General features: G+C 73.4%; 91 protein-coding genes (1 of these 91 running past the window's edge). 34 read left to right on the forward strand and 57 right to left on the reverse strand.

Annotation, left to right across the window (positions count from 1 at the left end; translation table 11 throughout):
• Positions 1 to 799: 799 nt before the first annotated feature.
• The 7 genes from cysC to EKG83_RS28425 all read right to left on the reverse strand — a co-directional run bounded on the left by cysC (position 800) and on the right by EKG83_RS28425 (position 14,301).
• A complete protein-coding gene (cysC, locus tag EKG83_RS28395; protein WP_033428855.1) occupies positions 800 to 1,351 on the reverse strand; it encodes an adenylyl-sulfate kinase in 552 nt (183 codons plus the stop codon).
• Positions 1,348 to 2,628, reverse strand: coding sequence for a sulfotransferase (locus EKG83_RS28400; protein WP_051764770.1), 1,281 nt, complete (start codon positions 2,626 to 2,628; stop codon positions 1,348 to 1,350). The genes cysC and EKG83_RS28400 overlap by 4 nt, the downstream gene beginning before the upstream one ends.
• Complete coding sequence (locus tag EKG83_RS28405) at positions 2,625 to 8,273, reverse strand: type I polyketide synthase (protein WP_033428854.1); 5,649 nt, start codon at positions 8,271 to 8,273, stop codon at positions 2,625 to 2,627. The genes EKG83_RS28400 and EKG83_RS28405 overlap by 4 nt, the downstream gene beginning before the upstream one ends.
• Positions 8,274 to 8,298: 25 nt before the next feature.
• Entirely contained in the window at positions 8,299 to 9,867 is a 1,569-nt protein-coding gene (locus EKG83_RS28410) for a PfaD family polyunsaturated fatty acid/polyketide biosynthesis protein (protein ID WP_033428853.1), read from the reverse strand.
• Positions 9,861 to 11,084: an SDR family oxidoreductase gene (locus EKG83_RS28415; RefSeq protein WP_322746608.1), complete on the reverse strand. Its 1,224-nt coding sequence runs from the start codon at positions 11,082 to 11,084 to the stop codon at positions 9,861 to 9,863. Before EKG83_RS28415 ends, EKG83_RS28410 begins: the two co-directional genes overlap by 7 nt.
• 803 nt (positions 11,085 to 11,887) lie before the next feature.
• Positions 11,888 to 13,549 (reverse strand): hybrid sensor histidine kinase/response regulator, encoded by a 1,662-nt coding sequence (locus EKG83_RS28420; protein ID WP_211269002.1) that lies wholly within the window; start codon positions 13,547 to 13,549, stop codon positions 11,888 to 11,890.
• On the reverse strand, positions 13,546 to 14,301 hold the full coding sequence (locus tag EKG83_RS28425) for a response regulator transcription factor (protein ID WP_084716090.1): 756 nt from the start codon (positions 14,299 to 14,301) through the stop codon (positions 13,546 to 13,548). Before EKG83_RS28425 ends, EKG83_RS28420 begins: the two co-directional genes overlap by 4 nt.
• Before the next feature lie 1,068 nt (positions 14,302 to 15,369).
• Here EKG83_RS28425 and EKG83_RS28430 point away from each other — a divergent pair.
• Complete coding sequence (locus EKG83_RS28430) at positions 15,370 to 16,248, forward strand: chemotaxis protein CheB (RefSeq protein ID WP_051764768.1); 879 nt, start codon at positions 15,370 to 15,372, stop codon at positions 16,246 to 16,248.
• A 1,041-nt stretch (positions 16,249 to 17,289) separates the two neighbouring features.
• Here the strand turns inward: EKG83_RS28430 and EKG83_RS47105 are convergent.
• Entirely contained in the window at positions 17,290 to 17,505 is a 216-nt protein-coding gene (locus tag EKG83_RS47105; protein ID WP_170191774.1) for a hypothetical protein, read from the reverse strand.
• 45 nt (positions 17,506 to 17,550) lie between these two features.
• On the opposite strand from EKG83_RS47105, the gene EKG83_RS47110 reads away from it, so the two are divergent.
• A complete protein-coding gene (locus tag EKG83_RS47110) occupies positions 17,551 to 18,084 on the forward strand; it encodes an EF-hand domain-containing protein (RefSeq protein ID WP_051764766.1) in 534 nt (177 codons plus the stop codon).
• Between the two features lie 346 nt (positions 18,085 to 18,430).
• The gene (locus tag EKG83_RS28445; RefSeq protein WP_033428850.1) at positions 18,431 to 18,874 is read left to right on the forward strand and encodes a cytochrome P450 family protein; all 444 of its coding nucleotides are present in this window, start codon (positions 18,431 to 18,433) and stop codon (positions 18,872 to 18,874) included.
• Here the strand turns inward: EKG83_RS28445 and EKG83_RS28450 are convergent.
• From EKG83_RS28450 to EKG83_RS28465, 4 genes are all read right to left on the reverse strand, one after another.
• Positions 18,871 to 19,593 (reverse strand): hypothetical protein, encoded by a 723-nt coding sequence (locus EKG83_RS28450; RefSeq protein ID WP_033428849.1) that lies wholly within the window; start codon positions 19,591 to 19,593, stop codon positions 18,871 to 18,873. The two genes, EKG83_RS28445 and EKG83_RS28450, sit on opposite strands and share 4 nt — an antisense overlap.
• Positions 19,594 to 20,054: 461 nt before the next feature.
• The gene (locus EKG83_RS28455; protein ID WP_033428848.1) at positions 20,055 to 21,242 is read right to left on the reverse strand and encodes a cytochrome P450; all 1,188 of its coding nucleotides are present in this window, start codon (positions 21,240 to 21,242) and stop codon (positions 20,055 to 20,057) included.
• Between the two features lie 61 nt (positions 21,243 to 21,303).
• Positions 21,304 to 22,686: a hypothetical protein gene (locus tag EKG83_RS28460; protein ID WP_051764764.1), complete on the reverse strand. Its 1,383-nt coding sequence runs from the start codon at positions 22,684 to 22,686 to the stop codon at positions 21,304 to 21,306.
• Positions 22,687 to 22,694: 8 nt separating this feature from the next.
• On the reverse strand, positions 22,695 to 24,035 hold the full coding sequence (locus EKG83_RS28465; protein ID WP_033428847.1) for an MFS transporter: 1,341 nt from the start codon (positions 24,033 to 24,035) through the stop codon (positions 22,695 to 22,697).
• Positions 24,036 to 24,196: 161 nt separating this feature from the next.
• On the opposite strand from EKG83_RS28465, the gene EKG83_RS28470 reads away from it, so the two are divergent.
• Positions 24,197 to 25,156, forward strand: coding sequence for a PaaX family transcriptional regulator (locus EKG83_RS28470; RefSeq protein ID WP_051764761.1), 960 nt, complete (start codon positions 24,197 to 24,199; stop codon positions 25,154 to 25,156).
• 112 nt (positions 25,157 to 25,268) lie between these two features.
• Here EKG83_RS28470 and EKG83_RS28475 read toward each other — a convergent pair whose 3' ends face one another.
• On the reverse strand, positions 25,269 to 25,697 hold the full coding sequence (locus EKG83_RS28475; protein ID WP_228122247.1) for a winged helix-turn-helix transcriptional regulator: 429 nt from the start codon (positions 25,695 to 25,697) through the stop codon (positions 25,269 to 25,271).
• A gap of 135 nt (positions 25,698 to 25,832) precedes the next feature.
• Between EKG83_RS28475 and EKG83_RS28480 the strand changes: the two genes are divergently transcribed.
• From EKG83_RS28480 to EKG83_RS28510, 8 genes are all read left to right on the forward strand, one after another.
• The gene (locus tag EKG83_RS28480) at positions 25,833 to 26,738 is read left to right on the forward strand and encodes an MBL fold metallo-hydrolase (RefSeq protein WP_033428846.1); all 906 of its coding nucleotides are present in this window, start codon (positions 25,833 to 25,835) and stop codon (positions 26,736 to 26,738) included.
• A 348-nt stretch (positions 26,739 to 27,086) separates the two neighbouring features.
• Positions 27,087 to 27,836, forward strand: coding sequence for an aminotransferase class V-fold PLP-dependent enzyme (locus EKG83_RS28485; protein ID WP_033428845.1), 750 nt, complete (start codon positions 27,087 to 27,089; stop codon positions 27,834 to 27,836).
• Positions 27,837 to 28,064: 228 nt separating this feature from the next.
• Positions 28,065 to 29,063: an SRPBCC family protein gene (locus EKG83_RS28490; RefSeq protein ID WP_033428844.1), complete on the forward strand. Its 999-nt coding sequence runs from the start codon at positions 28,065 to 28,067 to the stop codon at positions 29,061 to 29,063.
• Positions 29,060 to 30,235 (forward strand): zinc-dependent alcohol dehydrogenase, encoded by a 1,176-nt coding sequence (locus tag EKG83_RS28495; protein WP_033428843.1) that lies wholly within the window; start codon positions 29,060 to 29,062, stop codon positions 30,233 to 30,235. Before EKG83_RS28490 ends, EKG83_RS28495 begins: the two co-directional genes overlap by 4 nt.
• A gap of 194 nt (positions 30,236 to 30,429) precedes the next feature.
• Positions 30,430 to 31,227, forward strand: a complete 798-nt coding sequence (locus tag EKG83_RS28500; protein WP_228122248.1) for a hypothetical protein — start codon at positions 30,430 to 30,432, stop codon at positions 31,225 to 31,227.
• Positions 31,224 to 31,430, forward strand: a complete 207-nt coding sequence (locus EKG83_RS48400; RefSeq protein WP_228122249.1) for a hypothetical protein — start codon at positions 31,224 to 31,226, stop codon at positions 31,428 to 31,430. The genes EKG83_RS28500 and EKG83_RS48400 overlap by 4 nt, the downstream gene beginning before the upstream one ends.
• A gap of 214 nt (positions 31,431 to 31,644) precedes the next feature.
• Complete coding sequence (locus EKG83_RS28505) at positions 31,645 to 32,799, forward strand: glutathione-independent formaldehyde dehydrogenase (protein ID WP_033428842.1); 1,155 nt, start codon at positions 31,645 to 31,647, stop codon at positions 32,797 to 32,799.
• Position 32,800: 1 nt separating this feature from the next.
• Positions 32,801 to 33,346, forward strand: coding sequence for a type 1 glutamine amidotransferase domain-containing protein (locus EKG83_RS28510; protein WP_033428841.1), 546 nt, complete (start codon positions 32,801 to 32,803; stop codon positions 33,344 to 33,346).
• Positions 33,347 to 33,492: 146 nt separating this feature from the next.
• On the opposite strand, the gene urtE is transcribed toward EKG83_RS28510, so the two are convergent.
• The 14 genes from urtE to EKG83_RS28580 all read right to left on the reverse strand — a co-directional run bounded on the left by urtE (position 33,493) and on the right by EKG83_RS28580 (position 49,132).
• A complete protein-coding gene (gene urtE, locus EKG83_RS28515; RefSeq protein ID WP_033428954.1) occupies positions 33,493 to 34,188 on the reverse strand; it encodes an urea ABC transporter ATP-binding subunit UrtE in 696 nt (231 codons plus the stop codon).
• Positions 34,188 to 34,937, reverse strand: coding sequence for an urea ABC transporter ATP-binding protein UrtD (urtD, locus tag EKG83_RS28520; protein WP_033428840.1), 750 nt, complete (start codon positions 34,935 to 34,937; stop codon positions 34,188 to 34,190). The genes urtE and urtD overlap by 1 nt, the downstream gene beginning before the upstream one ends.
• On the reverse strand, positions 34,934 to 36,007 hold the full coding sequence (gene urtC, locus EKG83_RS28525) for an urea ABC transporter permease subunit UrtC (protein ID WP_033428839.1): 1,074 nt from the start codon (positions 36,005 to 36,007) through the stop codon (positions 34,934 to 34,936). The genes urtD and urtC overlap by 4 nt, the downstream gene beginning before the upstream one ends.
• On the reverse strand, positions 36,004 to 36,879 hold the full coding sequence (gene urtB / locus EKG83_RS28530) for an urea ABC transporter permease subunit UrtB (protein ID WP_033428838.1): 876 nt from the start codon (positions 36,877 to 36,879) through the stop codon (positions 36,004 to 36,006). The genes urtC and urtB overlap by 4 nt, the downstream gene beginning before the upstream one ends.
• Positions 36,880 to 36,888: 9 nt before the next feature.
• Complete coding sequence (gene urtA / locus EKG83_RS28535; RefSeq protein ID WP_033428837.1) at positions 36,889 to 38,109, reverse strand: urea ABC transporter substrate-binding protein; 1,221 nt, start codon at positions 38,107 to 38,109, stop codon at positions 36,889 to 36,891.
• A gap of 192 nt (positions 38,110 to 38,301) precedes the next feature.
• Positions 38,302 to 39,309 (reverse strand): methyltransferase, encoded by a 1,008-nt coding sequence (locus tag EKG83_RS28540; RefSeq protein WP_033428836.1) that lies wholly within the window; start codon positions 39,307 to 39,309, stop codon positions 38,302 to 38,304.
• Between the two features lie 124 nt (positions 39,310 to 39,433).
• Complete coding sequence (locus EKG83_RS28545) at positions 39,434 to 40,024, reverse strand: DJ-1/PfpI family protein (protein WP_051764760.1); 591 nt, start codon at positions 40,022 to 40,024, stop codon at positions 39,434 to 39,436.
• Positions 40,025 to 40,323: 299 nt separating this feature from the next.
• Positions 40,324 to 41,433, reverse strand: a complete 1,110-nt coding sequence (locus EKG83_RS28550; RefSeq protein WP_033428835.1) for a Gfo/Idh/MocA family protein — start codon at positions 41,431 to 41,433, stop codon at positions 40,324 to 40,326.
• Entirely contained in the window at positions 41,403 to 42,113 is a 711-nt protein-coding gene (locus EKG83_RS28555; RefSeq protein ID WP_033428952.1) for a ThuA domain-containing protein, read from the reverse strand. Before EKG83_RS28555 ends, EKG83_RS28550 begins: the two co-directional genes overlap by 31 nt.
• Before the next feature lie 238 nt (positions 42,114 to 42,351).
• The gene (locus EKG83_RS28560) at positions 42,352 to 44,859 is read right to left on the reverse strand and encodes an ABC transporter substrate-binding protein (RefSeq protein WP_033428834.1); all 2,508 of its coding nucleotides are present in this window, start codon (positions 44,857 to 44,859) and stop codon (positions 42,352 to 42,354) included.
• A gap of 647 nt (positions 44,860 to 45,506) precedes the next feature.
• Complete coding sequence (locus tag EKG83_RS28565; RefSeq protein ID WP_033428833.1) at positions 45,507 to 46,640, reverse strand: hypothetical protein; 1,134 nt, start codon at positions 46,638 to 46,640, stop codon at positions 45,507 to 45,509.
• 226 nt (positions 46,641 to 46,866) lie between these two features.
• Complete coding sequence (locus EKG83_RS28570; protein ID WP_033428832.1) at positions 46,867 to 47,844, reverse strand: ABC transporter permease subunit; 978 nt, start codon at positions 47,842 to 47,844, stop codon at positions 46,867 to 46,869.
• Positions 47,841 to 48,740 carry an ABC transporter ATP-binding protein gene (locus tag EKG83_RS28575; RefSeq protein WP_033428831.1) on the reverse strand — a complete coding sequence of 300 codons (900 nt, stop codon included), beginning with the start codon at positions 48,738 to 48,740 and terminating at the stop codon, positions 47,841 to 47,843. The genes EKG83_RS28570 and EKG83_RS28575 overlap by 4 nt, the downstream gene beginning before the upstream one ends.
• Positions 48,737 to 49,132 (reverse strand): GntR family transcriptional regulator, encoded by a 396-nt coding sequence (locus EKG83_RS28580; RefSeq protein ID WP_033428830.1) that lies wholly within the window; start codon positions 49,130 to 49,132, stop codon positions 48,737 to 48,739. The genes EKG83_RS28575 and EKG83_RS28580 overlap by 4 nt, the downstream gene beginning before the upstream one ends.
• Positions 49,133 to 49,428: 296 nt before the next feature.
• Between EKG83_RS28580 and EKG83_RS28585 the strand changes: the two genes are divergently transcribed.
• The 3 genes from EKG83_RS28585 to EKG83_RS28595 all read left to right on the forward strand — a co-directional run bounded on the left by EKG83_RS28585 (position 49,429) and on the right by EKG83_RS28595 (position 52,006).
• Positions 49,429 to 49,665, forward strand: a complete 237-nt coding sequence (locus tag EKG83_RS28585) for a hypothetical protein (RefSeq protein WP_033428829.1) — start codon at positions 49,429 to 49,431, stop codon at positions 49,663 to 49,665.
• 119 nt (positions 49,666 to 49,784) lie between these two features.
• On the forward strand, positions 49,785 to 50,198 hold the full coding sequence (locus EKG83_RS28590) for a hypothetical protein (RefSeq protein ID WP_033428828.1): 414 nt from the start codon (positions 49,785 to 49,787) through the stop codon (positions 50,196 to 50,198).
• Positions 50,199 to 50,269: 71 nt separating this feature from the next.
• Positions 50,270 to 52,006: a carbohydrate binding domain-containing protein gene (locus EKG83_RS28595; RefSeq protein WP_033428827.1), complete on the forward strand. Its 1,737-nt coding sequence runs from the start codon at positions 50,270 to 50,272 to the stop codon at positions 52,004 to 52,006.
• 123 nt (positions 52,007 to 52,129) lie between these two features.
• Here EKG83_RS28595 and EKG83_RS28600 read toward each other — a convergent pair whose 3' ends face one another.
• On the reverse strand, positions 52,130 to 52,981 hold the full coding sequence (locus tag EKG83_RS28600) for a helix-turn-helix transcriptional regulator (protein WP_033428826.1): 852 nt from the start codon (positions 52,979 to 52,981) through the stop codon (positions 52,130 to 52,132).
• A gap of 85 nt (positions 52,982 to 53,066) precedes the next feature.
• Here EKG83_RS28600 and EKG83_RS28605 point away from each other — a divergent pair, with 85 nt between their 5' ends.
• Together EKG83_RS28605 and EKG83_RS49175 are read left to right on the forward strand one after the other, a co-directional pair.
• Entirely contained in the window at positions 53,067 to 53,849 is a 783-nt protein-coding gene (locus EKG83_RS28605) for an SDR family NAD(P)-dependent oxidoreductase (protein WP_033428825.1), read from the forward strand.
• 324 nt (positions 53,850 to 54,173) lie between these two features.
• Positions 54,174 to 55,424 (forward strand): vanadium-dependent haloperoxidase, encoded by a 1,251-nt coding sequence (locus EKG83_RS49175; RefSeq protein ID WP_033428824.1) that lies wholly within the window; start codon positions 54,174 to 54,176, stop codon positions 55,422 to 55,424.
• A gap of 159 nt (positions 55,425 to 55,583) precedes the next feature.
• Here EKG83_RS49175 and EKG83_RS28615 read toward each other — a convergent pair whose 3' ends face one another.
• A complete protein-coding gene (locus EKG83_RS28615; RefSeq protein ID WP_033428823.1) occupies positions 55,584 to 56,429 on the reverse strand; it encodes an enoyl-CoA hydratase/isomerase family protein in 846 nt (281 codons plus the stop codon).
• Between the two features lie 115 nt (positions 56,430 to 56,544).
• Here EKG83_RS28615 and EKG83_RS28620 point away from each other — a divergent pair, with 115 nt between their 5' ends.
• Positions 56,545 to 56,937 (forward strand): winged helix-turn-helix transcriptional regulator, encoded by a 393-nt coding sequence (locus EKG83_RS28620; RefSeq protein ID WP_051764759.1) that lies wholly within the window; start codon positions 56,545 to 56,547, stop codon positions 56,935 to 56,937.
• A gap of 160 nt (positions 56,938 to 57,097) precedes the next feature.
• Positions 57,098 to 57,394: a hypothetical protein gene (locus EKG83_RS28625; protein ID WP_153278512.1), complete on the forward strand. Its 297-nt coding sequence runs from the start codon at positions 57,098 to 57,100 to the stop codon at positions 57,392 to 57,394.
• A gap of 90 nt (positions 57,395 to 57,484) precedes the next feature.
• Here the strand turns inward: EKG83_RS28625 and EKG83_RS28630 are convergent, their stop codons facing one another.
• Both EKG83_RS28630 and EKG83_RS28635 read right to left on the reverse strand, forming a co-directional pair.
• A complete protein-coding gene (locus EKG83_RS28630; RefSeq protein ID WP_084716087.1) occupies positions 57,485 to 58,348 on the reverse strand; it encodes a DUF4082 domain-containing protein in 864 nt (287 codons plus the stop codon).
• 265 nt (positions 58,349 to 58,613) lie between these two features.
• Positions 58,614 to 61,007, reverse strand: coding sequence for a DUF4082 domain-containing protein (locus EKG83_RS28635; RefSeq protein ID WP_228122250.1), 2,394 nt, complete (start codon positions 61,005 to 61,007; stop codon positions 58,614 to 58,616).
• A gap of 624 nt (positions 61,008 to 61,631) precedes the next feature.
• On the opposite strand from EKG83_RS28635, the gene EKG83_RS28640 reads away from it, so the two are divergent.
• A complete protein-coding gene (locus EKG83_RS28640; protein WP_033433857.1) occupies positions 61,632 to 61,967 on the forward strand; it encodes an ArsR/SmtB family transcription factor in 336 nt (111 codons plus the stop codon).
• Positions 61,964 to 63,571, forward strand: a complete 1,608-nt coding sequence (locus EKG83_RS28645; RefSeq protein WP_033433856.1) for a SulP family inorganic anion transporter — start codon at positions 61,964 to 61,966, stop codon at positions 63,569 to 63,571. Before EKG83_RS28640 ends, EKG83_RS28645 begins: the two co-directional genes overlap by 4 nt.
• A gap of 66 nt (positions 63,572 to 63,637) precedes the next feature.
• Here the strand turns inward: EKG83_RS28645 and EKG83_RS28650 are convergent, their stop codons facing one another.
• The 7 genes from EKG83_RS28650 to EKG83_RS28675 form a co-directional block, all read right to left on the reverse strand.
• The gene (locus EKG83_RS28650) at positions 63,638 to 64,303 is read right to left on the reverse strand and encodes a lytic polysaccharide monooxygenase (protein WP_033433855.1); all 666 of its coding nucleotides are present in this window, start codon (positions 64,301 to 64,303) and stop codon (positions 63,638 to 63,640) included.
• A 280-nt stretch (positions 64,304 to 64,583) separates the two neighbouring features.
• Positions 64,584 to 64,715, reverse strand: coding sequence for a hypothetical protein (locus EKG83_RS49180; RefSeq protein WP_265590291.1), 132 nt, complete (start codon positions 64,713 to 64,715; stop codon positions 64,584 to 64,586).
• A gap of 228 nt (positions 64,716 to 64,943) precedes the next feature.
• The gene (locus EKG83_RS28655) at positions 64,944 to 67,238 is read right to left on the reverse strand and encodes a family 49 glycosyl hydrolase (RefSeq protein ID WP_153278513.1); all 2,295 of its coding nucleotides are present in this window, start codon (positions 67,236 to 67,238) and stop codon (positions 64,944 to 64,946) included.
• Between the two features lie 53 nt (positions 67,239 to 67,291).
• A complete protein-coding gene (locus EKG83_RS28660) occupies positions 67,292 to 69,019 on the reverse strand; it encodes a glycoside hydrolase family 13 protein (RefSeq protein WP_033433854.1) in 1,728 nt (575 codons plus the stop codon).
• Positions 69,020 to 69,038: 19 nt separating this feature from the next.
• Positions 69,039 to 69,941 (reverse strand): carbohydrate ABC transporter permease, encoded by a 903-nt coding sequence (locus EKG83_RS28665; protein WP_084716906.1) that lies wholly within the window; start codon positions 69,939 to 69,941, stop codon positions 69,039 to 69,041.
• Positions 69,928 to 70,920: a carbohydrate ABC transporter permease gene (locus EKG83_RS28670; RefSeq protein WP_033433853.1), complete on the reverse strand. Its 993-nt coding sequence runs from the start codon at positions 70,918 to 70,920 to the stop codon at positions 69,928 to 69,930. Before EKG83_RS28670 ends, EKG83_RS28665 begins: the two co-directional genes overlap by 14 nt.
• Before the next feature lie 23 nt (positions 70,921 to 70,943).
• Complete coding sequence (locus EKG83_RS28675) at positions 70,944 to 72,224, reverse strand: ABC transporter substrate-binding protein (RefSeq protein ID WP_033433852.1); 1,281 nt, start codon at positions 72,222 to 72,224, stop codon at positions 70,944 to 70,946.
• Positions 72,225 to 72,414: 190 nt separating this feature from the next.
• Between EKG83_RS28675 and EKG83_RS28680 the strand changes: the two genes are divergently transcribed.
• From EKG83_RS28680 to EKG83_RS28705, 6 genes are all read left to right on the forward strand, one after another.
• Positions 72,415 to 73,575 carry an ROK family transcriptional regulator gene (locus EKG83_RS28680; protein ID WP_033433851.1) on the forward strand — a complete coding sequence of 387 codons (1,161 nt, stop codon included), beginning with the start codon at positions 72,415 to 72,417 and terminating at the stop codon, positions 73,573 to 73,575.
• A 118-nt stretch (positions 73,576 to 73,693) separates the two neighbouring features.
• Positions 73,694 to 74,053, forward strand: a complete 360-nt coding sequence (locus EKG83_RS28685; RefSeq protein ID WP_153278514.1) for a hypothetical protein — start codon at positions 73,694 to 73,696, stop codon at positions 74,051 to 74,053.
• 269 nt (positions 74,054 to 74,322) lie between these two features.
• Positions 74,323 to 75,783, forward strand: a complete 1,461-nt coding sequence (locus EKG83_RS28690; RefSeq protein ID WP_228122251.1) for a sensor histidine kinase — start codon at positions 74,323 to 74,325, stop codon at positions 75,781 to 75,783.
• Positions 75,784 to 76,150: 367 nt separating this feature from the next.
• On the forward strand, positions 76,151 to 76,792 hold the full coding sequence (locus EKG83_RS28695) for a TetR/AcrR family transcriptional regulator (RefSeq protein WP_084716904.1): 642 nt from the start codon (positions 76,151 to 76,153) through the stop codon (positions 76,790 to 76,792).
• A 6-nt stretch (positions 76,793 to 76,798) separates the two neighbouring features.
• On the forward strand, positions 76,799 to 78,964 hold the full coding sequence (locus EKG83_RS28700) for an MMPL family transporter (protein ID WP_033433850.1): 2,166 nt from the start codon (positions 76,799 to 76,801) through the stop codon (positions 78,962 to 78,964).
• Between the two features lie 203 nt (positions 78,965 to 79,167).
• Positions 79,168 to 79,734: a VOC family protein gene (locus EKG83_RS28705; RefSeq protein WP_228122252.1), complete on the forward strand. Its 567-nt coding sequence runs from the start codon at positions 79,168 to 79,170 to the stop codon at positions 79,732 to 79,734.
• A gap of 167 nt (positions 79,735 to 79,901) precedes the next feature.
• Here EKG83_RS28705 and EKG83_RS48415 read toward each other — a convergent pair whose 3' ends face one another.
• From EKG83_RS48415 to EKG83_RS28725, 4 genes are all read right to left on the reverse strand, one after another.
• On the reverse strand, positions 79,902 to 80,285 hold the full coding sequence (locus EKG83_RS48415; RefSeq protein WP_033433848.1) for a TetR-like C-terminal domain-containing protein: 384 nt from the start codon (positions 80,283 to 80,285) through the stop codon (positions 79,902 to 79,904).
• A gap of 85 nt (positions 80,286 to 80,370) precedes the next feature.
• Positions 80,371 to 81,615: a 2-hydroxyacyl-CoA dehydratase family protein gene (locus tag EKG83_RS28715; RefSeq protein ID WP_033433847.1), complete on the reverse strand. Its 1,245-nt coding sequence runs from the start codon at positions 81,613 to 81,615 to the stop codon at positions 80,371 to 80,373.
• The gene (locus EKG83_RS28720; protein ID WP_228122253.1) at positions 81,608 to 82,672 is read right to left on the reverse strand and encodes a 2-hydroxyacyl-CoA dehydratase family protein; all 1,065 of its coding nucleotides are present in this window, start codon (positions 82,670 to 82,672) and stop codon (positions 81,608 to 81,610) included. Before EKG83_RS28720 ends, EKG83_RS28715 begins: the two co-directional genes overlap by 8 nt.
• Positions 82,673 to 82,674: 2 nt before the next feature.
• The gene (locus EKG83_RS28725) at positions 82,675 to 83,907 is read right to left on the reverse strand and encodes a CaiB/BaiF CoA transferase family protein (RefSeq protein ID WP_033433846.1); all 1,233 of its coding nucleotides are present in this window, start codon (positions 83,905 to 83,907) and stop codon (positions 82,675 to 82,677) included.
• Positions 83,908 to 83,977: 70 nt separating this feature from the next.
• Between EKG83_RS28725 and EKG83_RS28730 the strand changes: the two genes are divergently transcribed.
• On the forward strand, positions 83,978 to 84,898 hold the full coding sequence (locus EKG83_RS28730) for a PaaX family transcriptional regulator (RefSeq protein ID WP_211269204.1): 921 nt from the start codon (positions 83,978 to 83,980) through the stop codon (positions 84,896 to 84,898).
• A gap of 108 nt (positions 84,899 to 85,006) precedes the next feature.
• Positions 85,007 to 85,915 carry a PaaX family transcriptional regulator gene (locus tag EKG83_RS28735; RefSeq protein ID WP_033433845.1) on the forward strand — a complete coding sequence of 303 codons (909 nt, stop codon included), beginning with the start codon at positions 85,007 to 85,009 and terminating at the stop codon, positions 85,913 to 85,915.
• Here EKG83_RS28735 and EKG83_RS28740 read toward each other — a convergent pair.
• The 6 genes from EKG83_RS28740 to EKG83_RS28765 all read right to left on the reverse strand — a co-directional run bounded on the left by EKG83_RS28740 (position 85,903) and on the right by EKG83_RS28765 (position 91,586).
• Positions 85,903 to 87,060 (reverse strand): CapA family protein, encoded by a 1,158-nt coding sequence (locus EKG83_RS28740; protein WP_228122254.1) that lies wholly within the window; start codon positions 87,058 to 87,060, stop codon positions 85,903 to 85,905. The genes EKG83_RS28735 and EKG83_RS28740 overlap by 13 nt on opposite strands.
• Positions 87,053 to 87,868 carry an amino acid ABC transporter ATP-binding protein gene (locus tag EKG83_RS28745; RefSeq protein ID WP_033433900.1) on the reverse strand — a complete coding sequence of 272 codons (816 nt, stop codon included), beginning with the start codon at positions 87,866 to 87,868 and terminating at the stop codon, positions 87,053 to 87,055. The genes EKG83_RS28740 and EKG83_RS28745 overlap by 8 nt, the downstream gene beginning before the upstream one ends.
• Positions 87,865 to 88,740, reverse strand: coding sequence for an amino acid ABC transporter permease (locus tag EKG83_RS28750; RefSeq protein WP_033433843.1), 876 nt, complete (start codon positions 88,738 to 88,740; stop codon positions 87,865 to 87,867). Before EKG83_RS28750 ends, EKG83_RS28745 begins: the two co-directional genes overlap by 4 nt.
• The gene (locus EKG83_RS28755; protein WP_228122255.1) at positions 88,737 to 89,651 is read right to left on the reverse strand and encodes a transporter substrate-binding domain-containing protein; all 915 of its coding nucleotides are present in this window, start codon (positions 89,649 to 89,651) and stop codon (positions 88,737 to 88,739) included. Before EKG83_RS28755 ends, EKG83_RS28750 begins: the two co-directional genes overlap by 4 nt.
• Before the next feature lie 105 nt (positions 89,652 to 89,756).
• Positions 89,757 to 91,115 carry an alpha/beta hydrolase family protein gene (locus EKG83_RS28760; protein WP_051766586.1) on the reverse strand — a complete coding sequence of 453 codons (1,359 nt, stop codon included), beginning with the start codon at positions 91,113 to 91,115 and terminating at the stop codon, positions 89,757 to 89,759.
• Between the two features lie 138 nt (positions 91,116 to 91,253).
• Positions 91,254 to 91,586, reverse strand: a complete 333-nt coding sequence (locus EKG83_RS28765; protein WP_033433841.1) for a hypothetical protein — start codon at positions 91,584 to 91,586, stop codon at positions 91,254 to 91,256.
• 484 nt (positions 91,587 to 92,070) lie between these two features.
• Between EKG83_RS28765 and EKG83_RS28770 the strand changes: the two genes are divergently transcribed.
• Entirely contained in the window at positions 92,071 to 93,108 is a 1,038-nt protein-coding gene (locus EKG83_RS28770; protein ID WP_033433840.1) for a hypothetical protein, read from the forward strand.
• A gap of 113 nt (positions 93,109 to 93,221) precedes the next feature.
• Here the strand turns inward: EKG83_RS28770 and EKG83_RS28775 are convergent, their stop codons facing one another.
• Positions 93,222 to 94,424, reverse strand: a complete 1,203-nt coding sequence (locus tag EKG83_RS28775) for an ROK family protein (protein ID WP_051766585.1) — start codon at positions 94,422 to 94,424, stop codon at positions 93,222 to 93,224.
• A gap of 193 nt (positions 94,425 to 94,617) precedes the next feature.
• Here EKG83_RS28775 and EKG83_RS28780 point away from each other — a divergent pair, with 193 nt between their 5' ends.
• The 3 genes from EKG83_RS28780 to EKG83_RS28790 all read left to right on the forward strand — a co-directional run bounded on the left by EKG83_RS28780 (position 94,618) and on the right by EKG83_RS28790 (position 100,684).
• Positions 94,618 to 98,262 (forward strand): glycoside hydrolase family 3 C-terminal domain-containing protein, encoded by a 3,645-nt coding sequence (locus tag EKG83_RS28780; RefSeq protein ID WP_033433839.1) that lies wholly within the window; start codon positions 94,618 to 94,620, stop codon positions 98,260 to 98,262.
• Positions 98,263 to 98,540: 278 nt separating this feature from the next.
• Entirely contained in the window at positions 98,541 to 99,533 is a 993-nt protein-coding gene (locus EKG83_RS28785; RefSeq protein WP_051766584.1) for a hypothetical protein, read from the forward strand.
• A gap of 395 nt (positions 99,534 to 99,928) precedes the next feature.
• Positions 99,929 to 100,684 carry a class I SAM-dependent methyltransferase gene (locus EKG83_RS28790; protein ID WP_033433838.1) on the forward strand — a complete coding sequence of 252 codons (756 nt, stop codon included), beginning with the start codon at positions 99,929 to 99,931 and terminating at the stop codon, positions 100,682 to 100,684.
• Between the two features lie 56 nt (positions 100,685 to 100,740).
• Here EKG83_RS28790 and EKG83_RS28795 read toward each other — a convergent pair whose 3' ends face one another.
• Both EKG83_RS28795 and EKG83_RS28800 read right to left on the reverse strand, forming a co-directional pair.
• Positions 100,741 to 104,631 (reverse strand): nSTAND1 domain-containing NTPase, encoded by a 3,891-nt coding sequence (locus EKG83_RS28795; protein ID WP_033433837.1) that lies wholly within the window; start codon positions 104,629 to 104,631, stop codon positions 100,741 to 100,743.
• Positions 104,632 to 104,766: 135 nt separating this feature from the next.
• On the reverse strand, positions 104,767 to 105,702 hold the full coding sequence (locus EKG83_RS28800) for a LysR family transcriptional regulator (protein WP_211269203.1): 936 nt from the start codon (positions 105,700 to 105,702) through the stop codon (positions 104,767 to 104,769).
• 182 nt (positions 105,703 to 105,884) lie between these two features.
• Here EKG83_RS28800 and EKG83_RS28805 point away from each other — a divergent pair, with 182 nt between their 5' ends.
• Positions 105,885 to 106,742, forward strand: a complete 858-nt coding sequence (locus tag EKG83_RS28805; protein ID WP_033433835.1) for an SDR family NAD(P)-dependent oxidoreductase — start codon at positions 105,885 to 105,887, stop codon at positions 106,740 to 106,742.
• Between the two features lie 114 nt (positions 106,743 to 106,856).
• Here the strand turns inward: EKG83_RS28805 and EKG83_RS49445 are convergent, their stop codons facing one another.
• The 6 genes from EKG83_RS49445 to EKG83_RS28835 all read right to left on the reverse strand — a co-directional run.
• A complete protein-coding gene (locus EKG83_RS49445; RefSeq protein ID WP_051766583.1) occupies positions 106,857 to 107,405 on the reverse strand; it encodes a helix-turn-helix transcriptional regulator in 549 nt (182 codons plus the stop codon).
• Between the two features lie 157 nt (positions 107,406 to 107,562).
• Positions 107,563 to 108,726 carry a pyridoxal-phosphate dependent enzyme gene (locus EKG83_RS28815; protein ID WP_033433834.1) on the reverse strand — a complete coding sequence of 388 codons (1,164 nt, stop codon included), beginning with the start codon at positions 108,724 to 108,726 and terminating at the stop codon, positions 107,563 to 107,565.
• Entirely contained in the window at positions 108,723 to 110,327 is a 1,605-nt protein-coding gene (cmdF, locus tag EKG83_RS28820) for a tyrosine 2,3-aminomutase (protein ID WP_051766582.1), read from the reverse strand. The genes EKG83_RS28815 and cmdF overlap by 4 nt, the downstream gene beginning before the upstream one ends.
• A complete protein-coding gene (locus EKG83_RS28825) occupies positions 110,324 to 112,018 on the reverse strand; it encodes a non-ribosomal peptide synthetase (protein ID WP_051766581.1) in 1,695 nt (564 codons plus the stop codon). The genes cmdF and EKG83_RS28825 overlap by 4 nt, the downstream gene beginning before the upstream one ends.
• A complete protein-coding gene (locus EKG83_RS28830; protein ID WP_033433833.1) occupies positions 112,015 to 113,004 on the reverse strand; it encodes a ketoacyl-ACP synthase III family protein in 990 nt (329 codons plus the stop codon). Before EKG83_RS28830 ends, EKG83_RS28825 begins: the two co-directional genes overlap by 4 nt.
• Before the next feature lie 10 nt (positions 113,005 to 113,014).
• A protein-coding gene (locus EKG83_RS28835) for a non-ribosomal peptide synthetase (protein WP_228122256.1) crosses the window boundary here: on the reverse strand, positions 113,015 to 115,343 show its final stretch. Its footprint extends 11,147 nt past the window's final position; 2,329 of the gene's 13,476 nt are visible here — the last part of the coding sequence; its start codon lies beyond the right edge, outside the window; its stop codon occupies positions 113,015 to 113,017.

Genomic DNA, 115,343 nt, shown 5'->3' on the forward strand with positions numbered 1-115,343 from the left:
GAGCGGAATCTCACACCCTGCGGTCCGCGCCAGGCCATCACACTCCCCCGGAAGTGGTCACCCGTCAGAGGCCGGCTGACCACGAGTTGCCCAAGATGTGGTCACCCATGACCCTTCCGACGAGGCATTATCCATTATTGGACATCTCGCCCGACACGGCCGGGTATCACTTGCAACACTTTAGAGACCGTTCTGACTACTCTCGGTGTGAGCAATAGTCCGATACGTCTTCAACGCCACCAAGTGCACGTCCGAGCACTTCGCCCAGCGGTTCCTCCACCGCAGCGAGACCCTCACGCTGCCCGCCGGGTACTCGATCCACCTCCCCTGATCAGGCCGAGACCAATTGTCGTGATCACCGGCACGGAGTCCGACCAACCAGGTCGACGTCCGTGGTCTTCGCATCCACCGGTCGTCCCCCACCCGCATCCGTCACTCTCACGCGGACGCAACAGAAGGGGAGGCGAGGGTCGGTGCGGTGGTACAGGGGTTGAAAGAGCGATACCGATCTCTTCGTTTCGGGGTGATGGCGGGTCTTGCCCGCGGGTGTGTGCGGCCGAACGCGACGAGCACCGAGTGGCCGCCTGGACGCGCACGACCTGGCCCCGGGCAACTGCTGCACCCACCCCGTCCTGCTCCGCCGCACACCCGGCCACCGCACCCGCCTCAAACGCCCGCACGACGGGAGTGCGGGGCGCGGCGACGGGGCCAGGTCGGCGACCACCCCGGCGTGCTCCCGACACGGTGACACCCGGCGGCGGCGACTCGTCGAGCGGCACAAGTGCGGCCACGTGCGCGATCAACCGCCGGACCGGTCCTCGACCAGCCTGCGCAGTGCCGCGACGGACTCCGCGACGCTCTGCCGATCGGTGTCGATCCGCAGGTCCGGTGCCTCCGGGGTCTCGTAGGGGTCGTCCACCCCGGTGAGCGCGGTGACCAGGCCCGCGCGCTGCCCGGCGTACAGGCCCTTCACGTCTCGTTCGGCGCACACCTCGACCGGTGCCGCGACGTGCACCTCCAGGTACGCGACGCCGTTGCGCTCGTGCCGCTCGCGCACCGCCCGCCGAGTGTCGCGGTAGGGCGCGATCACCGGGACCAGGACGATCACGTCGTTGCGCGCCAGCAGTTCCGCGACCAGGCCGACCCTGAGCACGTTGGTGTCCCGGTCCGCGCGGGAGAAACCGAGGCCCGCCGACAGGGTGGTCCGGATCTCGTCACCGTCGAGCACCTCCACCCGCCTGCCCTCGGTCAGCAGCACCGCGGCGAGTGCGCGGGCGAGGGTCGACTTGCCCGCGCCGGACAGCCCGGTGAGCCACACGGTGACGCCCTGGGACCACGTGCGGCCCTTCACCGCGCCGCCTCCGCCAGTGCCGCCTCCGCCAGTGCCGCCTCACCGGGGGCGCACCGCTCGCGCACCTCGTCCAACTCCCGCGCGGACAGCCGCGAGGCGGCGGTCCCGACCCGGCTCGGGTCCAGGGTGGCCGCGCCCTCGCGCAACCACCGCTCGAACGGGGTGACGCCGATGAACCCGGCGAGTTCCGCCAGCCGGGTGGCCGGGTCGCGGACGAGGTCTTCGAACGACAGCGCCCGGCAGCGGTCGGCGCCGAGGCCGGACAGCGCCGGCACGCCCGTGCGCACCAGGTCCGACCACAGCTCGGCGAACCGCGCGACCGGCAGGTCCATGCCCATCAGGTGATCGTGGTCGTAGCGGTCGCCCAGCAACGGGACCAGGTCGAACGGCATCGCCGCCGGGTCGAGGGCCGACGCGCGCCCCGGACGACCCCACGCGCCCGGGTCGAGCCGCTCCAGGTTCCGCAGGACGGCCAGGAAGAGCCGCGACCCGACGTGCCTGCTCATCGAGACGGCGCTGTCCGGCCCGCCGCGGTGCAGGTGGACGAAGCGCGCGTCCGGGAAGGACCGGCGCAGCCACGGGACCCAGCTGAGGGACAGGCCGGAGCGCTCGACGGCGACGGTGCCGCCAAACCTGCGACCGAACCACGCGAACAGGCGCAGGCAGTGCCGGGGGGTGGCCTGGTCCGGCCAGGCCGGCACCTCCGCCGCCAGTTCGTCGAACACGCGGTCGGGGTCGGCGGACAGGTGCGGCAGGACCATCATGCACAGCGCCGGGATGCCGCCCCGCCGTGCGCTGAACCGCGTGCCCGTCAACTTCGGGTAGAGGAACTCGGGCACCGCGGCGCCGCCGCGCAGCAGCGCGTCGAACATCGGGTGCGGTGCGGCCAGGGCCTTCCAGAACGCCGTCCCCGAGAGCACACCCGCGTCCGGCAGCAGTGTGCGGACGGAGAAGAAGAACTCGTTGAGGCTCACCACGTCCGGGTGGGCGTTGAGGATGTTCGACACCGCGGTCGACCCGCTGCGCCCCGCCGTGACCACGAAGGCCAGCCCTCGCAGCGGGGGCGGCTCGGCGGGGGCCGGGGCGCGCCGGCTGTCCAGGAAGGCGCGCTGCGCCTCGGCCATGAGCACCATGAACTCCTGGTGGCGCGCGGTCACGTCGTCCGGGGTGGACCGCTGCCCACCGGGAACGCCGCGGGTCCGGACGTCCCGGGACGGGAGGCCCCGGGGCGCGGGCGGCGGAGCGGGCAGCGTCGCCGGTGGGTCGAAGCCGGTCACCGCCCGCCTCCCGGTCGCAGCACGAAGCGCGCGCCGAGCAGTTCGACCAGCACGGCGCCGTCCGCGTCCAGCAGGGCGATGTCGCACTCCGCCTCGACGTCGCGCACGACGCCGGGCCGCACGACGCCGCGTGCCGGGGCGCCCAGGGGCCCGGCCCGGTGGACCCGGCACTCCCCGATCCCCATCGCCAGCACCGCGCCCAGCGCCCTGCCCGCCCACACCCCGCCGAGCTGGAGCATTCCGTCCAGCGCCGCCACGTCGACGTGCCAGTCGTGCCGGGGCCAGCCCAGCTCGGCCAGTCCCACGACCACGCCGGTCACGTCCCCGGCGTCGGGTTCGGTGAACGACCGCAGCGCGTGGAACATCGGCCCGTGGAACATCGCTCCGCCGTCGTACAGCAGGTCACCGGGTTTCGACTCCCGGGCGGGCGGGAGCGGCCACCTGCCCGGCGGCGTCGCGTCGGCCGACCGCGCGTGGAAGTGGTGGGTGTCGCCGTCGGAAAGCCGGACGTCGGGGCCCTGCGACGACGCCACCAGCGACCGGGTGCCCGACGCGGTGACCTTCCGCAGCACCTTGACGTCCCGCAGCACGGGCCGCCCCGCGACGGCGATCATCCAGTTGACCGCGGCGGCCAGCGGCAGCACCGGCTCGTCGGCCGGGCAGTGGTCGCGCAGCCACGGGTGGACGCGGTCGTCCAGGGTGATCTCGCCCCGCCGGCCGCGGCCCGGCGGGAGGCTGCCGTTCGTCAGCACGACCCGCACCGGCCCGGTGGGGTCGCCGACCTCCTCGACGAAGGACCGGGTGCCGTCGGCGCGGCTGATCAGCCCCAGGCCCAGGCCGGTCAGGTACCGGCCGACCACGTCGTCGACCATGCCGCCGTCCCACGGCCCCCAGGCCAGCGCGCGGGTCGCGCAGCCGGGCCGTTCCCGCCGGAGCACGGCGGCGACGTGGTCGAGGGTGGCGTTGGCCATCGAGTAGTCGCTCAGCCCGGTGTTGCCGGTGTAGCCGCTCAGCGAGGTGAACAGGCAGATCGAGCGCAGCGGGTCGTCCCGGAGCGCGTCGAGCAGCGCGCGCAGCCCGTTGACCTTCGTGCCGAACACCAGGTCGTACTGCTCGTCGGTCCTGCTCCCGATGCGCTTGCCGACGTAGGCACCGGCCCCGTGCACGAGGTCGGTGATGTGCCCGTGGCGGGCTCGGACGCCGTCCAGCTCCCGTCGCACCGCCCGCCCGTCACGCACGTCGACCGCCAGGTACTCGACCTGTGCGCCGTGCCGCGCGCACGCTTCGACGGTGGCCCGGACCTCCCGCACGGCCAACACCGCCCGCGCCCGCGGTCCCAGCTCGGCGGGTTCGACGCCACCGGCGGCGAGCGTCCTGATCAGCGACTGCTCGTCCGGCGCCGGGTCGAGCCCCGGCGGCTCGGGGACCAGGGCCGTCCGGCCCAGCAGGATCAGGTGACCGGCACCCGCCTCGGCCAGCGCGACGGTGGCGGCGGAGGTGATGCCCCGCCCCCCGCCGGTCACGACGACGACGGAGTCCCGCTCCCAGCGGCTCGCGCCCACCGCGGGCGGTTCGACCTCCTCCAGCGTCGCGACGCCGCGGGAACCGTCCGCGGCCAGCCCCACCGCCTCGTCGCCCCCGCCGCGGGTCAACTCGTCGGCGATGCGCGCCGCCAACCCCGCCACGTCCAGGTCGGCCCGCGCGCAGTCGATCGCCTTCATCGACAGCCCGGGCAGTTCCATGCCCAGCGCCACGGACAGCGCGCCCAGGCCACCGGACCAGGCCCGAACGCCGTGTGCGCCGCTGAGCCCGAAGTCGCCACCGGTGTCCTGCACCGTCACGAAGACGCGGTGGTGTGCCGCGTCGCGAGCGAGCCGGAACGCCTCCCGCTGCACGGCGAGCGCGTCGTCGATCGACGCGAACTCGCTCAGCCCGCCGAGGAACACCACGCCGTCGTGCGGTTCGTCCGGTGAGCCGGTCGCCCGGATGCCGCGTCCGCGCAGCTGCTCGACCAGCGGCCGCGCGACTCCGCTGCCCCCGTCCACGACCAGCAGCCGCGCCTGGCCGAGGCCGGCCACCGCGAGTCCGCTCGGCGCCGCGGCCTCCAGGCAGGGCACGAATCGCTTCAGCCCGGTGGTGACCGGGTCGTCCGCGATCCGGGCGTCTGCCGGCAGGGCGCCCGGGTCGGGAGCGGGGTCCTGGTCCGCGGGGAGGGCGCCGGCGAGGATGCCCCGGAACACCTCGGTGACGTCGCGCAGCGTCCGCGGGTTCCCCAGCCGGGCCGGGTCGATCGTGCCGAGGTCGATCTCGATCCCGGCCCGTTCGCGCAGCCCGGAGAAGATCTCGACCCGCTTGATCGAGTCGATGCCCAGGTCGGCGTCGAGGTCCATGTCCGGGCGCAGCACCGAGACCGGGTACCCGGTGCGTTCCTCGACCACGGTCAGGAGAGCCTGCTCCAGGTCCGGCAAGGCGCCGGAGGACCGCGCGACCGCCGCGGGCTCCGGTTCCGGCGCGGTGACCGGTTCGACCGGCGGGTGCTCGACGACGTGCGTCGACGCCGGCCCCACGACCGGCGGGGCCACGACCGGCGGGGCGGTCACCGGTGCGGTCGCGACGCCGGTGCGGACAGCGGTGCTGTACCGCAGGTACTCCAGGTGGGCCTCGGTCATCAGCCGCTGGAAGGTCGCGTGCGCCTCGGCGCTCTGCGCGGCCAGCTCGTCCACCGGGCCCACCGCACCGACCGGGGCGGCGGGTGACGGGATCGCCGGTTGCCGTGGGGCGGGGGTGGCGGCGGGAGGCTCGTCGGGGTTCGGCGGTGGCAGCGCGGCCGCGCCCCCGGGTGGCGGGTAGGGCTTGCCGCGGTTCGTGCCGAGGATCTCGACGGCCACCGCGGACGGCTCGGTGCGCACCTCGGGCGGGTGGTGCCGCCAGTGCCGCGCGAAGTCGACCGGCACGCCGTTGACCGCCAGCCGCCCCAGGGCCGACTGGAGCGCGGCGAGGCCGTGCACGCCCTGGCGGTCGAGCGGGACCGCGAGGTGGGGCCGGTCGCCCAGGGTCCCGGTCACCAGCCCGGTGAGCGCGTTCCCGGGGCCGACCTCGACGAAGACGCGCGTGCCCGCGGCGTACATCGCCTCGACCTGTGCCGCGAAGCGCACCGGGGCGGTCAGCTGCCGGGCGACGCGGGTGCGGATCTCCTCGGGCGCGTCCGGGTGGACCGCGGCGTCCAGCCCGGAGTGCACCGGCAGCTCGGGAACACCGATGGCGACGTCGGCCAGCGCCGCGCGCAACCCGCCTTCCGCCCCGGCCACCAACGGGCTGTGGAACGCCGCCGAGGTGTCCAGCCGTCGCGTCGCCACGTCCTCGTCCGCGAAGGCGCGCTCCAGCGCCGCGACGGCGCCCGCGGTCCCGGACACGACGGTCTGGTCGGGGGCGTTGAGGTTCGCGGGCCACACGTCGGTCACACCGGCCGCGGCGATGACCCGGCGCACCTCGGCCTCGCCCGAGTTGACGGCGAGCATCACCCCGGCGTCGGCACCGGACGCGTCGCGCATCAGCTCGCCGCGCCGCCGGGCGAGCCGCACCAGGTCACCGGGGGCCAGGACGCCGGCCGCGCACAGCGCGGTCAGCTCCCCGAAGCTGTGTCCCGCGACCCGCGCGGGCCGCACGCCGTGGTCGGTGAGCACCGCGAGCAGGGCCAGCGAGTGCACCGCCAGGGCGGGCTGCGCCCACTCCGTCGACGTGAGCGCGACCGGCGGTCCCGCGCGTCGCCCGTCGGCGAACACCGGGCGCGGGAAGGCCACGTCGGCCAGCGCGGTGCCGTCGAAGCGGACCCGCCCCAGTTCGTCCCACACCGCGTGCGCCTCGGGCAGGTGCACCGCGAGGTCGGCGCCCATCCCGGCGTACTGCGAGCCCTGGCCGGGGAACAGGAAGCCGACGCCGCCGCTTACCGGCTCGTCCGCCGAGTAGTGCAGTCCCCTCGGGGTGGAGAACGCGGTCGCGGGTCGCTGGGCGATCAGGGTCGCGGCCTCGGCGGACTTGTCGGCCAGGTCGTCGCGGTCGGTGACCAGCAGCGCCAGCCGCACCGCGTGCGCCGGGTCGAACGACCGCTGGCTCTCCCGGGCCACCGCGCTCACCGCGCCGCCGGGGGCTCCGGCCCGGAGCCGGCCGAGCAGCTGCTCGGTGGACGCGGCGCTGAACAGCACCAGTTCCGTCGCCGCCGCGCGGTGGCGGGTTCGGCGCTCGCCCGGGTACTCCTCCAGCGTCACGTGGAAGTTGGTGCCGCCGAAGCCGAAGCTGGACACGGCGGCGCGGCGCGGGTTGTCCGGTGGGCGCAGCCACGGCCGCGCGGAGGTGTTCGCGTAGAACGGGCTGCCGCCGCCCGCCAGCAGGTCGTTCGGCCTGGTGACCTTGATCGTCGGCGGGAGCACCTTGTGGTGCAGGGCGAGCACCGCCTTGAGCAGTCCGGCCGCCCCGGCGGCCGCCTTGGTGTGGCCGATCTGCGACTTCACCGAACCCAGGGCGCACCAGGGCCCGTCCGCGCGTCCCGATGCGGCGAACACCTCGGTCAGCGCGGTGAGCTCGACGCGGTCGCCCGCCTGCGTCCCGGTGCCGTGCGCCTCGACCAGCTCGACGGTCTCCGGGCCGTACCCGGCCTGTGCGTAGGCCCTGCGCAGCGACCGCACCTGGCCGTCGGCCACCGGCGCGTAGATCGCCGTGCCGCGGCCGTCGGAGGAGGCGCCCACACCGCGGATGACCGCGTAGATCCGGTCCTCGTCGCGTTCGGCGTCGTCGAGCCGCTTCAGCGCGAACATGACCACGCCCTCCCCGAGCATGGTGCCGTCGGCGTCCGCGTCGAACGGGCGGCAGTCGCCGGTGGGCGAGAGTGCCGGGGTCTTGCTGAAGCCGACGAACGTGCCGATGTCGTTGAGCGTGTCCACGCCGCCCGCGATCATCAGGTCCGCCCGGTCGAGGACGAGTTCGTTGACCGCGGTGGACAGCGCGGCGAGCGAGCTGGCGCAGGCGGCGTCCACGGTGTGGTTCAGCCCGTGCAGGTCGAAGTGGTTCGCCACCCGGCCCGCGACGACGTTGACGAGCATGCCGGGGAAGGTGGTCTCGCGCCACGGGATGGTGTTGGCCGCGATGCCGTCGCAGATCCGCCGCGCCAGCGCCTCGCCGACGCCGTTCTCCCGCAGCACCTTCAACCAGACCGGCCGGCTCAGCCTGCCCATCATGTGCCCCGTCATCTCCAGGGAGGAGCTGCCGAGCACCACGCCGGTGCGCTCGCCGTCCACGGCGGACGGCCCACCGGGCAGCGCGTCGGCCAGCGCCTGCCGGGCCACGACGAGTGCCAGCAACTGGGCCACGTCGGTGTGCGGGACGTCCGTGGGCGGCAGGCCGAACTCCAGCGGGTCGAAGGTGACCGGCGGCAGGAAAGCGCCCCGCCGCGCGTAGGTCTTGTCCGGCGCGGCGGGGTCCGGGTCGTAGTGGTCCTCGACGAGCCAGTGGCTCGCCGGGACCTCGGTGATGTGGTCGAGGCCGGCGACGACCGTGCGCCAGAACCCGTCGACGCCGGGCGACCCGGGCAGCACGGCGCCGAGCCCCACGACGGCGATCGGTCGGTGCGGTCCGGCACCGTTGCTCGACATGGCCTCTCCGTCCTCTTCGAGTCCCCTACAGGGCCAGCCGGCGCGGCGGCACCGGCGCCTCGGGCAGGTTCAGCCCGCACGCGCGCACCTGGTTGGTCCGCGTGACCATCGCGGCGCCCTCCAGCAGGTTCAGCGCGATCTGGACGACCGACCGGTCCTGCGGCGCGGACATGAACCCACCGGCCACCCAGCGGTTGAAGGCGCCCATCGCGGGCCCGCACCACATCTGGTAGTCGCCGCGGCGGCCGGTGTCCCCCGCCACGGCCCAGCGGCTGGAACTGCCCAGGTACCAGCGGAAGACCAGGGCCATGCGGTGCCGGGGGTCGTGCTCGGCCCGATCCAGCTGCGCGGGGTCGCGCCGCAGCCAGAAGGCGCGGACGTGCTCCCAGACCTCGTCCAGGGACATCCGGAACACCTCGGACTCCAGCTTCTCGCGCCGGGACGCGGGCAGGTCCTCCAGCGACGCGCACGTCCGGTACAGCGCCCCCAACTGGGTGGCGCGGGTCGCGAACAGCGTTCCGCGCCGCAGCACCTGGACCCTCGCGCCCTGCTCGAACATGTCGGCCGAGGGAGCCATCGCGACGTCGCCGATGTCGGCCCGCGCCAGCATCTCCTTGGCGTCCGCGGACAACCCCGATTCGACGGCGGCCTGGTTCACCGATCCGGTGAGGACGTACGCGGCACCGAGCGCGAACGCCGCGGCCACGGCCTCCGGGGTGCCGAGCCCGCCGGCGGCGCCGATCCGGACCGGTTCCCGGTAGCCGAACCGGCGACGTGCCCCGTCGCGAGCGGCGAGGACCGCGGGCAACGTCGCCACGAGCGACTGGTTGTCGGTGTGGCCGCCGCTGTCGGCCTCGACGGTGACGTCGTCCGCGACCGGTATCCGGCCGGCGAGTTCCACCTCTTCGGCCGTGAGCACTCCCCCGTCGCGCAGCGACCGCAGGATCTCCGGCGGGGCCGGCGACAGGAACCGCTCCGCCACCTCGACCCTGGACACCTTGGCGATCACCCGACGGGCCCGCACGACCCGGCCGCCGGCGCCCTCCCGCAGGCCCGACACCGCACAGCGGACCACGGCCGGGGTGAGCGCCACGAACGCGGACACCGACACGCACGGCACGCGCTCGGCGATCAGCACGTCGGCCAGCGCGGCCTCCGCGGCCGGTGGTCCGTGCAGCAGGTTCACCCCCCAGTTGCCGCGGGCGCCGACCCGGCGGGCGATGTCGCGGACCGCGTCGCGCACCCGCGGGTGCTCCTGCCCGCCCGCGCCGTAGAAGCCGAGCAGGCCGTGCCCCGCCAGCGCGACCACCATCTCGACGCTGGAGATGCCGTTGGCCATCTCCCCGGCCACGTACGGGAAGCGGCTGCCGTGCGCGGCCGCGAAACCGCGGTCGCCCAGCCACTCCGGGTACAGCTCGGGCAGGACGCCGACCACCGGCAGACCACCCGATGTCGACAGGTGGCCGCCGACGCCGATCCCCAGCGCGCCGCCCACGCGCACGACGCACGCCGGCTCGCGGACCAGCCTGGCGGCGGCGAGCACGTCCTCGGCCGTGTCCGCCACACCGTGGCGCGCGGGTGTCCAGGTCAGCACCGGACGGTCACCTGGAGACCGGACAACATGTACGCGAGGTCGACGGTGACGCCGTGCGGCAGGTCGCCCAGCGCGGTGCGCGTCCGCGTGTCGTCGAACCTGCGCTTGTGGTGCAGGTACGGCGCGAACCCGGGGAAGAGGCGGACGACGCGCTGCTCGGACGCCGCCGGCTCCCCCGACGAGGCGGGCACCAGGGTCAGTCGCACCGCGACGAGGTGCTGCAACACCTCCAGCAGCACGGGTATCGGGACGTCGTGGTGGTGCACGACGTGGTAGGTGTCCACCCCGGAGGCCGGCGGCCTGCGCGACAGCCGGACCATCACCTCCGCCGACGCCTCCACCGGCATGAAGTTCAGGTGCCCCTCGGCACGACCGGGTATCCGGACTTCGGGCAGTTCGCCGCCCGCGCGCGGACCGCCGCGCCCGAGCAGGCCGCGGCGGGCCCTCAGCCAGCGGTTCAGGAACTCCAGGGGGTGCGCCGGCAGGGCGGGGTGCGGCGGCCGATCGGTGATCAGGATGCTCGGCCGGAACACCACCGCGGGTCTGGCACTGCGCGCCGACCACTCCCGGACCAGCACCTCCGCTTCGTACTTCGACCGCTCGTAGGCGTTCTCGAAACCCCCGGCGGGGTCGAGCTCGTCCTCGAAGGCGGTGCGGTCGCGACGGGCCCCGGCCACGAACGCCGTGCTGACGTGGAAGAGCACCGGCTCGCGCCGCCCCGCGGACACGAGTTCGAGCACGTGCCGCGTGCCGTCCACGTTGACCCTGCGCAGCGCGGCCGGTTCCCCGTCGAGGGTGATGTCGCCGGCGCAGTGCCACACCGCGTCCACCTGATCGGCCAGCCGCCGGAAATCCGCGTCGGACAGCCCCAATCGGGAGACCGACACGTCGACTTCCACGACGGTGACCCTCGCGGGTACCTCGTCGCGGACACCGGCCGGAGTTCCGCACAACTCGAGAAAGGAGATCAGCCTGCCCAGCGCGTCGGGTGATCCGGCGTTCGAGAGCAGGATCAGTGGCGTGTTCCTGTCGCGCAGCAGTTCTCGCACCACGTGAAGACCGAGAAAGCCGGTACCCCCCGTGATGGCGACGCTCACGACATCAACCCGCTTTCGCACTCGTCGGGCAGGTGGGTGGACCCGCACGGCGGTCGCCGAGTCGAATGCGAAATGATCCACTGTTATCCGACTGGTCATCCCCGGGTCGGGATGGTTCATTGGTGCACTCAAGATGCCTGCCGTAGTCGTACACCACCAGGAGCCGTTCGGGTGAAGCCTTCCGGGCGACACCGGAAGTGACGAAGGTTCGGCTTCCGTCGATCAACCGGTGATTGACATGCGATCACGTGACCGCAAATCGGCCGACGAATTTCATCGAGCCCTTTCCAACGTCATCCGGCGGCGAGGTGCAGCCCAGGTCGGGGTGCTGCCGCGCCCCTGGGCGGCACCGACCAGGCACACCGGGATCAACGCTGCGGCGACGGCGGCCCGCGGCTTTCTTCGCCAACTCGTAACTCCTCCTCGCCTCGCCGACCCCGGCGGGGATCTCCCGCCACTTCCGACGCGCGACCCTGTACCGGGTAGACGCCCCAACGCCGTCCACCACGCAAAATCAGATCGCTCCCAGGCCCGTCTTCACTCGTTCAGATCAGATCGGAACCGCAATTCCCGGGATGGATCGATTCCGCGACGGCTCGTTCCCCACATGCGAACCTGCCGGGCAGATCGGGCAGCTTCCACCACCGGGTACCGCGCGTCGCCCGGTAGGCCGTACCGGCCGTCCGGACGGGGTGGTGTTGGACGCGAGGGAGGACACCCAGCCGGTGCGGCAGGTCGAGGTCGAGGTGGGTGTCGACGAACGCGATCGTCGTCCGGTCCGGTCCCTCCTCCGGCAGCCGGTGGAACGTGTCGCCGCCCGACCGAGCTCGGCCGTGCGTGCCCTTCCACGGGTCGAACCCGACGGTGAGGTTGCCCCGGCCGGCGGGGAGTCCGTCGCGGGAGGTGTCGACGCCGCGGTCGGGTCACCGCCTCGGATCGGGCCCCGCCGGAGTGCTCCTGGCGCCGTCGACGACCCGGGCGAGCAGGGTGTCGAGGTCGGCGAGGTCGAGCGGTTTGGCGACGTGGGCGTCGAACCCGGCGGCACGGCTGCGTTGCCGGTCGGTGTCCTGGCTGAAGCCGGAGACCGCCACCAGCGGGGTGTGCCGGTGCAGCGTGTTCCGGCGCAGCCGTCTGGCGATCTCGTAGCCGTCGACGTCCTCGCCGAGCGCGAGGTCGCACAGGATGACGTCGAACGGGGTGGACCCGGCGATGGCGAGCGCGTCGCGTGCGGTGGTGGCCACGGTGACGGTGTCGCCCCGGCGCCGAAGCGTGGTCGCGTACATCCGGGCCAGGTCGGTGTTGTCGTCCACGAGCAGCATCCGCAGCGCCCGGCGCGCGGGGTGCTCCCCGACCGGCGGGACGGCCTCGGTGGTCAGCGGGATGCGGACGGTGAAGGTGGCGCCGGTGCCGGGGCCGGCGCTGTGCGCGCTGACCGCGCCCTGGTGGAGTTCCGCGATGCCGCGGACGATGGCGAGGCCGAGGCCGAGCCCGCTCGGCGCGTGGGTGCCGGTGTCGACGCGCGTGAACGGGTCGAACAGGGTGTCGGCCAGCACGGGGTCGAACCCGGGGCCGGTGTCGCGGACGCGCAGTTCGGCCTGGCCGTCGCGGACGTCGAGGTGCACGGTGACCGCGGCGCCGTCCCGGGTGTGCTTGCGCGCGTTGTCCAGCAGGTTGGTGAGCATCTGGCCGAGGCGGACGGGGTCGCCGTCGATCACCACCGGCTCGTCGGGGAGGGTGACCGCAGGCCGGGTGAGGTCCGCGGGCAGGTCGTCCAGCGCCGCGTGCACGAGCGTGCGCAGGTCCAGCGGGTGGCGGGTGGCGTGGAGGTTGCCGGTGGCGACGCGGGCGGCGTCGAGCAGGTCGTCGGTGAGGCGGCTGAGCGCGGTGAGCTGGCGCCTCAGCACCGCGTGGGCCTGGTGGCCGGCGATGTCCAGGCCCAGCACGTCCAGCGCGGCGCTCGCGGAGGCGAGCGGGTTGCGCAGTTCGTGGGACAGCGTGGCGATGAACCGGTCCTTGGCCTGCTGCTGGGCGCGCAGCTCCTCGGTGGCGGCGGCGAGCGCGGCGTTGGCCTCGCGCAGTTGCCGGTTGACCTGCTGCACCTCGCGGGCGCGGGTGTAGAGGTCGGCCTCCATCTCCTGCAGCCGCGCCGCCGCGCGTTCCCGGTCCTGCTCGCGCAGGTCGATCAGCTCGGTGACGTCCTGCACCCGGTGCACGATGAGCACCACCCGGCCGGCGTCGTCGAGGACCGGGCTGTTGACCGGGCTCCAGTACCGCACGACGAACCGGCCGTCGGGTTCGCGGATGTCGTAGCGCTGCAGGGCCATCGTGTCCGGCCGGCCGGTGTCCACCACGGTCCGCAGCGACCGCCGCAGGTTGCCGACGCCGTCGGCGCCCGGGTCCTCGGGGTTGTCCGGGAACACCTCGAACATCGGCCGGCCCGCCACCGCGGCCGGGTCGACCATGGTGGCCCGCGCGTAGGCGCGGTTGACGGTGACGATCGTGAAGTCGGCCGTCATCAGCAGGTACGGGGAGGGCAGGTGCTCGAACAGGTGGCGGTAGTCGAGGCCCTCGAACCCGGCGGTCACGGGTCCAGCCGGTAGCCGGCCCCGCGCACGGTGACGATGCGCGGCCGGTCCACCCCGGCACCGGTGAGCTTGCGGCGCACCCGGTAGACGTGCTCGACCACCGCCGACGGGTCCTGGCGCTCGCCGGTCCAGCCCCACGCCGCGGTCAGCAGCTGCGCGGTGGTGAACACCCGGCGCGGCGCGCCGGCGAGGAAGACCAGCAGCCCGTACTCCAGCGGGGTGAGCTTGACCGGGTGGCCGTGGGCGGTGACCTCGTGCGAGTCGGTGTCGATCGCCAGCGCGCCGTGCCGGATCACCGGGTCGGCCCTCGGTTGCCGGCTGCGGCGCAGCACCGCCCTGATCCGCGCCGCCAGCTCCGGCAGGGAGAACGGTTTGACCACGTAGTCGTCGGCGCCCAGCTCCAGGCCGACGACCCGGTCCCGCTCGCTGCCCCACCCGGTCAGGATGATCACCGGCAGGTGCCGGCCGGCGCGCACCTCCCGCAGCAGGTCCAGCCCGTTGCCGTCGGGCAACCCGAGGTCGAGGACCACCAGGTCGGCGGAGTGCTCGCGCAGCACCGCCACGGCCGACCGCGCGTCCAGCGCCGTCACGACCTGGAAACCGTCCCTGCGCAGGTAGGTCGCGGCCATCGCCACGAGGTCCACCTCGTCTTCGACGAACACGACCACCGGCCTCGCGAGGTCGGTGTTGAACGGCTCGTAGACCTGAGCACCGTCGATGGTCCGGCCATGTGGCGACGAGGCCGCGTCCATCTGCCGATAGTACCACTGGGCGGGGGACCACTCATGCCGGCGAAAGGAGCCGTCTTGGTCGGACCACTCCACGACGACAGGATTCTGTCCCCCACTGCGCGGTACGACATCGAAACGTGCGCGCGGATCCGTCAGCGCTGCGAAGAGTCCAAGGAACTCATCGGCCGCTCCGGCAGGCTGATGGACCAGTCGGTACAACGCCTCGCGGAGTCGACGGCGCGGCTGTCACGGACCGGGAACGACGCACCACCGCGGTCAGGTCCGCTCGCGCCCGACGACGGTGCCCGTCCACGCCGCCCCGGGAGCTCGCGGGCTGCGCCGGCCGAGGATCACCCACTCGGTGATCCGCCACTCGCTCGGGTACTCCGCGTTCCCCCGGTCGCCTCGCCCACGACCGACCCGGCACCGTCGCCGGCCGCGCGATCGGGAACGGCTGTCGCGGCGACGGGTTGGCGACCCCCTCACACCGGCGTCCGCGCCCGTCCGCTGCCGTTCGCTCCGGGTGTGCTCGGGTTCGCGGCGTCCGGCTGGGCAGTCGGCCGCGGGTTCGCCGGTGACGACTGGTGAACCGGCTCGGGCGGGCGCATACCCGGCGACGGCGACGAACGTGGCCGGCAGGCCGCAACCCGGTGAAGCACATGTGCCTGCCGTCGGGACCGGTGGTTTCCCCGGCCACCGGCAGCAGCGCGGCCGCGGTGGTGCCCGGGCAGCCGGTGTCGCCGCTGTCGTGCGGGTGGGTGACCCCGGGAACGAAACCCGAGGTCGGCCGAGCCGACGCGGCCCACCGGTGCGTCCGCGGGGCGAAGGCCCGGTCCGGCAGCCGGCGCCAGGACCGGCGGACGACCGGCTGAGCAGCGCCGACCACCCGTGCGCGGCCCAGCGACGGGACCGCGCCGACGAGCAGGCTGTTCGTTTTCGAGACAGTGCGCGAGCGCCGGCCTTCGCATCGGCACTATCGCCGCGGCGATGGCCTCGCCGCCCTCGCTGAAGCACCCGAGGATCCTCCCGGTGTGGCCACCCGCCGATCGGCCGTGCCCCCGGGACTGCCGAGCGGAAGGGACACCGGACGTGCCGGTTCGCGACGTCGTCCTCATCGGCGCCTCCGCCGGCGGCTTCGGCGCGTTGCGCCGGCTGCTGGGCGGTCTGCCCGCCGGGTTGCCCGCGAGCGTGCTGATCGCCGTGCACACCGCGCAGAACTCGAAGATCCGGCTGCCCGACGCCCTCGCCCGCTTCGGGCCGCTGCCCGCCGCCTACGCCGTACCCGGCCAGCGGCTGACCCCCGGCCTGCTCACCGTCGCCCCGGCGGGACAGCACCTGATCGTCACCGCCGGCGACACGCTCCGCCTGCACCGGGGCCCGCGGGTCCACCACGCCCGACCCGCAGTCGACGTGCTGCTGCGCAGCGCCGCCCACGCCTGCGGCGACCGGACGGTCGCGGTCGTCCTGTCCGGGTGTCTCCGCGACGGCGCCGAGGGGGCCGCCGCGGTGGCCGCGGCGGGAGGCGTCGTCCTCGTCCAGGACCCCGCCGACGCCCGCGAGCCCGGCATGCCCACCGCCACCCTCGACCGCGTCCCGGACGCCACCGCTTGGCCGGCGGTCAAACTCGGACCGGCCATCGCCGACCTGCTCGACCTCGCGATCCCCCCGGGACCGGCCGGCGCGCACCGCCCCGTCGACGGGATCGACGAGGCGTTGTGGACCGCGGTGTCACGGCTGCACGCCCACGCCGCCGCCCAGCAACGACTCCGGCAATGCTTCGACGCCACCAGCCCGCTGGCCGCCCGGTTCCAGGCACGGGCAGCGCACACGACGCACGCCGCGCAGCTGATCACCGACCACGTCCTGCCGATCTTCCAGCCAGAGGCCCACCGGCGGAAACCTTCGCCCGCCCCGTCGGCGGGGCCACCGCCGGACGACGACCGTGGGCGGTCGGACCGCGACCCGTGACCACCGGGAGCCGGGAGGCGCCGGATGCCCCCGACGGCGGGTCGCGGTGGAACCGGTGACCGGCCCGTGATCGACCTCCCTTCACGTGCGCAGCGTGTGACCGGGGACTGGCCGTAGGTGGTGCGGTAGGCGGCGAAGCGGCTGGGGGCGGGGAATCCCCAGCGGGCGGCGGTGGTGGTCACGGTGATGTGGCGCGGGTCGCCGGCGAGGAGGTCCTGGTGCGCGTGGTCGAGCCGGACGCGGCGCAGGTGGGCGATGGCCCTGCGGAGCTGCCGGGTCGCCGCGGTCGAGACCGGCCGGTCCCCGGTCAGCCGGACGGGGTCGGCACCGGTGCGACTGGCGGCCACCTGGTCTGGCAGTCGCACGTCGAACATGATCAGGTTGTAGGTGCCGGCCTGGATGACCCCGGCGCACGGACGATCGTGCGGCGCGTACATGAACACGTCCCGGCACCGAAGGTGCCCTCGGTCCCCTCCGGGAAGTACCGCCGGACGATGCCGCCGCTGTGCACGCCGCGCAGGCAGAGCTTCCCGATCGGCGCCTGCGCGTCGTGGGCCATGGCGAGGCACCGGCAGGCACGACCAGGGCGACGTCCCGGCCGCGCACGCGGGCCGACCACAGCCGGGACACGGGCGACGACGACCGCACGGCGCGGCCGGTGCGGGCACACCGCGCACCACGCGCTTCGGCCATCGTTCCGAACGCGTCGACCACGTTCCCGACCTCGCCGGGGCGTCATCGTCGTGCACCGGGGCTTCCGGTGACCGCCCCGGCACCTCGTGGCACCGCGACCAGGTGCGCCCGGAGCGCTGACAGGTGGCCCTCGTGGGGCTAGCCCCGTGCCCGCCGCGAACGAAGGTTCTCCTCAGCAGCTCAGAGGCAGTCCGCTGGTTGATGAGTGCGCGGACGCGGCTCGTGGCGCAGCTGTCCGTTCCCGGATGCGCCTCTGTTCGTCGAGCGAACGTCCTGCTCGTGCCGCCGCGCGGTGGCTCGGCGGTGGCGTGCGCCGATGTCGTGGGCGGACTTCGGGTCCGAAGGAAGTCACCGCACGTCAGGGCAGAGCGGGTCGATTACCGCGGCGGTGACGGCGTCGACGTCCTGATCGGTGCCCCGCGCTTCGGCACCCGCCGCGTCCTCGACGCCCTCGACCGACGGCGCCGCAAGCCCGGAGGACACCGGCTGTCGGCGACGGGGGTGGGCCTGTGTTCCGTGCCCGGGCGGGATTTCACGATCGGGCGACGGAGTCTTGTCGGCCACGTGACATGCCTCTATACCTGGTTGCACGTCACGGGTGGAGGGTCAATGGCTGCCGGTCTGTCGGTCCGCAAGCGGGAGAGGATGTTCGCGCGGCTCGACCGCGATGGTGACGGGGTGGTCGACGAGCGCGACGTCCACGACCACATCGACCTCCTCCTGACGGCGTTCGGGATCGCGGTGGACGCGCCGGAGGCGGTGCGGTTCCACAGCTGGGGTGATCGGCTGTGGGAGGCGTTGAGCCGTGCCGAGGCGGGCGGCCGGAGGCTGATCACCAGGGCCGGCTACGTGGACCTGATCGACGGGCAGCTGGTCGAGCAGGTGTACGTGCCGATGAACCGCACCCTGTTCGCCATCGCCGACGCGGACGGGGACGGGGACGGGTTCGTCACCCGGGCGGAGTTGGCCGCGGCGCTGGGCATCGACGGCATGTCCGACCCGGACCTGCACGCCGCGCTCCACCGGCTCGACCGGGACGGCGACGGCCGGATCTCGCGCACCGACCTGGACCAGGCGACCCGGGAGCTCTTCCTCAGCGAAGACCCCGAGGCCGTGGGCAACCTCCTGCTCGGTTCGTCCTGACCGGGTGCCGGTCCGCCGGCGCCGAGCGCCACGTGGCGGAGGACCGGTCGGACCGGGACCGTCCACCCACGACAGGGAGGGAGCACGGCATGACCACGGGTGCCCGGACACCGTCGTTGACGGACCTGCTGAGGGAAAAACGGGAGTCGGAGCCGGTCGGGCTGGACCCGGCCACCGGGCTGTGGCACGTGTACCGGTACGCCGACGTCCTCCGGGCGCTCACCGTTGTTCTCCAGCGACGTCAGTTCGTTCGTGCCGTCCCGGCAGGAACTCGCCACCGTCCTGGTCGGCGACTTCGTGCGGATGGACCGCGTCGGCGTCTCGGGTCGAGGCGTGCACGACCCGCTTGCTGGACGCCGTGGCCGACCAGGAGACGTTCGACTTCGTCTCGACGGTGGCGAACCCGCTGCCGCTGCTCCTCCTCGGTGACATGCTCGGCCTGCCGACCGACGGGGCGGACCTGCTGAACCGGTACTCGCACGCCGTCGTGTTCGACGACGGGATCGCCGGTTTCCTGGACGAGGACGTGGTGTCCGGCGCGGCACCTGTGCTCGTGGGGATGCGGGACCACCTGCTGGAGCAGATCAAGCGCCACCGGTCCGCTCCCGGTGCCGGTCTGCTGGGCGAGTTGGTCACCGCCGAGGTCGACGGCGAGCCGGTGACCGACGGCGAGCTGATCGGGCTGACCACGCTGGTCCTGACCGCCGGCCACGTCACCACCACCCTCCCGCCGGACAACACCCCACCCGACGAGCTCGGGGTGCGGACAAGATCCGCCGGCTCGACCTAGACCAGGTGCACCACCTGGCTGGTGGCCGGCTTGGCCGACGTCGGGTGGCCGTCGTACACACCGCGCCAGTAGCCGGAAGCGGGCTGCACCACGTACACCGTGTAGAGGTAGTAGCCCCAGCGGAGCTGCCTCACCCCCGTCGTGGCGAGCGTCGTCCACGCGACGCCGTCGGCGGAGAACTCGATGCGGGCCACCAGACCGCTCGGCGGCACGACCTCGGCCGGGAAACCGATCATGCCGGAGACCTGGACCCGCCCGTCGGCCTCCCGGACGACGGCGCTCAGGCCGTGGATGCTCTCCTGGAACACGGAGATCTGCGGCGTCGTCGTGGACGAGGGCAGCAGGTCCGCCTCCGCCGCGGACGGCACGAACTGCACGAGCAGGAAGCCCGTGCGCGGCGGGGCGAACCGCTTGGTGAAGTAGCCGCCCATGCTCGCGTAGACCTCGGTGTTCATCCACGGCGACAGCGTGGAGCACGCCAGGCCGCCGCAGAGGCTGATGACGACCCGGCCGCCCGGCACGCCGACCGGCCCGCTCTCCCCCTGCCGGGTGATCCGGCCCGTGACGGTGATCTCCTGGCCCACGTCGACCGCCATCGTGTCCACCGACGCGGTCAACTGGGTCGGCACCGGGGAGTCGGCCACCGCCGGTGCGGTGGCGAGGGTGGTGACGACCAGGGCGCCGAGCGCCGCGGTCGCGAACTTCCGGAAGCGGGTCATGTCCTCTCCTCTCGTTGCGGTCCTCCTGCAACCGCCTTGTTCGCGCTCTGGCACCTCCGCGTTACCGGCTGCGATGATCTGGCTAAAGCGTTGCTGCACAAGCGTTTTCCCGGTTGCTGCGAGCTGTTCGCGAAGCCGCGGATCACGTGGTGGCCAGCGGGCGCTGCGGAGTCGGGACCGACCGCACTTCGTGGCATCCACAAGCGTTTCACTCGTTGGTGTGGCACGTCCGTGAAGCCGCACTTTGCGTAGCGGGAGTGAGCCGCCGCCGCTCTCGAAGCGTTGCTTTTAGGCAACACTGAAGTGATGGAGCGCAGTGCAATCGCTTGGCCCGCCACCACGGCGAAGGCCGGCCAGGCCGTGCCCCCACGGCGAGCCCGACGCGCCGACCTGCGGTGGCACGGGCAGGACCGCGCGTCTCCCGGTGGAGCACCGGCGCCCGGACCAGGCACGGGCGTGCTTCAGCCCGCCGGTGGCGCCGCCACCAGTTCCGCGGGGACGGAGACCGGGCCCATCTCCGGCATCCGCGCCCCACCCGGCACCCTCCGGGTGCGGATGCTCGTGGTCGCGGCCAGCATTTCCTCCAGGCCGAGGCGGATGACCATGCGGGCCAGCGGCATGCCCGCGCACTGGTGCCTGCCCCGGCCGAAGCCCAGGTGCCGGTGGATGTTGGGCCGGCGGAGCCGGAACCGGTCGGGTTCGGGGAACACGGAGGCGTCCCGGTTGGCCGACGCGTAGACCAGGGTGATCGGTTCGCCCGGGCGGATCGTCCGGCCGTGGAGCCGCACCTCTTCGGTGACGGTCCTGGCGAAGCCCCGGTACGGCGTGTAGAGGCGGATGAACTCCTCGACGGCGTCGGGCACGTCCTCGGGGCACCGCCGCAGGTGGTCCTGCAGCGCCGGGTCGTCCGACAGGTGGTGGAACGTGGCGCCGAGCAGGATCGGCGGTGCCACCATGCCGACGACGAGGCTCTGCCGCAGCGCACCCAGGACCTGCTCCGGCTCCAGCGGTCGGCCCTGCGACCGCTCCGCGAGCAGCGAACTCGCCGGGTCCTCCCCCACCGGCAACGGCTCGCGCGTCCGCTCCGCCACCAGGTCGCGCGCGATGGCGTACATCCGCTCGCTCATCGCGTTCACGGTGCCCTTGTCGAGCTTCCGCCACGCGTCGACCCAGGCGGCGGCTGTTTCGGCGAGGACCGGGGCGGTCTCCGGTTCGAGGTTGAGCCACTCGGTCGTGGCCCACGCGGGCAGCCGGGTGGCGAACTCGGCGGCGAGGTCGCCGCCGCCCTTCCCGACCATCCGGGCGGCCTCGCGGCGGGCGTGCGCGCGGATCGCCGGCTCCAGCCGGTCGAGCCGGCGGCGGTGCAGCGTCCGGTCCAGCGCGCGGCGGTAGGGCGTGTGCCGGGGGGCGTCGAAGTTGAGCGGCGGGCGGCGCAGGCCCCGCGGGTCGCTGGGGACGACCGCGCGCACCGACGAGATGAACGTCCGCGAGTCCTGGGCCGCGGCGATGACGTCCGCGTACCGCGTCAACGCCCAGAAGCCGCCGTGCGCGCTCGTGTGCGCGACCGGGCAGCTCGCGCGCAACTCCTCGTGCACCTTCCGGATCTCGTCGGGGTCGTCGGTTTGCGTGGGGTCGAAGTCGTCGGTCATCCCGCTTCTCGGTCACGGCGGCGCGCGGGTGGACCGGCAGGCAGGGCGCGGAGCCGTCGCGTCACGTCCGCGGCGCCCCCGTCGGCCACGTGAACGGCCTCAGGAAACGACCCGGGCGGAGTTCGATGAAGCCGGAACCGCCGAGCCCGGGGTCGTCCTCCGCCAGATCGGCGGCCAGCCGGTTGAGCGCGGGGGCGGTCGCGCCCGTCCAGGCGCCGGTTTTCACGCGGTGTTCCAGGGTCAGCACGGCGGCCAGCAGCTCGGCGCCGCTGTAGGTGCAGTGACCGGGGCCGTCGACGAAGGTCTCGCGCAGCAGCGCCGCTCGTCCGGCCCGCGCGACCGCGTCGGAGTAGGCGCGTGCCTGGGTGACGGTGGGGAAGTTGTCCCCCTTGGTGTGCACCGTCAGCACCGGAACCGCGAGGCGGCCGCTCGGCGTGAAGTGGCGGGCCATATAGGCAACCGCCCCGGGGTCGGCCTGTGTGCGCGGTGCCGCGGCGAGCTGGTCGAGGTCGGCGTCGAGGTCGATGCCCGCTTGGGCGTACAGGGCGCGCACCTGCTCCAGCCGGCCCGACTCGCGCAGCTCACGGCGGTAGTCGACGCCGGTGTTCCAGGAGAACTTCCCGCCCGCGCGCTGTTCGAGCGGGTAGCGCGGCGAGAACGCGGTGCTCGTGAACGCCGCGTACTGCTGGGCTTCCTGGGCCGCCCAGTCCCGCGCACCCGGTTCGGGCGTGCCGGGGACCGACCACGGGGAGATCTGCGCGAACGACGCCGCCAGCGCGATCCGCGCCCTGCCCGCCGCGGTCGGCTGGGCCTGGTCGAGCGCGGACCGCACCTCGGCGACCACGGCCGCCTCCTCCTCGGCCGAGGCGAAGCCGGACAGCTTCACGGGTGTCGACAGCAGGGTGGTGACGGCGAACGCGGCGTCGAATGCCTGGTTCTGCATCGCGACCGGACCGGCGACGGACCCGCAGTACGGCAGCGCGCCGTCGACGAGGTCCGGCCGGAGTTCCGCGAGGCCGGCCACGACTTCGCCGCCCATCGACGCGCCCCACGCCAGGGTCGCCGACGGGCGGCCGGCGACCCGGTCCACGACCGCCAGGGTGTGCGCGGCGTCCCGGAGCGCCTCTTCGACCACCCAGCCGTCGCCGAACGGGCGGGTGCCGGCCAGCGCGTAGCCGTGGGCGAGCAGCCACTGCCGGGCCTGGTCGTTGCCTGCCAGGGCGGCGGGGGCTCCCTCCGGACCCGCTCCCCTGCCGTAGCCGGGGCTGTAGGTGAGCAGCGTGCCGTTCCAGCGCCGCGGCACCTCGATGGCGTAGGTGGCGCCGTCGGCGTGCGTTCCCCGCAGGCTCACCGGTCCACTGTGGCCGGTCGCGGCAGCGGGCAGCGCCCCCAGCGTGATCGCGACCAGCGTGCCGGCCACCAGGGCCGGGATCCGCGTCTTCATCCTGGGCCTCACGTTCGGGGTGCGGGGTCGAGCCGGGCGGGCTGCCGAGGCCGGGCCGCGGTGCCCGGGGCGCCGAGCTGGTCCATGGCCAGGCCGCGGGTTTCCCGTGCGGTGGCGATGACGAGGATGCCGAAGACCGCGCACCCGCCGACGAAGACCGCGAGGCCGGTGGGACCGCCGCCGCCGGCGACGAGCCCGGCCGCGATGGTGGGCGCGAAGCCGGGGAAGACCTGCCCGAGCGCGTTGGCGAAGGCCGTCCCGCTGTAGCGGACCCCGGTGCCGAACATCTCCGACCACAGCGACGGGGCGACCGCGCTGCACATCGCGTTGCCCAGCGGCATCATCACCAGGGAGCCGACCAGCGCCAGGGACGCGTCCCCGTTGGCCAGGCCGGTGAAGAAGGGGAACGCCGACGCCGCGATCACCACTCCCCCGGCCGTGAACACCGGCTTGCGCCCGAACCGGTCCGCGGCGATCGCGAAGAACGGCTGGGTGATCAGCATGGAACCCATGCCGACCAGGCCGATCACGAGCATCGTCGAGCGGGGGATGCCGTGGGAGATGCCGTAGGACAGGGCGAACACCTGGTTGATCGGCACGGTCACCGTCAGCACCGCGCTGCCGATCACCCGCAGCACCGCGGCGGGCTGCCGCGCCAGCACGGTGCGCAACGGGAACCTCTCCACCGCCGCGCCCCGTTCGACCTCGGCGAACTCGGGTGATTCCGGCAGCTTGGCGCGGATGACCACGCCTGCGACGACCAGGGCGGCGCTGAGCCAGAACGGGACGCGCCAGCCCCAGGACAGGAAGGATTCCGCGTCGAGCCGGGAGAACCCGAGGAACGCCACGCCGGCCAGCAGCGCGCCGGTCGTCGCCCCCTGGTTGACCCAGCAGGTGAAGAAGGCCCTCCGGTCCTGCGGCGCGTGTTCCAGCGACAGCGAGGTCGCACCGCCCAGTTCGCCGGCCACGGCCATGCCCTGGGCCAGCCTGAGCACCAGCAGCAGGATCGGGGCCGCGACGCCGAGCGTGGCGTAGGTCGGCAGGCAGCCGATGGCGAAGGTGCAGACCCCCATCGCGATCATGGTGCCCACCAGCACCTTCTTGCGGCCCAGCCGGTCGCCGAAGTGGCCGGCCAGCGCCGCGCCGAGCGGTCGGGCGAGGTAGCCGGCCGCGAACGTGCCCAGCGCGGCCAGCGTGCCGACCGCGGGGGCCGCGTGCGGGAAGAACAGCTTGCCGAACACCAGGGCCGACGCCGAGCCGTAGATGAAGAAGTCGTAGTACTCCAGCGCGCTGCCGATGTAGCTCGCCGCCGCGGCGAGCCGCGGCCTCCGGGTCGGGATGTCAGCCATGACGACTCCTCGTTGAGCGAAGACTGCCGGCCGAGCGGGTCGAGCTGATAAGACTCAGTTTTTTGGAGAGTAGGTAGACAAGTGAGGTGTGTCAATGCCGTGTCGGCCCGCGCGGTGGCCGTATCGTGCGAGGACGCGACCGACGAGGTGGAGGAGGACCGGTGTCGAAGCCGCCCGCCGGGGGCTCGCCGCAGGCGGCCCGGTTGCCGCGGATGCAGGCCGGGCCGAACCCTCAGCACCTCCTGGTGACCCTCATGGGCGACTACTGGGGCGACGGCGAGGCGCGGGCGCCGTCGCAGGCGCTCGTGGCCATCCTGGCGGAGTTCGGCATCACCGAGCGCAGCGCCCGGACCGCGCTCGCCCGGCTGGTGCGGCGCGACGTGCTGTCGGTGGAGAAGGAGGGCAGGCGCACCTTCTACACCCTCACCAAGCAGGCCATCACGAACGGGTGGCACTCCCGCGACCAACTGCTCCGGCTCGGCCACCGGCCCTCCGCACCGGCGTGGGACCGGAAGTGGCTCGTCGTCGCCTACTCGGTCCCGACCGAAGTCTCCGTCGCCCGGACCAACTTCCGCACCCGCCTCCGCGCGGCGGGCTTCGCGCCCCTGCAGGACGCCGTGTGGATCTCCCCGACCACGAAGACCGCCGTGCTCGCCGCCCTGCTCGGCGAGTTCCCCGAGGTCAACGCCACGGTCTTCACCGCCGACGCCCTGTCCCCCATCACCGCGGACAGCCAGCTCGAAAGCCTCTGGGACCTGACGCCGGCGGCACGGCGGTACGCCGAGTTCGTCGAGCGCTTCGAACCCGTGCTGGCCCGCGTGCGGGACGGCCGCGTCGACGGCCGGGAAGCGCTGCTCGTGCGGACCGAGACCATGGACATGTGGCGCGAATCCCGCCGCGTCGACCCCGACCTGCCCGACCAGCTGGCCCCCGCGGACTGGGCTCGGCCACGGGCCCGCGAGCTGCTGGTGCGGCTGTACGACGGGCTCGGCCCCCTGGCGGAACAGGCGTGCCGTTCGATCGTCGCACCCTACGACGGCGAGGACCGCGAGTCCACCCAGGTCCGGCACTACTCGATCGCCGACTACCTCGACGCGGGCGCGCCACCGGGAACCCGTTGACCGACCGCCACCCGCCGGGCGACTCGCGTCCCGGGGTGAACGCGCGCACCGTGCCGCGCCGCGGGGCGAAGGGCTGGTCGAGCTGCGACGAGGACGTGGCGCCGTGGTCGGCTCAGCGGGGCGGCAGCCCGTCCGTCGCCGCGCGGGCCCGTTCGATGTCGTCGATGTACCGCTCCGCCCACGCGCGGATGGCGGCCATCGGTTCCCGCACCGTCCGCCCCAGGCTGGTCAGCTCGTAGGTCACCGAGCGGTCCTCGCCCTCCCGCCGGACCACCAGGCCGTCGCGCTCCAGGCTGCGCAGCGTCTGGGCCAGCATCTTCTCGCTGATGCCGTCGATCGCGGCGAACAGCTGCCCGAACCGCCGCGGGCCGCCTTCGAGGCTGCCGACCAGCAGGACGCTCCACTTGTCCGCGAGCCGGTCCAGGGCTTGCCGGGAGGGGCACGCGGCGCTGTAGACGTTGGCGAGGTGGCCGTCCGACAGGCGGGCCCGCGCGGGCCTGCGGCTGCCGGGGCGCGGGCGGGGCACCGGGGTGGAGGGCACGGTCGACGCTAACCGCCGGTAAGCCCGTCCGGCAACCTCCCGCGGGGTTCCCCACTTGCAAGTGCGTACTTGTCCTCCCCGATCGACTAACCGAGGGTTAGCACGACACCCCGACGCACTCGCAGGGAGAGCGCCATGCCCCACGCGGCAGGACGCGCCGAGGTCACCCTCGGCGCCACCACGGTGACCTACGTGCCCGACGGCCGGGTCCACCTCGAACCGACCGCGGTGTTCCCCGCCTCCGCCCCGGACGGCTGGGCGCCCTACGCCACCTACCTCGACCCGGACGGCCGGTTGCCGGTCGGCGTCGGGTCGTTCCTCATCCGCACCGGCACCCACAACGTCCTGGTGGACCTCGGCCTGGGCCGGGTCGACTTCGAGGTCCCCGGCATCGGCGCGTTCACCGGCGGCGCGCTGCTGGACAACCTGGCCGCCGAAGGGCTCGAACCCGCCGACATCGACACCGTCGTGTTCACCCACCTCCACCACGACCACGTCGGCTGGACCACCGACGCCGCGCCCGCGCCGAACGCGACCCGCACCCGGCCGGTCGGCGGCTTGACGTTCGCCCGCGCCCGGCACTTCGCCGACGCGGCCGAGTGGGAGCACTGGCGCGGCACCGCCGAGGTGACCGGCCCGCACCCCGAGGCGGTGCGGGAACCGCTCGGCCGGGTGGTCGAGTTCGTGGAGCACGGCCGCCCCCTCGTGCCCGGCGTGCGCGTGGTCCCCACCCCGGGCCACACACCGGGGCACATCAGCCTGCTGGTCACCGACCCGGCCGACGACCGGCGGCTGCTCGTCCTCGGCGACGCCGTGCACACCCAGGCGCAGGTCGGCGAACCCCACTGGAACTTCCTGTTCGACGTCGACCCCGACCAGAGCACCCGGACCCGGCTCGCGCTGCTCGACCGCTACGACGACGAGCGCACGCTGATCGCCGGGGGGCACTTCGCCGGCGAGGTGTTCGGGCGGTTCCTCGCGCCCCGCCGGCAGCACCGCTGGGCGGCCGGTGTCCGGCCGGCCGCGGGGCGAGCGGCTTGAGCACCGGCGAACCGACCGCACCCGAGGGGGGACCCCCGACGACCGGGGTCCTGCCCCACCCCGGGACCGGCCGGGCCTGGGCCGCGGCCCGACCCGCCGCCGCGGTCCCGCACGTGGACACGGCGGCTTGCGGTCGCACCGGCCACGCGGTCCGGGACCGGGTCGCCGCGCACCTCGCGGCGGAAGCCGAGCACGGCGGCTACGTGGTCGAGGGCTCCGTCGCCGGGGAGCTGCGCGGGGGAGGCCGGCGGACCTGCTCGGTGTCGGCGCGGACGACGTCGCGTTCACCGAGAGCGCGTCCACGGCCCTCACCCAGCTGCTCGCGGCGTGGCCCGTGCGCGAGGGGACGTGGTCCGGGTCCCTCGCTCGGACCGGGGACCGAGCCTGGTCGCGCTCGTCGATCGCGGGCCGCGGGTCGAACTGCTCGACGTGGACCGGCGGGGCGTGCTCGACCCCGACGCGCTCGCCGCGCGGCTGCGCCGCGACCGGCCGGCCCCGCTCCACCTGACCGCCGCGCTGTCCCACCGGGCGGTGCTCCAGCCGGTGGCCGAGTGCTCGGCGCTGTGCGCGGGCCGGGAGGTGCCGGTCGTGCTGGACGTGGCGCGGGCGCTCGGCCGGTTCCCGCTGCCGCCGGGAGCGGCGGCCTGCTGCGGGCCCCGTGGCGTCGGGTTCCTCGCCGTGGCCGAACCGTGGCAGGGCGGGTCGTCCGCTTGGGCGCCGGCGCTGCCGGGGCACGCGTGGCCCGGCGAACCCGGCCCGGTCCGGCGCCTGGGGAGCAGGGAGGCGTTCGTCGCGGGCCGGGTCGGCCGGGCCGCCCGCGAGGTGCTCGGCGGGGTGCCGGGCTGGTCGCGGTGCGACTCGGTCGACGCGCCGGGGGCCGTGCTGTCCCTGCGACCGGCCTCGGACGCCGTCGACGTGGCGGCGGTGCGGGCGGGGCTGCTCCGCCGCGGGGTGGTGTGCCCGGTGGCCGGGCCCGAACGCGCGCCGCACCGCGTGACCCGTCCGCTGCTCCGGTTCAGCCCCCACGTCGACACCACGGCGGAGGTGCTCGACCGACTCGCCCGCGTCCTGGCGGAGGCGACGAGCACCTCGCGGTGACCGGGGGCCGGCGGGGCGAGGTCGTCGGTGACGGCGCCGCGGGGTGTCGTGACGACGAAGTCCACCCGGGCGCGTTCACCCGGCAGCCGCGACGGGGGCACCTCCACGCGGTGGCCGGTCGGTGGGTTAGCGGGATTGCCGAGGGGTAGCCCAGTCCACATCGGTCGCGTCCCGGGCCGTGGTGCACCGGGGCGTTCGACAGGGCGTGATCGGATGCGGAGGCTGCCCATGTCCCGAACGGCGAGCCTGGCCGAAGGGCGAGCAAGGCAGGACGAGGTGCGGAGGCGGGGCCGGCGGCTGGGTTGGGCGAGCTTCGCGCTGGGCGTGGTGCAGCTGGCGGCACCGGGCGCGGTGCGCCGGCTCAGCGGCGTGGACGACTCCGCGCGGTCGCGGGCGGTGGTGCCGGTCGTCGGGGCGCGGGAGCTGGTCCACGCGGCCGGGCTCCTGACCAGCCGGCGGAAGGGCGCCTGGGCCTGGACCAGGGTCGTGGGCGACGCGATGGACCTGACCGCGCTGGGGGTGGCCCTCGCCCACCGCGGCGGGGATCGCCGACGGCGGCTGGTCGGGGTCACCGGCGCCGTCGCCGGGATCACGGCACTGGACCTGCTGACCGCCGTGCAGGCCACCCGAGAGGCACGCACCAGTTCCGTGCCGGCGGCGCGGGGCGCACGTACAGGAGGATCGGTGGAGCTGACAGCAACGACAACCATTCGCAAACCCGCGTCGGAGGTCTACGCGTTCTGGCGCGACCTGGAGAACCTCCCGACGTTCATGGCGCACCTCGAACAGGTCCGCACCACCGGTGACCGGACGAGCCACTGGTTCGCCAGCGCCCCGTTCGGCAAGGACGTGGAGTGGGACGCGGAGATCACCGACGAGACGCCCGGCGAGAAGATCGTGTGGCGGTCGACCGGGGAGGCCACCGTGCCGAACGCCGGCACGGTCCGCTTCACGCCCGCCCCGGACGGTGTCAGCACCGAGGTGTTCGTCGTCCTGGTCTACGAGATCCCCGGCGGCGCGGTCGGCAAGGCGGTCGCCAAGTACTTCGGCGAGGAACCGCACCAGCAGCTCGACGACGACCTGCGCCGGTTCAAGCAGGTCATGGAGACCGGTGAGGTGGTCCGCTCCGACGGCGCCCCGTGGGGCAAGAGGGCGCGCAAGGAGTTCCCGCAACGGCCGGCGCAACCGCTGTCGGACTCCGAGCTGGCGAAGGGGGCGGACGCGTGAGGGCGAACACCTGGGCGGGTCGCAACAAGGTCGAGGTCCGCGACGTGCCGGACCCGAAGATCCTCAACAGCCGCGACGCGATCGTCCGGATCACCTCCACCGCGATCTGCGGCTCGGACCTGCACCTGGTCGACGGCTACGTGCCGACCATGCAGGACGGCGACGTCATCGGCCACGAGTTCATGGGCGAGGTGGTCGAGGTCGGCCCCGGCGTCGGCCCCGACAAGCTGCGCGTGGGCGACCGGGTCGTGGTGCCGTTCCCGATCGCCTGCGGCGCGTGCGCCGCCTGCGCGGCCGAGCTGTACTCCTGCTGCGAGAACTCCAACCCCAACGCCGGGATCGCGGAGAAGATGTTCGGCCACCCGGTCGCCGGCATCTTCGGCTACTCCCACCTGACCGGCGGTTTCGCGGGCGGTCAGGCGCAGTACGCGCGCGTGCCGTTCGCCGACGTGAACCCGCTGAGGATCGAGTCCGACCTGACCGACGAGCAGGTGCTGTTCCTGTCCGACATCCTGCCCACCGGCTACATGGGTGCCGAGATGTGCGACATCAAGCCCAGCGACGTGGTGGCCGTCTGGGGCGCAGGCCCGGTCGGCCAGTTCGCCATGGACAGCGCCCGGCTCCTGGGCGCCGCGCAGGTCATCGCCATCGACAAGGAGCCCTACCGGCTGGAGCTGGCGGAACGGGCGGGCCACACGCCGGTGAACTTCGAGGAGGTCGACGTCCGCTCCCGGCTGCTGGAGCTGACCGGCGGGCGCGGCCCGGACAAGTGCATCGACGCGGTCGGCCTGGAGGCCACCCACGGCAGCGCGCACGTCGCCGCCTACGACCGGATCAAGCAGGCCGTGCGGTCGGAGACCGAACGCCCGCACGCGCTGCGCCAGGCGATCATGTCGTGCCGCAGCGGCGGTGTGGTCTCGGTGATCGGCGTGTACGGCGGCCTGCTGGACAAGTTCCCGGCCGGCGCGTGGATGAACCGGTCGCTGACCCTGCGCACCGGGCAGTGCCACGTGCAGCGCTACATGAAGCCGCTGCTGGAGCACATCGAACGCGGGGACATCGACCCCACCCGGATCATCACCCACACCATGTCGCTCGAAGAGGCGGAACGCGGCTTCGACATCTTCAAGAACAAGCAGGACAACTGCGAGAAGGTCGTCCTCAAGCCCTGACGGTCACCCGCGTCCGGCCACCGCGGCGAGCGCGTGGCCGGGCGCGGCGACCGTTCGGCGGCACGGTCCGCCGCGTCGGCGCTCGTGGTGGTCGACGAGGCGGCTCGGCCGCGGCGAGGCAGCGAGGTGAACCGCATGAGCGCACCACGCCAGGTGGCCGTCGGGGTGGTGGCGACGAAGGGCTGCCCGAGCGGGTGATCGCGGCGATCGCCGACGAGCTGCCCGACGCCTTCGCCGCCCGGGTGGGCGGGCAGGCGCGGTGGCGGGTGGAGCACGAGGTGGACCGGCTGCCACTGGACGAGGACGGTGACATCCCGATGCGCGCGCTGTCGCGGCAGCGCCGGCGGGACCGGGGCTGGGACCTGCTGGTCCTGGTCACCGACCTGCCCCGCCGCGCGGGCGGGGAACCCGTCGTCGCCGGGGTCGACGTCGAGCACGGGGTCGCGGTGATCTCACTGCCCGCGCTCGGTGCCGTCCTGGTGAGGCGTCGGGCACGGGCGCTGCTGGTCCACGTGGTACGGGAACCGGCGTCGCGGCGGCTCGGGATCGACGGGGACCACGACGGCCGGGGCGCGGCGGCGCGGTTGCGCGAAGCGCTGGCCCCCACGCGGCGAACGCCCGGTGGACCCGGGTCGTCCACGACGCACCTCGCCCTGACCGGTCTGCGCGGCCGGCTGCGCCTGCCGGCCGGGATGGTGCGGGACAACCGTTCGTGGCGGCTCGTCCCGCACCTCGCGGGCGCCACCGCGGCCGCGGCCGGGACCGCCGCCCACGGCATCATCACCAGTTCGTTCTGGAAGCTCGCGGACGCGCTGCCCCCGCTGCGGCCGGCGGCGATCACGGTGCTCACCATCCTGGTCATGACGGTGTGGTTGACGGTCCACAACCACCTCTGGGACCGTCCTCCCGAGACAGTCGAGCGACGCAAAGCCGTGCTGTACGCTACTTCGCCCAGGCTCTGGGCCACCCGGTCGGCGCCGGCTCGTACTTGAAGCTGGTGTGGCTGTGCGGTTCGGTCGGCATCGTCGCCGGTGCGCTCGGGTCGAGCCTGGAGGACGAGGAGACCGTCCGCAACGCGACCTACGGCCGCCGCGAGCGGGAACGCCAGGAACGGAACCGGCGTCGGCGGGAACACCGCGAGTCCGCGGACGGGGACCGCGCCACGCGGAGCCCGTCCGGGGACGGGCACCGGTAGTTCGCCGGCAGCGGAGCGGCGGGTCACCGCCTGGAGCGCCCCGAACAATCAGTAAGGGCCGATGAATCACCCCTTCGAGTCTTCTGCTGTAACGGTGAGTGCCAGTTCGGCCACCATCCCCTGTGGACTGCTGGTTTAAGCGGTTTTCCAAGGGTATCCGGCCCCGAAGGGGCCCGCCCGGATGGAGGTAGGCGCCTGCGACGAGGAGGTAGCGGTGAAGGCAGTGGTGTACGAAGGGCCGCGGCAGGTCAGCGTGAAGGACGTGCCGGACGCGCGGATCGAGCGGCCGACCGACGTGCTGGTGCGGATCACGTCGGCGAACATCTGCGGCTCGGACCTGCACATGTACGAGGGGCGGACCGACTTCGAGACCGGCCGCTGGTTCGGGCACGAGAACCTGGGTCAGGTGGTCGAGGTCGGCGCCGGGGTCGACAAGGTCCAGGTGGGCGACTGGGTCGTCCTGCCGTTCAACATCTCGTGCGGGCACTGCAAGAACTGCGAGCGCCAGCTGACGAACTACTGCCTGACCGCCCAGCCCGAGCCGAAGATGGCGGGCGCCGCCTACGGCTTCGCCGACATGGGCCCGTGGGCCGGCGGGCAGGCCGAGCTGTTGCGCGTGCCCTGGGGCGACTTCAACTGCCTGCGGCTGGGCGAGGACGCCGAAGAGCGCCAGACCGACTACGTGATGCTCGCCGACATCTTCCCCACCGGCTACCACGCCACCGAGATGGCCGGCGTGCAGCCCGGCGACCAGACGGTCATCTACGGCGCGGGCCCGGTCGGGCTGATGGCCGCCCTCTCGGCGACCATCCGGGGGGCGAGCAAGGTGATGGTCGTCGACCGGCACGCCGACCGGCTGCGCCTGGCCGAGTCGATCGGCGCGATCGCCATCGACGACTCGAAGGTCGACCCGGTGCAGGCCGTGCTGGAGGAGACGATGGGGCTGGGCGCGGACAACGGCTGCGAGTGCGTCGGCTACCAGGCGCACGAGCCCGACGGCCGGGAGCAGGCCAACCTGACGATGAACCGGCTGGTCGCCTCGGTGCGCTTCACCGGGAAGATCGGCAACGTCGGCGTCTTCGTGCCCCAGGACCCCGGGGGTAACGACGAGCTGGCCAAGCAGGGCAAGCTCGCCTTCGACTACGGCATGTTCTGGTTCAAGGGCCAGCACATCGGCAGCGGCCAGGCCCCGGTCAAGAAGTACAACCGGCAGCTGCGCGACCTGATCGCCGGGGGCAAGGCCGAACCGTCCTTCATCGTCAGCCACGAGCTGCCCCTCGACCGCGCGCCGGAGGCGTACGAGCACTTCGACAAGCGGGACGACGGCTGGACGAAGGTCGTGCTGCACCCGGCCGGGGTGGGTGCCTGACGTGGCCGGGGAGCTGAACGGGCGCCGGGTCGCCATCCTCGCCGCCGACGGGGTGGAGCGGGTCGAGCTGGAGCAGCCGCGGCAGGCGCTGGACGACGCCGGTGCCCGCACCGTCGTGGTCTCCATCGCCGGCGGCGAGATCCAGGCGCGCGACCACGACCTCGAAGACGCCGGCACCTTCGCGGTGGACCGCCTGGTCGGCGAGGTGTCGGTCGACGACTACGAGGCGCTGCTCCTGCCGGGCGGGACGGTGAACCCGGACAAGCTGCGGATGGAACCCGCCGCGGTGCGGTTCGTCCGGGACTTCGTCCAGTCGGGCAAACCGGTCGCCTCGATCTGCCACGGCCCGTGGAACTTCGTCGAGGCCGACGTCGCGCGGGGACGCCGGCTGACCTCGTGGCCGAGCGTGCGCACCGACCTGCGCAACGCCGGGGCCGAGGTGGTCGACGAGCCGGTCGTCACCGACGGCAACATCACCACCAGCCGGTCGCCCGACGACCTGCCGGCCTTCTGCGAGCGCATCGTGCAGGAGTTCGCCAAAGCCTAGCCGCCACCGCCGCCGGTGTGACCTCGCCGAGCACGGACCACCTGCTGGTGCGGCGTCGCCGGCGAGTTGGTGGTGCGGTGGGGTTCCGGGGTGCCGGTCTTGGCGGCGATGGCGCCAAGACCGGCACCCCGGGGCCGCGGAGGGCACTAGACCGCCAGCATCCGTCGAACCTCCTCGTCACGCAGGTCGTCCGCCGTGCCGGCGTGGACGACCTCCCCCGCCTCCAGCACCACGAAGCCGTCCGCCAGCCGCACCGCGAAGTCCAGGTACTGCTCGACCAGCAGCACGGTCAACCCGACCTCCCGGTGCAACCGCGCCACCGCGGCCTCGATCTCGTCGATCACGCTGGGCTGCACGCCCTCGGTCGGTTCGTCGAGCAGCAGCAGCCGGGGCCGGGTGAGCAGCGCCCGCGCGATGGCCAACTGCTGCCGCTGCCCGCCGGAGAGGAACCCGGCCGGCCGCCGGAGCAGGCCGCGCAACGCCGGGAACACGTCCAGCGCCTCGCCCACCGCCGCCGCGTCCCGCCGCCGGGCGGCCTCCAGCGTCACCTGGAGGTTCTCCCGCACGGTCAGCCGCGGGAAGGACACGTGCCCCTGCGGCACGTACGCCATGCCCGCCCGCACCCTCCGGTGCGTCGGCACGCGGGTGACGTCCCGCCCGTCGAACGAGATCCGCCCCGCGGTGGGCCGCAACGCGCCCATGATCGTCCTGAGCAGCGTGGTCTTGCCGACCCCGTTGCGCCCCATCACGCACACCAGCGACCCGGCGGGCACCTCCAGGTCCACCCCGGACAGCGCCCGCGCCCGCCCGTAGGCGACGTCCACACCGGACACCGACAGCATCACCCCACCGCCCTCCCCCCGGCCCGCCCCAGGTACACCTCGCGCACCTCGGGGTCCGCCTGCACCTCGGCCACCGACCCCTCGCGCAGCACGCGCCCCTGGTGCAGCACGGTCACCTTGCGCGCGTACCGGCGCAGGAACTCCATGTCGTGCTCGACCACGACCACGGTGCGCGCGGCCGCGACCCGGTGCAGCAGCTCGCCCGTCCGCTCGCGCTCGGCGCGGCTCATGCCCGCGACCGGCTCGTCGAGCAGCAGCAGCCGGGGCCGCTGCACCAGCAGCATCCCGATCTCCAGCCACCGCCGCTGCCCGTGCGGGAGGACCCCGGCGGGCCGGTCGGCCAGCGCGGTCAGCCCGGTCTCCGCCAGCGCCGCCGCCACCTCGTCGGACACCCCGCGCCGCCGCCGCAGCAGCGACCGCAGCGGCATCCGGAAGCAGGCCGCGAGGTCCAGGTTCTCCACCACGGTCAGCTCCTCGAACACCGTGGCCGTCTGGAACGTCCGGCCGACGCCCAGCCGCACGACCTCGTGCTCCCGCTTGCCGACCAGCTCCCGCCCGGCGAACCGGACGCTGCCCGCGACCGGTCTGGTCAGCCCGGTGACCACGTCGACGAGCGTGGTCTTGCCCGCGCCGTTGGGGCCGATGAGGAACCGCAGCTCGCCCTCCTCGACGGTGAGGTCCAGCCCGTCGACCGCGGCGAACCCGTCGAACACCACGCGCAGCCCGCGCACCTCCAGCAACACCGTCACACCGGCACCTCCTCGCGGGACCGCGAGCCGCCGGAGCGCGACCCGGGCCGCGGCAGCCGGTTCCGCACCGCCTCCGCGATCCCGGCCAGCCCCCGGGGCGCGAACACCAGCACCAGCACGAACAGCCCGCCCTGCAGGTACAGCCAGCCCTCGGCGAAGTCCTCGCTGAACACCGTCTTGGCGTAGTTGACCGCGATGGCCCCGGCGACCGCGCCCGCCACCGAGAACCGCCCGCCGACCGCCACCCCGACCAGCAGCTCCAGCGACGGCACGATGCCCAGCAGGGCCGGGGAGATGATCCCCACCACCGGCACGAACAACGCGCCCGCGATCCCGGCCAGCACCGCCGAGGCGGTGAAGGTGAGCGTCTTGACCAACGCCGGGTCGTAGCCCAGGAACCGCACCCGGTCCTCGCCGTCGCGCACGGCCACCAGCAGCCGCCCGAACCGGCTGCGCACCAGCAGCCCGGCTCCGACGAACACCGCGACCAGCACGGCGGCGGTGATCGCGTAGACCGCGCGCTGCCCGTTCGGGTCGGTCAGGTCCAGCGCGAAGAACCCGCCGAAGTTCGTCATGCCGTTGGTGCCGCCGGTCAGGCCCTGCTGCCCGACCAGGAGGATCACGAACGCCGCGGCCAGCGCCTGGGACAGGATCGCGAAGTACGCGCCGCGCACCCGCTGCCGGAACACCAGCAGCCCCAGCAGGAACGCCACCAGCCCCGGCAGCAGCACCACGGCCGCCAGCGCGAACACCGGGTTGGCGAAGGGCCGCCACAGGGCGGGCAGCTCCTCCACCCCGCTCCACACCATGAAGTCGGGCAGCCCGCCGGCGCCCGCCTCCCGCAGCTTCAGGTGCATGGCCATGGCGTAGCCGCCGAGGCCGAAGAACACGCCCTGGCCCAGGACCAGCATCCCGCCCCGGCCCCACGCCAGCGCGATGCCCACCGCGACGATGGCGAAGCACAGGTACTTCGCCAGCAGGCCGAGCCGGAACGGCGACAGCGCGAACGGCGCCAGCACCAGCAGCGCCAGGCACACCCACAGCGACACCCGCCCGAGAGACGTCCTCACACCAAGGTCCTTCCCCGAAGCGCGAACATGCCCTGCGGCCGAACCTGGAGGAACGCGACGACCGCCACGAGCACCAGCACCTTGGCCAGGCTCGCGTCGGTCCAGAACTCCAGGTAGCCGTTGAGGAACCCGAGCGCGAGGGCGGCGAGCACCGCGCCGCGCAGCTGCCCCAGCCCACCGGCGACCACGACCAGGAACGCGTCGACGATGTAGGTGGTGCCCAGGTTCGGGCCGACCGGGCCGACGAGCGTCAGCGCGACACCCGCCACCCCGGCCAGCCCCGAGCCGAGCAGGAAGGTGAACCGGTCGACCCGGCCGGTGGCGATGCCGCTGCACTCGGCCAGCTCCCGGTCCTGCACCACCGCCCGCATCCGCCTGCCCTGCGGCAGCCGGGTCAGGTAGAACCACACGCCGACCACGCACAGCGCGGCCAGGCCGATGGTGAACAGGCGGTTGTGCGGCAGCCGGACGCCGAGCACGTCCAGTCCGCCGGTCAGCCAGGCGGGCGCGGTCACCTGGACGTTCGGCGCGCCGAAGACGTCCCGTGCGAGCTGCTGGAGCACCAGGCTCACGCCCCAGGTCAGCAGCAGCGTGTCCAGCGGCCGCCCGTAGAACCGCCGGATCAGCGACCACTCCAGCAGCAGCCCCATCAGCCCGGCCACGGCGAACGCCGCGGGCAGCGCGAGCAGGAACGACTGGCCGGTCACGCCCTGGAGCAGGTACGCCGTGTATGCGCCCGCCATGATGAACTCGCCGTGCGCCATGTTGATCACGCCCATCTGGCCGAACGTGAACGTCAGGCCGAGCGCGATGAGCAGGAGCACCGCGGCGATGCCCAGCCCGATGGGCAGCTGGTTGGCCAGTGCCGCCACGTCGCCCCCTCAGCCGCTCAGGCCGGTCGCCCAGTCGTAGCCCTTGAGGTAGGGGTCCGGCTTGATGGGCCCGTCCGAGGCCCAGACCTGCTCGATCTGGCCGTCCGGCCGCACCCGGCCGATGCGCGCGGTCTTGGCCACGTGCTGGTTCTCGCCGTCGATGGCGGTGGGGCCCTCGGGCGCCTCGATGGTGATGCCGCCCGCGGCCCTGCGCACCGCCTCCACCTCGGTGGTGCCGGCCTTGGCGACCGCCTCGGCCCACAGGTGGACGGCGTTGTAGCCGGCCTCCATCGGGTCGGAGGTCACCTTGTCGGCGCCGTACTTGGCCTTGAACGCCTTGACGAACGCCTCGTTCGCCGGGGTCGCGGTGGTCTGGTAGTAGTTCCACGCCACCAGGTGCCCGGCGACGTTCTCCGGGCCGATGCCCCGGACCTCCTCCTCGGCCACGCTGACCGACACCACGGGCGTGCTCCCGGGGGTGATGCCGGAGGCGCGCAACTGCTTGAAGAACGCCACGTTGCTGTCGCCGTTGAGGGTGTTGAACACCGCGTCGGGCCGCGCGTCGGCGATCTTGTTGACCAGCGTGCTGTACTCCGTGTGGCCGAGCGGCGTGTACTCCTCGCCCAGCACCTCGATGCCCTTGGCGGCCGCGTACGCCTTGATGACCTTGTTGGCGGTGCGGGGGAACACGTAGTCGCTGCCCACCAGGAACAGGCGCCGCTCGCCCTGGGAGGCCAGGTAGTCCAGGGCGGGCACGATCTGCTGGTTGGTCGTCGCGCCGGTGTAGAAGATGTAGGGCGAGCTCTCCAGGCCCTCGTACTGGACGGGGTACCACAGCAGCGCCTTGTTGCGCTCGAACACCGGCAGCATCGCCTTGCGGCTGGCGGAGGTCCAGCCGCCGAACACCGCGGCCACGCGGTCCTGCGAGATCAGCTTCTGCGCCTTCTCCGCGAACGTCGGCCAGTCGGACGCGCCGTCCTCGGTGACCGGCACCAGCTTCTTGCCGAGCACGCCGCCCCGGGCGTTGATCTCCTCGACGGCGAGCAGCTCCGCGTCGCGCACGGTGACCTCGCTGATCGCCATGGTGCCGCTGAGCGAGTGCAGGACGCCGATCCTGATCTCGTCGCCGGACGCCCCGGCGCCGGCGCCCGGCTCGTCGACGCACGCCGTCGCCAGCAGGACCGGGAAGAGGAGGGCTAACAGGCCACGACGGGAGTTCCAGGTGCGCACCGGTGGCTCCTTCCGACTGGTGGAACCAGCGAAGCTATGAACCGCATGTTGCGTGCCGCGCGCCCTGGGTTACGTTCGCGTGGCCAAGTCCTCACCGCCGCCAGCCGTGACCGACTCGTTGTGACACAGGGGCTGTTGGCCTCTTTCCCGGTGACGCGGACTGTGGCAGAGCCCTCCGGGCGTGCCGACCCGTTACCCGGGGACGGCCTCGATCAGGGAGAACACGCCCGCGGTGCGGACGACCCGGGTCAGGCGGAGGCCGGCGCGGTCGAACAGGTCGCGGAACTGCGGTTCGGTGCGTTCCCGCCCCGGCAGCAGCGTCAGCATGGACATGTCGAGCAGCTTGCTGAAGTCCGGCTCGTTGCCCGGCGGGATGACCGCGTCGACGACCAGCACCCGGCCACCGGGCCGCAGGGCGCGGCGGCAGTTGCCCAGGATGCGCGCGCACTGCTCGTCGTCCCAGTCGTGCAGGACGTTCTTGAGCACGAGGAGGTCACCCGGGGGCACCGAGTCGAAGAAGTCCCCGGCGACCACCTCCCAGCGGTCGTCCCCGCCCAGCTGCCCGAGCAGGTGGCCGGCCACCACCGCGTCCTGGTCGAGCAGCACGCCGCGCAGGCCCGGGTGGGCGCGGAGCACCGACAGCAGCAGCGCGCCGTGGCCGCCGCCGACGTCCACCACCACGCCCGAGCCGGGGAAGTCGTAGACCGCCAGGATGGCGTCGCCCTCGGCGGTGGAGATGTCGACCATGGCCTGGTTGAACTCGTCGCCGGCCTCCGGGTTCTCGGCGAGGTACTCGAAGAGCGGCCGCCCGAACCGGTGCTCGAAGGCGGTGCCACCGTCGCGGAGGGCCGCGGCGAGGCCGGTCGCGGGCAGCAGGCACAGGTCCGAGGTCATCCCGAGCACCGCCGTCCTGACCGTCCGGGGCGCGTCGGCGCGCAGCACGTCGCCGGCCGGGGTCAGGTGGAACCTGCCGTCCTCGTCCTCCCGGAAGACCCCGCGACCGGCCAGGAACCTCAGCAGCCGGTGCAGGGACGGGCCGTGCGCGCCGATCTCCCCGGCCAGGTCGGCGGCATCGCGCGGCCCGTCCGCCAGGTGCTCGGCGACGTCGAGCAGCACCGCCGCGCGCAGGGCGGCCGAGTACAGGTGGGCCATGGCGTCGGACAGGACCTGCCGCACCGGGTCCTCGGACGAACTCGTCATGCCCCTCCCGTCGTCGGGGCCCGTCGGATACCGGTGGGCGGAGGAGAACGGTGCGCGCCACCGGAGGGACCCCCGCCCGGTCGAGCGCGGCGCCGGCGGTCGTTTTCCCTCGCCACTGCTCCCCTCACCGGGCCGACCTGATCCGGTCGAGCCCCCGCGCCCCGGACGACTCCTCCAGCACCCGCAGGAACGCGCGGGACCACAGCGGCAGGTCCGGCCAGCCCCGGCAGGACACCATCGCGCCGTCCACGACGTCGGGCCCGTCCACGAAGGTGGCCCCCGCCTGCTCCACGTCGGACTTCAGCGGCGGGTACGCGGCCGTGGTGCGACCGCGCAGCAGCCCCAGGGCGGCGGGCACCTGAGGGCCGTGGCAGATCGTGCCGACCGGGAGCCCGCGCTCGAAGAAGTGGCCGACGACGCGGGCCACGTCCGGGTCCGTGCGGATGTACTCCGGCGCCCGGCCGCCCGGGATGACCAGGGCGTCGCACTCCTCGGGGTCCACCTCGGCGAACGCCAGGTCCACGGGCAGCAGGTGGCCGGGTTTCTCGGTGTAGGCGTCCCAGCCGGGTTCGAAGTCGTGCACCACGAGCTTCACCGCGCGGGTCGTCGGGGCGGCCACGACCGCCTCGTGACCGGCTTCGCGCAGGCGGAACACCGGGTACATCGAATCGAGTTCCTCGGCGGCGTCGGCGGTGAGGACCAGTACTCGCGCCACGGGCGCTCCCTTCTGCCGCGCGGCGCTCCACCGGGCGCCGCGGCGGGTCGGGCGGGGTCGGCTGCTCCCGGGCCGGGCGTCGACCGTCCACAGGCGACGGACACCGACGCGTTCCGCGCGATCCCCGTGCCGCCGACGGGTACCGGCCCGGCGTTGATCCCGTCCCAGCGTGGCACGCGCGCGTCCGCGTTCACAAGGAGCGGTGACCGATCGGCCGCACCGCCCGCGCCGGGCGTGCACGGGGAGCACCGACCCCTCGGGTCGACCGGTCCCCCGGCACCCCCGCCGTGCCGGTGCCTTCACCGGCGGCTGGGGGACCACTCGTCCACGGGTGTGAGGGGCACCGGCACCGGCCGCTCCACCGTGGTCGTCAGCTCGATCCGCCGCCCCTCGTCCGCGGCGCGGAGCACGGCGGTCATCGTCTCCAGCACGTGCAGCGCGAGCTCACCGCCGGTGCGCGGGGCCCGCTGCCCGTCGGCCGCGACGAGGTCGAGGAGGCCGATCCCCCGCCCCGCGCCCGTGTAGCCCGCGCTGGGGGGAAGGGTCCGCCACCCGGTGCCGCCGAGCGGGAAGAGACGGGTCTCGCCGTCGAAGAGGTTCGGGTCCGGGACCGCGAGCGTGCCGTCCTCGCCGTGCACCTCGATCGGTGCGGCGGTGGTGACCACCCCGTCGAAGCTGGTCGTGATGGTGGAGAGCGCGCCGTTGGCGTGTTCGAGCACGCCGGAGACGTGGCTGTCGACCTCGACCGGGATCCGGTGGCCCGTCCGCGCGCCGGAACCGATGACGCGCTCGGTGCGCAGGCGACTGGCCGCGCCGAGCACCGTGCGCACCGGGCCGAGCAGGTGGACCAGCGCGGTGATGTAGTACGGCCCCATGTCCAGCAGGGGGCCGCCACCGGCGGTGTAGTAGAAGTCGGGGTTGGGGTGCCAGCGTTCGTGCCCCGGCGTGATCATCACGGCCGACGCGGAGAGCGGGCGCCCTATGAGCCCGCTGTCGATCGCCGCCCGCGCGGTCTGCGTGCCCGTGCCGAGAACGGTGTCCGGTGCGCAACCGACCCGGACACCGGCCGCGGCGGCCCGGTCGATGATCGCCCGACCGTCCGGGAACGTGACGGCGAGCGGCTTCTCGCCGAAGACGTTCTTGCCGGCCTCGATCGCGCGGAACGCGATCGGGGCGTGGGCCGCGGGGACGGTGAGGTTCAGCACCGTGTCGACGTCCGCCCCACCGAGCAGCCGGTCGACGCTGACCGCCTCGGCACCCGGGAGGTCGGCGGCGACCGCGGCCGACCGGGCGTCGTCGAGGTCGGCGACCGCGGTGACGCGCACCGCGGGGTGGTTGCCGAGCGTGTTCAGGTATGCGCGGGAGATGACCCCGAGACCTACGATGCCGACGCGGTGCGGGTCGCCCACAACATCCCCTTCTCGATGACGGTGCGGACGCTGGGGTGCTCCAGCACGTCCAGGCTGTGCCCCGGCGTCGTCACCACGATCCTCCCGGCGCCCCACCGGCGGGTCCAGATCGCCGGGCAGGTGACCGGCCGGTGCCACGGGTGCCACGGTCGGGGCGGGTGGGTCGTGGTGGCCAGCACGTCGACCAGGTCGTCGTGCAGCACCCAGTACTGCTCGGTGACCAGTTCGAAGTCCTCGATGCCCGCGGTGATCGGGTGCTCCCGGCCGAGCGCGGTGATGTTCACCGCGTGCGGCAGGTAGTTGTCCTCCTGCCCGCCCCGGCGCTCGCACGGCTCTCTGCCCGGGTGCGTGGCGAACTGGCCGCCCACCAGGTGCAGGTAGTCCGACGACGCGCGGAACGAGTCCGCGATGCCGCCGTGCCAGCCGGTGAAACCGGTGCCGGCCTCGACCGCCGCGCGCAGCCCGGCCAGTTGCGCGGTGGTGATCTGCGACATCGTCACGCACTGCACGACCAGGTCGGTGCCCGCCATCCCGGCGGCGTCGGCGTACACCTCGGTCGACTCCTCGACCCGCACGGCGTAGCCGTTGCGCTCCAGGAAGGGGATGAACAACCCGGTCGCCTCCACCGGCCGGTGGCCTTCCCACCCACCGCGGACCACCAGTGCCCTCGGTCGTGCCACGCTCCCCCTCTCCCGGAACCGCTCACCACGCACCCGGCCTCGGTGCAGCTTGATCAGCGCACCGAACTGCACATTGCCGCGCACGTCACCATCGGTCAAGTACGGGGCACGCAGCGGCACGGGCGCGGATGGCCGGAACACCGGCCCCACTCGGAGGGGCCGGCCCGACCGACGCCGCCCGCGCCGCACCGGCTGCGGGTCGCCGACATCACCGAACACGGGTCCTTGCCCGGCCGGATCAGGCGAACACCACCAGGTAGGTCGCGAGCACCGCGACCAGGTAGGCCGGGTAACCGATCCGCGCCGCCCGCGACAGCCGCCGCTCCTGGGCGTCGCGGCGGAGCCCGGCCAGCCGCTTGCGCAGCATCGCCACCAGCACGCACCCGGCCGCGAGCAGGATGAACGCGTAGTAACCCCACTCCAGCGCCACCGTGTAGCTCACCGACGGCAGCTGCGACGTCACGTTGTTCAGCAGCACGGCCGTGCTGAGGATCGCGGTGACACCCATGGACACCGGCGCGGCGCCGTCGGAGGCGTTGAAGAACAGCGAGAGGTACGTGACGCAGATCAGCAGCACCAGCGGCAGCAGGTTCTTGATCAGGAACGGCAGGGTGTCGCGGACGATCTCCACCTCGCCGGTGTACTGGCTGTAGTAGATACCGTCCGCGGTGCCCGCCGCCGACCCGTCGCCCAGCGCGTCGCTGCTGCCGACCGTCCGCTGGAAGAACCGGGCGGAGGTGGCCAGCCAGTTCGGGATGTCGTTGATCGTCGCCTCGGCGTCCGCGCCGCTGCGCAGGTGGTGCTCGGCCGGCTGGTCCAGCACCTCCTTGTCGGTCACGTACACCACCTGGTCGGCGGTCTGCGTCCGGTTCTGCAGCACCACCCTGAGGTGCTGGTGGTCGAACGGGAAGCTGCGGAACTCGAACCCGCTCTTGAACCGGTCGGCCACCCGGTACAGCCGGTAGGTGCCGTCGTCGCCGGTCACGTCGCGCAGCGGCTGACCGAGCTTGAGGTCCGGCTTGACCGCGTTGACGAACTGCACGTCCGCCGCCGCGTGCGGGCCGGTGTACTTCAGCCACAGGAAGAAGTCCACGAAGTACGTGCCGTCGCGGGTGTCCAGGTCGCGCACCTCGTTGAGGTTGATGCCGGTGGCCACCACCTGGCGGCGGGTCAGGTACCGGTCGCCGACCGCGATCACCGAGCCGTCCGCCAGCGCCGCCGCCAGCGCCTGCGGCGAACCCGGCTCGTGGGTGGTCAGCTGGACCGGCGTGGACACCAACCGCACGCCGTCGCTGGTCACGAACGACACCGGCATCTGCGCCGAGCCGTTCGCGGTGAAGTACAGCGGCCCGAGCAGCGCGGGGAACGCGTTCTTCTTGTCCTTCAACGACGCCAGGCCGTCGCGCAGGCGTCGCCGGTCGGCGGCGATGGCGGCCGGGTCCAGGCCGATGCGGTCCTTGGTCACCACGTGCAGGCCGACGTTGAGCGCCTGCCGCGCGGTCGCCGCGTGCCAGCGCGGGCGCTCCCCGAACCGGCGCTGGAACTCCTCGGACCAGGCCAGCGCCGGACCGGACAGCGAGTCCTGCGCCATCGGGGTGGCCAGGTGCAGGTCCCGCGTCGCACCGCCCAGCGCGTCGTGGAACGACTTCGTGCCCAGGGCCGCCGTGCCCAGGATCGGCGCCTCGAACCCCGCGCCGCGCAGGCCCTTCACCAGCGCGACACCGTTGCGCTCCTCGGTGGCGAGCAGCACCGGCGCGCCGAGGTCCTTCACCCGGTCCACCGCCGCCCGCGGGTCGCCGGTCACGGGCAGCGCGGCGACGACCTCGCCGAAGCCGCGGTAGGAGTCCGCGAAGGCGGCCTGCGCCGAACGCCCCGACGCGGTGTCGTCGTACACCACCGCGACCTTCTTCGCCTTCAGCACGTCGGAGGCGTAGACGGCGAGGAAGTCGGCCTGCGTGCGGTCGCCGAACATGCTGCGGAAGTACCAGTCGCTGCTGTCGGTGACGGCCGACCCGCTGGCCGACGGCGTGACCGCCGGGATGCCGGCGGCCCGGTAGATCGGGGCGGCGGCGAGGGACGTGGCGGTGACACCGTGCCCGATGACGTAGAGCGCCTTGCCGTCGCGCACGATCTCCTCGGCGATCGCCGTCGCCCGCTCCGGCTGGTCGGCGTCGTCGTAGACCCGCAGCTCCACCGGGTGCCCGTCCACCCCGCCCGCGGCGTTCAGGTCGTCCACCCGCATCCGGACACCGCGCTCGACGTCGGCGGCGGCGGCCGGGTCACGCCCCGTCAAGCCCGCGACCACGGCGACGCGCACCGGCTCCCCACCGGCCCGGCTGGTGGCCGTCCACACCCCGACGGCGGCCAGCGCGAGGAGCACCACCGCGCCGAGCGCGACCAGCTTCCCGGACCTCTTCCGCCGCCCCGCGACCGGCACCACGGGCTCCGGCCGCGGCGGCTCCACGACGTCCCGCACCTCTCGCGGCACCCGCGGTGCCACGCGGCGCAGCGCGCGCCGGGCCCGGTCGGTCTCCGGGTCGGCCTTGATGGCGAACGCCCGGTCCAGGCAGAACCGCCGCTCGGCGTCGTCGGTGACCAGCTCGGCGAGCCAGCGCCAGGCCGGCTCGTACCCGGTGTCGTCGGCCAGCGCGACGCCCAGCAGCTCCCGGGCGGCCTCCGGGTCGGTGGTGCGCAGGCCGATCGCCCGGTGGGTGAGCGTGACGGCGGTGTCCGGCTTCTCAGGCACGGGCCGGAGGTTAGGGAAACCACCCCGTGCCCGATGGAGAATCCCCCGACCGGGCCACCGTCACCCGTCCTGCCCACCACCCCCACCGCTCGGTGACCGGTGCGGAACGAGTTTCCGCGGGCGGGTGATCGGGCGGGGCGGGCTGGGCACGGTCTGGTCCGGCGTGCCCCGATCCCACTGCCCCGAGGTGCGCATGACCACGTTCGGCGCTGTTCACGGCCCGTTCCCGGTGGCGATCGTGGGGGTGGGGTGCGTGGTGGTGGGTGTGTCGACGCACGACTGCGCCGACCTCCAGGCGCGGCGGCCGGGCACCGTCACGGCCGTCGTCGTGGCTCGACAACCCCCGGGCGACGGGCAGGTCGTCCGGCTCCTCACCACGCCAGTGGTACGGGAACGAGCGCACCAACTCGAAATCTCACCGGCCGGAAGCTTGCGTGGGGACTTCCCCGCGGATGCGTGTTCGGACGAACCTCACGGACGCAGTTCCACCTCGGATTCGATCTTGAGTCGTCGAGGCCGCGGTCCAGGAGGCCGGCGCGTTCCACGGCGGCGGCGACACGCCGCCGGAGTCGGTGCGGGCGTGCGTGTTCAACCACATCGACCGCCGGCCGCCCCGGGCCGCGGGTGCCCGGGGCGGCCGGCGGGCGTCAGTGGGACGGGGTCGTGGCGACCGGGGTCCAGCGGACGCCCTTCCAGGTGCCGTCGGCGGTGGTGCTGCGACCGACCACGACGCCGTGGTTGTTCAGCGCGACCGGCGTGCTGTAGGCGCCGCCCAGCGAGTCGAGGTAGGTGAGCCGCCCATCGCGCCAGAGGAACACGCGGCTCGACGAGTAGTCCGGCGACGAGGCGTGCCCGATGATGTCGCCGCGCTCGTTGATCGCGGTCGCCACGGAGTTGCCGGGCACGCCGAGGTCGACCTGCTTGCCGCCGGCGGGCCACAGCACCGCGCGGGACATGCCGTTGTCCAGCACCCAGCCGACCGCGTCGCCGCGCTCGTTGAGGGACTGCTCGCCGTGGGCGAGCCGGCCGTTCTCCGACAGCACGGTCACCTCCTCGCCGTCCCAGCGCAGCGCCACCATGCCCCGGTTGGCGACGATCACACCGGCCTCGTTGATCGCCTCCGGGTCGTACGTGCCGTAGCCCGGACCGGGGGCCAGCTTCACGCACGCGCCGTCGGTGCAGCGGAGCGCGGCGAACTCCTGGAAGGCGGCGTAGGCGTAGCTCGCCGCGACGACACCGGCGTTGTTGATCGCGTACGTCGACACGTGATCACCGGCCACCGGCAGCTCCACGTGCCGCTCGCCGTCCCACACGGCGGCGTGCTGCTCGCCCCGGGCCGACGTGGCGTACGACATCGGCACGCTGCCGTCGTCGTTGATCACCTGCGCCCGCGCCCACGCGGCTCCCGGCGGGGCGATGGCCGTCCGCCGACCCGCGGACCAGACCCACGGCTGCTGCGTGTCCGGCACGCCGTCGGAGGTCAACCCGAGCACCTCGCCGCTCTGGCTGATCGCGCCGGCCAGACCGGGGCCGAGGTCGGTCGCGCCGCCGCGCGGCGCCCACAGCACCGCGCGCGTCGGCCCGTCGCCCTGGGCGCTGCCGACGATCTGGCCGAGGTCGTTGACACCGGTGGGGTAATAGCCGAAGGTGCCGGGCAGGCCCGCGACGCCCGGCAGTTCGGCGATGACGTGCGTGGCGGACGCGACCGCCGCGGGAGTGGTGGCCAGTGGCAGGGCTGTCGCGAGCGCCAACACGGCCAGCGACGCGCGTAAGTCGGGCATGATCGCTCCGTTGCGAGTATGTCCTGAAGTGGTACTGGATCGATCAACGGTAACCCCCGCGCGCCCGCGGCGGTGTCGGCCGGACAGCGCAATGGTCCGCGAAACCCTTGCGCCGCACGGAGGTTGGCGGATCGCCGGGTCCCACCGCGACGCTCGGCCGGGCGACGGCGCGGGACCGTCGGGCGCGGCGATCCCGGCCGGCTTCACCGGTGCGTCCGCGGTCCTCCTAGATCACCCGGCGCCGCACCCGCCACACCACCACGCCGATCAGGACCGCCGCGCCGGCGACGAACAGGGCCGCCTCGATGAGCTGGAACGTCCAGAACCGGTCGGCCGGGTGGTAGACCCCGAACCGCTGGACGCCGCGCGCGTGCAGGAACTGGTTGAGGTTGGTGCCGGCCCGGTCGGCGGCGGCCTCCAGCTCCTGGTACTCGGTCGAGCCCAGCCTGCGCCCGGTGGCGTCCGCGTAGCCGCGTTCGATCGTCCAGTCGGCGAAGCCGGGCACGGACCGGTGCCCCGCCTGGTCCTCCGAGCCGCCGGCGGGGACCGGCGCCACGGTGGTCAGCGGCGTGGCGTACGCGGGACGGGCCAGCAGCGCCACCGACATCCGGGCGGCGAGGAACGCCCCGAGGGCGACGCCGAACGCGGGCAGGCTGCGCCGCAGGATCGCCCCGGCGGCAGTGGCGACGCCGAACGCGAACAGCGCGTACGCCACCGGAACGAGTCCTTCCAGGTCGAACGCGTCGTACTGGAACCGCCCCTCCCACGCGTCGAACGGCCGGCGGAACCAGGTGAGCACCGCGGTGAACACGCCGGTGAGCGCGACGGTGACGCCGGCCAGTGCCGCGAGCTTGGCCGCCAGCCAGCGCATCCGCGGCACGGCCTGCGTCCAGGCGAGCTGCCAGGTGCCGTCCTCCAGTTCACGCGCGAGCAGCGGCGCGCCGAGGAACGCGCCGATGACGAGGGGGACCAGGTAGAAGGCCGCCAGGAGGTTCTCGACGTACCCGTACTCCTCGTCGAGCCGGCGGAAGGAGGCCGCGCAGACCTCGTCGACGCCGGCCCCTCCCGCGCACCGGGCGGGACCGCCGGGGAACAGGTCGTGGGCCTGCGCCCCGAGCACGAGCAGGACGACGCCGAACGCGCCGACGAGCAGGCCCAGGACGCAGACCTCGGTCCGGTGCTGGCGCCAGATCAGCCAGGTCATGCCGCCCCCACCGGGGTGACCTCGGCGCCGGGCTCGGACGACCGGCGCAGGTACGCCAGCACCAGGTCCTCCAGCGCGACCGGCCGGGCCTGCCACCCGGGCGCGGCCGGGATCGCGCCGTCGCGCACCAGCAGGGTCGTGTGCCGGTCGCTGTGGACGGCCTCCACGACGGCGCCGGCCCGGTCGGGGTCGGTGGCCGTGCGCGGGCCGACGAGCAGCCGGTGTTCGGCGAGGAGGGTGTCGATGTCACCGGTGAGCGTGACCCGGCCGCGGTCGAGCACGACCAGGTGGTCGCAGACGCGCTCCAGCTCGTGCACGACGTGGGAGGAGAACAGGACGGTCACCCCGCCCTCGGCCACCGCGCCCATGAGGACCTGCAGGAACTCGTGCCGGGCCAGCGGGTCGAGGCTGGCCACCGGTTCGTCGAGGACGAGCAGGTCCGGCCGCTTCGCCAGGGCCAGGGCCAGCGCGACCTGGGCCTGCTGCCCGCCGGAGAGCGCGCCGGTCCTGCGGTCGAGCGGGATGGCCAGCTTCGCCAGCCGGCGCTCGGCCAGCCCTTGGTCGAACCGCGGGTTGCAGGCCCGGCCGAAGCGGAGCATGTCGGCGACGGTGAAGCGCTTGTACAGCGGGTGGTCCTGGGCCAGGAACCCGACCCGGGACAGGGTGCGCGGGGTGCCGGCGGTGACGTCGTGGCCGAGGACCTCCACCGTGCCGGTGGTCGGTGCCAGCAACCCGACGACCAGGCGCAGCAGCGTGGTCTTGCCCGCGCCGTTCGGCCCGACCAGGGCGATCACGCCGCCCGCCGGCAGGGCCAGGGTGCAGTCGCGCAGCGCCCAGCCCTTCCGGTACCGCTTGCCCACACCGTCGGTGCGCAGCGCGAACCCGGCCGCCGTCACGCCACGCCCTCGTTCCTCATCTGCTGGTGGACGGAGGCGAGGAGCGCGTCGACCGCCCGCTCGTCGAGGCCGGCCGCGTAGGCGCGGCGCAGCCATGCCTCCAGGCCGCGGCGCAGCGACGTGTACGTCGACGCCGGCATCGCGGCCGACTGCTGTTCGTTGACGAACGTGCCCTGGCCCGGCCGGCCGGTGACCAGGTCCTCCTGCTCCATCTGCCGGTACGCCTTGGCGACGGTGTTCGGGTTGATCGCCAGGTCCTCGACCACCTCGCGGATGAGCGGGAGGCGGTCACCGGGTTGGAGGAAGCCCAGCAGCACCGCCTGGCGGACCTGTTGGACGAGTTGCAGGTACGGCGGCACGCCGGAGTGGGTGTCGAGCCGGAAGACGAACACGGTAGCCCCTTACTGCTTTACTAGTACCGTAGTAAAGCAGTGAGTCGGCGGTCAAGGGCGCCGACGTGCCCGCGCGGTCGGGGTACGTGACGGTGTGACCGTCCTCGGTGGCGCGGCGGGGGTGGAACTCGTCCGACTGCCCGGCCTGGGGAGTGCTCTCGGCCGGGAGGCGTAGTTGTCGGCCGCGGCCCCCGGCAGCGGCGGGCACACCGGCCTGCCCCGACCGAGACGCGCAAGGCCCTGCACGTCCTGGAGGACCACTCGCTGCTCGACCGGCACCGCACGGCCGCTACTCGATGCACGACCTGGTCCGCGCCTACGCCGCCACCACCGCCCGCGACCACCTCCCGGAGCCCGCGCGGCAGGCCGCGCTGGAGTGGGCGGTCGACTTCTACCGGCACACCGCCCACACCGCCGACCGGCTCCTGGACGGCAACGACCGGGTCCGGCTCGACCCGCCCGCACCGGGGGTCCGCAGCCGGCCGACCTGTCCGCCGCGCCGGCGTGGCCGGACGACCACCAGCCCCACCTGATCGCCGCCCAGCAGGTCGCCGCCGTCGAGCACCTGCACCGGACCCTCGCCGCGGCCGAGGAGCACCACGACACCCTCCAGGCGGCCTACACCGAGCACGCGCCCTTCAGGACGTGGGAGGTGCGAGGGGACTACCCGCAGGCCCTGGGCCACGCCCGGCGCGCCCTGCACCTCATCCGCGACCTCGATCGGCCGGTGCAGGAGGCCGACGCGCTCAACCAGGCGGGCCGGGCCGCCGCGGTGCCGGGCGACTACGACACCGCCCGCGACCACTGCCAGGCGGCCCTTCGACCCGTAGCCCTCTACCGCACCCTCGGCGACACCACCGCGGCCGCCGACACCCTCGACCGCCTCGGCCACCCGCACGCCGCCCCGGGCCGGCACGACCAGGCCCGCGAGATGTGGCGGAACCCGGGCACCGCCGACCACCCACAAGTCCACTGTGGACCAAACAGCGGACTTCTCGCACGACAGCGGACATTTCACAACCTAAGCCGCATATCGCGAAACGTCTTGACAACCCCCATGGTCTAGTCCAATTCTGATGACCGGTCGCCACCGCCGGGCCCCACCGGGCCCGCGTCCCCTCCCCTGCTGGAGCGCACATGCGTCCGTCCAGAGTCCTGGTACTCCTGGTGGCCCTGCTCACCTCCCTGTCCCTCATCCCGACCGCCGCCGGCGCGGCGGCCCAGGCGGCCAAGCCGCTGCCCGCCCGGGTGTTCGCCCCCTACTTCGAAGCCTGGACCGGCGAGAACCCGGCCACCCTGGCACAGCAGTCCGGCGCGAAGTACCTGACCTTCGCGTTCCTCCAGACCGCGGCCAAGGGCTCCTGCACGCCGCTGTGGAACGGCGACGCCGGGATGCCGATCTCACCGAGCGTGTTCGGCGGCGAGATCACCGCGTTGCGCGCCAACGGCGGCGACGCCATTCCGTCGTTCGGCGGCTACACCGCCGACCACACCGGCACCGAGATCGCCGACAGCTGCACCGACGTGGCCAGGATCGCCGCCGCGTTCCAGAGCGTCATCACCACCTACGACGTGAGCCGGCTCGACCTGGACGTCGAGGTCGAGGCGCTGGACAACGCGGCGGGCATCGACCGCCGCAACAAGGCGATCAAGCTGACCCAGGACTGGGCCGCCGCCAACGGCCGCAGCGTCCAGTTCTCCTACACCCTGCCCACCACCCCGACCGGCCTCGCGCCCAGCGGCCTGGCCGTGCTGCGCAACGCGGTCGCCAACAACGCCCGCGTCGACGTCGTGAACCTGATGACGTTCGACTACTACGACGGCCGGCAGCACCAGATGGCCGACGACACCAAGACCGCCGCGCAGGGCCTGGTCGACCAGCTCGCCGCGCTGTGGCCGGGCAAGACCGAGGCCCAGCGGTGGGCGATGGTCGGCGTCACCGAGATGATCGGCGTGGACGACTACGGCCCCGCCGAGACCTTCCAGGTCGCCGACGCCCGCACCGTGTACGACTGGGCGATCGCCAAGGGCGTCAACACGCTGTCGTTCTGGGCGCTCCAGCGCGACAACGGCGGCTGCCCCGGCGGCGCTGCGGCGGACAACTGCTCCGGCATCGCCCAGGGCACGTGGGAGTTCAGCCGGATCTTCGCGCCGTTCACCGGCGGCGGGACCCCGAACCCGGTCAACGACTTCACCCTGGGGGTCACCCCGTCGTCCGCGGCGATCGACCCCGGCGGCTCGACCACCGCGACCGTGGGCACGGCGGTGGCCTCCGGCACCGCGGAGACGGTGTCCCTGACGGCGGGCCCGGCGCGTGCCGGTCTCACCGCGACCCTGTCGGCCTCCGGCGTCACCGCGGGCGGTTCGGCGACCCTGACCGTCGCGGCGGCGGCCACGGCGGTGCCCGGCGACTACACGGTCACCGTGACCGGCACCAGCCCCTCGGCCACGCACACGGCCTCGTTCTCGGTGAAGGTCAAGGGCACCGTGCCGGACGGCACGATCGTCAACGGCGGCTTCGAGGACGGCGCGCTGACGCCGTGGACCGCCCCCGGTGACGCGATCGTCGGCACGCCGGCGCACTCCGGCGCGCACGCGCTCCAGGTCACGCCGAACGGGTCGGGCAACGGGCAGGCGTCCCAGGCGGTCACCCTCACCCCGAACAAGACCTACACGCTCAAGGGCTGGGTGCGCGGCAACTACGCGTTCATCGGCGTGAGCGGCGGGGCGACCGCCAGTGCCTGGACGTCGGCGGGCGACTGGACGCAGCTGTCCGTCCCGTTCACCACCGGGGCGTCCGGCGCGGTCACCGTCTACGTGCACGGCTGGTACGGCCAGCCCCCCGTCTACGCGGACGACTTCACGATCGGCTAGGACGGGCGGGAACGGCGGGTGTGCCCGGATCAGGGCACACCCGCCGCCCGCGCACGCGGGGTGCGGCAGGGCACTTCGAGCGGGCCGGGGGCGACGACCGGGTGGCGACCTCCGGCCGCGGCGCTACCGCCGGTAGTCGCCGGCCTCGGCGCCGAGCACGCCCAGCAGGGCGAGGGCCTCGGCGGCGGGGGAGTCCGGCGGCGCGCTGTAGAGCACGAGGTGCTGGTCCCGGTCGGTGAGCGCGAGCGCGTCGCAGTCGACCGTGACCTCCCCGACGACCGGGTGGCGGAAGGTCTTCGTCAGCACCGGCGGGGCCTGGACGTCGTGCCGGTCCCACAGCCGGGCGAAGTCGGGGCTCGCGTCGCGCAGCTCGGTGACGAGCCCGGTCACCGCGGGGTCGGACGGGTACCGGGCGAGGGTGGACCGGAGCTCCATCACGACGTGGTGCCGGAACTCCGCGACGTCGGAGAGCCCGTACAGCGGCGGCCCGCCGTCGGCCGGCTCCAGGAACGCCCGGCGCGCCAGGTTGCGCCCGTCCGGGGCGAGCCGGGCGAAGTCCTCCATCAGCGCGGCCGCGAGGTCGTTCCAGGCGAGCACCTCGAACGCGGCGGAGACCACGATGGCGGCCGTCTGCGGCAGCCTGCCCAGCAGCGCGAGGATGCTCGGGCGGACGTCGCGCCGGTGCAGCCCGGTGCGGCTCGGCGCGGTGCCCGCGAGGACGTGGAGGTGGTCGGACTCGGCGTCCGTGAGCCGCAGCGCGCCCGCGATCCCGGCGAGCACCTCGGCCGACGGTCGCGGCGCCCGGCCCTGTTCCAGCCGGACGTAGTACTCGGTGGAGATGTGCGCGAGCACCGCGACCTCCTCGCGGCGCAGGCCCGGTGTCCGGCGGCGCGGGCCGGTGGGCAGTCCGACGTCCTCCGGTCGGAGCCGCTCGCGGCGGCTGCGGAGGAACGCCCCGAGCTCCAGCTTGTCCATACCCCGAGTCTGCCCGTCGCGGGGCGGCGGAGCCTGGTACCACCTGTGCCTGCCTCCGGTCGGGGGGCGGCCCGAGGCTGGTGCCATGACGAACAACGGCAACACCGCACCCGTCGGCCTGCTCGCCGGCAAGGTCGTGCTCATCACCGGCGCCAGCCGCGGGATCGGCGCGGCGGCGGCCCGGCTCTTCGCGCGGGAGGGCGCGGCCGTCGTGCTCGCCGCCCGCGGCACCGACGCCCTGGAGCGGGTCGTCGCCGAGGTCCGCGCCGACGGCGGCGTCGCGGACGCCGTGACCACCGATCTCGCCGACCGCGCGAGCATCCGCGCCGCGGTCGACCGGGTCGAGCGGCTGCACGGCCGGCTCGACGGCGCGTTCAACAACGGCGCGGTGATCCAGCGGCCCGGCCCGCTCGACGGGACCAGCGACGAGGACGTCGAGCAGCAGTTCGAGGTGAACTTCCGGGCGCACTGGACCGCGATGACCGCCGAGGCCGCGCTGATGCGCCGGGGTGGCGGCGGGGCGATCGTGAACACCTCCAGCATCGGCAGCCGCCGCGCGAACCCGGAGCTGCCCGCGTACGGCGCGATGAAGCGGGCGCTCAACAGCATCACCGAGTCCGCCGCGGTGACCTGGGGACCGCAGGGGATCCGCGTGAACGGCATCACCCCCGGCGGCACCGCGACGGAGATGATCGACACGTGGGAGGCGCTGTCCCCCGGTGTCGTCGAGCACTACACCGCGCTGATCCCGCTGGGGCGCATGGCCGAGCCTCGCGAGGTGGCGGAGGCGGCCGCGTGGCTGCTCAGCGACCGGGCGTCGATGGTGACCGGCGCGATCGTGCCGGTCGACGGCGGCGCCGGGGCGTGAGTCGAGCGGTGCGCGGCGGCCGGGGCACCGGTGCCCCGGGGTCGACCCGGACGGCCCGATCTTGAGGGGTGAGCACCGGGGGTCGGGGGGCGTGCCCCCGGTGCCTGCCCGTTTATCGCCGCGCGCCCCCATCGCGAAACAGGATCACCCCGCGTTCACTCGTTCGTGCTACTTCGAGCGGACAGCGGCCCGGCCGATGATCCAACTGCCGCTCGACGGACCGGACGACCGTTGAACAGCACGAAGCCCTATTGCGCCGTCAAGACGCGGGGCGATACGTTCCGCAGTGGTGTCGATACGCCACGCCTATAACCGGAGTTGGCGATGGTCATGACCGTTCTCGCTGCTCTCGCGCTGACGGTGCCGCTCGCACTCGTGCCGCAGGGCGCCACCGATGCGAACGCGTCACCGAACGCGGTCGTCGTCTGGGACGTCAACGCGCAGACCGCCATCTGGGACGTCGCGCGGCAGTCGCCGCCACAGGTCGCCGGACGCGGTTTCGCGATGGTCAGCGGCGCGGTCTACGACGCGGTGAACGCGATCGCCGGCACGCCCTACGAGCCCTACCTCGGCGCACCGCGGGCCACCGGGCGCGAGTCGACCGACGCCGCCGTCGGCACCGCCGCCCACCGGGTGCTGGACGCCATCTTCCCGGCGCAGCGGGACAGGCTGCGCGCGCAGTACCGCGACTGGCTCGCCGCCATCCCGGACGGACCGGCGAAGCGCGGCGGCATCCGGGTCGGCGCGCAGGCCGCCACCGCGATGATCGCGGCACGGCGGGACGACGGCGCCTTCGACCCCCGGCCCTGGACCGTCGGCACCGGGCCGGGGCAGTACCGCCCCACCCCGCCGGACTTCGAGAACACGGGCGCCTGGGTCGGTTTCCTGAAGCCGTTCGCCATCCCGGACGCGACGATGTTCCGCACCCCCGGGCCGCCGGCGGTCACGAGCCGCGCGTACGCCCGCGACTTCGACGAGGTCAAGCGGCTGGGCTCGGCGACGAGCACCGCCCGCACGGCGGACCAGACCGAGGCGGCGCTGTGGTGGCACGACCGGCGCTCCGTCAGCTGGGGGATGAAGCGGGACCTCGCCGTCACCCAAGGGCTCAACACCCTGGAAACCGCGCGCCTCTACGCGCTGGCCGACCTCACCGGCGCGGACGGTGCGATCGCCTGCGCCAACGACAAGGAGTTCTGGCACTCCTGGCGGCCGATCACCGCCATCCGGTCCGCCGACACCGACGGCAACCCCGCCACCACGGCCGACCCCGGCTGGACGCCACTGGTGGTCACCCCGCCGAACCCCGACTACCCCTCCGGCCACACCTGCCGCACCGCCGCGCAGATGACGGCGTACGCGCACTTCTTCGGGCGGGACGACGTCCCCTTCAGCGCGTTCAGCCCCGACAGCGGCACCACGCGGCGCTTCGACAGCTTCTCGGAGGCGACCGCCGAGGTCGTCGAAGCCCGCATCTGGGCCGGCATCCACTTCCGCTCGGCGGACGTCGACGGCGTCGGGCTCGGCACGGCCGTCGGCAACCACATCACGAAGCACTACTTCCGGCCCCGTCGATGACCCGGTCGAGGACCACCGGCAGGCGGCGGGGTCGTTCGGCGACCACCGGGGTCCGGTTCACGACCGGCGTGGCCCTCCCCGGTTCCCGATGCCAGGTCGTGGGCTCTCGTGCCGCTCGCCGCCGCCGCGCAGGCCGCTCCCGGCCACAGCCCCGGCCCCCTACGCCTGCCGAGCCGCCACCGAGCGCAGCAGTCCCTCCAGGTCCCGCTCCCCCTCGACGGTCTGCGCGCCCCCGTGCGCCAGGGCGCCCGCCATCAGCCGCCGCGCGGCCGGGCGTTCCAGCAGCTCCGCCCATGCCTCGTGCTCGGTGCGGAAACCGGCGGCGTGGTCCCGCGGCGGCAGGGCGCGCTTGGCCGCCGCGACCACCCCGTCGGCCAGGGCGGCGATCCGGTGCGCGACCCGGTGCACGAACGCGTCGAGGTCGGCGGCCGGGACCGCGCGGTTGATCCACCCGTAGGCGGCGGCGGTGGTGGCGTCGACGCGGTCGCCGGTCAGGACGATTTCGAGGGCGCGGTTCCGGCCGACCCTCTCCAGCAGGTACTGGGTGGCGCCACCGCCGGGCGTGATCCCCATGAGGGCCTCGACCTGGCCCAGGCCGGCGGTCTCCGCGGCGGCGAAGGCCAGGTCCGCGGCCGCGACGAACTCCGCACCGCCGCCGCGCGCCGTCCCCGCGAGCTTGACGACGGTCACCTGGGGCTGGGTCCGGAGGAGTTCGCCGAGGGCCTGGAACGGGTTGAGCCCGGCCGGAGCCGAGGCGGCGAGTTCGGCGAACACGTCCGCCTGCTCCAGGATGTTCATGTCGACGTGCGCGATGAAGAACTCCGGGATGCCGCTCTGCACGACGATCACCTTCACCGCCGCCTCGGAGCGCAGGCCGGTGAGCAGGTCCCGCAGCTCGCGCATCATGACCGCGCTCAGCGCGTTCACGGGCGGGTTGTCCAGGGTGATGGTGAGGACGCCGCCGTCCAGGTCGGTGCGCAGCGTGGTGAACCCGTCGAGGGGCATGGTCCTGATCCGTTCGGAGTCGGGTCGGTATCTCTTGCGCACCCAGGATCACCGGCGGGCCTACCCTGATCAAGAACGCACTTTCCCATCACCAGGTATCCCCGAGGACACCGTCATGCCGACCCCCGCGCACAGCACCGACCCCATCGCCACCGATCCCGGGTTCGTCTTCACCCCCGACTGCCCCAGCCGGCCCGTCCTCGACCAGATCGCCGACAAGTGGTCCATGACGGTGATGGCCGTGCTGCTGCGCCCGACCCGCTTCAACGAGATCAAGCGGCGGCTCGACGGGGTGACCCAGCGCGTGCTGACCCAGACGCTGCGCCGGCTCGAACGCAACGGGATGGTCCGGCGGACGGTGCTCCCGACGTCACCCGTGGGTGTGGAGTACTCGCTGACCCCGCTCGGCGAGTCACTGCGCGAACCATTCCTGAACCTCTACGCCTGGACCGTCGAGCACGGTGCGCACATCCGCGCCAGCCAGGCCGAGTTCGACGCGCGCCCGTAGTCCACCCGCCCGTGATCGCGAAAAGGGCCATCGCCCGCCGGCGGGCGGCCCCCTTCCTCGTTGGAGTGGCGGTCCAGGGGAATCCCGCGCCAGCGCCGAACGACCTCGTCGGCGAGTTCGCGCGTGAGCCGTCCGACCACTGGGAGCCCCAGGAGTGGCGGTGGCTGTGGCCTGCGCGTACGACGACCTCCGCCCGTGGCTGGCACGGCTCGACGGGCCGGCGGCCGAGGTGGGGGTCGTGCACCTGGCGCTGCGCTGGACCGCGGACCTGTTGCGGGAGGACCACGACTGGTTCACGTGGTGGTCCACCGACGACCCCGTGACGCCCGTGCGGGAGTGGGTCGACGGGGTCAGGCCGCAGCCCTGGTTCCACCCCGGCGCCGACCGGGACCGCCGGCGGCGGATGGGGTTGCCGGGCGACTACGGCCGGCTGACACCGAGCACGCCCGACTCGTAGCCCTCCCGCCGCCGCGGCTCGTCCATGCCCCGACTTCGAGGCTCGACACGCAAGCGGATTGAATCCCGAGAGTTTTCGGCGGTGGGCGGGTCAGCCGGCGAACATCGGCACGATGCCGTAGCTGCTGTTGTGCCACGACTCGGTCGGGAACCCGTCGTCGTAGCTGTAGACACCCGCCGAGACCGGGAGCCGGAACGGGGCGAACACCACTTCGCCGCTGAACTGCCACTCGGTCGACCGGTAGGGCAGGCCCCCGGTGGAGTACGACACGACGTAGCGCTCACCGGCGGCGACCTGCGTGTTCTGCGGCAGCGAGATCCGATAGCCGTACGTCGGGACGCCGGTCACGTCGGCGAGCACGCCACCCGTCGAGTCCCACAGCCGCACGCGGACCGGCGTCGGCGGATTGCCGGGCCGGGTGACTTCCACGCCGATGATCTGCCCGGGCCGGTCCACCCGGAAGGCCAGGCCCAGTTCGACCGGCCGGGGGTCGGTGTCCACGGTCGGGTACACGTCGGCGATGAAAGGCCGGCACCCGAGGATCACGCCGCAGCTGTCGGGCCTCGTGGTCGACGGTCCGCCCACGTGCACGACGACGGCCCGCGGTTCCCCGACGCGCCTGTCCTCGTGCGCACGCACGAGGATGGTGAGATCGCCTTCGACGGTGGGTGTGTAGAAGTACTGCCAGTTTTCCGAGGTGGGCGGCAGGTCCAGGTAGTCCCAGGTCTCGCCACCGTCGAACGAGATCTCCCCCCACTCCCAGTGGCTGGCCTCCCCGTAGTGCGACGAGCCGCTGATCTGCAGCGGGACGCCCACCTCCACGTGCGAGCCCGGGGTGGGGGTGAGGAACACCTGGACGGCCGGGCCGTAGTCGGCCACGGCGGTGCCCGGCAGGACGGCCGCCCCTCCCGCGGCGAGCAACGCCGCCACCAGGACACGTGCGGATCGGAACATTTCAATCCCCTCTCCAGCAGAGGCGAACACCGGTGTGATCGCCTGTCACCGCTTCCCCGCTACGCCACCGCCGCGAATTGCCGCACCCGCCCGCGCCACGTCCGCCAACAGCCCACCGCCCCTGCGCCACTCGGCCGGCAGGCGGTCGATCGACCCCGTACTCCGGTGCGCGTGGTGCGGGTGGTGCGGGTGCCACCGATCCCGACGGGTCGACCCGGTGGCGCCCGCACCGCCCGTCAACCGCCGGCGGGTCGAGCCGCGCGGCTCAGCCGCTCGCCGTGGGGGCCCACACCACATCCACCCAGTAGTAGGCGTCCTCGGCGCTCCGGTCGGGGAACCCGGCGCCGTAGCGGTACAGCCCGTTGGGGCCGTCGACGCTGCTGGGCAGCGCGTTGAGCGGTTCGAGGTAGGTCCGCTGGCGGCTGTAGTGGCTGAAGTACTCGATGTTGGTGGAGTAGCGGCCGGTGGGGGTCAGGTAGGACACGACGTAGGTGGTGTTCGCCGCGACCGCCACCGGGGTCGCGAACAGCAGGGTCTGCCAGCCGCTCGCGGTCTCGTTGGTGAACGTGCCGGTGGCCAGGCGCTGACCGGTCGGGGTCCACAGGCTGCCGGTGTGCCTGCCGGTGTTGCCGGGGCTCTTGTAGAACCGCACGCCGCGCACGTAGCCGCTCCGGTCGGCCCGCCACTTGACGCCCAGCTCCAGCGCGGAGCCGTCGGAGAGTTCGAGTTCCGCGGGCCGGTCGTCGTTGGTCCACATGCCGCACGGGCAGGTCCGCGCCGACGTGGTGGGCGTGGCCGTGACGGGTGCGGAGAGGTTGAGCGAGTCGTCGACCGCGCGCACGCGCAGGCTCGCCGGGCCGGACCTGGCCGGGGTGTAGGTGTAGCTCCACGTGCCGCGCCCCGGCTGCCACACCGCCGGGTGCCAGTACTGGTCGTCGGTGGAGACCTCGACGCCGGCGACCTGGCCGGCGGCGTCGGTGACCGTGCCGGAGAAGGTGTAGGCGGTGCCGACGGTGGAGGTGACGGGCACGGTGGTGAGCGCCACGACGGGCGGCGCGGTGTCGGTGCTCGCGGTGGCCGCCCTGAGGTTGGCCTGGAGCGTGGCGGGCTGCACGCCCATGTCGGCCAGGAAGTTGACGGTGGCCTGCTGCAACCGCACGTCGGACGTCGGCGTGTTGGTCAGGTAGGCGTGCTCGTCGTCCACGCCCCACGCCCACTGGACCGTGCCCGCGCCGAACACCAGCGCCCCGTTGGAGTGCCGGTAGTAGGTGACCGAGTGGGTCGCCGTACCCGAGACGTAGAGGTCACCGTGGTTCTTCAGCAGGTACGGGCCGTTCAGGGCCACGGTCGTCGACGACAGCTTCACCACGCCGTCGGGCTGGAAGCCGTTGTCCGGCACCGCGTTCCACTCGTAGCCCAGCGTGCCGGGCTGGAAGGTGTAGGTGCTGCCGGCGGCCAGGTTCTGCAGGTCGGTGTTCCGCCACAGCCGCATCTTGCCGTACGCGGCGGGCACCTGGAGGCTGTCGTCGCGGCGGCCGTTGACCATGAAGATGTTGCCCAGCAGGGCGTTCTCCGGACGGCCACCGTCCTGCGGCGGGCTGTAGCGCGGGTCGCGCCAGGTGCCGGTCCAGTCGTCCAGGCCGTCGCTCTGGGTGCCCTTGGTCTCCTTGTAGCAGGCCACCGTGCGCCAGTCGGTGCGGGAGGAGTCGATGGACTTCTCCCAGCGGGTCTTCCAGAAGATCTCGTTGCCGGTCAGGAACGCCAGGTGCACGCCCGCGTTCCGGGCGGCCTCGACGTTGGCGCGCTGCTCGTTCGACCAGTACTCGTCGTGACCGACGGCCATGAACACCTTGTGGTTCTTGATCAACTGGCCGCGGCGGGCCGAGTCCACGTCGGTGGTGTAGCTCAGGTCGTAACCGTTGCGCTCCAGGAACCTCAACATCGGGTACTCGGCGTTGAAGATGAAGTTCTCGTCGCCGTCGCCGCCCGTGTAGGGCCGGTTGTAGCTGACCTTGTACGCCTGACCGCCCTGACCGGGGCCGTCACCGAAGTACAGGCTGTTGCCGCCGTACCGGTTGTACGCCGCCCAGGTCGAGTCGGAGGTCTGGAACAGGATCTTCGACGTGCTGGTGTCGTCGCGGACGATGAACACGATCTCGTTCTCGGCGCCGTTGTCGTTGCGGTGCAGCCGCGCGTAGTAGATGCCCGACACCGCGTCGACCGGCACGGTCCAGCTGACCGACACCGCCCAGTTGCCGCAGTCGATCAGCGCGCTGCCGTCCGTGCCGCGCAGGCACGCCGGCTGGGTCGAGCTGCCACTGCGCGAGGTCGAGCCGATCAGCCGCGCCCCCGCTCCCCCGTACCAGCCGAGCCGGTAGACGTCCACGCGGTAGGCCGACGCGCTGGTCTTCACCTTGAAGTCGACCCGGCTGCCGGGGGTCGCGCTGATGTCCGTGGTGAAGCCGACGATGGACGGGTCGCGGTAGTTCACCTGCCAGTCGGCCGCACCGGTCCTGGTGTTCTCGCACGCCACCTTGTTGACCACCGGCGCGTCGCACACCGCCGCCGCGGCGGGCTGCGCGTGGACGGGCCTCGGCCGGACGTCGCCGACCACCACGACGGATGCGGCCGCCAGGACCAGCACCACGAGGGCGCGCACCGGCAACCCCCGGGATCTGAGCGGTCTCTTTTGTTGCAACGACACGACTCCCCCTCGAAGAATAAGCCCCCGAAATACCGACGGATGCGCGACACGTGCGTCACCGAACGACAGCGGTGTCGCTGACCGGAAAATTACGCCCGGGCAATCTATCAGGGCAGTTCCGAACTGAGACAACGTCCTCACTCGTTCGGCCGCCTCCACTGCCGTGCAATGACCGCACATCGGCACCGGCAATCGACCTTACGGACGCAGCCGGGCAGCCCTGGGGCACTCCGGAATTCGGCTGCCCGAAATAGGCCCACCGGCCGAACGACGTCCGTTCCGCCCGGCTGCCCGACCCCTCGAATGCGGAATTGCCCCATTCGGGCGCCCGACCCACGCGGAGGGTGAACAGGTCGGCGCGGACGACCGCGGTGCGGTCGAATTGCGCCTGTACGGCCGGACCCTGCGACAGCGAGTACCGCCGGGCCAGCGCGGCGAGGCGGCGCGGGGGTGCGGGTGGTCACCGCGCGAGGACGTCGAGAGCGCCGCCGGCACCAGGGGCGTGACACCGCGTCCGGTGGAATTGCCGTGTTGTAGAGTTGAAGAACTTTTCAACTCCACACCCCGCAGGAGCCCGTCGTGCCCCTCCCGCTGCACCAGGCCAAGGCGGAGTTCTTCCGGATGCTCGGGCACCCGGTGCGCATCCGGGTGCTCGAACTGCTCCAGGACGGCCCCAAGCCGGTGCGCGACCTGCTGGCCGACATCGGCGTCGAGGCGTCGAGCCTGTCGGCCCAGCTCGCGGTGCTGCGCCGCTCGGGGATCGTCACGGCGACCCGGGACGGCACGACCGTGGTGTACGCGCTGACCAGTGACGAGGTGGCCGAGCTGCTGCGCGTGGCGCGGAAGGTCCTCACCGGCCTGCTGGCCGGGCAGAACGAGCTGCTGGCGATGCTGCGCGAGGAGGAGCGGGCGTGACGACGTTCCTGCCCGTCAGGGCGGACTGGGCCGGTGCGACCCGCCGCGACCTGCTCGCCGGGGTGACGGTGGCCGTCGTGGCGCTGCCGCTGGCCCTCGGGTTCGGCGTCGCCTCCGGGCTCGGCGCGGCCTCCGGCCTGGTCACCGCCGTCGTGGCCGGTGCGCTGGCGGCGGTGTTCGGCGGCTCCAGCCTCCAGGTGTCCGGGCCCACCGGCGCGATGACGGTGGTGCTGGTGCCGATCGTCGCGCGCTACGGCGTGGACGGCGTGCTCACCGTCGGCCTGCTCGCGGGGGTGCTGCTGGTGCTGCTCGCGGTCGCGCGGGCGGGCCGCTACATGCGGTACGTGCCCGTGCCGGTGGTGGAGGGGTTCACCATCGGCATCGCGGCGGTGATCGCGTTGCAGCAGGTGCCCGCCGCCCTGGGGGTGCCCGCGCCGGGTGAGGACCACGTGGTGCTCGCCGCCGTCGCGGCGGTCGCCGACTTCGTGGCCGCGCCGCGCTGGGAGGCCGTCGCCCTGGCCGGCGGGGTCGCCCTGGTGATGCTGGTCGGCGCCCGGTGGCGGCCCGGTGTGCCGTTCTCGCTGCCCGCCGTCGTCGTGGCGACCCTGGTGGCGCAGTGGGCGGCGCTGCCGGTGGCCCGCATCGGTGAGCTGCCCGCCTCGCTGCCGACGCCCTCCCTGGCGTTCCTGGACCCGGGGACGCTGTGGTCGCTGCTGCCCTCGGCGGTGGCCGTGGCCGCGCTCGCCGCCCTGGAGAGCCTGCTGTCGGCCGCGGTCGCCGACGGGATGAGCGTCGGCCGGCGCCACGACCCGGACCGGGAGCTGTTCGGCCAGGGCGTGGCCAACCTGGTGGCGCCGCTGTTCGGCGGCGTGCCCGCCACCGCGGCCATCGCGCGCACGGCGGTCAACGTCCGCTCCGGCGCGACCTCGCGGCTGGCCGCCCTCACCCACGCCGCGGTGCTGCTGCTGATCGTCCTGGTGGCCGCGCCGTGGGTGGCCGGGGTCCCGCTGGCGGTGCTCGCGGGCGTGCTGCTGGCCACGGCGGTCCGGATGGTCGAGGCCGGCTCGGTGCGCGCCCTGGCCCGGGCGGGGCGCCCCGACGCCGCGGTGCTCGCGCTGACGGCCGTGGCGACGCTCGCGCTGGACCTCGTCACCGCCGTCATCGCGGGCCTGGTGCTGGCGGGGGTGTTCGCCCTGCGCGCGGTGTCGCGGACCGCGCGGCTGGAGGAGGTGCCGCTGGAGCCGGGTGACCACCGCGAGGAGGAGCGGGCGCTGCTCGACCGGCACATCGTCGCCTACCGCCTCGACGGCCCGCTGCTGTTCGCCGCCGCCCACCGCTTCCTGCTGGAGCTGACCGCGATCGCCCCGGTCGAGGTGGTGATCCTGCGGATGTCCCGGGTGTCCGCCGTGGACGCCACCGGCGCGCAGGTGCTGCGCGACGCCGTGCGCCGGCTGGAGCACCGCGGTGTCACCGTCCTGGTCTCCGGCGTGCGCGACGAGCACCGACGGGCGCTGGACACCCTCGACCTGCGCGTGTTCGACCACACGCCCGACGCCATCGACCACGCGCGGGCCATCCTGCGGGAGCGCGACCTCCTGCCCTGACGGTCCCGGTGCCCCAGTCGACGGCGGCACCGTCCCGCTCACCGCGGGACGGTGCCGTTGCCGAGGTCAGCCGAAGTCGATGTCACTGCACAGGAAGTACTTCTGGTCCATGTGCGACGCCTTCCAGATCGTGACGAGGACGTGGCGTCCGCGGTAGCCGGAGGTGGTCACGTCGGTCTTGTACTCGAACTGGGAGCCGTACCGGCCGGTCTGCTTGACGAGGTCGAGGTCGTCCCAGCCGATCACCGAGCTGGTGGGGTCGAAGCCCTGCTCGGTGATGTAGATCTTCAGGTAGTCGGCGCCGTGCCGGGCCACGTCCTGCACCGTGACGGGGAAGCTGCCGCCGACCCTGGTGGTCTTCCACGGGCCGGGGTTGTCCATCGGCGCGTAGCGCCCGCCCTCCGCGCGACCGGCGCTGCAGATCTGCCCGTCGGGGACGGCGCTCTCGATGTTCTCGCCCAGGTTGTTGGCGTAGAGGGCGTTCCAGTTCCACATGGCGTCGGGGCTCTGGTGCCAGGCCAGGTAGCACATGAAGTCCTGCTCCTGCATGCCCGGCGCGTCGGGGCCGGTCCAGCGGGTGGCGCAGCCGTAGTTGCGGGTGGGCGGGTCGACGACGGTGCCGTGGGCTAAGGCGCGGGTCGGCTGGAAGGCCAGTGCCGAGGCGATGAGGGGCAGCAGCAGCGCGAGGTGCAGGGCGGTCCGGCGCCGGGCTGCGGGTGATGCGGTGTGCATGCGTGTCCTCCGTGGGTGAAGTGGTGTCGGCGGCAGGGGTGACGGCCGTCTGGGGTGGTGTTCGGGGCGGTGGCGTCGTCGGAGGTCGACGACGCCACCGCTTCCACGCGAGCGGGACCAGCCGGCCGCCACCGAGCGGTCCCGCCCACCCCCGCGCGGTCGGGGCCGCGCGGAGGCGTCTTGGGGGGTGGTGTGGCCCGCGTTCCGGTACGGATGTCCTCCCGGGGGTGGCCGGGCAGCGGCCCCGCGTCGTTGCGGGGCCGCCACCCCCTGCCTGGCGTCAGTCGCCCAGGCGCTTGGTGCCGTACCGGGAGGTCCGGCTCGCGGGCGGCGAGGACGCGATGACATCCGCGGGCAGCGCGGGATCGGTGATTCCGGCGGCGGACCACGCCGCCTTGACCGATTTCTTCACGGGTGTGCCTCCGTCGGGATCGGGAGGAAGCACCGGGGGAATGCGTCCCGCCGGGCCGGAACACCGTGGCGGCGGCTTCTTCAGATTAGTGAGACGAGGTTTTTACTGTCAACGACCGATTTTCATCACGGAATTCCCGCGCGCGAGAATTCCCGCGGCCGTGTTTCCACCGCGTTCTGCCCGTTCACGGGGGAACGCTGGTCGGTGGTGGCAGGCCGGGAATTCCGGTCAGCCGGTGGGGGCCCACTTCTGGCTGTTCCACGTGCCGCAGTCCCACAGGTGCAGGCGGGCGCCGTCGGCCGTGCTCTGGCCTTCGACGTCCAGGCAGCGGCCGGACTTGAGGTTCTTCAGGGTGCCGTTGGCCTGGAAGGCCCACTTCTGGCTGTCCCAGGTGCCGCAGTCCCACAGGTGGGCCTTGGTGCCGTTGGCGGTGGCGCCGCCTTCGACGTCCAGGCACTTGCCGCCGGACTTGAGCTGCTGCCCGTCGAGGGCCCAGGTCATGGCGGGCGCGTCGGCGCAGGTCCACTGCTGGACGGCGGTGCCGTTCGCGGTGCCGCCGCCCGCGCGGTCGACGCACTTGGCGGTCGCGCCGTTGACGATCCGGCCGCCGGTGACCGGGTCGGGGTTGCCGCCGCCGGGACCCCAGGCGTTCCAGTTGTCCCAGGTCTCGGCGTCGAAGCCGATCCGACCGAGCTGGTCCGCGGCCCAGTTGGTGCCGGACTTGTCGATGACCGTGCCGCCGACGGTGTAGTTCTCCAGCTTCAGGCCGCGGCTGTCGCGGGTCTCGTTGCCGAGGGTGACCTTCTGCCCGCCGCTGTTGCTGTACCGCTTGAGGAGGTTGACCTGCGAGGACGCGTCGAGCTGGTTCCAGGCGTCGATCCTGAGGTTCTTGACGTGGATGTTCTCGGTGCTGGACAGCGCGAAGACGCGGATCGCGCAGTTGGTCGTGCCCTCGACGGTGATGTTCTCGAAGGTCATGTTCCTCACCCACGCGGCGGGGTCGGCCTTGGTGGTCGAGCCCATGTCCTCCCAGTGCGAGGAGGAGTTGAGGACGCAGGTGTTGTACTTGACGTCCTTCCAGTACATCCGGTTGTGGATGACGTGGGTGTTGTTCACGCGCACGTTGTCGATGTCGCGCGGGGTCCAGCCCCACTGGATGACGGGCCCGTTCTCGTTCTTCCAGATCACGGTGTTGTCGATGGTGACGTCGCTGTGGTACATCTTCAGCACGTCGTCGTTGGCGTTGAAGAACGTGTTCCGCATGGTGCTGCCGCGGTAGAGCTCGATGCCGTCGGTCTGCCAGTACCAGGAGCCGACCTGCTTGTAGTTCTCGACCCGCATGCCGAAGGTCTGCTCGTCGCCGTAGACGACGAACGAGTGGTACGGCGGCTCGTTGATGGTCACGCCCTGCAGGTCCAGGTGCTGCTGCCGGCCCTGCGCCGAGGCGAACTGGAGCATCTTCACGCAGGTGGAGTGGCAGTTGGACGCGCCGGAGAGGTGGTCGTAGTTGTTGGCGGTGTCCGCCTCGTAGACGTACTGCTCACCGGAGAGCACGCCGTAGCCGGTGACCTTGTAGAGGCCCTGGCTGTCGTCGGGGAAGCGGAGGGCGCCCTTCACGTAGGCGCCGGGCGCCAGGTAGACCCACTTGACCTGCTTGGGCAGCAGCGCGTGGTACTTCGAGGTCATGTAGTAGGTGCCGGGCCGGAAGTACACGATCTCCTCGCTGATCGTGTTCAGGTTGGTGACCTGCCCCTGCGGCGGGTAGTAGGTGCTGCCCGAGGACGGCGTGGGGACCAGCCGGTCCCGCTCCGCCCCGGTGGGCGCCGGTTCGGCGAAGATCATCATGGAGTTGCGCGGCTCGGTGTGGACGGCGCGGTTGCCGTTGCCCGACGACGTGGTGAGCTTGCCGGCGTCGGTGGCCGGGCCCGACATGTCGTTGTACGCCGTGTAGAGCTGCGGGTCGAACTCGACCGAGAAGCGGTAGCCCGCCGCGCTGTAGGGCACCTTGATGCGGACGGTGTCGCCGTCGACGAGCTGCTTGGCGAAGTCCAGGCCGCTGGGCTTGATCCTGACCTGGTCGGCCGAGGAGACGCTCTGGCCGGTGCGCAGCGAGACGTCGACCCACACGTCGGTGGCGTACTGGAAGGACGACCAGCTCATCGTCAGGTTCGCCGACGACGAGAACTCCGCGCCGTCCTCCTCGGTGTAGCCGATCTTCCCCTTGCCGCCGCGCGCGATGCTCATGTACGCGAACGAGTCGTACCTGGTCGCCGGCGCCGCGGCGGTGGCGACCTGGACGTCGTAGAACGACGAGCGCCTGACCTTGTCGTTCGCCACCGGGCTGGTGGTGTTGAACTCGTGGTTGTCGTGCCACCACGTCTTGAGCTGATCGCTGTCGGCGGTGGAGACGGCGGCGGCCCGGGCCGGGGGCGTCCCCACCGCGGCCGGCGCGACGACGCCGACCAGGGCGAGGGCGAGACCGGCGGCGAGTGCCGCGAGCCTGCTGGTTCTTGCTGCGGGCATGGCGAAATCCTCTTCTCGTCATTGGGAAGGGTTTGCGTCGTACTGCTGCGGCCTCACTTCAGGAAGACGTGTGCCGACCACGGTTCCAGGGAGATCCGGCCGTTCACGACCGGCGGCTCGCCGACGTTGGACAGCAGCAGGTCGGCGGCCGACCAGTCACCGTCCAGGGCGGCGATTTGCGGTGTGCCGCCGAGGTTGGCCACGACGAGCAGCCGGTCGTCGTCCAGGGTGCGTTCGTAGGCGTAGAGGTAGGGCTCGTCGGCCAGGAGCATCCGGAAGTCGCCGCGGGCGATCACGGGGAGCGCGTGGCGCAGCTCGATGAGCCGTCGGTAGTGGTTGAAGACGGAGTTCGGGTCGTCGTACTGGGCCTGGGCGTTGAGCCAGGTGTGGTTGGGGTTGACCGCGATCCACGGTCGGCCGGTGGTGAACCCGGCGTTGGGGCTCGCGTCCCACTGCACGGGGGTGCGGGCGTTGTCGCGGCCCATCGCGCGCAGGCCGCGCAGCACCGATTCGGGTTCGTTGCCGGCGGCGACGGCCTCGGCGTAGTGGTTGAGCGACTCGATGTCGCGCATCTCGTGCACGCCGGCGAACGGGGCGTTGGTCATGCCCAGCTCTTCGCCCTGGTAGACGTACGGCGTGCCGCGGTGCAGGTGCAGCACCGTCGCCAGCGCGGTGGCGGACTCGCGCCAGTACCTGCCGTCGTCGCCGAACCGGGAGACCACCCGGGGCTGGTCGTGGTTGTTCCAGTACAGGCTGTTCCAGCCCACCTCGCCCAGCCCGGTCTGCCACCGGCCCAGCGACGCCTTGAGGTCGCGCAGGTCGAGCGGGCGCGGGTCGAACTTGCCGCCGGGGCCGTGGTCGAGCGAGACGTGCTCGAACTGGAACACCATGTCCAGCTCCCGCCGGCGCGGGTCGGTGAACAGCCGGGCGTCCTCCCAGGTGACACCGGGCATCTCCCCCACGGTCAGCAGCTCGCCCGACCGGCCCTCGAACACCTCGCGGTGCATCTCCCGGAGGAACTCGTGGATGCGCGGCCCGGTGCCGTAGTGCGGGAACCCGTCACCGAGGCCGCCGGTGCCGGTGGTGGCGCCGTCGGGCAGGGCGGGGTCCTTGGAGATCAGGTTGATGACGTCCATCCGGAAGCCGTCCACGCCCCGGTCCAGCCACCACCGCATCATCTCGTACACGGCGTGGCGGACCTCGGGGTTCTCCCAGTTCAGGTCCGGCTGCTTGGGGGCGAACAGGTGCAGGTAGTACTCGCCGGTGGTCTCGTCGAGGGTCCAGGTGGGGCCGGAGAAGAACGACTCCCAGTTGGTGGGCTCCGCACCGGGCCGCCCGGCCTCGAACCCCTCGCGCGGCGGGCGCCACCAGTACCAGTCCCGCTTGGGGTTGTGCCTGGACGACCGCGACTCGACGAACCAGGGGTGCTCGTCGGAGGTGTGGTTGACCACCAGGTCCATCACCAGCTTCATGCCGCGGGCGTGGGTCTCGGCGAGCAGGCGGTCGAAGTCCTCCAGGGTGCCGAACGCGGGGTCGATGGCCCGGTAGTCGGAGATGTCGTAGCCGTTGTCGGCGTGCGGGGAGGCGTAGACGGGCGACAGCCAGATCACGTCGACGCCCAACCGCTCCAGGTGGTCCAGCCGAGACGTGATGCCGTTGAGGTCGCCGACGCCGTCACCGTTGGAGTCGGCGAAGCTGCGCGGGTAGATCTGGTAGACCACGGCGGAGGTCCACCAGGGGGCGGTGTCCACGGTGGTGGTCGCCGTCTGCTCGAGAGTCATGGATGTCCTTCGTGGGGTGTTATTTGACCGCGCCGAGGTTCACGCCGCGCATGAGCGTGCGCTGGAAGAGCAGGAAGAACAGCAGGGCCGGCAGGATGCCCGCCAGCGACGCGGCGGCCAGCGCCGTGGGGTCGCTGGTGTACTGGCCGCTCAACGCGCCCAGCGCGACCGACACGGTCTGGTTGTCCGCCGAGGGCAGCAGCACCAGGGGCAGGAAGAAGTCGTTCCAGGTCCAGATGAAGAAGAACGTCATCAGCACCGCCATCGTCGGCCTGGTCAGCGGCAGGACGACGAGCCGGAGCACCTGGAAGCGGGTGGCGCCGTCGAGCCGGGCGGCCTCCAGCACCTCCGGCGGGAAGGTGCCCAGCACCGAGGACAGCATGTAGGTGCCGAACGCGCTCTGGAGCACGGACAGGATGATCACGACGCCCGTCGTGGTGTCGTAGAGGCCGAGGTCGCGGGTGAGCACGAACAGCGGGTACACCAGCGCTTCCTGCGGGATGGTGAACGCGAGCATGAACAGCGCGAGGATCCACACCCGGCCGCGGATGCGGCCGATGCCGATGGCGAACGCCGACAGCAGGCTCAGCGCCACCGCGATCACGGCCACGCTGCCGCTGATCACCACGCTGTTGAGCAGCTTGCGGTTGAAGTCGACGCCGCCCCAGAAGTCGACCAGGGCGGAGAAGTCCAGCTCGGTGGGCAGCGAGACCGGCCCGTTGGCGATGTAGTCGGGCGCGGGCTTGAACGCGTTGACGACCGCGATCCAGAACGGGAACAGCATCAGCAGGCCGACGCCGGCGACCAGGGCGAGCACCAGCCAGCCGCTGACGCCGCGCTTGCGGCGCTTCACCCGGCGCGCGGGGGGCGCGGGAGGTGTCGCCGGGTTCACGACCGCCTTCTCCAGGCTATCCACGGCCATCTTCGAACCCTTCGGAGTTGCGGGTCTGGTAGCGCAGCAGCGCGACCGCGACGACCGAGATCATCAGCGCCAGCACGGACGCCACCGCGGCGCCGTAGCCGACCTTGTTGGTGGTGAAGAAGTTGGCGAACGAGAAGTACGCGGGCACGATCGTGCTGGTGCCGGGCCCGCCTCGGGTGAGCACGAAGATCGGCGCGAACACCTTCAGCGCCGCCACCGAGGTGGTGATCAGCACGACCGCGATCTCCGGCCGGAGCTGGTTGAGCGTGATGGCGCGGAACTGCTGGAGCCAGGTCGCGCCGTCGAGCTCGGCGGCCTCGTACAGGGCCGGGTCGACCCGGGAGAGCCCGGCCATGAACACCACCACGGTGTAGCCGACCTGGAGCCAGACCAGCACGTTCATCACCGCGTAGACGGCCAGGTCGGAGTCGCCGAGCCAGTTCTGCGCCAGGCCGCCGAGCCCGAGGTCGCGCAGGGTGGTGTTGATGATCCCGTACTGCGGTTGGTACATCCACTTCCACAGCACGCCCGCCACCGCGATGGGCAGGATCTGCGGCAGGTAGTAGGTGGCGCGCAGGACACTGGCGACCTTGGTGCCGAACTTCGGGGAGATGTAGTTGAACAGCACCGCCGCGACCACCACCCCGATGGCGGTCGGGAGGATCGCCATGGCCACGATGAACGCCACGCTGTGCCGGAACGAGGCCCAGAACAGCGGGTCGCCCAGCAGCCGCCGGTAGTTGTCGAACCCGATGAACACCGGGTCGCCCACGCCCCGGAAGGAGGTGAGGCTGTACCAGAGGTTCATCCCGAAGGGCACGGCGACGACGGCGAGGAACCCGATCGCGCCGGGCAGGACGTACCACCAGTAGCCGGCCCGGCGTTCGGACGTGCCCTCGCGCGCCCGGCGTGGCGCGGTGGTGCGCATGGCCGTGCCCGCTGAGGCGGTGCGCGACGGGGCTGTGTCTGTCGAGGACATGGCGATCCTTTCGGCCCGGCCGGTCAGGCGGACGGCTTGCCGGCGTCGTAGGCGGCCTTGATCGCCTCCACCACCTGCCGCGGGCTCGCGTCACCGCCGACGAGGTCGGTGGTGTTGGCCAGCAGCACGTCGTTCAGCCCGGCCACCGGCCAGTCGGGGTACCAGGCCAGGCCGCCCCCGTCGCCGGAGAGCAGCTCGGTGAAGCGGTCGCCGACCAGCAGGCCCATCGCCGAGCTCGCCGAGCCTGGCTCGGCCGCGACCGGCACGCCGCCCTTCTTGGCCAGGGAGTTCTGCACCTCGGGTCGCTGGGTGATCTCCAGGAAGTCGTAGGCGAGGTCCTTGTTCTTCGCCTTGGCGGGCACCACCCACAGGTTGCCGCCGGAGCCGGGGTGCAGCTCGTTGCCGGGGAACAGGAACTGCCCGACCTGGAACGTGGGCTGCTCGGCGATCTGCCCGGACCACCAGGTGCCGGAGACGAACATCGGGTACTGGCCGGCGATGAACGCGTTGCCCGCGTCCTGGGCGGGGATGCCGGTGGAGTCGGTGCTGATGTACTTGCGCTCCACCCACTCGCGCATCGTCGTGGCGGCCTTCTCCCACGCCGACCAGTCCGGCTCGCCCTCGAACCGCTGGTAGGCGGCCAGGGACCGCTGGTCCATGTGCGCCAGGGCCAGGGTGTAGAGCAGGTGCGGGCCGGGGTAGTCGGCCGAACCGAGCGCCAGCGGCGTGATGCCCTTGTCGGCGAAGGTCTTCAGCGCGCCCTCGAACTCGGCCGGGGTGGTCGGCACCGGGACGTTGTTCCGGGCGAACAGGTCCTGGTTGTACCAGACGCCGACGTACTCGCCGTAGTTCGTGATCCCGTACCGCTTGCCCGACCCCATCAGCCCGTTGTCGTCGTAGAGGCCGACGTCCTGGGCGGTGTTGTCGAGCTTCCAGCCGCGGGTCTCGGCGACGTCGGTCAGGTCGGTGAGCAGGCCGGCCTCGGCCACGACGCCGGCGGTGGCGTTGCCCTTGAGGTACTCCAGCACGTCGGGGGTGTCGTCGGAGTCGAGGATGAGCCGGCCCGACTGCTGCACCTGCTCGTAGGTCTTGAGCTCCTGCTCGACCGTGACGCCGGGGTGCTCCCTCTCGAAGATCGAGACGGCCTCCTTCCAGGCGGCCGACAGCGCGCTGTCGTCGGTCTCCCACCACCACACCTTGAGCGTGTCGGGGTCCCCCGAGTCACCTCCGCTCGAACACCCGGTCGTCACCAGCGCCAAGGCGGCGGCCACCGCGGTGGCCAGCCGTAGGGGGTGCTTGCGCATGTCGGTCCTCCAGAGTCGCGACGGCGGCGTCGCCTACCGAGGTTTTCTTTGTCGCAACATTAAGGGTGACGTGACTGTAACGCGTCAACCCGCAGCTAGTCACGTTTTTGTCACGCAAGGGGTCTTGCCAGGTAGTTTCGCGGCGGTACTATTGCGCTCCGGTCACCCCGATCTCGACGAGGAGCGCACGGTGCTCGACGCCGCATCGCCCTGGGCACCCCTGCTGCCCTCCGCCCGCCGCGTGACGCTGGAGGTCCTGCTCCACGGCCCGCTGGCCCGGTCGGAGCTGGCGGACCGGTTGGGCCTGTCGACGGCGAGCCTGACCCGGCTGACCAAGCCGCTGGTGGACGCCGGCCTGCTGCGCGAGGTGGACACGCCGAACCCGCGCGGCGGCGGCCGGCCGCTGCAGCCGCTGGACGTCGACCCCGACGTGCAGCGCTTCATCGGCATCAAGCTCGCCGGGTTCCGCGCCTACGGCGTGCTGACCAACCTGCGCGCGGACATCCTCGACAGCGCCTCCGTCGACATCACCGAGCACGACGTGGACGCGGTCGTGGCCAGGATCGCCGACCTGGTCGCGTCACTGGACGACGCGGGACGACCGGTCGCCGCCATCGGCATCGGCATCGGCGGCGTGGTCCACGGGTTCGCCCGCGTCCAGCGCGCCGTGTTCCTGCACTGGAAGGACGTCGACCTCGGCGCGGCGGTCTCCCGGGCGACCGGCAGGCCGACGGTGGTGTCCAACGACCTCGACGCGTTGCTGGAGGCGGAGCACTGGTTCGGCGACGGCCGCGACGTGGACAGCTTCGCCGTGCTCACCATCGGCGCCGGCGTCGGCGGCGGCCTGGTCATCCACGACCGCCTCGTCGGCGGCCCCGACTCCGGGCTCGGCCTGCTCGGCCACTTCCCCGTCGACCCCCTCGGCCCGATCTGCCCCGAAGGGCACCGCGGCTGCGTGAAAGCCCTGCTCACCACCGACGCCATCCAGTCGCAGGCCGCCCTGACGCTGGGCCGGCCCGTCACCTACGACGAGGTGCTCGACCTCGTCGAAACCGGCGACGCCGTCGCCGACCAGATCGTCGGCCGGGCGGCCCACGCGTTCGGCACGCTGATCGCGGCCGTCGCCAACATCGCCCAACCCGAGCGGATCATCCTGACCGGCGAGGGCATCCGCCTCGCCCAGGTCGCCGAAGCCCGCGTGCGGGCCGCCATCGGCCAGTCGCGCCACCCCGAGGCGTCACCGATCGACCTGCGGTTCCTCAACGACGACCCCACGCTCTGGGCCCGCGGCGCGGCAGCCGTGGCGATCCAGCGCACCGTGCTGGCCGTGCTGCCCTTGCGGGCCGGCTGACCCCCATCCCGAGCCTCCCCACCTCTGAGGCAAGGCACGTCCGGAGCCCGAGCACGTCATCGCACCCGCGTCCTGCTCGCGGGCGCGACCGCGGTCCTCGCCACCGCGGCGGCAGGCCGTGTCGACCCGAACCGGCGGCTGCTCAACCGCGACGGCGCCGACTGGACCTACCCGATGCGTCAACCCGCCCACCGGGTTCGCGCAGTTCGTCGAGAAGACCGAGCAGGCCACCGGCAAGCCTGTCGGCTTCTACGCCGTGGACGGCTACGGCGACCGGGAGCCGGACCGTACCGCATGCCGACCCCGGACAGGTTCGAACCTTGCCGGGAGTGCTCTGAAACGGTCCTGGGTCAACCTGAAGTGGTCTTCAGGTCGGGCACCCTGGTTGCGGCATAGTGCTGGTATGCGGGTGTTGGTGGCGGAGGATTTCATCGTCGAGGTGGAATACAGCGGTCTGGACGGACACCGGTTCCGTTGACGGCGGCCGAGGACGGCGGGCTGGACGAGACCGAAGGGGTTGGACACCGATGCGGACGACCGCCTGACCAAGCCGTTTCCCCGCGTGGTACCGGTGGCCCGACCGCGGGCGCTGTTGTGTGCGGGGCGAAGCCCGGAAACACGACCTCGACCTCATCGAGGTCTACACCGGCGCCCTGCGCCGCAAGATCGATACTCCATTCAACCGAGGCACCGTTGTCACCGCCCGCGACATCGGGTACCGACCACCGGGTGCAAGGAGGAGACCAGGTGAACAGGCACTGGCCGCGCTCGCTGCGACTGCCGGTTTCGATCATGGCGGCGTTGGTGATGGCCGTGCCGATAGCCGCCATCGTGGTGCTGGCCGCGAACTCCCTGCGAGATGAGGCAGTCCGGCTCGAAGTCGCGTCAAGTGGATATCGCGCGCTCTGCAGTTCCCTCGGGGAAGAGATCCCGGCGGACAAGAAAAGACCAGACTTGATACCCTGGGTCACCGTCCCGGAATCGCAGGACTGCCTAGTCGGCAGCGAGTTCTTTTCGAAGCAAATCGGCGCGGGGGTCACCGTGCCTGCCAAGCCCGTGCGACCGGAGAACGCAATCCCCCGACAGGTCATGGGCGCCGACTCGACGATGACCTGCCTCGCGGAGTATCATTCCGGCACCATCACGCCCGAGTTCTCGTCATGGCCCCTGACTGATCCCCGACGAATTCGAGCCAGATTGACGACCGCGACAGGGGAAACCGGGGTCGGTGATCTGACCGGCGGTTGGTTGCCGGAGGAGCACCAAGCACGGCTCGCGGGTATCCAGCGCGCCCTCAACGCGCAGGTCCTGTTCCTGCTGGGCGGCGCGGCGGTGCTGATCGGCCTGTTCGGCGGGGTCGTGTGGCTCGCCACCGGCCGAGTGCTTCAGCCGGTCGAGGCGATCCGCCGGGAGATGGCCGAGATCACCGAGCAGGACCTGACCCGCCGGGTCCCCGTACCGCGTGGCCGCACCGAGATCGCGGGACTGGCCACCACGGTCAACGCCACACTCGAGCGGTTGGAGGCCGCCGTGGAGGACAACCGGCGGTTCGTCGCCGACGCCTCCCACGAGCTGCGCACCCCGATCGCCGCCCTGCGCGCCGAGTTGGAGATCGCCACCACCTACCCCGACCTGGCCGACTGGCCCGCGGTGGCCGACGCCGCACTGGCCGACACCCAACGCCTCCAACACCTCGCGGGCGACCTGCTCCTGCTCGCCCGCCTCGACCACGCCTCCACCACGCCCACGTCCACCGCGGGCCAGGACGACACCGTCGACCTCACCGCCTTGACCCGCGAGCAGACCGAACGCCACCGCAGCCGCCACACCCTCACCACCCTGGTGCCGGACCGGGCGGTACCGGTGCGTGGCAGCCGCTTCCTGCTCGACCGACTGCTGGGCAACCTGCTCGACAACGCCGAACGCCACGCCACCGCCACCATCACCATCCGCCTGACGGCCACTGCCGACCAAGCGGTGCTGGAGGTCCTCGACGACGGCCCCGGCATCCCACCCGAACACCGCGACCGCATCTTCGACCGCTTCACCCGCCTGGACCACGCCCGCACCGACGACACGGGCGGTACCGGCCTGGGCCTGCCCATCGCCCGCCGCATCGCCACCGTCCACGCGGGCACCCTCCGCGCCACCGACCCGCTCGACGACCATGGCGCACGACTCGTCGCCACCTTCCCCTTGACGCGGTGAACCCGACGCACCGCACCGACCCCAGGATGTTTCCGCCGAGCCGCCGACGGCGGCATCCGACAGGGCGGCGAGGTCGGCCCGGCGGGAGCCCTTCTTCCCGCCTTCCGGCCGCGATGGACCGTCATCCGGCAGACCATGCGGGTTCGGTGGCCGGCTGCGCGGTTACCCCTCTGCCGCAGGCCGCGCCGGGCTGAACCGCACGTGGAAACGCCAGAGTGGTCACCACCGCGCCCCGCCAGCCACCATTGCCACTCCGTTCGGGCGACACACAACCGGGCGCCCCGCAGCACACAAAGTGATCGAACACACCTACCGATCCGGTCGGTAAACCGACCGGATCGGTAGACGCGTTGGTAGCGTCGCGGCCATGGCACGACCTACCCGCCAGTACGCCGACGAGCGCATCCTCGACCGGGCGGCCGGGCTGTTCGCGCGCCACGGGTTCGCGCACACGTCGCTGAAGGACCTGGCCGACGCCGTCGGGCTGTCCAAGGCCGGGTTGCTGCACCACTTCCCGAGCAAGGAGGCCCTGTTCCAGGCCGCGCGCGAGATGGGTCGCGTGCACAGCCAGCAGGTCCTCGACCGGGTCGCGGGGCTGCCCGCGGGCGCGGCGCGCGACCGGAGGGCCGTGGAGCTGCTGGTCGACGTCGCCCTGGACCGGCCCGGGCTGGTCGCCCTGGCGTCCCGCGCGATCAGCGCCCTCGGCACCGACGAGGAACCCGACGACGACAGCGGCCTGGAGGGCATCGACCGGCTCGTGTTCTCGCTGTTCGGGGTCGACCCGGAGGGCGGCGACACCGAGCGGCTGGTGCGGGTCGTCGGGATGCTCAGCGCCCTGGCCGTGCTCAGCCTGTCCGCCAACCGCGCCGGCGACCGGACCGGGTGGCGGCCCCACATCATCACGACCTGCCTCGACGCGCTCGGCCACGGCGGTCCGGGCGCCACACCGCCCGCCGCCCCCGCGCCCACCCGCTCCGCACCGTCCGATCCAGCTCAGGTGGAGGACTGATCCCCCATGGCACGTCTGCTCTACCGACTCGGCTTCGGCGCCTACCGGCGCCGGCTGGTCGTCGTCCTGTTGTGGCTGCTGGTCCTGGGCGGCACGGCCGTGGGCGCGGTGACCCTGTCCGGGGCCACCGCCAACTCCTTCTCCATCCCGGGCCAGGAGTCCACCACCGCGCTGGACAAGATCGACGAGCAGTTCGGCGCGCAGGGCGGCGGCACGACCGCGCGGGTGGTGGTCAAGGCCCCCGAGGGGCAGAAGCTGACCACGCCGGAGAACGCGCAGAAGGTCGGCGCGCTGGTGCAGCAGCTCGGCACGCTGCCCGGCGTGACCTCGGCGAGCAACCCGCTGAACCCGCAGGCCCCGACCGTCAACCCCGACCAGGACACCGCCTACAGCACGGTCACCTACGACGCCAAGCCGGGCGAGGTGACCGGGGAGCAGCGCACCGCGCTGACCGACGCCGCGGCCGACGCCCGCGCCGGCGGGTGGACCGTCGAGGTCACCGGCGAGGCCATCCAGGCACCGCCGCACGTCGGCGGCATCGTCGAGGTCATCGGCGTGGTGGTCGCGCTGGTGATCCTCGCCCTGACCTACGGCTCGCTGGTGATGGCCGGCATGAACCTGCTCACCGCCGCGGTCGGCGTGGGCATCGGCACCCTGGGCATCACCATCGCCACCGGCTTCATGGACCTGCAGTCCACCACGCCGATCCTGGCCGCGATGCTGGGCCTGGCCGTGGGCATCGACTACGCCCTGTTCATCATCAACCGCTACCGGCAGGAGCTGCGGCGCGGCCGGGACGTGGGCGACGCCATCGGCACCGCCGTGGGCACCGCCGGTTCCGCCGTGGTGACCGCGGGCCTGACGGTGGTCATCGCCCTGGCCGGCCTGGCCGTGGTCGGCATCCCGTTCCTGACCCAGATGGGCGTCGCGGCCGCGCTGACCATCGTGGTCGCCGTGCTGGTCGCCGTCACCCTGGTGCCCGCCGTGCTCGGCTACCTCGGCAAGCGCGCGCTGCCCCGCGGGCAGCGGGACGCCGTGGAGGCCGAGCCGCGCGACCGCGGCGTCTACCGCGGCTGGGTCGGCGGGGTGACCCGCAACCGGGTGGCGGCGCTGCTGCTGGCCGTGGTCGGCCTGGGCGCGATCGCCGTGCCGGTCACGTCCATGGAGACCACCCTGGTCATGGCCCCGCCCGCGGGCACCACGCAGGAGCGCGCGGACCGGCTGCTCGCCGAGGGCTTCGGCGAGGGCTTCAGCGGCCCGCTGGTCGTCCTGTTCGAGGGCGACGACGCGGCGCAGACCGCCGCCGGCGCGGTCGCCGGCATCCAGGACGTGGACGACGTCGCGCTGGTGACGCCCCCGGTGCCCAACGCCGACGGCACCGCCGCCATGGTGACGGTCATCCCCGAGTCCGGCCCGGCCAGCCCGGCCACCGAGCGGCTGGTCGGCGACCTGCGCGACCGCTTGGCCGACGTGACCGGCGCGACCGCCTACGTCACCGGCGCGACCGCGGTCAGCGTGGACGTCGCGGTGGCCCTGGACGAGGCCATGCCGATCTACCTGGCCCTGGTCGTGGGCCTGGCGCTGGTGCTGCTGGTCCTGGTGTTCCGGTCGATCCTGGTGCCGCTGGTCGGCGTGCTGGGCTTCCTGCTCACCATCGGCGCGTCGCTGGGCGCCACGGTCGCGGTGTTCCAGTGGGGTTGGCTGGCCGACGCGGTCAACCTGGACGGCACCGGGCCGCTGCTCAGCCTGACGCCGATCCTGATGGTCGGCATCCTGTTCGGGCTGGCCATGGACTACCAGATCTTCCTGGTGTCGCGGATGCACGAGGCGCACAGCCACGGCCGGGCGCCGCGCGAGGCCATCGGGACCGGGTTCCGCCAGGCGGCGCCGGTGGTGGTGGCCGCGGCGCTGATCATGTTCTCGGTGTTCGCGGGCTTCGTGCCGTCCGGTGAGGGGCCGATCAAGTCCATCGCCTTCGCGCTGGCGATCGGCATCCTGGTGGACGCGTTCGTGGTGCGGATGGTGCTGGTGCCGGCCGCGCTGGCGCTGCTGGGCAAGGCCGCCTGGTGGCTGCCCGGGTGGCTGCGGTGGCTGCCGGTGCTGGACGTGGAGGGCGCGGGGTTGGAGAAGCCGCGCGAGGAGGAGAAGGTCCTGGCGGACGCCCGCCGATGAGGTGACGTGGGGGCCGGTGCCGGGGTTCGGCGCCGGCCCCTCACGCCGGGGAATGCCCCGATCGGCGGCTCGGCCGAGCGCGACGAGCCGGGCGGGGGTGGACCGCACGTCGACTTCTCACCGGGACGAACGGGCCCCGGGAGGACGACAGTGGTGGCGAGTGAAACCCCGAGCCACCCCGATGAGGAGTTCCGGCCATGGACATGAAGCTCGAAGTAGTGGTCCTGCCCGTCACCGACGTCGACCGGACCAAGCACTTCTACCAGACCCTCGGCTGGCGTGAAGACGCCGACCTCGTCTTCGGCGCCTCGCGGGTCGTGCAGCTGACCCCGCCGGGATCGCGGACCTCGGTCCACTTCGGCACCGGCATCACCGACGCCGCCCCCGGCTCGGTCCGCGGCACCTACCTCGTCGTCGACGACATCGAAGCCGCCCGCGCCGAGCTGACCGGCCACGGCGTCGACGTCAGCGGCGTGTTCCACCGCGACGACTCCGGCGCGTTCGCCCCCGGCGCGCACCCCGACCGCGGCACCTACGCCTCGTTCGCCACCTTCAGCGACCCCGACGGCAACACCTGGCTCCTGCAGGAGATCACGCGCCGACTGCCCGGGCGGGTCACCGGCGTGACGTACGACTCGACGCAGCGGCTGGAGCAGGCACTGCGCGACGCCGCGGCCGCGCACGGGGAGCACGAGGAGGAGACCGGGCAGCACGACGAGAACTGGCCCGCCTGGTACGCCCGGTACATGGCGCGGCACCAGGACGCCTGAGCCCACCCGGCGGTGCGCGGGCCGACCCGCGCACCGGATTCCCGGGAGTGCGGAATCACGGCTCAACGCGATGTCGACCGGATGGTGGCACCGAGCGCGCGGGCGACGTGGTCGGCGAGCCGGTCGAGGTGGTCGGGTTCGACCGGGGCCCGGGGGACGGTCAGCCGTCAGTGGACGGGGGCGGCGGCCAGGGCGGGGCTGCGCACGGCCTCGGCGGTGACGTCGGGCAAGACCGTGGCGGAGCGGGGACGGGTCAGCCAGTCGTGGACCAGGCGCAGGATCGCCGGCAGGTCCCCGCGCAGCGAGCCGGTGTCGGGGACGTCGGCTCGCGGCACGCCGAACTCCGAGAGCACCGCGACGACCATGCCCTGCTCGGCCAACTCGTCGAACACGGCGTCGGTGATGGCCGAGGTGACGCGCGGCTGGGGGTGGCGGCGCCGGCCGGTGCCGAGGGCCTGGGGGGCGCTGAGATCACCGCGCTGCTCGCCGGCACCGGCCTGCCGCCGGAATTCGCCGCCGTCCTCGCCCGCCTCGACGAGGACGTCCGCCACGGCGCGGAGGACCGCGTCACCCCCACCGTGCCCGACCTCACCGTGCGGGCCGCCTTCACCGCCCGACGCCCGGAAGTCGCGGTCGTCACCGGAGGACTTCCCGCTCCAGCCAGTCCTCCAGCGCCGGTTCCGCGGACTCCCGGTAAGAGCGGGTGTCGACGTTGTCGGCGTGGAGTTCGTAGACCGGGATGCCGGCCGCGCGAAGGGCCCGGTTGGTGAAGTAACCGCCCCTGGCGTCGTCGGACACCAGGTGCACCACGCCGTCGACGCGGTGGAGCCTCGCCTCCTTCACGTACCACTCGCTGGACCACGGCGGTGTGTACAGCTGGTCGTTGAAGGCGGCGAACCGGGCGGCGAGCGCCCTGAGCGGGTCGTCGCCGTAGCGCGGGTACCCGTCGGCGGCTACGGCCAGGTACATGGACCACACGAAGACCGCGCCGTGGCGTTGCTCGAACCTGCGGTAGAAGTCCATGTCGTACCACAGGCCCCGGCCGATCCACATGAGCCGGGCGCGCTCGTCCTCGCACACCGCCGCGCCGGCCCGGACGCGGGCTTCCACCTCTTCGTTGAACCGCCGCGCGGCGTCGCGGGCCCACTCCGTCCCCCGGTGCCACTGCGGGATCATGACGCTCGGGATGCCGTCCGTGACGGCGAGCGGGGTCGGCGTGGTGCGCGCGACGAGGTCGCGGGTGCGCCTGTTCCACTCCGCCTGCTCGTTGACCAGGTCGAGGACCCGCCGCAGCGCGCGTTCGCTGAACACGCGGCCCGTGGTGGTCTCCAGGAAGCGGATCAGGTTCTCCAGCTCGGACACCATCAGGTCCAGCCGCGCCGTGCCGACCGCCTTCTCCCAGTCGTGCGGCATCAGGTCCCACCAGTTCACCGGGACCGCGTTCTCGGCGGCGCTCTCCAGCGCGTAGTAGGTGATGCCCGGCTGGCTGCCCCACACGTCGAAGATCTTGCGGGTGCCGTCGCCGACGGTCTCGCCCAGCACGATCGTCGGCCGGGGCAGGCCACCCCACGGCGCGTCGCGCGGATCGGGGTCGAACAGCGACGCGAGCGGGATCGAGCTGTACTGCTCGGTGTGGTCGGGGTAACCGCGCTCCCGCAGGAGTTCCAGGTGGTGGGGCGCCCGCCGCTTGGCCGCCACCACGGACGCCCACCACTGGTTGACCACGTACGGGATCCCCATCGCGCGGAAGATCTCCTGCGGGGCGTCGGCGTTGACCAGCGCCAGCGGGCCGCCCCCGGCGGCGGACTCGCGCAGGCCGTGGAACCACTCGCGTTGGTACCGGGTCGCCTCCGCGGCCGATGCCAGCAGCTTCTCAACCAACGAACACCTCCGCGAGGTCGATCGAGCCGTACTCCTGGCGGTCGACCAGCACGGCCGGGATGCCGTGCCGGCGCAGCGCCTCCCGCTGCGCCGGGAAGTCCCAGGGCGGCGCGTCGTCGTTGCGCCGGACGTAGGACACGACCAGTTCGGCTCCGCGGTCGACGGCCGCGCGCGCCGTGTGCGCCGCGCGCGCCGCGATCGACGCGCGTGCGGCGGTGGGACCGTTGTACTGGTACCGCTCGACGAGCGCGGCGAGGGTCGGTTCGCCCACGAGCCGCGCGGCGAGGAGGTCCCCCCAGTCGTGGTCCTCGCCGACCACGACGCCCCCCGCACCCTCCAGCGACCGGTACACGTCCGGGTTGTCGTGCGAACTGCCCGTGAGGAAGACGCGCCGTCCCGCGTGGACGTCCGGGTCGGACTCCAGGACCTGGCGCAGCAGGCGGTTGTGCTCCGCCACGGGCAGGACGGCGCCGAACGCGGCCAGCGCCTGCACCCCGGTCAGCCGGAGGTCCCGCCGCATCGCGGACACCGCGCGCCACAGCTCGCGCCGCTCGTCGTGCAGCGCGATCGCCGACGCGATCCGCTGCTCCGTCAGCCGCGTGCCGGTCCACCGCTCCAGCACGGCGACCAGCTCGGCGAAGCGGCCCCGGACGTACCGCGTGGTCGTCCAGTGGGGCAGGTGCAGCACGTCGACCAGGTGGGTCTCCGGCAGCCCCAGCCCGGGTTCGAGGCGCCGCAGCTCCCGCACCGCGTAGAACAGCCGCAGCGAGCCCTCGCAGTCCCGTGACACCAGGAGCCGGTCGAGCCTGCCGTACTCCCCCGCCAGCAGCCGGGTCAGCACCGACAGGGTCGCCGGGTCCACGCCCCGGCCCAGGTAGGTCTCCCCCGCCGCCACGTCCGTGCCGGGTCGTCCCGCCAGGCGCACCGGGAGCGCGCCCGCCGCCGTCACCAGCTCGACCGGGACGTCCTGGCCGACGCAGCCGATCACGAAACCGCCGGCCTCGACCGGGTAGCGCCGCTCGTAGTGGTCGACCAGTCGTTCCAGAGGGGTGTCCACGGTCAGATGACCCCGTCCGCGCGCAGTGCGGCGAGGCGGTCGCCGCGGTAGCCGAGGAGGTCCCCGTACACCAGGTCGTTGTGCTCGCCGAGCGCGGGAGCCGGCCGGTCGAACCCGACGTGGGCGCCGGAGAACACGATCGGCACACCGGTGGCGGAGATGTCCGCCGTCGCGCCGTGGACCGGGTGCGTCAGCGCGACCACCTCGCGGCGCGCGCGGACGAGCGGGTCGCGCACGGCCTCGGCGGGCTCCCGCACCTCGGCGGCGGGCACGCCGTTGTCGACGAGCAGCGCCACCACCTCGGCCCGCCGCCGCCCGGCCGCCCACCGGCCGATCAGCTCGTGCAGCACGGCCGCGTTGGCCACCCTCGCGTCCCTCGTCGCGAACCGGGGATCGGCGGCCAGCGCCGGCTCCCCCATGGCGCCGAACACCCCCGCCGCGAACCGGTCGGTCGGCCCGCACAGGGCGAGCCACCCGTCCGCGGCCTCGAACAGCCCGAACGGCGCGAGCCTCGGCACGAACGAGCCGGTGCGCTGCGCCAGGCCGACGGCCGCGTAGGCGTCGAACGGCTCGCACGCGACGAGCGAGGTCAGCGCGCCGAGCATCGAGACGTCCACGTGCTGCCCCGCCCCGGTGCGGTCGGCCTGCGCGAGCGCGGCCAGCGTGCCGATCACCGCGAACAATGGCGCCACCAGGTCGCCGACCGGCAGGCCGTGGCGGACCGGGTCGTCGCCCTCCCGCCCGGCGGTGCCCATGATCCCCGACAGGGCCTGGACGATCGTGTCCATGGCCTTGGCCGGCCCGCCCCGGGCGCCGAAGCCGCTGATCGACGTGTAGACCAGCCGGGGGTTGACCGCCAGCACGGACTCTGGGTCGATGCCGAGCCGCGCGGTGACGCCCGCGCTGTAGTTCTCCACCAGCACGTCGGCGTGCCGCACCAGGTCGGTCAGGACGCCGCGCCCCTCGGGGTGCTTGAGGTCGAGCGTCACGCTCTCCTTGTTCCGGCCCCGCAGCAGCATCGACACCGACACGTCGTCGTCGTGGACCCGCCCGAGGCCGAGCCCGTCCCGGCCGAGGTACGGGGCGTTGCCCCGCGACGGGTCCCCGCCCGTCCGCGGGTTCTCCACCTTGATCACCCGTGCGCCGAGCCCGCCGAGCAGCAGGGTGGCGTAGGGCCCGGCCAGCGCGGTCGTGAGGTCGACGACCGTCCGGCCGGCGAGTGGTTGTCCGGTCACCTGCGCACCTCCTCGGTCACGACCGGCACATTCCATGACGGTCGGCATCCCACCTGTACGATCGCGGGTCGTGACGGCCACGCCGCGATCCGCCGCCCAGCGCGGTTCCCGCTCCGACCCGCCGGCCCTCCGGCAGCACGGCGGCGCGCCCCAGCACCTGCTGATGACGCTCTACGCGGACTACTGGCTGTCCACCGGCGGCCGGGCGTCGTCGGCGGCGCTGGTCCGGCTGCTGGCCGAGTTCGGGATCAGCGAGAGCAGCAGCCGGGCGGCACTGGGCAGGCTGTCCCGGCGCGGCATGGTCACCGTGCACCGCAACGGCCGCCGCACGTTCTACGGCGTCGAGGGCGCCGCGGCGGCGACGCTGGGCGACTCGGTCCGCAGGGTCCTGTCGTTCGGCGCGGTGTCCCGGCCGTGGGACGGCAGGTGGACGACCGTCGCGTTCTCCGTCCCGGAGGAGCAGCGCGAGGTCCGCCACCGACTGCGCACGCGCCTGCGCTGGCTGGGGTTCGCACCCGTCTTCGACGGCTTCTGGATCTCGCCGACCGCGCCCGCCGACGACGCCCTCCGCGAACTGGAGGCCCTCGGCGTGACGAGCGCGGCCGTGCTGCGCACCGACGGCCCCGTCGCCGGCCGGCCGCTGACCGGGGCGTGGGACCTCGACGAGGTGCGCGGCCTGTACGAGGGGTTCGTCGACACCGCGGCCCCGCTCGCCGAGCGGGTTCGAGCGGGCGGGGTCACCGCGGCCGAGGCGCTGGTGAGCCGCACGCGGGTCATGGACGAGTGGCGGACGTTCCGCTGGAAGGACCCGGACCTCCCGCACGAGCTGCTGCCGGCGGACTGGCCCCGCGACACCGCACGCGCGCTGTTCGCCGAGGTGTACGACGGGCTCGGACCGCTGGCCGAGCACCGGGTCCGGCAGATCGTGCTGGAACTCGCCCCGGACGACGTCGACCTGGTCCGCCACCACACGACCCGTCGGATGCCCTGACCCCTTCGGGTGAACGGCCACGCGACCCACCCAGTTCACTTGACACATATAGGGACGATCGCACCGAAAAGTGTCTAGCTTTCCCCGTCGCGACTGTAGGGTGATTCCATGGCCGCAGCTCGCGACGACATGCCGGCACTCCCCAGGATGCAGTCCGGCGGCAGTCCTCAACACCTGCTCCTCACCCTGCTCGGCGACTACTGGTACGGACAGCGCGCTCCCCTGCCCTCCGCCGCGCTCGTGGCGCTGCTGGGCGAGTTCGGCATCACCGAGATCAGCGCGCGGGCCACGTTGAGCAGGCTCGCCCGCCGGGGGCTGCTGGAGCTGTCGCGGGAGGGCCGGCGCACGTCCTACGCGCTGAGCGGGCGCGCGGCCCAGGTCCTCGAAGACGGCCTGCGCCACATCGTGGCGTTCGGCGCGGCGCAGGAGCCGTGGCCGGGGTGGTGGACGGTCGCGGTGTTCTCGGTGCCCGAGGAGCAGCGGGACCTGCGCCACGCCCTGCGCACGCGGCTGAGCTGGCTCGGGTTCGCGTCCCTCTTCGACGGTGTGTGGGTCTGCCCGCACGACCGGGTCGCCGAGATCACGGCGGTGCTGTCCGAACTCGCCATCGACTCCGCCACGGTGCTGCGCGCGGAACTGGTCGACGGCAGCCCCCTCGGCGGCCACCCCATCAACGCCTGGAACCTCGACGCGCTGCGCGACGGGTACGTCGCGCTGATCGACGAGTACTCGGCCGTGCGCCTGCGGATGTCGGAGGGCCGGATCGGCACGGCCGAGGCCCTGGTGGCGCGCACGGCGCTCATGGACGCCTGGCGCCGGTTCTCCAGCCTCGACCCGGACCTGCCCGCCACCCTGCTGCCGCGGCCGTGGCCGAGGGCGCGGGCCAAGGCGCTGTTCACGGAGCTGTACGACGGGCTGGCGCTGCTCGCCGAGCAGCGGGTGAAGCAGGTCGTCGGCCGGTACGACGAGGACGCGGCTGCCCTGGTGCGCGGACACGGCAGCGACTACGCCGGCTGAGCGCGGGGCTCCCGGCCCACGCGCGGCAGGACGACCTCGTCACCGTCCCAGTCGAACTCCGTGGCCAGGCCCGCCTCCTCGCCGATCCGCCGGACGTACTCGGCGACGGCCTCCCCACCGCCCGGGCGGGACACCGGCACCGGCCGGCCGGACCCGTCGATCCGGCACGGCGCGAAACCGGCCGCGACGACACCCCCGCGGTCGAACCGGCAGACGGCGATGACCGTGTTCCGGCTCTCCGGGTGGAACGGGTAGAAGGGCATGTCCGGATCGGGCGCGAACCCGTACAGCTCGACGCGCCTGCGCGCCCAGTCGGCCCGTTCCGCGTTGTCGCCGCCCGTCGGCGTGAGCGCGCGGGTGACGGTCACGAAGTTGCCGAGCCCGTGGAAGATCGGGCGCCCGCGGTAGACCTCGATGCCGCGCATGATGTGCGCGTGGTGGCCGAACACGGCGTGCGCCCCCGCGTCGACGGCCGCCCGCGCGACCGGCTGCTCGTACATCGCCAGCACGGCCGGCGTGTGCCCCACCCCCTTGTGCAGGGACACGGTGACCACGTCCACCCGGGACGCGAGCGCGCGGATGTCGCGGGTCATGGCGGACAGGCTCGCCGGTTCGGCGAAGGTGTAGACGCTGGGCGGACCGCCCGGACTGGCGTGGTCCAGCTCGTAGTGCGTGAGCACCCGGACGTAGGCGCAGCCGGCCTTGCGGGAGGTGGCCCACGACTCGCGGGGCCCGACGAGGTTGTAGCTGAGCACCCCGATCCGCAGCCCGCCGCGGTCGAGCACGGCCGGTTGCCTGGCCGCGTCGAGGTCCGGTCCCGCGCCCGCCGTCGCGAGCCCGGCCGCACGCGCGTGGGCGATCGTGTCGGCCACGCCGACCGGGCCCGCGTCGTAGACGTGGTTGCCCGCGAGGGTCACCACGTGGAAGCCGGCGTCGGCCAGCGCCGCCAGCGCGGCCGGGTCCGCGGGTGGCGCCGGGACGTCCGTGCTCACCTGCGCGTCCGTCGTGCTGTGCGGGACCTCGACGTGACCGATCACCAGGTCGCCGCGCGCGAGCGCCGGGCGGGCGGGGACGAGGAACCACGCCGGGTCCGGCTCGTCGAGCACGAGGTCCCCGACGGACAGCAGGGTCACCGGGTCAGGCACCGGTCCCCCCTTCCCGCGCGGTGGCGCGCTGCTGGGTGTAGCGGGACAGGAACGCGCGCAACCGGTCCGACGTGCCCTCGCCGAGCACGCCGGCGACCGGGCCCTGGTCGACGACCCGGCCGCGGTCCATGAACACGAAGCGGTCGGCCACCTCCAGCGCGAAGGCGATCTCGTGCGTGACGATGACCATCGTGAGCCCGGCGGCCGCCAGGTCCCCGATCACGGCCAGCACCTCGTCGACCAGCTCGGGGTCGAGCGCGCTGGTCGGTTCGTCGAGCAGCATGATGCGCGGCCGGGTCGCCAGCGCCCTGGCGATCGCCACCCGCTGCTGCTGCCCCCCGGAGAGCTGCCCCGGGTGCGCCTCGGCCTTCTCGGCCAGCCCGACCCTGCCCAGCAGCTCCATGGTCCGTTCCCGCGCCTGCTCCCGGCTGCGGCCGTGCACCCGCACCTGCGCCTCGGTGACGTTGCGCGCCACGGTCCAGTGCGGGAAGAGCTGGAACTGCTGGAAGACCATGCCCATCCGGCGTCGTTGCTCCGCCACCCGGCGCGGCGGGAGGGGGCGCAGCCGGCCACCGGCGCGTTCGTAGCCCAGCAGGTCGCCGTCCAGGTACATGGCCCCGCTGTCGATCGGCTCCAACTGGTGCACGCACCGCACGAGGGTGGACTTGCCGGAGCCGGACGGCCCGATGACGGCGACCACCTCGCCCTGCGCCACGTCCAGGCTGACCCCGTCGAGCGCCGCGTGCGCGCCGAAGCTGCGCCGGATGTTCCTGACGCTCAGCACCGGACCGCCGGTGACCGCGCTCATGCCGACCACTCCCGCCGCCCCCTGCCGAACCGGCGTTCGAGGCGCTGCTGCAGCAACGAGAGCGCGGTGACCACGACCAGGTACCAGGAGCAGGCCACGATCAGCATCGGGACGATCTCGTAGGTCCGGTTGTAGACGGTCTGCACCGCGTGCAGCAGGTCGGTCATGGCGATGACGCTCACCAGCGACGTCCCCTTCAGCAGCGAGATGAACTGGCTGCCGCTCGGCGGGATGATCACGCGCATCGCCTGGGGCAGGACCACGCGGAGGAAGGTCTGCCCGCCGGTGAAGCCCATGGCCATCGCCGCGTCCCGCTGACCGGGGTCCACCGAGAGGATGCCCGCGCGGACGACCTCCCCCATGTACGCGGCCTCGTGCAGGGTCAGCCCGATCAACGCGGCGGTCAGCGGCGTGATCAGGTCGTTCGTCGACCACGACTGGAACGTCGGCCCGAACGGCACGCCGATCGACAGGCGCGGCAGCAGGTAGGCCAGGTTGAACCAGAACAGCAGCTGCACCAGCGGCGGGATGCCGCGGAACAGTCCGGTGTAGAGGGTGCACGCCCACCGCACCGGGCCGAAGTCGGCCAGCCGGCCGAGGGCGAGCAGCACCCCGAGCGCCGAACCGGCGACCATGGTGACCACCGTGAGGAGCACCGAGGTCCCCAGGCCCGCCAGCACGTTCCGGTCGAACAGGTGGTCGGCCACGACCGGCCACCCGAACCGGTCGTTGTGCGTGACGAACCAGGCGGCCTGCGCCGCGAGGACGGCGAGGACCGCGCCGAGCAGCCAGCGCAGCGGCCGCGGGCGGTGGCGCGCGGTGGCGACGTCGACGTCCGGGGCGCCGCGGGGCGTGGTGGCGGTGGCGGTCACCGGCCGGCCGCCGTGTTGAGCCCGGGTTTGTCCACCTTCGCGTTCTGCAGGCCGTACCGCTCCATGATCCGGTCGTACTCGCCGTTGGCGAAGACCTCCTGGAACGCCTCGTGCACGACCGGTCCGAGGCCGCTCGACTTCGGCACCAGCATGGCCAGCTCGTCGACGCCGGCACCCTGCTCGTCGGTCTGCGTCACGTAGGTGAAGTCGTCCTTCGCGGCGGCCAGCGCGTCGATCGCGGCGCTCTCGGTCATGCCCGCGGCGTCGGCCCGGCCGGACCGCGCGGCCAGGATCGTGCCGTTCGTGTCGGCCAGCCCGATGAACTCCACGGCCGGCTTGCCCGCCTTCGCGCACCAGTCGGTCAGCCTGGCGATCTGGTCCTCGACGATGCTGCCGGACACGGCCGCGACCCGCTTGCCGCACAGCTCGTCGCTGGCCTTGACGCCGCCGGGGCCGGACTTCGGGACGAGGTAGGCGGTCCTGGTGACCATCCAGACGATGGCGTCGAACTGCTCTTCCCGCTCCGCGGTGTCCTTCACCGGGCCGTTGAACGCGTCGTAGCGGCCCGACAGCATGCCGGACAGCGCCGCGGGCAGCCCCGGCACGACGACGGTCTCCGTCCGGACGCCCAGCACCTCGCCGAGGGCCTGCTGCAGGTCGCGGTCGAGGCCGGTGACCGTGGTGCCGTCCGCACCGACGACCCGGTACGGCGGGTGCGAGTCGCCGGCGAAGCGGATCACCCCGGACTCCTTGAACCGCTGGGGAAGCTGCTCGTGGCGGTCGCCGCTCGCGCCCCCGGCGGGGCTCCGGGCGCCGTCCGGGGCGCCGCCACAACCCGACGCGGCGACGAGCACCGCGGCCAGCACGGGGAGGAGGGGTCTACGAGACTTGAGCATCGGTGCTCCCGTCATCGATATAACCGCATCTACTGTGCGGTCGTAAGAAATAGTGTCTAACGTTGGCGCCGAGCCGTGTCAAGGCCGACCGCACCGCCGACGTGGTCGGCCCAGGGTTCGTCAGCCCGCGAACGGCCGGTTGAACACGGGTGGGGCGTAGTCGACGTACCGGCCGTCGCCCGCGAGCCCGTTCATGGCGCGGGGCGAGAGGTCGGGCCAGTCGCCCGTCCGCAACCGGTGCCACACCCGGTCGATCGCGGCGACCTGCTCGCCGACGGTGAACGTGCAGTGCCCGGCCGTCCGCACGTACGCCTGGCGCACGAGCCGGCCGTTGCCCTCGCGGCGGGCCAGCGCCTCGTAGGACTGCTGCTGCGCCACGGTCGAGATCTGGTCACCGAGCCCGTTGACGGTGAGGACCGGTACGCGCACGTCACCCGTGAACACGATGCCCGCGGACAGGTACGACACCGCGGCGGGGTCGGCGGCGACGCGGGGAGCCGCGGCCAACCGCCCGAGGTCGGCGCGCAGGTCCAGCCCGGCTTCGGCGTACAGCCGCGCGACGGCCAGCTGTTGGCCGGGCTCGGCCAGCGCGAGTTGCCGGCCGTAGTCGACCCCCGTGTTCCAGGAGGGGTTCCCGCCCGCCAGCTGTTCGATGGCGCGCCTGCTGCTCATGGCCTGCCCGATGTAGGGCAGCGGACCACCCGCCAACGCCTGGTACATGCCGTTCTCGATGCCCTCCGCGTCCCACCACGCCGGCACCGGCGGCGTGGTGCCGTCCGCCGCGAGCCCCCAGCCCGGGAGTTGGCCGATGGCGGACGCGAGCGCGATGCGCGCCCGCCCCTCCGCCGTGGACTGCGCCCCGGCGAGGGCCGAGATCCACTGCTGCCGCGCACCGGCGACGTCGGCGGGGATGCCGGTCACGGGCAGGGCGTCGTCGGGGAACAGCAGCGTTTTCAGCGCGAACACGGTGTCGAGCTTCTGGTTCCACTGCCCGACCGAACCACCGAGCCCGCCGCAGAACGGCACGGCGGCGTCGAACAGGCCGGGGTGGACCTGCGCGGCACCCGCGGCCACGAACCCGCCCATCGAGCGGCCTTCGGCGACCGCCCACCGCGCGGGCCCGAACGCCGCCTCGAAACGCCCGAGCGCGGCGGCCTGGTTGTCGATCGCCCGGGCGATGCGCCACCCGGTGACGGCCCTGGTCGTGCCGCCCACGGCGTAGCCGCGCCGGACCAGCTCCCCGGTCAGCGGCGTGGTCAGGCCGCCGTCGGCGAAGTCCAGGTCGACCAGCACCACGCCGTTCCACCGGCGCGGCTTGGCGAACTGGTACGGGGTGCCGTCGGGGAGCTGCCCCGACACGCAGGCCGCCGTTTCGAGGCACGGCACCGCGTCCGGTGGTGCGGCAACCGCGGCGGGGGCACCGGCCACCAGCACCGACGCGGCTGCCAGCACGGCGCCGAGGTTGCGCACTGCGGACATCGGGGTCTCCAGTCTCGCTCGAAGGTCGGCGTCACGAGCAGACCCATGATGTGCTCCTGCGACAACGACCGTCAATGATTATGTCTTACGACTGTCGAGCGAGGTGGCGTCGCGCACGCGGGCACCGGTGACGGCCGTTCACAGTCGGCGGCGACCCCGGCCCCGGAGTCGGGCGCGGAGCGCGGCGTACCGGGCCCCGGTGCCCAGGTGCCGCTCCCGCCGGGCTCGCACGCGGCCCTGCCGGGCGCCGTGGCGCCCGCGGCCGGACGACGGGCCGTGGACGTGCTCCTCGCCCTCGAACACCCGCCGCCGGTCGCGTCCGGCCAGTGGCACGTGGATGCGTTCGCGGGTGGGCGCCTCCGGTGCGCGGACGGCGGGCAGGCCGAGGTCGTCGACCACCCAGAGCGCTTCACGGACGGTGCCGGACCCCGGGCGGTCGGCGGGCAGGGCGGTACGGCGGAGGTCGCTCATGGTTTCGGTGGACTCCAGTGCTCGTGCGGGAGGCGTGGTGCACCGCCTCGGGACCAGTGGTGTGCGGCCCGCACCGATTCCGCGGTGCGGGCTTCGAACGGCACGGCGGAGGGCGGCGGGGAGGAACTCGAACCCGCCGTCGGCCTCTCCGGGCGTCACTGGTCACTGCTGCACGTCGACCATGATGCCCAGCCCGCGACCGCCGGGCAACAGGTTTTCGGCGCGATCCGGCCGCCCGGCCCCCGAGAATTCCACCACAGAGATTCCTGATGAGGACTTAAGAATTGAATAAGTGACCGGAGCCACCGTGAGCGGAGACACAAAAAGCCGTAGTTGACGCCATCAGCGCAGGTCAGAGTCACAAGAAAACAAAAGTTCCCCCTCCGTTCACTCGAATGGATTATATTCACGCCCAACCCCGCCGGTCTTATCGTTCGTCCGCCAGAAACAAGCAACGAATACGACCGACCAGGAGTGAACCCCCATGCGCATGAACCCCCGGACCCGGTGGACCGCCCCCGTGCTGGCCGTGACCGCGATCCTGCTCGCCTCCGCCGCCGCGCCGGCGAGCGCCGCGACCACCACCGCGCTCGGCGCCCCGCAGGTCGTTCCGATCCCCGACAGCCAGGTGCGGTGGTACGCCAACGACTCGACCTTCCCGTACCTGCCCGACGCCGCGGGCACGGCGAACCTCGCGTTCTGGGTCGACGGCGTGGACTACCGCAGCACCGGGCAGACGCTCGACACGATGAGCCCGGTCGACCCGACGACCGCCGTGCTCGGCGCCGGACCCCGGGGGAGCTTCGACGGCAACGGCGCGTGGCTGTTCCAGGCGGTGCGCGACCCCGGGGACCCGTCGGGGGCCATCTACGGCTTCTACCACGCCGAGGACCACGTCTTCGCCGACGGCGTGACCGGCTACGAGTACAACTCCACCGGCCTGGCGGTCTCGACCGACGACGGCGTCACCTGGACCAAGAAGGGGCAGATCATCGGCACGCCCCAGCCCCAGAAGGCCCAGAACGGCGGCTACGAGATCAACTCGGTGGTCTACGACCCGGTCGGCAAGCGGTGGTTGGGCATCGGGCACGGCGTCGCCTACGCCTCGACCGACCCCGGTGCCGCGCCCGGTACCTGGAAGGGCTGGGACGGCAGCGCCTTCACCGTGCCCATGCCCACCGCCACCGACGCCGGGAAGCTCAAGCCCCTGTCCACCCTGGGCTCCGACATCTCCGGCAGTGACCTCACCTGGAACACCCACCTCGACCGGTTCGTCCTGCTCTACCAGAACTGGGGCGACGACACCCACGTGTACGCGAAGACCAGCACCGACGGCATCACCTGGGGCCCGGCCACCACGCTGCTCACCGCCGACGCGGGCAAGACCGTCGGCTACCCGCAGCTCATCGGCGCCTCCAGCAGCGAGACCGGGCAGCAGGCCACGCTGGTCTACGAGCAGTGGCCCTCCACCACCGGCCGCAACCGCGACATGATCGAGCGCACCGTCCAGTTCACCGGCTGACACCCCGTCGCCAGGACCGGCCCCGCCGCTCGACCGGCGGGGCCGGTGGCCACCCGCCGGACGGACGGCGGGACCGAGCGCGCCCGCACCGGGGCCGGGTCGCCGACCCGCGGTCAGCCCGCGAGCAGCGCGGCCAGCCGTTCCGGGGCGTCGTTCAGCACCAGGGCCGCCGCGCCCCGGGCGCCGGCGCTGTCGCCGAGGGCGCCGGGCACCACCCGCAGCCGCTGGGTGTGCGAGCCCATCGCGTTGCGCCGGACGGCGTTGCGGACCGACTCCAGCAGGACCTCGCCGGTGGCGACCAGTTCGCCGCCGATGACGACCAGTTCCGGGTTGAACATGGTGACGGCCTGGGCCAGCGCGCGCCCCACGGCCTCCCCCGCGTCCGCCACCGCCCGGATCGCGCCCCGGTCGCCCGCCCGCACGAGGTCGACCAGGTCCGCCGTCGACACGGCGGCACCCGCGACGGCCGTCAGCAGGCGGGTGATCGCGGTGGGGTTGGCGACGGTCTCCAGGCAGCCCCGGTTGCCGCACCGGCAGATCAGGCCGTGCGGCTCGACGGACAGGTGGCCCAGCTCCCCCGCCAGGCCGCCGGACCCCAGCAGGAGCCGGCCCGCGCAGAGCAGGCCGGCGCCGATGCCCGTCGACAGCCTGAGGTAGACCACGTCGCCGGACTCGCGGGCCGCCCCGTAGCGGTGTTCGGCGAGCACGCCCGCGTTCGCGTCGTTGACCAGGGACACCGGGAAGCCGGTGCGCCCGTGCAGCTCCTCGGCGGGCCGCACGCCCACCCAGCCCGGCATGATGCCCTCGGCGCGCAGCGCGCCGTCCCGGTCGACCGGGCACGCGATCCCGACGCCGACGCCGAGGACGCGGTCCGCGGGCACGCCGGCCTCCCGCCGGACCTGGTCGACCAGCTCGGCCGTGCGGGTCAGCACCGCGGCCGCGTCGTGGTCCACCGCGCGCGGCAGCACGTGGTCCCGGACCGGTGCGCCGACGAGGTCGCACAGCATGACGCGGATGTGGTCGTGGCCGATGTCCACGCCGACCGCGTAGGCCGAGGCCGGGTTGAGCGCCAGCGCGCGCGGGGGGCGCCCGGTGCCCGGGTTGCCCCCGGGGATCGCGCCCTCGTCGGTGACGATGCCGGACCTGATCAGGTCCGCGGTCACCGATCCCACGGTGGCCCGGGCCAGCCCGGTGCGGCGGACCAGGTCGGTGCGGGACAGGCGGTGCGCCCGGACCAGGGCCCCCAGCACCCGCACCCGGCCGAGGTTGCGCAGGGTGATGGGCACGTCGACGTCGGCCGGCGAGGTGGGCGGCATCCCGACACGATAACCGGGGCCCCTTCCGGTTACGCCGACTTCGGCACCGGGACGCGTCCGGTTGCGCCGATGTGGCGTTGACTTCCGCCTGAACACGGCGAAACGTGTGTTCTGCGCCACACCGCCGACGACGTCCGCGTGGCGACAACTCCCGTGATGCCCGCGGCACCCGTGCCCGATCCCGGAGGTAGTCATGTCTTCAGCCCATCCCGGTCGACGACGGGTCGGCGTGGCCGCGGCCGCCGTGCTGCTCGCCGCGGCGACCGTCCCGGCGGCCGTGGCCGACACCGCGAGACCGCCGGCCGCGGTCCCACCGATCTACCTGGACACCCACCACACCTTCGCCGAACGCGCCGCCGACCTGGTGTCCCGGATGAGCCTGGACGAGAAGGTCCCGCAGCTGCGCACCAGCAGCGCGCCCGCGATCCCCCGGCTGGGCGTGCAGCAGTACACCTACTGGAGCGAGGGCCAGCACGGCCTCAACACCCTCGGCGCCAACACCGACCACGGCAGCGTCGGCGGCGGCGTGCACGCCACCAGCTTCCCGACCAACTTCGCCGCCGCCATGTCCTGGGACCCGGAGCTGGTCTACCGGGAGACCACGGCCATCTCCGACGAGGCGCGGGCGGTGCTGGACCCGTCGCTGTGGGGCGTCGCCCAGAACAACCTCGGCCCGTCCCCGGACAACTACGGCTCGCTGACCTACTGGGCGCCCACGGTCAACATGGACCGCGACCCCCGGTGGGGGCGCACCGACGAGGCGTTCGGCGAGGACCCCCTCCTGGTCGCGCGGATGGCCGGGGCGTTCGTCAACGGCTACCAGGGCCAGACCCGCAACGGGCAGCCCACGTCGCGCTACCTGAAGGTCGCGGCCACGGCCAAGCACTACGCGCTCAACGACGTGGAGGACAACCGGCACGCGGACAGCTCGGACACCACCGACGCCAACATCCGCGACTACTACACCCCGCAGTTCCGCAGCCTGGTCGAGAAGGCGCGCGTCTCCGGCCTCATGACGTCCTACAACGCGATCAACGGGACACCGGCCCCGGCCGACACCTACACCGCCAACGCACTCGCGCAGCGCACCTACGGGTTCGACGGCTACACCACCTCGGACTGCGGCGCGGTGGGCGACATCTACTCGCCGGGCGGCCACAACTGGGCGCCGCCGGGCTGGACCACCGCCACGGCCGCCGGCGCCACGGTGTGGACGAACACCGCGACCGGCGGGCAGGTGTCGGGCGCGGCGGGCGGCCAGGCGTACGCCCTGCGCGCGGGCACGCAGCTCAACTGCACCGGCGCCGAGGCCACCCCGCGCAACATCCGGGAGGCGATCGCCGCGGGCGTGCTCGACGAGGGGGTCGTCGACGACGCGCTGACCCACGTGTTCACGCTGCGGATGCGCACCGGTGAGTTCGACCCGCGGGACCGGGTGCCCTACACCCGGATCACCAAGGACCGGATCGAGAGCCCCGCGCACCGCGACCTGGCCGAGGAGGTCGCGACGAACTCGCTGGTGCTGCTGGAGAACGACCCGGTGCCGGGCACGGCCGACCCGCTGCTGCCCGCCGACCCGGCGAAGCTCGGCCACGTGGTCGTGGTCGGCGACCTGGCGAACAAGGTGACCCTGGGCGGCTACTCGGGTGATCCGACGTTCCGGGTCAACGCGGTGCAGGGGATCACCTCGGCGGTGCGGGCGGCCAACCCGGGCGCCTCGGTGGTCTTCGACGCCTGCGGCACGTCCACCAGGGCGACGACCGCCGCCGCCTGCGCCGCGGACACCCTGGCCGCGATCCGGACCGCCGACCTGGTCGTCGTGTTCGTCGGGACCGACGAGCGGGTCGCGGGCGAGGGGCGCGACCGCGCCACCCTGGCCATGCCGGGCAACTACGGCTCGCTGATCGAGCAGGTCCGGGCGGTCGGCAACCAGCGGATGGCGCTGGCCGTGCAGGCGGGCGGCCCGGTGCGGCTCGACGACGTGCGGGACGCCTTCCCCGCCGTCGTGTTCAGCGGCTACAACGGCCAGGGCCAGGGCACCGCGCTGGCCAACGTGCTGTTCGGGGAGCACAACCCGAGCGGGCACCTGAACTTCACCTGGTACCGGGACGACGCGCAGCTGCCGGACCTGAAGAACTACGGGCTGACCCCGTCGCAGACCGGCGGCCTCGGCCGCACCTACCAGTACTTCACCGGCACGCCCAGCTACCCGTTCGGGCACGGGCTGAGCTACACCACGTTCCGGTACTCGCACGTCACCACCGACTCGGCCGCCGTCACCGCCGACGGGAGCGTCGTCGTGGGGGTCGACGTCACCAACACCGGCGCGGTACCGGGTGCGGCCGTGGCCCAGCTGTACGTGGCCACCCCGTTCACCGTCGCGGGGGTGGAGCTGCCCCGTCAGCGGCTCGCCGGCTTCCGGAAGACCCCGGTGCTGCGCCCCGGCGAGACCCGGCACCTCACGATGCCGGTGCGCGTGGCCGACCTCGCGACGTGGGACCAGCAGCGCCTGCGGCAGGTCGTCCACAACGGGCGGTACGCGTTCGGCGTGGGCCCCGACTCCGGCCACCTGGAGGGCTCCGCGGACGTGGTCGTGACGGGCTCGATCACGCCCAGGGTCCGGCACGTCACGGTCCAGCCCGACCACGTCGTGTTCAGCCCGGGCGAGCGCTTCGACCTGACCGGCAGGAACCCGTGGATCGCCGACGTCACCGCGCAGGCGGACCGGCACGCGCCCGCCGACCACGTCGTCGAGGCGGTCAACAACGACCAGTCGTTCGTCGACCTCCGGCACGCCCGCGTCCGCTACCGCAGCAGCGACCCGGACGTGGCCAGGGTCGACGACCGCGGCACGGTGACCGCGGTCGCGCCCGGAGCGGCGACCGTCAGCGTCACCGTCGACGGGGTCACCGGCACCACGCCGATCGTGGTCAAGCAGCCGTTCACGCTCGACGCGCCGACGACCATCCAACCGGGCTCGACGTTCACCGCGACCACCACCCTGCCCAACCCGGCGGGCGGATCGGGGCTGCGGCACGTCTCGATGAGCCTGGAGGCACCGGACGGCTGGACGGTGCGCGCGACCTCGCCGTCGACGTTCGCCAGGGTGGCGGCGGGCCGGACGGTGCGGACGACCTGGCGGGTGGACGTCCCCGACACCGCGCGGCCCGGCAGGTTCGGCCTCTCGGCGCTGGTCCGCTTCACCTCCGCCAACGGGCCGGGCAGCTCCTCGGACGCGACCACGCTGGTGCTGCCGCACCCGCCGTACCCATCGCTGGCGGCGGCGTTCAACAACGTGGCCGTCACCGACGACGGCAACACCGCCGCGGGCGACTTCGACGGTGACGGCTCCAGCTTCTCCGCGCAGGCGCTGGCCGCCGCCACGCCCAGCCTCACCCCCGGCGCCGCGTTCACCCACAACGGGCTGAACTTCACCTGGCCGGACGCGGCGCCGGGCACCCCGGACAACGTGGTGGCCGGCGGGCAGACCATCGCGATCACCGGCTCGGGCACCACGCTGGGCCTGATCGGCGCGGGCGACTACGGGGCGCCCTCCGGCACGGTGACGGTCACCTACACCGACGGCACCACCGGGACGGGCACCGTCACCTTCGCCGACTGGTGGACCAACGTGGCGAACGGCGGTGACGTCCTCACCAGCGTGCCCTACATCAACAAGGCGTCCGGGCGGCAGGACCAGCGGGTGAGCCTGTACTACGCGGCGGTGCCGCTCCAGGCGGGCAAGACCGTGCGGTACGTGACGCTGCCGGACATCAGCGAGAAGGCGGTGAGCGGCAGCGTGGCGATGCACGTCTTCGCCCTCGCCATCGGCGGCTGACCCACCGCAGGTCCCGTGGTGTCGCTTCCGGCGCCACGGGACCTGCGGCGTGGTGGACGTGAGCTTCGTGGTGAGCAGGATCGGTTGACCGCCGCGCGAAACCCGGTGCGGGGTGCCGCAGGAGCGCCGGCCGAGCGGCCGATTTCCCCTGGCCGATCTCCGCGTCCCCGGGCAGGCTTCGGGTACCGCAGTGTCCTGGGGGGACACTCAGACGTGTCAGCTGCGTCCTTCTTCGTCTGCGGTGAGCCGGTTCTTCCACCGAGAGGAAAACGAAGGCAATGCCGTTATCGAAGTCATCGCGCCGGTCACCCGCGCGCCTGCTCGCCGTCGCCCTGCTCGCCGGGGGCGTGCTCCTCGCCCCGAACGCCCTCTCCTCGGCCGCCACACCGGACGAACCGGTCAAGGTGGCCACGCCGACACCCGATTCGCCCGTCAGCGGCAAGCTCGTGCCCGCGGTGCGCGGTGACGCGGCGAGGGCCGCGGCCGGTCCGCAGGTCAGCGCCGGGGTCCTCAGGCGCGGGGAGTCCTTCTCCGCCGACCGGGCCGACGCCGCCAGGACGTCCGGCGCCACGACCATCGTGCCGTGGAGCGGGTCCCTGCACGTCGTCTGGGGCGCGTTCCCGACCGTCTCGTCCATCGGGGCCCAGGCCACGCACACGGTCAACCCCGGCATCAGCATCCCGTCGGGCAACCCCGACGTGGTGTACGCCCCGACCCTCGTGCCCAGCGGCAAGACCTGCATCGAGGTCACCACGTTCTACTGGCAGGGCGGCAACGGCGTGGGCGCGTGGGACTGGTGCGCGGCCTCGCCCGGCTTCGCCGCCGTGGCCTGGATCGACTCCACCTTCCTGAGCACCTACACCGCGCCGTACCAGGGACTGCCCGCCTACGAGGTGCTGGACGTGCAGACCAACGCGGTCACCAACTCCTGGACCGCCTACCTCTACAACTACACGACCTCCAGCTGGGACGCGCTGTTCACCAGCGCCGACACCGCCAAGCTCAGCGAGACGCACGGCGGCTGGAGCATGTTCGAGGTCTACACCGAGTACAACCCCGCCACCGGCGAGGGCTACTACTGCACCGAGACCTACGGCACCCAATACCACGCCGCGAACCTCAAGATCAAGCTCGGCAGCACCTGGACCGCGCTGACCCCGGGCAACTCGAACGTCACGCCGCCGGGCAGCGTGAACAGCACCGATTTCGGCTGCTACGGCCTGTCCTTCACGCTCCAGACGGCGAACAGCCACTGGCAGGTCACGCACTGAGCCCGCCGACCCGGTGCGGCGCCCGCGGGTGCCGCACCGGGTCGGTGCGTCGCGGGATCGGGCCCCCACGGGAGTTCCGAGGTTGGGCGGAAGTCCTGCTGAACTCCGCTTGATCTGCCGTTGCCCGGGGCCGGGGAACGAGCCGCCGTGCCGGCGGTGGTCGCGCGGGCCGAGGGGTGGCCGCGAGGGTGGTGGTCGGGGTGAGGTTCGAGACCGTTGACAACTCGCTCGCCGATCGGGCGGGGTGCTGCTAACGTCTGGCCAACCGCTGATCGTGGAGGAAGCCATGGCTGCCCGGAGCCTCACACCGGGCCTGCCCACCGGAGCCGTGTGACGGTCCGGGCCGCCCGGTGACATCGCCCTCGACAAGCCGATGCACCGCAAGGAGCTTTCCCGTGTCCGCAATTCCTCCCCCCACCTGGTACGTGGATTTCTTCACCGAACTGCCCAACGAGTTCTGGCGGCGCGCCGTGCCGCCGGAGGTCACCGTCGAGGAGATCGACTTCGTCGAGCAGCGCCTCGGTCTCGCGCCGCGCTCGGCGGTCCTGGACGTGCCGTGCGGCAGCGGGCGCCACAGCCTGGAGCTCGCCCGGCGCGGGCACCGGGTGACCGGGGTCGACCTGTCCGCCGAGGCGATCGGGCACGCCCGGCGCGCCGCCGCCGGGCTCGACGTCGAGTTCGTCCACGCCGACATGCGGGAGATCCCGCGGCACGGCGGGTTCGACGCCGCGGTGTGCCTGGGCAACAGCTTCGGCTACCTGGAGCTCGACGGCCTGCGGGAGTTCGCCGCCGCGCTGGGCGGGGCCGTCCGGCCCGGCGGCGGGCTGGTCGTCGACTTCGCCTCGGCGGCCGAGTCGATCCTGCCCGGTTACCGGGCCGAGCCGCGGACCATGACGACCGGGGACATCACCGTGCTCGCCACCGGCGAGTACGACGTTCCCGGGAGCCGGGTGCTCAGCCGCTACCGGTTCACCCGTGGCGGGGAAGAACTCGACGTGACCGCGATCCACCACGTGTACACGGTGGCGCAGGTCGTCGACCTGTTGTCCGGCAACGGGTTCACCGATGTCGAGCTGTTCGGCGGCCCGGGTGGCGAACCCTACGGGGTCGGTGCCGGCAGGCTGCTGCTGACCGCGCGCCGAACGGGCTGAGCGGGTGCCCCGGCCGGGGTTCCGCCCCGGCCGGGGCCCGCACGGCGGCACCGCGGTCAGCAGACCTCGCCCGCGAACGCCCCCTCGGGCAGGTCGTCGGGCCCCTCGGCCAACCCGCTGCGCCGCGCCAGCCCGCACACCGCCTCCGACCACGCCCGCGGGTCACCGGGCTCCAGGCCGTCGACCTGGCCGTCCACGTTGACCCGCCAGGCGCGGGCGGGCACGTCCTCCAGGCGCGTGTCGTCGCGGCCGAGCAGCGCGGGCAGGCCCCACAGCACGTTGCGCGTCCACAGCTCCACCTGCTCGGCACCGCTGCCCTGTTCGACGAGGGTGACCTCCAGCTCGTCGGGGTCGTCGCGGAACCGCAGCGCGCCCACCACCGCCCCGGGAGGGGTGTCCAGGCGGTCCAGCGGCTCGCCGGTGCCCAGGTCGAACACCTCGACCGCGCCGGCGCGGGCGACGGCGACCCGCCCGTCGCGCACGGCGATCGGGCCGCCCGGCGGATCGGCCTCGCCGTGGCGGAAGCGGGAGCCCGCGACCTCGTGCCCGTCGGCGAGGGCGTAGCGGCGGGTGAAGCCGTCGCCGCCCACCACGACCAGTTCGCCGCCGTCCGCGGCCACCCGCGGTTGGGCGGTTCCGGGCGGCAGCGCGACCGTGGCGCCGAGGCGTTCGCCGGACCTGGCGGACCACACGCTCAGGTCGTTCACGCGCCGCACCAGCAGGCGGTCGTCGTCCAGGAACGACGGCAGCGCGGGTTCCCCGTCCGGTGGGGTCGGTTCCGGGCCGGGCGCGGACAGCTCGCCGAGCGGCGCCAGGTCGGGCAGGTTCCACAGCCGGACGCGGTCGTCGGGGGTCCGGGTGGCCAGGGTCCGGGAGTCGGGTGACACGGCGTGGGCGTCGGGCAGGCCGTTGTCCTCGTGCGGCGGGGCGGTGACCACCCCGGCGACCCGCGACCTGGTCGCGGTCCGCCAGGTCTCGACCGCGCCGTCCGCCCGGAACAGCAGGACGTGCCCGCCGTCGGGGGTGACCTCGGCGCCGCGCGCCTCGACCAGCGCCCGGTCCAGCGCGTCCGGCGGCGGTACGCGCACCACCAGGACCGCACCCCGCTGCCCCAGCAGCACCCGGAACGCGCCGGAGCTCTCCTGCTCGACCGCCGCGACCTCGGTGCCGGACGGCACCCACGTGACCAGCCGGTCGCCGGGCGCGTCGGTCCGGCCCACCCACAGCGCCTGCACGAGCTCGCTGCCGCCGACCTCGGTGACCGCCCACGCCCGGCCGTCGCCGCTGAACCTGGGCACGTCCTCGTCGTGCGCGCAGAACAGGCCCTCCGGGGTGAGCCGCGCCCGCTCGGTCCCGGTGATCGCGCCGCGCGAGACCAGCGTGCCGCCGTCGCACCGGAACTCCAGCGGCTCGTCGGCGGTGGTCTGGTCGTACCGGGCCGCGGGCAGTTCGCGGGTGCCCGCCGCGGTCAGGCCGAACCACGTGCCCCGCCCCTCCACGACGACCTCGCCGGTGGGCAGCACGTACCGGAGGGACACCTCGTCGACCGCGGGGAGGCCCTGGGCGAACGTGCCGGGCGCGGTGAGCGTGGTCTCGGTGCCGGTGCCCAGGTCGACCAGGCGGACCTCGGACCGGTCGTGGGGCGCGAGCGCGAGCCACCGGCCGGACGGGTCGGCCTCGACCTCGCCGCCCCCGGTCGCGATGGTGCGCAGCACGGCGCCGGTGGCGGCGTCGCGGACCCGGACGGCGCCCTCGCCGCTCTCGGCGAACCGGTCCTCGCCGAGCCACCGCGGTTCGATCCCGCCGCCGGTCACCGGCACCTTCACCGCGGGCGTCGAGGCCACGTCCCACACCTCCGCCACCCGGTGGTCCCCGCCCAGCCGGACGACCCTGGTGCCCGCCGGGCTGGGCAGGGCGGTGCCGGGCACCAGCACCTCGGCGTGCCGCACGGACCGGGCCACCGAGAGCAGCGCGCCCCTGGTGCCCGGGGAGTCCGCGGTCAGCCAGGCCCGGACGGAGCCGTCGAGCCAGGTCTCCGGCTGCCACGGGTCCACCCGGCCGAGCAGGGTGGCCGCCGCGCCCGACGCCCGCGCGAGGTCCTGCTCGTCCGTGAGCCGGGTCGCCGCGAAGGCCAGCGAGGCGCCCAGGGCCACCACCAGGGCGACGGCCCCGCCCCGCACGGCGACCCGGCGCCTGCGGCCCCGCACGGCGGCGTCGACGAACCGGCGCTGCCGGTCGGTCAGCTCCGCGCCGCGCTCCCCGAGCAGCGCCGCGGCCCGCCGGACCGCCCGGCCGCGCGGCAGCAGCGCCCGGTCCCGGCGGACCGCCCAGCGGCCGGCCAGGCGGTCGACCTCGTCCTGCCAGAGCCGGAAGTCGCGGTCGGCCTCCACCCAGCCGCGCAGCCGGTCCCAGTGCCGCACCAGCGACTCGTGCGCCAGCTCCACCGCGGCCGGCCCGAGGGTGACCAGGCGGGTGCGGGCCAGCTCGACCGCGACCGGCCCCAGCTCCTCCAACGGCACGGCGCGGCGGGTGAAGCCGCCGTTGGCCAGCGGGCTGACCAGCTGGGTCAGCACCCGGCGGACCTGCTCGGGGTCGAACCGCCGCCACACCTGCTCGGCGTAGGTGGACACCGCGCCGCCGACGCCGCCCAGCTCCCGGTACGCCCGGTGGGTCAGCACGCCGCGGTGCTGCCGCTCCCACAGCAGGGTCAGGGTGAACTCCAGCAGCGGCAGCGGGTTCCGCTCGCCGTCCAGGTCCTCCAGCAGCACGTCGGCGAGCCCCGGTTCCAGCACCGGCATCCCGGGCACGGCCAGCGGCCCCTCGACCACCTCCCGCAGCTCCGCCGGGCCCGGCGCGCCGAGGGTGTCGGTGCGGCCGGCCAGCCGCGAGCCGAACGCCGGGTCGGCCAGCAGGCGGTCCAGCGGCTCGGTGGTGGTGGTGACCACCAGGTCCACCCGCGGGGTGCGGTGGTGCGCCTCGGCGGTGTCCAGCAGGGCGGCGAGCAGGGCGGCCGACTCGTCGGGGTGGCGCGCCAGGGCCTCGTCGAACTGGTCGACCACGAGGGTCAGCCGGCGCAGGCCGGACCGGGTGAGGCGGCGGTCGACCACCTCGCCGACGCGGTCCGGGGCGACCTCCTCGACGCCCAGCGCGGTGGCCAGCGCCGCCCACGGCGAACCGCCGGCGGCCGGGCGGACCACGACCGCCTCGCCGAGCCGGGGCAGCAGCCCGGCCAGCACCAGCGACGACTTGCCGCAGCCGGACGGGCCGGTGACCACCAGGACGCCGTCGCGGTCGAGCCGGCGGACCAGCTCGTCGGTCCGCCCGGCGCGGCCGAAGAACCACTCGGCGTCCTCGCGCTGGAACGGCTCCAGGCCGCGGAACGGGTTCGGCTGGTCGTTGACCGCGGCCAGGCCGGGCCACGCGTCGTGCAGGGCCTCGCCGGACAGGGCGTAGCCGATCCGGTGCTCTTGGCGCGCCTCGACCTCCACGACCATGCCGATCACCGCGTTCAGGTCCTCGTCGACCACCGGGCCGCCGCTGAAGCCCCGGAGCATCGGCAGGCCGTGGGCGCGGTCGTCCTCGATGTGCAGCCGCCCGTCCGCGATCGGCCCGCGCACCACGCCCTGCGACCACACCCCCGCCGGCCGCCGGTTCGGGACGCCGAAGGTGCGCACCCGGTGGCCGCGGACGTCGTCGACGGCGACGACCCGCACCGGCCCGGCCCCCGGCGGGGTGGTCTCCAACCGCAGGCACACCAGGTCCACGCCGTCGGGGCGGTGCGCCACGCGGGCCCGCGCGGTCGCGCCCAGGACCGGGAAGTCCAGCTCGACGGCCTCGGCGTCCCCGACCACGTGGGCGCAGGTCAGCACGGTGTCCGCGGAGACCAGGAAGCCGACGCCGACCGGTCCGCCGTCCCCGAAGACGCGCACCAGCGCCCGCTCGATCACGTCCCGTCCCCCTGACGACCCGCCCGATTCCACCGCGCCGCCGCTCCGCGCCCCGCTGCCGAATCCGGGCGGTCGCGGCAGCGGGGCGAGAGGGTACTCGCGCCGTGCCGGTCGCATCGCGGCAGCGCGGTACGGCTACCCGCCGGGTGCGGTCGACGACGACCGCGCCGCCGCGAGGTCGAGTTCGTGCGCGGTGTCCGCGAAGCGCTGTACGAGCGGTGTCGCGGTCGCGGTGCGCCAGACGAGGGCCCACCGGCCCAGCGGGGCGTCCCGGATGGGCAGGTAGGTGATGCCGGGTCGCTGGTAGTAGCGGCTGGCCTCGGCGAACACGACGCAGACGGCCTGGTCGGCCGCGACGACCGCCTGGATCTCCTGGAACGTGGCGACCCCCGGGCCGCGCGGTACCGGGCGCCCGCCCGGTGTGCGGGACGGCAGGACCGCGGCTTCCCAGTAGGCGGGGGCGGAGCCCTCCATCCGGGGCACGACGCAGTCGCCGAGGTCTTCCAGGAGCACCGACTCCCGCGCGGCCAGGGGGTGGCCGGTGGAGACCATCAGCAGGAGCGGGTCGGTGATCACGGTGGGCCCGACGGTGAGATCCGGTTCCCGCACCGGGAGCCAGCACGTCTGCAGGTCGACCTGACCGGCCCGCAGCGCGCCGAACGGGTCGCTGAAGTGCACCTCGCGGAACAGCAGCTCGCAGTGCGGGTTCCGGGAGCGGAACCGGTCGATGACCGGGGCGAGTTCGTACGCGTGGGGCCCGAACACGCCGAGGGTCAGGGTCGCGGGGGTGTCGCGGGCGGTTCTCCTCGCGGCGTCGATCGCGGTCCGGACCTGGTCGTAGGCGGCCTTGAGGTCGGTGCGGAGCTGCTCACCGAGGGGCGTCAGGCGAACCACGCGGGTGGTGCGGTCGAACAGCGGCGCGCCGATGAGCCGTTCCTGCTTCCGGACGGACTGGCTGACCCGGGCCGTGGTCAGGCGCAGCCGGTCGGCGGTGCGGCCGAAGTGCAGCTCCTCGGCCAAGGTCAGGAAGATCTCGATGTCGCGCAGCTCCACCGCCCGATTATCAATCACGGCTAAAGAGTCGTTGCCGAGGTCGGCGTTGATCCACGGCCCGGCCGCGGCGGACGCTGTACCGGCGCGGCGAGACCCGCCCCACCCGCTGGGACGCAGGTCACGCCCCCGCACCTGTCACGGGGCGGGGCTCGCCGGCATCTGGTGGTCGACACGTCGAGGAAGAAGGAACGGACGACAACATGAGCAAGGTCTGGTTCGTCACCGGTTCGTCGCGCGGCCTGGGCCGCTGCTTCGTCGAGGCCGCCCTGTCCCGCGGCGACAAGGTGGCCGCGACCGCCCGGAACACCGCGAGCCTCGGTGAACTGGTCGCCGCCCACGGCGACGCGGTGCTCCCGCTCGCGCTGGACGTGACCGACAGGGCCGCCGTCTTCGACGGTGTGCGGCGGGCCAAGGAGCACTTCGGCAGGCTCGACGTCATCGTGAACAACGCCGGCTACGCCCAGGTGGGCGCGATCGAGGAGCTGACCGAGCGGCAACTGCGCGACCAGCTCGAGACCAACCTGTTCGGCGCGGTGTGGGTCGTCCAGGCCGCGCTGCCCCACCTGCGCGAGCAGGGCGCGGGGCACGTCATCCAGATGTCCTCGGTCGCCGGGCTGATCGCGATGCCGCTCGGCGGCGCGTACCACCTCTCCAAGTGGGCCGTCGAGGCGCTGAACGAAACCCTCGTCCGCGAGGTCGCCGACTTCGGCGTCAAGGTGACCATCGTCGAGCCCGCGGGCTTCGCCACCAGGGGCGGCAAGAACCCGGACCCGCTCGACAACGGCCACCTGGCCGAGCCCAACCCGGTCTACGACGGTCTCCGCCGGCGCCTGGCCGGGCTCGTGGGGGGCAAGCCCGCCGGCGACCCGGTCGCCGCGGCCCGGACCCTGCTGGAGATCGTCGACTCCGACGACCCGCCCCTGCGGGTGCTCTTCGGCCAGGGTTTCCACGACATGATCGAGCAGGTCTACGCCGAGCGGCTCAAGACCTGGGCCGACGGGCGGGACCTCTCGATCGCGGCGCACGGCAACCTCGGGCAGACCGCGCCCGCGGTCTGAGCGTCCGCGCGTCGTTCCCCCCGACCCGCGGAGTCGGGGCCACACCCCGTGGTGCGCGACGACCTCCCGCGCACCACGGGGTGGCGTCGTGACCCGGCCCCGCGCGCCGGCCCGTCAGGAACCGCCCAGCCGGCTCTTCACCCGGTTCGGGACCCAGTTCTTCAGCAGGCCCTCGTGGAGCGCGACGACCAGGGCCTCGCTGCGGCTGGACACGCCGAGCTTGGCGAACACGGAGGTGATGTGGTTCTTCACGGTCTTCTCCGAAATGCTCAGCCTGGCCGCGATCAACCGGTTGGACAGCGCGTGCGCGAGGAGGGCCAGCACCTCGCGCTCGCGGTCGGTGAGCCGGGCCCGCTGCCGGGGAATTCCCGCCTCCGGTTCGGCGCTCGCGATCAGCGTGTTGGTGACCAGCCGCAGTTCGTCCGCGGCCCGGCTGGCGGCCGCGGTGTACTCGTCGAGGAAATCGAGGAGCAACGGGGGAACGGCCCCCGCGGTGTCCTCCCCCTGTAACCACCGGATGACCTCTTCGAGCAGTTCGGCCTTTTCCGCGCCCCGATTCGACGATCTCAGGGCGTAGCGGGCCAGTGCTTCCAGGTCGAGCCTGTCCAGGCCGGTCAGGCGCAGCCACTGCTCGAACCGCTGCTCGAAGACGACATCGGACATCCGACCTCCCGCTCGCCTTGGCGTCGATCCCTTCGAACCGTCCCCGGAATTGGCGGAAATGTTATTCCGCATTCGGTTCGAATGCTACCACGCGACCATCGGCCGGACGAGGGAGCGGACGGGCCCACTCGAATTCTTTCCCGAAGGGGAAACGCGGTCAGGCGAATGTGGCGGCCGCCCCGACCGAGCTGATGTTCACCAGGATCGACCGGTCCGGGGCGCGGTGCGCCTCGGCGATCACCGCGGCCAGCTGGTACCCGGTCTCCAGGGCCACCCGGGGGCCCTCGGTCTCGGCGAACAGCGCGGCGGCGACCCGCGCCTGGTCGACGCCGACCGTGGTGGTCCGGATCAGGCCCTCGGCGTGGCAGCGGGCGACCGGGGCCGCCACGATCGTGGACCCGAGGCCGCCGATGTAGTCGGTGCCGAGCAGCCGTTCCAACCCGTACGTGCGCAGTTTCGGGTAGAAGCCCTGGTCGTCGATCGAGTACCGGCCCCACACGCCCTTGCTGACGATCGGGCACAGCTCGGACTCGGCGCACACCACCTCGGGCCCGTCCGCCCCGGCCAGCCGGTCGGCGAGGAAGGTCCCCGAGACGCCGAGCAGGTTGGCCCCGCCGCCGCAACTGCCCACCACCACGTCCGGCCGCAGGTCGCCGAGCTGTTCGCGCGCCTCCAACCCGACGATCGTCTGCGGCAGGATGAAGTAGTTGTAGACGCTGCCGAACACGTAGCGGGCACCCGGCTGCCGCCGGGTGTGCTCGACCGCGTGGTTGGCGGACAGCACGAGCGGGTCGAACCGGGCGTCGTCGTCGGGGTGGACCACCTCCACCCGGGCGCCGGCGGCCCGCATCAGCTCCGCGCGGTCGGGCCGCGCCCGCAGGCTGGCCGCGTCGATGAAGCAGAGCACCTCCAGGTCGAACTCGGCCGCCGCCAGGGCCAGGGCGATCCCCCAGTTGCCCGTCGTCTCGGTGGTGATCCTCCCGATGCCGTCCCGCGCGCAGTGGTACGCGACCCACCAGGCGCTGTTCGCCTTGTGGTTGCCCGAGGGCGTCGCGCCCTCGTCCTTGACGAACACCCGGCAGCCGTTGCCGACCGCCTCGGCGAACGCCCTCGCCTCGAACAGCGGGGTCGGGCGGTAGCGCGCGAACCTCTCCCGCAGCGGTTCGGGCACGGGCACCAGGGGGTCGGTGGACAGCTCCAGCCCGGCGAGGGAGGGCGGCAGCACGGCGGCGAGCCGGTCCAGGGTGATCGGTTCGTCCGTCTCCGGGTCCAGCACGGTGCCCGGGCAGTGCGCGGACAGGTTCAGCAGCGCGTCGATCAAGGCGTCTCCACGGGATCGGTTGCGGTCAGGTCCACGAACTTCCCGACGAGCTGCCGGCCTTCCCCGCTCACCGCGAACTCCCTGACCCGGTCGACCATCCGGTAGACCGGCGCCTCGTCCCGGTAGGCGGTCACGCGCTCGGCCAGCGCCGAGTGCCAGGCCGCGGCCGCCGGGCTGAGCCGCTGCGGGCCGAGCACGTGGCTCGCCTGGAACAGGCAGCCGGCCAGCACGGCGAGCATGGTGCCGACGTTCTCGCACAGGGTCAGCGCCTTGCGCGCCGAGTTCAGGCTCATGCTCACGATGTCCTGGTTGCCGGCGTTGGAGGGCAGCGTCTTGACCGACGCGGGCGCGGCCAGGTCGAGGTTCTCGGCGGCGATGCTGGTGGCCAGGTACTGGGTGCCGCTCAGCCCGGAGGACAGCCCGCTGTCGTCGAGGGCGAGGAAGTCGGTCAGCTCGCCGTTGAGGTGGGGGTCGACCAGGCGGTTGACCTGCCGCTCGGCGAGCACGCCCAGCTCGGTCAGCGCGACACCGAGGTAGTCGCAGGCCATGCCGACGTACTGGCCGTGGAAGTTGCCGCCGTGGAAGGACTCCTCGGCGGTGTCGAAGATCAGCGGGTTGTCGTTGGAGGAGTTCAGCTCGCGGGTCAGCACGCTCCGGCAGTACCGCATGGTGTCGTGGACCGGGCCGAGCACCTGGGGCACGCAGCGCAGCGTGTAGGCGGACTGGATGTAGACCCCGGCGTCGACCACGCCCACGGTGTCCCGGGTGCGCGAGCTGATCTCCTCCATCAGCTCGACGTGCTCGCGGGTCAGGTCGCTGCCTTCGAGCAGGTCGCGCAGCGACGCCGCCACGGCGATCTGGCCGGGGTGGCCCTTCAGCTCGTGGCCGCGGGCGTCGAACGCCCTGGTGCTGCCGCGCAGGCACTGCACGTACAGGCCGGAGAGGAACACCGCGAGCCGGAGCAGGGCCTCCGCCCGCACCAGCGCCACGGCGGCGGCCCCGGTGGACGCCGAGGTGCCGTTGATCAGCGCCAGCCCCTCCTTGAAGCCCAGGGTCACCGGCTCCAGGCCGAGTTCGGCGAGCACGCCGGCGCTGTCCCGCCGCGCGCCGCCGTGCACCACCTCCCCCTCGCCGATGATCGGCAGCGCCATGTGGCACAGCGGGGAGATGTCCCCGCTGGCGCCCAGCGAGCCCTGCTGCGGGATCAGCGGGTGCACCCCGCGGTTGAGGAACTCCACCAGCATCCGCACCACGGCCGGGCTGGCCCCCGAGTAGCCGCGGGCCAGGCAGTTCAGCCGGGCGGCCAGGATCGCCCGGGTCACCCCCTCGTCGAACACCGCACCGACCCCGGTGGCGTGGTTGCGCAGCAGGTTCACCTGGAGCTCGGTCTGCCACTCCGGACCGACCACCACGTGCGCCAGCTCGCCGAAGCCGGTGTTGACCCCGTAGACGGGCACCCGCTGCTCGCCCCAGCGCTGCACCCGCTCGAACGTGGCGCGCAGCGCCGCGGCGCTGTCCGCCGCCACCTCCACCCGCTCGCCGTCCAGGGCGATCGCGGACAGCTGTTCCGGGCTGAGGCCGTAGCCGTCGAGGACGATCATGGTTGCTCCTTCGTGGGCACGCGCAGCGTGGTGAGGTAGGCGGCGAAGTCGCCGAACCGGGAGTGGTCGAACACCGCCCGCCGGGGCACGGCCAGGCCCAGCCGGGTCCGCACCCGGGCGACCACGTCCGGGGCGAGCAGGGAGTAGCCGCCGACCCCGAAGAAGTCGTCGTCCACACCGATCTCGGCGCACCCGGTGGTGTCCCGCCAGATGCCGGCCAGCTCCCGCTCCAGCTCACCGCTGGGCGGGCGGCCGAGGGGCGCCCGCACGGGCGGGGGGAGCGCCGCCCGGTCCACCTTGCCGGTCGACGTGCGGGGCAGGTCGTCGAGCAGCACGTAGTGGGCGGGCACCATGACCGGCGGCAGCACGCGCACCGCGTGGCGGCGCAACGCGGTCACCTCCGGCCGGCGGTCGGGGTGCGCGACGACGTAGGCCGCGATCCCCGGCGCGACCCGGCCGGCGCCGTGCAGCCGCACCGCCACCTCGGCGACGCCCGGCGCGGTCGACAGGGCCGCCTCGACGTCGCCGAGCCGGACCCGCACGCCGCGGATCTTCACCTCGTCGTCGAGCCGGCCGACGAACACCAGCTCCCCGGCCGCGTCGTACCGCCCGAGGTCGCCGGTGCGGTACACCCGGACCGCCGGGTCCCCGCCCGGGTCGGCCAGGAAGCGTTGCGCCGTCTCGTCCTCCCGCCCCAGGTAGCCGTGCGCGAGGTACCGGGAGCGGACCAGGACCTCACCGACGCCGGTGCCGGTGCCGGTGCCGGTGCCGGTGCCGTCCAGCAGGACCTCGCGGCCGGGGATGGGCCGCCCGACCGGCACCACCTCGCCGGTGAACCCGGCCGGCACGCGGTACCAGGTGGCCAGGGTGCACTCGGTGGGCCCGTAGAAGTTGCGGACCTCGGCATCGGGCAGGTACCGGGCCGCGGCGGTGAGCAGGTCGGGTGGCAGCACCTCGCCGAACAGGCCCAGCGAGCGGACCTCGGGCAGCGGCCGGTCGGCACGGGCGGTGAACAGCGCCCGGCACAGGCTGGGCACGGTGAGCAGGTGGCTGACCCGCTGCTCGGCGACCAGCGCGGCGATCCGGGCCGGGTCGGACTTCTCCCCGGCCGACGGCACCACCAGGGTCGCCCCGGCGTGCAGCGCCGCGAGCACCTCGGCGTAGGCGGCGTCGTAGCTCATCACGGCCCACTGCAACACCCGGCTCCCCGGCGCCAGCGCCAGCTCCGCGGCGAACCAGCGGGCGAACTGGTCGAGGTTGGCGCGGGGTTGCACGATCCCCTTGGGCGTGCCGGTGGAGCCCGAGGTGTAGACCACGCAGCCGGTGTCCGCGGGCACCGCCGCGGGCCGGCCGCCGAGCCGGCGGGCGACGGGTCCCCCGGCTTCCCAGGTGAGCAGCGCCGCCGGCCGGCAGTCCCCCACCACCTGCTCGCGGCGCACCGGCGGGTGGGTGGGGTTCAACCAGACGAACGGCACCTCGGCCCGCAGGGCGGCCACCAGCGCGATCACCGCCGGCAGGCCCTCGTCCACCTCCACCGCCAGGACCTCGCCGGGGGCCAACCCCAGCGCCCGCAGCACCGCGGCGCACCGGTCCACCAGTGCCGCCAGCTCGCCGTAGCCGGTCACGCCCTCGGCGCTGTGCACGGCCGGCGCGGCCGGGTCGTGCCCGGTCAGCCGTTCCCAGGCGTTCACGGCGCCTGCCCCGTCACCTCGACCACCGCCAGCGTGCAGGCGAACCCGCTGCCCCCGCCGACCAGCAGCACCGCGTCGCCGGGGCGCACCGCGCCGGTCGTCACCAGGTGGTGCAGGCCGACCAGGTTGTCGGCGGCGCCCAGGTGCCCGGTCGTCGCGCCGAAGTCCCAGGTGGACAGGGTGTCGTCGAGGCCGAGGATGCGGAACAGGCCGAGGTTCACCGGTTCGGTGGCCACCACCGGCACCGCGCGGGTGATCCGGTCGGCGGTGGTGCCGGCCTCGTCCAGCACCTGCTCGAAGGTTTCCGTGATCACGTCCCTGATCCGCTCCAGGTGCTCGTGCACGGGCACCACGTGGTGGTACCGCTCGCGCATCGCGGTGAAGTCCACCGGCTCGGCACCGGCCGGGAACCCGTCGCCGCGCGACTCCGCCTCCAGGCCGTTGTCGTAACCGGTGGCGATGGCGGTGATCCGGGCGAAGCCGCCGTGCGCGCCCAGCAGCAGCGCACCGGCGCCGTCGCCGAACACCGCCTGGGAGTCGCAGTTCCACCGGTCGAAGCCCGCCGCGTCGAACCGGTCCGCCGCGGTGACCAGCACGTGGCCACCGCCGTCGGCGAGCAGTCGCGCGCCCAGTTCCACCGCGGCCAGGCCGCCGTTGCAGGACTGGAGCACGTCGTAGCCGGGCACGTCGGCGCCGACCGCGTGCGCCGCCACGTACGGCGCGGCGGACCAGTACCGGGCCCCCTGGGAGTCGAGGTAGGTGTGCAGCACCGCCCGCACCGGCGGCGGCGAACCACCCAGTGCCTCCTTCGCCGCCAGCACGGCCATCTCGGCCGCCACGTGCTCGTCGGCGACGCACACCGAGGTGATCCCGCCGGCCTCGGCCTGCTCGGCGGAGTACCAGCCCCGGGACACGGCGTCGGCGGTCTCGACCCGCGCGGGCAGGTGGGCGCCGAGGCCCGCGACGTACAGGTCGGGCGTTCGCATCCGGTCCCCTTCAGCGGAGCTTCGCGGCCAGGACCGGCCCGATCTGGGCCAGTGACTCGGGTTGGGTCATGCGGTGGTGCCGGCTGACGACGTCGTGGTCCTCGATGGTGCCGCCGACGTAGCGCCGCCACGCCTCGGGCGTGGCCACCCGCGGGTCCAACGTGGAGGTGAACAGCAGCAGGTCGCCGGGGAAGAAGTCCGGGACGTGCTCGGCGGCCAGCCGGGTGTTGTTCAGCATGGTGTCCGCGATGGCCGTCACGTGCCGCTCGGACAGGCTGGCCAGCGCGCTGCCCCGGCCGCGCAGGATGGCCACGAACTGCTCGAAGGTGACCGGGTCGTCGGTGTCCGGGGTGCCGTCCAGCGCGAACCGCACGGGCTCGTCCTCGCGCGGGGTGCCGAACAGCAGGAGCAGCAGCGCCAGGATGCTGCGCTCGCTGGGCACCGGCTTCTCGGGGAGGTCGCACACCGGGGTGGAGTCGAGCATGGTCAGCGTGGCGACCCGCTCACCGCGCCGGTGCAGCTCGGTGGCCACGGCGTGGGCGACCAGACCGCCGAAGGACCAGCCGAGCAGGTGGTAGGGACCGGTCGGCCGCACCGCGCGGATCTCGTCGGCGTACTCGGCGGCCATCTGCCGCACCGAGGTGGGCAGGGGGCCGCCGCCGGCGAGGTTGCGGGCCTGCACCGCGTAGATCGGGCGGTCCGGGCCGAGGTGCCGGAGCAGGCCGCTGTAGGCCCAGCCCAGGCCGCCGGCCGGGTGGACGCAGAACAGCGGTTCCCGGGTGCCCCTCGCCCGCAGGGGCAGGATCACGTCCACCGCCGCGGCGGGTTCGTCCACGTCCAGGTGGGACGCCAGCTCGGCCGGTGTCGGGCGCTCGAACAGGGTGCGCAGCCCCGGTTCGACGCCCAGGGTCGCGCCGATCCGGGCGATCAGGCGGGTGGCCAGCAGGGAGTGCCCGCCCAGCGCGAAGAAGTCGTCGTCGATGCCGACCTCCGGCACGCCGAGGACTTCCGCGAACAGCCCGCAGAGCAGTTCCTCCTGCGGGGTTCGCGGCGCCCGGCCACCGCCCGCGGCGAGGTCGGGCGCCGGCAGGGCGGCGCGGTCGAGCTTGCCGTTCACCGACAGCGGCAGGTCGTCCAGCGGCACGAACACCGACGGCACCATGAACCCGGGCAGCCGGTCGCGCAGGAACCGCCTCAGCACCGGCCCGTCCACCGGCGGCACCACGTAGGCCACCAGCCGGTCCTCCCGCGCCGTCACCACGGCCTGTGCCACGTCGGGGTGCTCGCGCAGCGCCGTTTCGACCTCGCCCAGCTCGACCCGGAACCCGCGCACCTTCACCTGGTGGTCGGCCCGGCCCACGAACTCCAGCTCCCCGTCCGGGCGCCACCGCACCAGGTCCCCGGTCCGGTACATCCGGCTGCCCGGCGGACCGGACACGTCCGCCACGAACCGCTCGGCCGTCAACGCGGGCCGGCGCAGGTAGCCCCGCGCCACCCCCAGGCCGGCGATGTACAGCTCACCCACCACGCCCGGCGGCACGGGGCGCAGGCCGGCGTCCAGCACGTGCAGCCGGGTGTTCGCCACCGGGCTGCCCAGCGGCGGTGGCAGCGGTATCGTCTCCGCCAGCGGGTCGGACATGCCGGCGCAGGCCGTGGCCTCGGTGGGCCCGTACGCGTTGACCACCCGCCGGCCGCCGGCCCAGGCGGCCACCAGCGCCGGTGGGCAGATCTCCCCGCCGAGCACCAGGGTGCGCAGCGCCGGCAGCGGTTCCACCGGCACGGTGGTCAGCGTGGCGGTCGGGATGAACGCGTGGGTGATCCGCTGCTCGGCCAGCACCTCGGCGAGGGCGGAGCCGGCCAGCGGGACCGGCGGCGGGATCACCAGGGCGGCTCCGGCCGGGAACGCCATCAGCTGCTCGATGACCGACAGGTCGAAGCTGGGCGAGGAGAACTGGAGCACCCGGTCGCCCGGCCCGATCGCGTACCGCCCGGTCTGCGAGCGGGCGAGGCTCGCGACACCGGCGTGGGTGTTGACCACCGCTTTCGGCTTGCCGGTCGAGCCGGAGGTGTAGATCACGTACGCGGCGTTGTCCGGCCGCACCGGGACGGCGGGGTTGTCGGCCGGGTAGGCCGCGGCGGCCTCGGGGATTTCGGTCAGCACCAGCGCGGGTCGGGCGTCGTCGAGCATGAACGCGATCCGCTCGGCCGGGTACTCCGGGTCCACCGGCAGGTACGCGCCGCCTGCCTTGGTCACCGCCAGCAGGGCGATGACCAGCTCGGCGGACCGGTGCATCCGCAGCGCCACGATCCGCTCCGGGCCGATCCCCCGCTCGACCAGC

This window comes from Saccharothrix syringae (assembly GCF_009498035.1).
Taxonomy (GTDB): Bacteria; Actinomycetota; Actinomycetes; order Mycobacteriales; family Pseudonocardiaceae; genus Actinosynnema; species Actinosynnema syringae.

Bases quoted from the DNA above. Each gene is read 5' to 3' on its own strand.
- EKG83_RS28755 (WP_228122255.1), bottom strand. From the start codon at position 89,651: ATGACGGGAGCACCGATGCTCAAGTCTCGTAGACCCCTCCTCCCCGTG.
- EKG83_RS28455 (WP_033428848.1), bottom strand. From the start codon at position 21,242: ATGACCGACGACTTCGACCCCACGCAAACCGACGACCCCGACGAGATC.
- EKG83_RS49175 (WP_033428824.1), top strand. From the start codon at position 54,174: ATGGTCATGACCGTTCTCGCTGCTCTCGCGCTGACGGTGCCGCTCGCA.
- EKG83_RS28695 (WP_084716904.1), top strand. From the start codon at position 76,151: ATGGCACGACCTACCCGCCAGTACGCCGACGAGCGCATCCTCGACCGG.
- EKG83_RS28805 (WP_033433835.1), top strand. From the start codon at position 105,885: ATGAGCAAGGTCTGGTTCGTCACCGGTTCGTCGCGCGGCCTGGGCCGC.
- EKG83_RS28665 (WP_084716906.1), bottom strand. From the start codon at position 69,941: ATGGCCGTGGATAGCCTGGAGAAGGCGGTCGTGAACCCGGCGACACCT.
- EKG83_RS28480 (WP_033428846.1), top strand. From the start codon at position 25,833: ATGCCCCACGCGGCAGGACGCGCCGAGGTCACCCTCGGCGCCACCACG.
- EKG83_RS28565 (WP_033428833.1), bottom strand. From the start codon at position 46,640: ATGCCCGACTTACGCGCGTCGCTGGCCGTGTTGGCGCTCGCGACAGCC.
- EKG83_RS28615 (WP_033428823.1), bottom strand. From the start codon at position 56,429: ATGCCCCTCGACGGGTTCACCACGCTGCGCACCGACCTGGACGGCGGC.
- EKG83_RS28600 (WP_033428826.1), bottom strand. From the start codon at position 52,981: ATGGACAAGCTGGAGCTCGGGGCGTTCCTCCGCAGCCGCCGCGAGCGG.
- EKG83_RS28700 (WP_033433850.1), top strand. From the start codon at position 76,799: ATGGCACGTCTGCTCTACCGACTCGGCTTCGGCGCCTACCGGCGCCGG.
- EKG83_RS28735 (WP_033433845.1), top strand. From the start codon at position 85,007: ATGGCCGCAGCTCGCGACGACATGCCGGCACTCCCCAGGATGCAGTCC.
- EKG83_RS28765 (WP_033433841.1), bottom strand. From the start codon at position 91,586: ATGAGCGACCTCCGCCGTACCGCCCTGCCCGCCGACCGCCCGGGGTCC.
- EKG83_RS28630 (WP_084716087.1), bottom strand. From the start codon at position 58,348: ATGTTCCGATCCGCACGTGTCCTGGTGGCGGCGTTGCTCGCCGCGGGA.
- EKG83_RS47110 (WP_051764766.1), top strand. From the start codon at position 17,551: ATGGCTGCCGGTCTGTCGGTCCGCAAGCGGGAGAGGATGTTCGCGCGG.
- EKG83_RS28655 (WP_153278513.1), bottom strand. From the start codon at position 67,238: ATGCCCGCAGCAAGAACCAGCAGGCTCGCGGCACTCGCCGCCGGTCTC.
- EKG83_RS28785 (WP_051766584.1), top strand. From the start codon at position 98,541: ATGCCGTTATCGAAGTCATCGCGCCGGTCACCCGCGCGCCTGCTCGCC.
- EKG83_RS28585 (WP_033428829.1), top strand. From the start codon at position 49,429: ATGCACGACCTGGTCCGCGCCTACGCCGCCACCACCGCCCGCGACCAC.
- EKG83_RS28465 (WP_033428847.1), bottom strand. From the start codon at position 24,035: ATGGCTGACATCCCGACCCGGAGGCCGCGGCTCGCCGCGGCGGCGAGC.
- urtE (WP_033428954.1), bottom strand. From the start codon at position 34,188: ATGCTGTCGGTGTCCGGTGTGGACGTCGCCTACGGGCGGGCGCGGGCG.
- EKG83_RS28745 (WP_033433900.1), bottom strand. From the start codon at position 87,868: ATGAGCGCGGTCACCGGCGGTCCGGTGCTGAGCGTCAGGAACATCCGG.
- EKG83_RS28830 (WP_033433833.1), bottom strand. From the start codon at position 113,004: ATGCGAACGCCCGACCTGTACGTCGCGGGCCTCGGCGCCCACCTGCCC.
- EKG83_RS28705 (WP_228122252.1), top strand. From the start codon at position 79,168: ATGAAGCTCGAAGTAGTGGTCCTGCCCGTCACCGACGTCGACCGGACC.
- EKG83_RS28660 (WP_033433854.1), bottom strand. From the start codon at position 69,019: ATGACTCTCGAGCAGACGGCGACCACCACCGTGGACACCGCCCCCTGG.
- EKG83_RS28540 (WP_033428836.1), bottom strand. From the start codon at position 39,309: ATGACGAGTTCGTCCGAGGACCCGGTGCGGCAGGTCCTGTCCGACGCC.
- EKG83_RS28415 (WP_322746608.1), bottom strand. From the start codon at position 11,084: ATGAACCATCCCGACCCGGGGATGACCAGTCGGATAACAGTGGATCAT.
- EKG83_RS28405 (WP_033428854.1), bottom strand. From the start codon at position 8,273: ATGTCGAGCAACGGTGCCGGACCGCACCGACCGATCGCCGTCGTGGGG.
- EKG83_RS28780 (WP_033433839.1), top strand. From the start codon at position 94,618: ATGTCTTCAGCCCATCCCGGTCGACGACGGGTCGGCGTGGCCGCGGCC.
- EKG83_RS28775 (WP_051766585.1), bottom strand. From the start codon at position 94,424: ATGCCGCCCACCTCGCCGGCCGACGTCGACGTGCCCATCACCCTGCGC.
- EKG83_RS49445 (WP_051766583.1), bottom strand. From the start codon at position 107,405: ATGTCCGATGTCGTCTTCGAGCAGCGGTTCGAGCAGTGGCTGCGCCTG.
- EKG83_RS28450 (WP_033428849.1), bottom strand. From the start codon at position 19,593: ATGACCCGCTTCCGGAAGTTCGCGACCGCGGCGCTCGGCGCCCTGGTC.
- cmdF (WP_051766582.1), bottom strand. From the start codon at position 110,327: ATGATCGTCCTCGACGGCTACGGCCTCAGCCCGGAACAGCTGTCCGCG.
- EKG83_RS28620 (WP_051764759.1), top strand. From the start codon at position 56,545: ATGCCGACCCCCGCGCACAGCACCGACCCCATCGCCACCGATCCCGGG.
- EKG83_RS28460 (WP_051764764.1), bottom strand. From the start codon at position 22,686: ATGAAGACGCGGATCCCGGCCCTGGTGGCCGGCACGCTGGTCGCGATC.
- EKG83_RS28605 (WP_033428825.1), top strand. From the start codon at position 53,067: ATGACGAACAACGGCAACACCGCACCCGTCGGCCTGCTCGCCGGCAAG.
- EKG83_RS28570 (WP_033428832.1), bottom strand. From the start codon at position 47,844: ATGACCTGGCTGATCTGGCGCCAGCACCGGACCGAGGTCTGCGTCCTG.
- EKG83_RS28760 (WP_051766586.1), bottom strand. From the start codon at position 91,115: ATGTCCGCAGTGCGCAACCTCGGCGCCGTGCTGGCAGCCGCGTCGGTG.
- EKG83_RS28425 (WP_084716090.1), bottom strand. From the start codon at position 14,301: ATGGACGCGGCCTCGTCGCCACATGGCCGGACCATCGACGGTGCTCAG.
- EKG83_RS28675 (WP_033433852.1), bottom strand. From the start codon at position 72,224: ATGCGCAAGCACCCCCTACGGCTGGCCACCGCGGTGGCCGCCGCCTTG.
- EKG83_RS28670 (WP_033433853.1), bottom strand. From the start codon at position 70,920: ATGTCCTCGACAGACACAGCCCCGTCGCGCACCGCCTCAGCGGGCACG.
- EKG83_RS28490 (WP_033428844.1), top strand. From the start codon at position 28,065: ATGTCCCGAACGGCGAGCCTGGCCGAAGGGCGAGCAAGGCAGGACGAG.
- EKG83_RS28770 (WP_033433840.1), top strand. From the start codon at position 92,071: ATGCGCATGAACCCCCGGACCCGGTGGACCGCCCCCGTGCTGGCCGTG.
- EKG83_RS28595 (WP_033428827.1), top strand. From the start codon at position 50,270: ATGCGTCCGTCCAGAGTCCTGGTACTCCTGGTGGCCCTGCTCACCTCC.
- EKG83_RS28650 (WP_033433855.1), bottom strand. From the start codon at position 64,303: ATGCACACCGCATCACCCGCAGCCCGGCGCCGGACCGCCCTGCACCTC.